Source organism: Psychrobacillus sp. OK032 (assembly GCF_900111345.1).
In the GTDB taxonomy this organism is placed as follows: Bacteria; Bacillota; Bacilli; order Bacillales_A; family Planococcaceae; genus Psychrobacillus.
This window is the reverse complement of sequence record NZ_FOGY01000002.1, coordinates 403,463-518,805: the sequence shown is the minus strand read 5'-3', so window position 1 is coordinate 518,805 and position 115,343 is coordinate 403,463. Positions and strand designations below refer to the sequence as shown.

The 115,343-nt window shown below is 42.8% G+C and carries 139 protein-coding genes, 1 tRNA gene and 1 riboswitch (1 of these 141 cut by a window edge); of the genes, 126 read left to right on the top strand and 14 right to left on the bottom strand.

Going from position 1 to position 115,343, the window contains the following annotated elements; genetic code table 11:
* The 4 genes from BMZ04_RS06235 to argF form a co-directional block, all read left to right on the top strand.
* Positions 1-351: the 3' portion of a dUTP diphosphatase gene (locus BMZ04_RS06235; protein ID WP_093266844.1), read on the top strand. It extends 135 nt beyond the left edge of the window; the window shows 351 of its 486 coding nt (coding positions 136-486); its start codon lies beyond the left edge, outside the window; it ends in the stop codon at positions 349-351.
* Between the two features lie 191 nt (positions 352-542).
* Entirely contained in the window at positions 543-2,456 is a 1,914-nt protein-coding gene (locus BMZ04_RS06230; RefSeq protein WP_093266841.1) for a DUF2207 domain-containing protein, read from the top strand.
* An 80-nt stretch (positions 2,457-2,536) separates the two neighbouring features.
* A complete protein-coding gene (locus BMZ04_RS06225; protein ID WP_093266838.1) occupies positions 2,537-3,625 on the top strand; it encodes a M42 family metallopeptidase in 1,089 nt (362 codons plus the stop codon).
* 262 nt (positions 3,626-3,887) lie between these two features.
* Positions 3,888-4,853, top strand: coding sequence for an ornithine carbamoyltransferase (gene argF / locus BMZ04_RS06220; RefSeq protein WP_093266835.1), 966 nt, complete (start codon positions 3,888-3,890; stop codon positions 4,851-4,853).
* A gap of 193 nt (positions 4,854-5,046) precedes the next feature.
* On the opposite strand, the gene BMZ04_RS06215 is transcribed toward argF, so the two are convergent.
* The 3 genes from BMZ04_RS06215 to sspI form a co-directional block, all read right to left on the bottom strand.
* Positions 5,047-6,027, bottom strand: coding sequence for a bile acid:sodium symporter family protein (locus tag BMZ04_RS06215; protein ID WP_093266832.1), 981 nt, complete (start codon positions 6,025-6,027; stop codon positions 5,047-5,049).
* Between the two features lies 1 nt (position 6,028).
* A complete protein-coding gene (locus BMZ04_RS06210) occupies positions 6,029-7,423 on the bottom strand; it encodes an FAD-binding oxidoreductase (protein ID WP_093266829.1) in 1,395 nt (464 codons plus the stop codon).
* Positions 7,424-7,850: 427 nt separating this feature from the next.
* On the bottom strand, positions 7,851-8,057 hold the full coding sequence (gene sspI / locus BMZ04_RS06205; RefSeq protein WP_093266826.1) for a small acid-soluble spore protein SspI: 207 nt from the start codon (positions 8,055-8,057) through the stop codon (positions 7,851-7,853).
* Positions 8,058-8,146: 89 nt separating this feature from the next.
* Between sspI and BMZ04_RS06200 the strand changes: the two genes are divergently transcribed.
* The 3 genes from BMZ04_RS06200 (at position 8,147) to pheT (ending at position 13,628) form a co-directional block, all read left to right on the top strand.
* Complete coding sequence (locus tag BMZ04_RS06200) at positions 8,147-8,908, top strand: TrmH family RNA methyltransferase (RefSeq protein WP_093266823.1); 762 nt, start codon at positions 8,147-8,149, stop codon at positions 8,906-8,908.
* Between the two features lie 1,258 nt (positions 8,909-10,166).
* Positions 10,167-11,204 (top strand): phenylalanine--tRNA ligase subunit alpha, encoded by a 1,038-nt coding sequence (gene pheS / locus BMZ04_RS06195; RefSeq protein ID WP_093266820.1) that lies wholly within the window; start codon positions 10,167-10,169, stop codon positions 11,202-11,204.
* A gap of 12 nt (positions 11,205-11,216) precedes the next feature.
* On the top strand, positions 11,217-13,628 hold the full coding sequence (pheT, locus tag BMZ04_RS06190; RefSeq protein ID WP_093266817.1) for a phenylalanine--tRNA ligase subunit beta: 2,412 nt from the start codon (positions 11,217-11,219) through the stop codon (positions 13,626-13,628).
* Between the two features lie 142 nt (positions 13,629-13,770).
* On the opposite strand, the gene BMZ04_RS06185 is transcribed toward pheT, so the two are convergent.
* The 3 genes from BMZ04_RS06185 to BMZ04_RS06175 form a co-directional block, all read right to left on the bottom strand.
* Complete coding sequence (locus BMZ04_RS06185) at positions 13,771-15,114, bottom strand: TldD/PmbA family protein (protein WP_093266814.1); 1,344 nt, start codon at positions 15,112-15,114, stop codon at positions 13,771-13,773.
* Positions 15,115-15,117: 3 nt separating this feature from the next.
* Positions 15,118-16,506, bottom strand: coding sequence for a TldD/PmbA family protein (locus BMZ04_RS06180; RefSeq protein ID WP_093266811.1), 1,389 nt, complete (start codon positions 16,504-16,506; stop codon positions 15,118-15,120).
* A gap of 462 nt (positions 16,507-16,968) precedes the next feature.
* Positions 16,969-17,268, bottom strand: coding sequence for a hypothetical protein (locus BMZ04_RS06175; protein ID WP_093266808.1), 300 nt, complete (start codon positions 17,266-17,268; stop codon positions 16,969-16,971).
* A gap of 147 nt (positions 17,269-17,415) precedes the next feature.
* Here BMZ04_RS06175 and BMZ04_RS06170 point away from each other — a divergent pair, with 147 nt between their 5' ends.
* Both BMZ04_RS06170 and BMZ04_RS06165 read left to right on the top strand, forming a co-directional pair.
* A complete protein-coding gene (locus BMZ04_RS06170) occupies positions 17,416-17,919 on the top strand; it encodes a GNAT family N-acetyltransferase (protein ID WP_093266805.1) in 504 nt (167 codons plus the stop codon).
* A gap of 439 nt (positions 17,920-18,358) precedes the next feature.
* Positions 18,359-18,991, top strand: coding sequence for an FMN-dependent NADH-azoreductase (locus BMZ04_RS06165; protein ID WP_093266802.1), 633 nt, complete (start codon positions 18,359-18,361; stop codon positions 18,989-18,991).
* 123 nt (positions 18,992-19,114) lie between these two features.
* Here the strand turns inward: BMZ04_RS06165 and rpoN are convergent, their stop codons facing one another.
* Together rpoN and BMZ04_RS06155 are read right to left on the bottom strand one after the other, a co-directional pair.
* Complete coding sequence (gene rpoN, locus BMZ04_RS06160) at positions 19,115-20,413, bottom strand: RNA polymerase factor sigma-54 (protein ID WP_093266799.1); 1,299 nt, start codon at positions 20,411-20,413, stop codon at positions 19,115-19,117.
* A gap of 203 nt (positions 20,414-20,616) precedes the next feature.
* Positions 20,617-21,759, bottom strand: a complete 1,143-nt coding sequence (locus BMZ04_RS06155) for an MFS transporter (RefSeq protein ID WP_093266796.1) — start codon at positions 21,757-21,759, stop codon at positions 20,617-20,619.
* A 358-nt stretch (positions 21,760-22,117) separates the two neighbouring features.
* Here BMZ04_RS06155 and BMZ04_RS06150 point away from each other — a divergent pair, with 358 nt between their 5' ends.
* From BMZ04_RS06150 to BMZ04_RS06140, 3 genes are all read left to right on the top strand, one after another.
* Positions 22,118-22,678: a ribonuclease FAU-1 family protein gene (locus tag BMZ04_RS06150; protein ID WP_093266793.1), complete on the top strand. Its 561-nt coding sequence runs from the start codon at positions 22,118-22,120 to the stop codon at positions 22,676-22,678.
* 79 nt (positions 22,679-22,757) lie between these two features.
* Positions 22,758-23,828: an NAD(P)H-dependent flavin oxidoreductase gene (locus tag BMZ04_RS06145; protein WP_093266788.1), complete on the top strand. Its 1,071-nt coding sequence runs from the start codon at positions 22,758-22,760 to the stop codon at positions 23,826-23,828.
* Between the two features lie 3 nt (positions 23,829-23,831).
* Positions 23,832-24,266, top strand: a complete 435-nt coding sequence (locus BMZ04_RS06140; protein WP_177184345.1) for an SRPBCC family protein — start codon at positions 23,832-23,834, stop codon at positions 24,264-24,266.
* Between the two features lie 329 nt (positions 24,267-24,595).
* Here the strand turns inward: BMZ04_RS06140 and BMZ04_RS06135 are convergent, their stop codons facing one another.
* Both BMZ04_RS06135 and rnhC read right to left on the bottom strand, forming a co-directional pair.
* Positions 24,596-24,787, bottom strand: coding sequence for a hypothetical protein (locus tag BMZ04_RS06135; protein WP_093266781.1), 192 nt, complete (start codon positions 24,785-24,787; stop codon positions 24,596-24,598).
* Positions 24,788-24,806: 19 nt separating this feature from the next.
* The gene (rnhC, locus tag BMZ04_RS06130; RefSeq protein ID WP_093266778.1) at positions 24,807-25,748 is read right to left on the bottom strand and encodes a ribonuclease HIII; all 942 of its coding nucleotides are present in this window, start codon (positions 25,746-25,748) and stop codon (positions 24,807-24,809) included.
* 76 nt (positions 25,749-25,824) lie between these two features.
* Here rnhC and zapA point away from each other — a divergent pair, with 76 nt between their 5' ends.
* The 13 genes from zapA (at position 25,825) to BMZ04_RS06065 (ending at position 40,452) form a co-directional block, all read left to right on the top strand.
* Entirely contained in the window at positions 25,825-26,085 is a 261-nt protein-coding gene (zapA, locus tag BMZ04_RS06125; protein WP_093266774.1) for a cell division protein ZapA, read from the top strand.
* Positions 26,086-26,089: 4 nt separating this feature from the next.
* Complete coding sequence (locus tag BMZ04_RS06120; RefSeq protein ID WP_093266770.1) at positions 26,090-26,632, top strand: CvpA family protein; 543 nt, start codon at positions 26,090-26,092, stop codon at positions 26,630-26,632.
* Between the two features lie 73 nt (positions 26,633-26,705).
* Entirely contained in the window at positions 26,706-28,409 is a 1,704-nt protein-coding gene (gene polX / locus BMZ04_RS06115) for a DNA polymerase/3'-5' exonuclease PolX (protein WP_093266767.1), read from the top strand.
* Between the two features lie 15 nt (positions 28,410-28,424).
* Positions 28,425-30,788: an endonuclease MutS2 gene (locus tag BMZ04_RS06110; protein ID WP_093266764.1), complete on the top strand. Its 2,364-nt coding sequence runs from the start codon at positions 28,425-28,427 to the stop codon at positions 30,786-30,788.
* A 68-nt stretch (positions 30,789-30,856) separates the two neighbouring features.
* On the top strand, positions 30,857-31,270 hold the full coding sequence (locus BMZ04_RS06105) for a DUF350 domain-containing protein (RefSeq protein WP_093266761.1): 414 nt from the start codon (positions 30,857-30,859) through the stop codon (positions 31,268-31,270).
* 245 nt (positions 31,271-31,515) lie between these two features.
* Positions 31,516-33,219, top strand: a complete 1,704-nt coding sequence (locus tag BMZ04_RS06100; protein WP_093266758.1) for an AMP-binding protein — start codon at positions 31,516-31,518, stop codon at positions 33,217-33,219.
* Positions 33,220-33,373: 154 nt separating this feature from the next.
* Positions 33,374-33,955: a TetR/AcrR family transcriptional regulator gene (locus tag BMZ04_RS06095; RefSeq protein WP_093266755.1), complete on the top strand. Its 582-nt coding sequence runs from the start codon at positions 33,374-33,376 to the stop codon at positions 33,953-33,955.
* Between the two features lie 17 nt (positions 33,956-33,972).
* On the top strand, positions 33,973-34,746 hold the full coding sequence (locus BMZ04_RS06090) for an enoyl-CoA hydratase (protein ID WP_093266751.1): 774 nt from the start codon (positions 33,973-33,975) through the stop codon (positions 34,744-34,746).
* Between the two features lie 25 nt (positions 34,747-34,771).
* Positions 34,772-35,545 carry an electron transfer flavoprotein subunit beta/FixA family protein gene (locus BMZ04_RS06085; protein ID WP_093266748.1) on the top strand — a complete coding sequence of 258 codons (774 nt, stop codon included), beginning with the start codon at positions 34,772-34,774 and terminating at the stop codon, positions 35,543-35,545.
* A gap of 41 nt (positions 35,546-35,586) precedes the next feature.
* Complete coding sequence (locus tag BMZ04_RS06080) at positions 35,587-36,564, top strand: electron transfer flavoprotein subunit alpha/FixB family protein (RefSeq protein ID WP_093266745.1); 978 nt, start codon at positions 35,587-35,589, stop codon at positions 36,562-36,564.
* Between the two features lie 113 nt (positions 36,565-36,677).
* Positions 36,678-36,992, top strand: coding sequence for a thioredoxin (trxA, locus tag BMZ04_RS06075; RefSeq protein WP_093266742.1), 315 nt, complete (start codon positions 36,678-36,680; stop codon positions 36,990-36,992).
* Positions 36,993-37,041: 49 nt separating this feature from the next.
* Entirely contained in the window at positions 37,042-38,817 is a 1,776-nt protein-coding gene (gene uvrC, locus BMZ04_RS06070; protein WP_093266739.1) for an excinuclease ABC subunit UvrC, read from the top strand.
* A 142-nt stretch (positions 38,818-38,959) separates the two neighbouring features.
* Positions 38,960-39,139, top strand: a riboswitch (Lysine riboswitch).
* Between the two features lie 92 nt (positions 39,140-39,231).
* Positions 39,232-40,452, top strand: coding sequence for an aspartate kinase (locus BMZ04_RS06065; RefSeq protein ID WP_093266736.1), 1,221 nt, complete (start codon positions 39,232-39,234; stop codon positions 40,450-40,452).
* Positions 40,453-40,707: 255 nt separating this feature from the next.
* Here BMZ04_RS06065 and BMZ04_RS06060 read toward each other — a convergent pair whose 3' ends face one another.
* Positions 40,708-41,121, bottom strand: a complete 414-nt coding sequence (locus BMZ04_RS06060; RefSeq protein ID WP_093266733.1) for a YslB family protein — start codon at positions 41,119-41,121, stop codon at positions 40,708-40,710.
* 289 nt (positions 41,122-41,410) lie between these two features.
* Here BMZ04_RS06060 and BMZ04_RS06055 point away from each other — a divergent pair, with 289 nt between their 5' ends.
* The 28 genes from BMZ04_RS06055 (at position 41,411) to BMZ04_RS05920 (ending at position 60,430) form a co-directional block, all read left to right on the top strand.
* Positions 41,411-42,022 carry a succinate dehydrogenase cytochrome b558 subunit gene (locus tag BMZ04_RS06055; protein WP_093266730.1) on the top strand — a complete coding sequence of 204 codons (612 nt, stop codon included), beginning with the start codon at positions 41,411-41,413 and terminating at the stop codon, positions 42,020-42,022.
* Positions 42,023-42,070: 48 nt separating this feature from the next.
* The gene (gene sdhA / locus BMZ04_RS06050) at positions 42,071-43,828 is read left to right on the top strand and encodes a succinate dehydrogenase flavoprotein subunit (protein ID WP_093266727.1); all 1,758 of its coding nucleotides are present in this window, start codon (positions 42,071-42,073) and stop codon (positions 43,826-43,828) included.
* A 2-nt stretch (positions 43,829-43,830) separates the two neighbouring features.
* On the top strand, positions 43,831-44,607 hold the full coding sequence (sdhB, locus tag BMZ04_RS06045) for a succinate dehydrogenase iron-sulfur subunit (RefSeq protein WP_093266724.1): 777 nt from the start codon (positions 43,831-43,833) through the stop codon (positions 44,605-44,607).
* 490 nt (positions 44,608-45,097) lie between these two features.
* Entirely contained in the window at positions 45,098-45,547 is a 450-nt protein-coding gene (locus BMZ04_RS06035) for an acyl-CoA thioesterase (RefSeq protein WP_093266718.1), read from the top strand.
* Between the two features lie 65 nt (positions 45,548-45,612).
* A complete protein-coding gene (locus BMZ04_RS06030; RefSeq protein ID WP_093266715.1) occupies positions 45,613-45,837 on the top strand; it encodes a helix-turn-helix domain-containing protein in 225 nt (74 codons plus the stop codon).
* A gap of 77 nt (positions 45,838-45,914) precedes the next feature.
* Positions 45,915-46,373, top strand: a complete 459-nt coding sequence (locus BMZ04_RS06025) for a MarR family winged helix-turn-helix transcriptional regulator (RefSeq protein ID WP_093266712.1) — start codon at positions 45,915-45,917, stop codon at positions 46,371-46,373.
* A 9-nt stretch (positions 46,374-46,382) separates the two neighbouring features.
* Positions 46,383-47,180 (top strand): glutamate racemase, encoded by a 798-nt coding sequence (gene racE / locus BMZ04_RS06020; protein WP_093266709.1) that lies wholly within the window; start codon positions 46,383-46,385, stop codon positions 47,178-47,180.
* Between the two features lie 72 nt (positions 47,181-47,252).
* Entirely contained in the window at positions 47,253-48,014 is a 762-nt protein-coding gene (gene rph / locus BMZ04_RS06015; protein ID WP_093266706.1) for a ribonuclease PH, read from the top strand.
* Positions 48,011-48,613 (top strand): XTP/dITP diphosphatase, encoded by a 603-nt coding sequence (locus BMZ04_RS06010; protein ID WP_093266703.1) that lies wholly within the window; start codon positions 48,011-48,013, stop codon positions 48,611-48,613. The genes rph and BMZ04_RS06010 overlap by 4 nt, the downstream gene beginning before the upstream one ends.
* An 8-nt stretch (positions 48,614-48,621) precedes the next feature.
* Positions 48,622-49,116 carry a metallophosphoesterase family protein gene (locus tag BMZ04_RS06005; protein WP_093266700.1) on the top strand — a complete coding sequence of 165 codons (495 nt, stop codon included), beginning with the start codon at positions 48,622-48,624 and terminating at the stop codon, positions 49,114-49,116.
* A 174-nt stretch (positions 49,117-49,290) separates the two neighbouring features.
* Positions 49,291-49,364 (top strand) — tRNA-Arg (locus BMZ04_RS06000).
* 137 nt (positions 49,365-49,501) lie between these two features.
* Positions 49,502-50,503 carry a tyrosine-type recombinase/integrase gene (locus BMZ04_RS05995; RefSeq protein ID WP_093266697.1) on the top strand — a complete coding sequence of 334 codons (1,002 nt, stop codon included), beginning with the start codon at positions 49,502-49,504 and terminating at the stop codon, positions 50,501-50,503.
* A 315-nt stretch (positions 50,504-50,818) separates the two neighbouring features.
* Complete coding sequence (locus tag BMZ04_RS05990) at positions 50,819-51,643, top strand: hypothetical protein (RefSeq protein WP_093266694.1); 825 nt, start codon at positions 50,819-50,821, stop codon at positions 51,641-51,643.
* Complete coding sequence (locus BMZ04_RS05985; protein WP_093266691.1) at positions 51,640-51,954, top strand: hypothetical protein; 315 nt, start codon at positions 51,640-51,642, stop codon at positions 51,952-51,954. The genes BMZ04_RS05990 and BMZ04_RS05985 overlap by 4 nt, the downstream gene beginning before the upstream one ends.
* A gap of 148 nt (positions 51,955-52,102) precedes the next feature.
* Entirely contained in the window at positions 52,103-52,675 is a 573-nt protein-coding gene (locus tag BMZ04_RS05980) for a hypothetical protein (protein ID WP_093266688.1), read from the top strand.
* Positions 52,676-52,906: 231 nt separating this feature from the next.
* Positions 52,907-53,257: a helix-turn-helix domain-containing protein gene (locus BMZ04_RS05975; RefSeq protein ID WP_177184344.1), complete on the top strand. Its 351-nt coding sequence runs from the start codon at positions 52,907-52,909 to the stop codon at positions 53,255-53,257.
* Between the two features lie 404 nt (positions 53,258-53,661).
* Complete coding sequence (locus BMZ04_RS05970) at positions 53,662-54,039, top strand: DUF1642 domain-containing protein (RefSeq protein WP_093266681.1); 378 nt, start codon at positions 53,662-53,664, stop codon at positions 54,037-54,039.
* A complete protein-coding gene (locus BMZ04_RS05965; RefSeq protein WP_093266678.1) occupies positions 54,039-54,653 on the top strand; it encodes a DUF4230 domain-containing protein in 615 nt (204 codons plus the stop codon). Before BMZ04_RS05970 ends, BMZ04_RS05965 begins: the two co-directional genes overlap by 1 nt.
* Positions 54,654-54,670: 17 nt before the next feature.
* Entirely contained in the window at positions 54,671-55,069 is a 399-nt protein-coding gene (locus tag BMZ04_RS05960; RefSeq protein WP_093266675.1) for a hypothetical protein, read from the top strand.
* On the top strand, positions 55,066-55,458 hold the full coding sequence (locus tag BMZ04_RS05955) for a hypothetical protein (protein WP_093266672.1): 393 nt from the start codon (positions 55,066-55,068) through the stop codon (positions 55,456-55,458). The genes BMZ04_RS05960 and BMZ04_RS05955 overlap by 4 nt, the downstream gene beginning before the upstream one ends.
* Before the next feature lie 11 nt (positions 55,459-55,469).
* A complete protein-coding gene (locus BMZ04_RS05950) occupies positions 55,470-55,718 on the top strand; it encodes a hypothetical protein (protein WP_093266668.1) in 249 nt (82 codons plus the stop codon).
* On the top strand, positions 55,718-56,452 hold the full coding sequence (locus BMZ04_RS05945) for an ATP-binding protein (protein WP_093266663.1): 735 nt from the start codon (positions 55,718-55,720) through the stop codon (positions 56,450-56,452). Before BMZ04_RS05950 ends, BMZ04_RS05945 begins: the two co-directional genes overlap by 1 nt.
* Positions 56,452-56,898 carry a YopX family protein gene (locus tag BMZ04_RS05940; RefSeq protein WP_177184343.1) on the top strand — a complete coding sequence of 149 codons (447 nt, stop codon included), beginning with the start codon at positions 56,452-56,454 and terminating at the stop codon, positions 56,896-56,898. Before BMZ04_RS05945 ends, BMZ04_RS05940 begins: the two co-directional genes overlap by 1 nt.
* Before the next feature lie 2 nt (positions 56,899-56,900).
* Complete coding sequence (locus BMZ04_RS05935; protein WP_093266660.1) at positions 56,901-57,095, top strand: hypothetical protein; 195 nt, start codon at positions 56,901-56,903, stop codon at positions 57,093-57,095.
* 20 nt (positions 57,096-57,115) lie between these two features.
* The gene (locus BMZ04_RS05930; protein WP_093266658.1) at positions 57,116-57,613 is read left to right on the top strand and encodes a hypothetical protein; all 498 of its coding nucleotides are present in this window, start codon (positions 57,116-57,118) and stop codon (positions 57,611-57,613) included.
* A gap of 160 nt (positions 57,614-57,773) precedes the next feature.
* Positions 57,774-57,929, top strand: coding sequence for a hypothetical protein (locus BMZ04_RS22275; protein ID WP_177184342.1), 156 nt, complete (start codon positions 57,774-57,776; stop codon positions 57,927-57,929).
* Positions 57,930-58,394: 465 nt separating this feature from the next.
* Entirely contained in the window at positions 58,395-59,381 is a 987-nt protein-coding gene (locus BMZ04_RS05925) for a P-loop NTPase family protein (protein ID WP_369802628.1), read from the top strand.
* 65 nt (positions 59,382-59,446) lie between these two features.
* Positions 59,447-60,430, top strand: a complete 984-nt coding sequence (locus BMZ04_RS05920; RefSeq protein ID WP_093266652.1) for a toprim domain-containing protein — start codon at positions 59,447-59,449, stop codon at positions 60,428-60,430.
* Positions 60,431-60,561: 131 nt separating this feature from the next.
* Here BMZ04_RS05920 and BMZ04_RS23120 read toward each other — a convergent pair whose 3' ends face one another.
* A complete protein-coding gene (locus BMZ04_RS23120; RefSeq protein ID WP_093266650.1) occupies positions 60,562-60,762 on the bottom strand; it encodes a helix-turn-helix transcriptional regulator in 201 nt (66 codons plus the stop codon).
* Between the two features lie 77 nt (positions 60,763-60,839).
* Positions 60,840-61,049 carry a helix-turn-helix domain-containing protein gene (locus tag BMZ04_RS05910; protein WP_093266647.1) on the bottom strand — a complete coding sequence of 70 codons (210 nt, stop codon included), beginning with the start codon at positions 61,047-61,049 and terminating at the stop codon, positions 60,840-60,842.
* Between the two features lie 175 nt (positions 61,050-61,224).
* On the opposite strand from BMZ04_RS05910, the gene BMZ04_RS05905 reads away from it, so the two are divergent.
* The 33 genes from BMZ04_RS05905 to dcm all read left to right on the top strand — a co-directional run bounded on the left by BMZ04_RS05905 (position 61,225) and on the right by dcm (position 82,874).
* Complete coding sequence (locus tag BMZ04_RS05905) at positions 61,225-61,845, top strand: sigma-70 RNA polymerase sigma factor region 4 domain-containing protein (protein WP_093266644.1); 621 nt, start codon at positions 61,225-61,227, stop codon at positions 61,843-61,845.
* Between the two features lie 182 nt (positions 61,846-62,027).
* Complete coding sequence (locus BMZ04_RS22270; protein ID WP_177184340.1) at positions 62,028-62,201, top strand: hypothetical protein; 174 nt, start codon at positions 62,028-62,030, stop codon at positions 62,199-62,201.
* Positions 62,198-62,755, top strand: coding sequence for a hypothetical protein (locus BMZ04_RS05900; RefSeq protein WP_093266641.1), 558 nt, complete (start codon positions 62,198-62,200; stop codon positions 62,753-62,755). Before BMZ04_RS22270 ends, BMZ04_RS05900 begins: the two co-directional genes overlap by 4 nt.
* A gap of 89 nt (positions 62,756-62,844) precedes the next feature.
* Positions 62,845-63,669, top strand: a complete 825-nt coding sequence (locus BMZ04_RS05895; RefSeq protein WP_093266638.1) for a hypothetical protein — start codon at positions 62,845-62,847, stop codon at positions 63,667-63,669.
* The gene (locus BMZ04_RS05890) at positions 63,669-64,055 is read left to right on the top strand and encodes a PDDEXK-like family protein (protein ID WP_093266635.1); all 387 of its coding nucleotides are present in this window, start codon (positions 63,669-63,671) and stop codon (positions 64,053-64,055) included. Before BMZ04_RS05895 ends, BMZ04_RS05890 begins: the two co-directional genes overlap by 1 nt.
* A 21-nt stretch (positions 64,056-64,076) precedes the next feature.
* Positions 64,077-64,892 carry a hypothetical protein gene (locus tag BMZ04_RS05885; protein WP_093266632.1) on the top strand — a complete coding sequence of 272 codons (816 nt, stop codon included), beginning with the start codon at positions 64,077-64,079 and terminating at the stop codon, positions 64,890-64,892.
* A gap of 280 nt (positions 64,893-65,172) precedes the next feature.
* On the top strand, positions 65,173-67,698 hold the full coding sequence (locus tag BMZ04_RS05880; protein WP_255367814.1) for a DNA polymerase: 2,526 nt from the start codon (positions 65,173-65,175) through the stop codon (positions 67,696-67,698).
* 63 nt (positions 67,699-67,761) lie between these two features.
* Positions 67,762-68,061, top strand: coding sequence for a hypothetical protein (locus BMZ04_RS05875; RefSeq protein ID WP_093266629.1), 300 nt, complete (start codon positions 67,762-67,764; stop codon positions 68,059-68,061).
* Entirely contained in the window at positions 68,061-68,351 is a 291-nt protein-coding gene (locus BMZ04_RS05870) for a thioredoxin family protein (protein WP_093266626.1), read from the top strand. Before BMZ04_RS05875 ends, BMZ04_RS05870 begins: the two co-directional genes overlap by 1 nt.
* A 1-nt stretch (position 68,352) precedes the next feature.
* On the top strand, positions 68,353-68,691 hold the full coding sequence (locus tag BMZ04_RS05865) for a hypothetical protein (RefSeq protein WP_093266623.1): 339 nt from the start codon (positions 68,353-68,355) through the stop codon (positions 68,689-68,691).
* A 1-nt stretch (position 68,692) separates the two neighbouring features.
* On the top strand, positions 68,693-69,685 hold the full coding sequence (locus BMZ04_RS05860; protein WP_093266620.1) for a hypothetical protein: 993 nt from the start codon (positions 68,693-68,695) through the stop codon (positions 69,683-69,685).
* The gene (locus tag BMZ04_RS05855) at positions 69,685-70,554 is read left to right on the top strand and encodes a hypothetical protein (protein ID WP_143128277.1); all 870 of its coding nucleotides are present in this window, start codon (positions 69,685-69,687) and stop codon (positions 70,552-70,554) included. The genes BMZ04_RS05860 and BMZ04_RS05855 overlap by 1 nt, the downstream gene beginning before the upstream one ends.
* Entirely contained in the window at positions 70,554-71,063 is a 510-nt protein-coding gene (locus BMZ04_RS05850) for a crossover junction endodeoxyribonuclease RuvC (RefSeq protein ID WP_093266614.1), read from the top strand. The genes BMZ04_RS05855 and BMZ04_RS05850 overlap by 1 nt, the downstream gene beginning before the upstream one ends.
* Positions 71,063-71,230, top strand: coding sequence for a hypothetical protein (locus BMZ04_RS22265; RefSeq protein ID WP_177184339.1), 168 nt, complete (start codon positions 71,063-71,065; stop codon positions 71,228-71,230). The genes BMZ04_RS05850 and BMZ04_RS22265 overlap by 1 nt, the downstream gene beginning before the upstream one ends.
* Complete coding sequence (locus BMZ04_RS05845; RefSeq protein WP_093266611.1) at positions 71,227-71,499, top strand: hypothetical protein; 273 nt, start codon at positions 71,227-71,229, stop codon at positions 71,497-71,499. Before BMZ04_RS22265 ends, BMZ04_RS05845 begins: the two co-directional genes overlap by 4 nt.
* Positions 71,499-71,822 carry a hypothetical protein gene (locus BMZ04_RS05840; RefSeq protein WP_093266607.1) on the top strand — a complete coding sequence of 108 codons (324 nt, stop codon included), beginning with the start codon at positions 71,499-71,501 and terminating at the stop codon, positions 71,820-71,822. Before BMZ04_RS05845 ends, BMZ04_RS05840 begins: the two co-directional genes overlap by 1 nt.
* 137 nt (positions 71,823-71,959) lie before the next feature.
* Entirely contained in the window at positions 71,960-72,145 is a 186-nt protein-coding gene (locus BMZ04_RS05835) for a hypothetical protein (protein ID WP_093266603.1), read from the top strand.
* Positions 72,146-74,464 carry a ribonucleoside-triphosphate reductase, adenosylcobalamin-dependent gene (nrdJ, locus tag BMZ04_RS05830; RefSeq protein WP_093266600.1) on the top strand — a complete coding sequence of 773 codons (2,319 nt, stop codon included), beginning with the start codon at positions 72,146-72,148 and terminating at the stop codon, positions 74,462-74,464.
* A gap of 21 nt (positions 74,465-74,485) precedes the next feature.
* On the top strand, positions 74,486-74,956 hold the full coding sequence (locus BMZ04_RS05825) for an HNH endonuclease (RefSeq protein WP_255367831.1): 471 nt from the start codon (positions 74,486-74,488) through the stop codon (positions 74,954-74,956).
* 12 nt (positions 74,957-74,968) lie between these two features.
* Positions 74,969-75,232, top strand: coding sequence for a DUF1653 domain-containing protein (locus tag BMZ04_RS05820; RefSeq protein ID WP_093266591.1), 264 nt, complete (start codon positions 74,969-74,971; stop codon positions 75,230-75,232).
* Between the two features lie 154 nt (positions 75,233-75,386).
* The gene (locus BMZ04_RS05815; RefSeq protein WP_093266588.1) at positions 75,387-76,040 is read left to right on the top strand and encodes a PhoH family protein; all 654 of its coding nucleotides are present in this window, start codon (positions 75,387-75,389) and stop codon (positions 76,038-76,040) included.
* Between the two features lie 35 nt (positions 76,041-76,075).
* A complete protein-coding gene (locus tag BMZ04_RS05810) occupies positions 76,076-76,537 on the top strand; it encodes an HNH endonuclease (protein ID WP_143128276.1) in 462 nt (153 codons plus the stop codon).
* Between the two features lie 124 nt (positions 76,538-76,661).
* On the top strand, positions 76,662-76,838 hold the full coding sequence (locus BMZ04_RS05805; protein WP_177184338.1) for a hypothetical protein: 177 nt from the start codon (positions 76,662-76,664) through the stop codon (positions 76,836-76,838).
* A gap of 92 nt (positions 76,839-76,930) precedes the next feature.
* A complete protein-coding gene (locus BMZ04_RS05800) occupies positions 76,931-77,413 on the top strand; it encodes a dUTP diphosphatase (RefSeq protein ID WP_255367830.1) in 483 nt (160 codons plus the stop codon).
* Positions 77,410-77,607: a hypothetical protein gene (locus tag BMZ04_RS21955; RefSeq protein ID WP_143128275.1), complete on the top strand. Its 198-nt coding sequence runs from the start codon at positions 77,410-77,412 to the stop codon at positions 77,605-77,607. The genes BMZ04_RS05800 and BMZ04_RS21955 overlap by 4 nt, the downstream gene beginning before the upstream one ends.
* 13 nt (positions 77,608-77,620) lie before the next feature.
* Positions 77,621-77,785, top strand: a complete 165-nt coding sequence (locus BMZ04_RS22260) for a hypothetical protein (protein WP_177184337.1) — start codon at positions 77,621-77,623, stop codon at positions 77,783-77,785.
* Between the two features lie 14 nt (positions 77,786-77,799).
* On the top strand, positions 77,800-77,979 hold the full coding sequence (locus BMZ04_RS05795) for a hypothetical protein (protein ID WP_093266576.1): 180 nt from the start codon (positions 77,800-77,802) through the stop codon (positions 77,977-77,979).
* Positions 77,976-78,788 (top strand): FAD-dependent thymidylate synthase, encoded by an 813-nt coding sequence (thyX, locus tag BMZ04_RS05790; protein WP_093266574.1) that lies wholly within the window; start codon positions 77,976-77,978, stop codon positions 78,786-78,788. Before BMZ04_RS05795 ends, thyX begins: the two co-directional genes overlap by 4 nt.
* 5 nt (positions 78,789-78,793) lie before the next feature.
* On the top strand, positions 78,794-79,405 hold the full coding sequence (locus BMZ04_RS05785; RefSeq protein ID WP_093266571.1) for an HNH endonuclease signature motif containing protein: 612 nt from the start codon (positions 78,794-78,796) through the stop codon (positions 79,403-79,405).
* Positions 79,406-79,461: 56 nt separating this feature from the next.
* The gene (locus BMZ04_RS05780) at positions 79,462-79,986 is read left to right on the top strand and encodes a 3D domain-containing protein (protein ID WP_093266568.1); all 525 of its coding nucleotides are present in this window, start codon (positions 79,462-79,464) and stop codon (positions 79,984-79,986) included.
* 25 nt (positions 79,987-80,011) lie between these two features.
* Entirely contained in the window at positions 80,012-80,431 is a 420-nt protein-coding gene (locus BMZ04_RS05775) for a hypothetical protein (protein ID WP_093266566.1), read from the top strand.
* Entirely contained in the window at positions 80,428-80,997 is a 570-nt protein-coding gene (locus BMZ04_RS05770; RefSeq protein ID WP_093266564.1) for an AAA family ATPase, read from the top strand. Before BMZ04_RS05775 ends, BMZ04_RS05770 begins: the two co-directional genes overlap by 4 nt.
* Entirely contained in the window at positions 80,985-82,874 is a 1,890-nt protein-coding gene (dcm, locus tag BMZ04_RS05765; RefSeq protein ID WP_093266561.1) for a DNA (cytosine-5-)-methyltransferase, read from the top strand. The genes BMZ04_RS05770 and dcm overlap by 13 nt, the downstream gene beginning before the upstream one ends.
* On the opposite strand, the gene BMZ04_RS05760 is transcribed toward dcm, so the two are convergent.
* Positions 82,852-83,220: a hypothetical protein gene (locus BMZ04_RS05760; protein WP_093266559.1), complete on the bottom strand. Its 369-nt coding sequence runs from the start codon at positions 83,218-83,220 to the stop codon at positions 82,852-82,854. The genes dcm and BMZ04_RS05760 overlap by 23 nt on opposite strands.
* 251 nt (positions 83,221-83,471) lie before the next feature.
* Between BMZ04_RS05760 and BMZ04_RS23115 the strand changes: the two genes are divergently transcribed.
* The 40 genes from BMZ04_RS23115 to BMZ04_RS05565 all read left to right on the top strand — a co-directional run bounded on the left by BMZ04_RS23115 (position 83,472) and on the right by BMZ04_RS05565 (position 115,249).
* Entirely contained in the window at positions 83,472-83,645 is a 174-nt protein-coding gene (locus tag BMZ04_RS23115) for a hypothetical protein (protein WP_177184336.1), read from the top strand.
* Positions 83,642-84,205, top strand: a complete 564-nt coding sequence (locus tag BMZ04_RS05750) for a hypothetical protein (protein ID WP_093266553.1) — start codon at positions 83,642-83,644, stop codon at positions 84,203-84,205. The genes BMZ04_RS23115 and BMZ04_RS05750 overlap by 4 nt, the downstream gene beginning before the upstream one ends.
* 527 nt (positions 84,206-84,732) lie before the next feature.
* Positions 84,733-85,395 (top strand): DNA-methyltransferase, encoded by a 663-nt coding sequence (locus BMZ04_RS05745; protein WP_369802627.1) that lies wholly within the window; start codon positions 84,733-84,735, stop codon positions 85,393-85,395.
* 74 nt (positions 85,396-85,469) lie between these two features.
* On the top strand, positions 85,470-85,631 hold the full coding sequence (locus BMZ04_RS22250; RefSeq protein ID WP_177184335.1) for a hypothetical protein: 162 nt from the start codon (positions 85,470-85,472) through the stop codon (positions 85,629-85,631).
* Positions 85,632-85,699: 68 nt separating this feature from the next.
* Entirely contained in the window at positions 85,700-85,918 is a 219-nt protein-coding gene (locus BMZ04_RS05740) for a hypothetical protein (protein WP_177184334.1), read from the top strand.
* Positions 85,911-86,789 (top strand): helix-turn-helix domain-containing protein, encoded by an 879-nt coding sequence (locus tag BMZ04_RS05735; RefSeq protein ID WP_093266544.1) that lies wholly within the window; start codon positions 85,911-85,913, stop codon positions 86,787-86,789. Before BMZ04_RS05740 ends, BMZ04_RS05735 begins: the two co-directional genes overlap by 8 nt.
* 376 nt (positions 86,790-87,165) lie before the next feature.
* Complete coding sequence (locus BMZ04_RS05730; RefSeq protein WP_093266541.1) at positions 87,166-87,354, top strand: hypothetical protein; 189 nt, start codon at positions 87,166-87,168, stop codon at positions 87,352-87,354.
* A gap of 32 nt (positions 87,355-87,386) precedes the next feature.
* The gene (locus tag BMZ04_RS05725; protein WP_093266538.1) at positions 87,387-87,755 is read left to right on the top strand and encodes a phBC6A51 family helix-turn-helix protein; all 369 of its coding nucleotides are present in this window, start codon (positions 87,387-87,389) and stop codon (positions 87,753-87,755) included.
* 544 nt (positions 87,756-88,299) lie between these two features.
* Complete coding sequence (gene terL / locus BMZ04_RS05720; RefSeq protein ID WP_093266535.1) at positions 88,300-90,015, top strand: phage terminase large subunit; 1,716 nt, start codon at positions 88,300-88,302, stop codon at positions 90,013-90,015.
* Between the two features lie 239 nt (positions 90,016-90,254).
* Positions 90,255-91,694: a portal protein gene (locus tag BMZ04_RS05715; RefSeq protein WP_255367812.1), complete on the top strand. Its 1,440-nt coding sequence runs from the start codon at positions 90,255-90,257 to the stop codon at positions 91,692-91,694.
* A gap of 4 nt (positions 91,695-91,698) precedes the next feature.
* Positions 91,699-92,616, top strand: a complete 918-nt coding sequence (locus BMZ04_RS05710) for an HNH endonuclease (RefSeq protein WP_093266533.1) — start codon at positions 91,699-91,701, stop codon at positions 92,614-92,616.
* Positions 92,616-93,476 (top strand): phage minor capsid protein, encoded by an 861-nt coding sequence (locus BMZ04_RS05705; RefSeq protein ID WP_093266530.1) that lies wholly within the window; start codon positions 92,616-92,618, stop codon positions 93,474-93,476. Before BMZ04_RS05710 ends, BMZ04_RS05705 begins: the two co-directional genes overlap by 1 nt.
* 85 nt (positions 93,477-93,561) lie before the next feature.
* Positions 93,562-94,266: a phage scaffolding protein gene (locus BMZ04_RS05700; protein ID WP_093266528.1), complete on the top strand. Its 705-nt coding sequence runs from the start codon at positions 93,562-93,564 to the stop codon at positions 94,264-94,266.
* Between the two features lie 78 nt (positions 94,267-94,344).
* Positions 94,345-95,433 carry an SU10 major capsid protein gene (locus BMZ04_RS05695; RefSeq protein ID WP_093266526.1) on the top strand — a complete coding sequence of 363 codons (1,089 nt, stop codon included), beginning with the start codon at positions 94,345-94,347 and terminating at the stop codon, positions 95,431-95,433.
* A gap of 58 nt (positions 95,434-95,491) precedes the next feature.
* Entirely contained in the window at positions 95,492-95,701 is a 210-nt protein-coding gene (locus tag BMZ04_RS05690) for a hypothetical protein (RefSeq protein WP_093266524.1), read from the top strand.
* A 14-nt stretch (positions 95,702-95,715) separates the two neighbouring features.
* Positions 95,716-96,102, top strand: a complete 387-nt coding sequence (locus BMZ04_RS05685; RefSeq protein ID WP_093266522.1) for a hypothetical protein — start codon at positions 95,716-95,718, stop codon at positions 96,100-96,102.
* Positions 96,102-96,419 carry a hypothetical protein gene (locus tag BMZ04_RS05680; RefSeq protein WP_093266520.1) on the top strand — a complete coding sequence of 106 codons (318 nt, stop codon included), beginning with the start codon at positions 96,102-96,104 and terminating at the stop codon, positions 96,417-96,419. Before BMZ04_RS05685 ends, BMZ04_RS05680 begins: the two co-directional genes overlap by 1 nt.
* Positions 96,419-96,829: a hypothetical protein gene (locus BMZ04_RS05675; RefSeq protein ID WP_093266518.1), complete on the top strand. Its 411-nt coding sequence runs from the start codon at positions 96,419-96,421 to the stop codon at positions 96,827-96,829. Before BMZ04_RS05680 ends, BMZ04_RS05675 begins: the two co-directional genes overlap by 1 nt.
* 1 nt (position 96,830) lies before the next feature.
* Positions 96,831-97,412 carry a hypothetical protein gene (locus BMZ04_RS05670; RefSeq protein WP_093266516.1) on the top strand — a complete coding sequence of 194 codons (582 nt, stop codon included), beginning with the start codon at positions 96,831-96,833 and terminating at the stop codon, positions 97,410-97,412.
* A complete protein-coding gene (locus BMZ04_RS05665) occupies positions 97,349-98,482 on the top strand; it encodes a phage tail sheath subtilisin-like domain-containing protein (RefSeq protein WP_369802626.1) in 1,134 nt (377 codons plus the stop codon). Before BMZ04_RS05670 ends, BMZ04_RS05665 begins: the two co-directional genes overlap by 64 nt.
* A 34-nt stretch (positions 98,483-98,516) precedes the next feature.
* Positions 98,517-98,942, top strand: a complete 426-nt coding sequence (locus BMZ04_RS05660) for a phage tail tube protein (protein ID WP_093266512.1) — start codon at positions 98,517-98,519, stop codon at positions 98,940-98,942.
* Between the two features lie 81 nt (positions 98,943-99,023).
* A complete protein-coding gene (locus BMZ04_RS05655) occupies positions 99,024-99,419 on the top strand; it encodes a phage tail assembly chaperone (protein WP_093266510.1) in 396 nt (131 codons plus the stop codon).
* A 179-nt stretch (positions 99,420-99,598) separates the two neighbouring features.
* Positions 99,599-101,938: a phage tail tape measure protein gene (locus BMZ04_RS05650; RefSeq protein ID WP_093266508.1), complete on the top strand. Its 2,340-nt coding sequence runs from the start codon at positions 99,599-99,601 to the stop codon at positions 101,936-101,938.
* A complete protein-coding gene (locus BMZ04_RS05645) occupies positions 101,935-102,591 on the top strand; it encodes a LysM peptidoglycan-binding domain-containing protein (RefSeq protein ID WP_093266506.1) in 657 nt (218 codons plus the stop codon). Before BMZ04_RS05650 ends, BMZ04_RS05645 begins: the two co-directional genes overlap by 4 nt.
* Complete coding sequence (locus tag BMZ04_RS05640; protein ID WP_093266504.1) at positions 102,588-103,673, top strand: XkdQ/YqbQ family protein; 1,086 nt, start codon at positions 102,588-102,590, stop codon at positions 103,671-103,673. Before BMZ04_RS05645 ends, BMZ04_RS05640 begins: the two co-directional genes overlap by 4 nt.
* An 87-nt stretch (positions 103,674-103,760) precedes the next feature.
* Entirely contained in the window at positions 103,761-104,054 is a 294-nt protein-coding gene (locus BMZ04_RS05635) for a DUF2577 family protein (RefSeq protein WP_093266502.1), read from the top strand.
* Positions 104,055-104,468 carry a DUF2634 domain-containing protein gene (locus BMZ04_RS05630; RefSeq protein WP_093266500.1) on the top strand — a complete coding sequence of 138 codons (414 nt, stop codon included), beginning with the start codon at positions 104,055-104,057 and terminating at the stop codon, positions 104,466-104,468.
* A complete protein-coding gene (locus BMZ04_RS05625) occupies positions 104,468-105,523 on the top strand; it encodes a baseplate J/gp47 family protein (RefSeq protein WP_093266498.1) in 1,056 nt (351 codons plus the stop codon). Before BMZ04_RS05630 ends, BMZ04_RS05625 begins: the two co-directional genes overlap by 1 nt.
* 13 nt (positions 105,524-105,536) lie before the next feature.
* A complete protein-coding gene (locus tag BMZ04_RS05620) occupies positions 105,537-105,923 on the top strand; it encodes a phage tail fiber protein (protein WP_093266496.1) in 387 nt (128 codons plus the stop codon).
* Positions 105,924-105,941: 18 nt separating this feature from the next.
* On the top strand, positions 105,942-106,904 hold the full coding sequence (locus BMZ04_RS05615; protein ID WP_093266494.1) for a putative phage tail protein: 963 nt from the start codon (positions 105,942-105,944) through the stop codon (positions 106,902-106,904).
* A complete protein-coding gene (locus tag BMZ04_RS05610) occupies positions 106,901-108,739 on the top strand; it encodes a right-handed parallel beta-helix repeat-containing protein (protein ID WP_093266492.1) in 1,839 nt (612 codons plus the stop codon). Before BMZ04_RS05615 ends, BMZ04_RS05610 begins: the two co-directional genes overlap by 4 nt.
* Before the next feature lie 126 nt (positions 108,740-108,865).
* Positions 108,866-109,141, top strand: a complete 276-nt coding sequence (locus tag BMZ04_RS05605; protein WP_093266489.1) for a hemolysin XhlA family protein — start codon at positions 108,866-108,868, stop codon at positions 109,139-109,141.
* Between the two features lie 34 nt (positions 109,142-109,175).
* Positions 109,176-109,415 carry a phage holin gene (locus tag BMZ04_RS05600; RefSeq protein ID WP_093266487.1) on the top strand — a complete coding sequence of 80 codons (240 nt, stop codon included), beginning with the start codon at positions 109,176-109,178 and terminating at the stop codon, positions 109,413-109,415.
* Entirely contained in the window at positions 109,415-110,104 is a 690-nt protein-coding gene (locus tag BMZ04_RS05595) for a peptidoglycan recognition protein family protein (protein ID WP_093266481.1), read from the top strand. The genes BMZ04_RS05600 and BMZ04_RS05595 overlap by 1 nt, the downstream gene beginning before the upstream one ends.
* Before the next feature lie 95 nt (positions 110,105-110,199).
* Complete coding sequence (locus tag BMZ04_RS05590) at positions 110,200-110,550, top strand: YhjD family protein (RefSeq protein WP_093266479.1); 351 nt, start codon at positions 110,200-110,202, stop codon at positions 110,548-110,550.
* 293 nt (positions 110,551-110,843) lie between these two features.
* Entirely contained in the window at positions 110,844-110,966 is a 123-nt protein-coding gene (locus tag BMZ04_RS22720) for a hypothetical protein (RefSeq protein ID WP_255367811.1), read from the top strand.
* A gap of 121 nt (positions 110,967-111,087) precedes the next feature.
* Positions 111,088-111,456, top strand: coding sequence for a hypothetical protein (locus tag BMZ04_RS05580; RefSeq protein ID WP_093266473.1), 369 nt, complete (start codon positions 111,088-111,090; stop codon positions 111,454-111,456).
* Positions 111,457-111,468: 12 nt separating this feature from the next.
* Complete coding sequence (locus tag BMZ04_RS05575) at positions 111,469-111,777, top strand: hypothetical protein (protein WP_093266471.1); 309 nt, start codon at positions 111,469-111,471, stop codon at positions 111,775-111,777.
* 1 nt (position 111,778) lies between these two features.
* Positions 111,779-114,307 carry an ATP-binding protein gene (locus BMZ04_RS05570; protein WP_255367810.1) on the top strand — a complete coding sequence of 843 codons (2,529 nt, stop codon included), beginning with the start codon at positions 111,779-111,781 and terminating at the stop codon, positions 114,305-114,307.
* Positions 114,308-114,385: 78 nt separating this feature from the next.
* Positions 114,386-115,249, top strand: a complete 864-nt coding sequence (locus tag BMZ04_RS05565; protein WP_093266465.1) for a ParM/StbA family protein — start codon at positions 114,386-114,388, stop codon at positions 115,247-115,249.
* Positions 115,250-115,343: the final 94 nt, after the last annotated feature.

Sequence of the window (115,343 nt, the reverse complement as noted above, 5' to 3'; positions counted from 1 at the left end):
ACTCGCTGTTTTAAGTTTTGGAGTGGGAAGGGACCATCTGAACGGGCTGTTATTTTAGAAGAGTATGTAGACTCTATTCATTTTCTATTGTCATTGGGTATTACAAGGGGCTTGGATGATCTTAAAGAGTGGCCAATAGAAAAGAATGAAGAAGATTTGACTACGTTATTCCTTCTAACAAACGAGGCTATTATAGCATTTTTACATCATTCAACAAAAATTACATATGAAAAGATTTGGGTTTTATATGGAGCAATTGCAGAAAAGCTAGGTTTTAGTAGCGAGGATGTATTGAAAGCGTATATTTCCAAAAATGAAACAAACTACGAAAGACAGAAGAGCGGGTATTAAGTTGATTTATTTTTAGCCTAAAATCGTCGTACCTGTACGACAACGGCTTGCATCATACAGGTATTAGCTCAATTAATACTTGAATGCAATTACGTCGAGGCGTAATTGCTCAGTAAAACAATTGGAACTTTTTCAAATGTAAGCCGTAAACATACTAATAGAAACTTCTTAGTAATGTTGAGGTGAAATCAATGAAAAAGTTCTTTTTTTTGATTGTATTATTTTTATTAGCTTTTTCATCTAGTGTAGTTGCGGAAGAGAGATCCTACACAATAGACTCAGTACATATTAAATCTTGGATACAACCAAATGGAGATCTTGTAGTCAATGAAGTATTTACGTATAATTTTGATGGCAATTATACTAGTTTAAAGCGATCATTCCCAAAGCGGCATGATGAAAATGTAGAATATTTTTACGCTCATGAAATAACTACATTAAGCCCAGAACCGGGTTTCATCGAAGACAATACATTAAATACATTAAATGTTACAAAAGAGAATGGCGTATATCGAACAAGTATTAACAAAACAAATGAACAAGTTTCCTTTTTATATGTGTATAGGCTTAAAAATGCCGTTAAAGCGTATGATACATACAGTGTTGCAAATGTTACGTATTTTGAAGATGGGGATGCACATGATCAAGATTTTCATGAAGTAACAATAGATTTTATTCTACCTCAAACCATCGATCCTTCTAAATTCGATGGAGTGCTTTTCGATCGAAATGCAAATAATAACGTGAAGTCTGAATTTGGAATTCGATTTTCAACACCGATTTCGGAGGCATTTTCCTTAACGAAAGCAACCTTCTTTTTTCCTTCTTCTGTCATGACAAGCATGAAGAAAACGAAAAGTGCTAACTCGATGAATGAAGCATTTGAAAACGAAAAGAAACAAGCGGATGCTATGAAAAAGAGGATATCCGAAATTCCTGAACTTATTAGAATCTTACCTAAAGTTTCTCTGGTATTAGTGATTATTGCCGTTCTTTTCATTATTTTGTTACCTCAAAGGCATTTTTGGCGAAAAGGAAATGGTGAGAATATACTGGATATCGATATTTTATATTTGTTTTATGTATATAAGACAGGAAAACGGAATAATAAAGCTTTTTTAGCTGGTTTGTTTTCGCTAGTAGAAAAACAAGCGGCCATAGTAAAACCATTGGAATCGGCATTACGTTTTAAAAATGACTCCAAAGCACCTAAAGAAACCTTATACTTCCGATTGAAGAATGGAGGGATTGCCAAGGGAGTATCCGAAAATTACTTAATTCAATGGCTTTTTAATACAAGAAGTGGTTCAAGTAAATGGGCATTTCATTTACATGATGCAGCGGGAGCACCAAGAAAAGATAGAGATAATGGTATGACCAATTACTATCATGCTCGAAAAAAAGAGTTTAAAAAGAATCAAAAAACTTGGCATAAAAAAGTACAGGATGAATTAGTAGAAGCGGGAACTTTTCATAATAAATTACCAAAGCTCATCATTAGCTTAGCAATTGTTTTGCTATCGACTTTCGTTGCTTTAAGCTACTATGCAGACTTCAAAAGCAGTGGAAGTATTGTATTCATTGCTATCATTACGTTACTATTTCTTATTATTCATTGGATTAAATTAACTGCTCACGGCTATTTTGTTCTTTATATGATTGTGATTAGTTTAATGGTAGGGAATATAGTAAATGATGAATTGATGAGTGAGATTATTGGTGTTATGTTAGCAATTATATTTTTATATATTGCAGTTCCGAATAATATTCTTTCGATGAATGCCGTCCGTGCAAAAGATAATATTCGCTCCTTCCAAAAAAGTTTGAAGAACGGAATGCCTGTCGGACTTACGAAAGCGGAGCAAGAGAAGTGGACGATACGAGCATATTTATTTGGTAGAAAAAATGTGCATATACCAATTACAGATGATGCGGTCCCATTAGCGGCACTATTAATTGCTGGAACAGATCCAATGGACTATGTGACGAAAACATGGTATTGGACTACGGGCATTACATCCAGTGGAGGATCATCCGATTCAGGAGGTTCTTATGGTGGTGGTGGTGGTAGTGATAGCGGTGGCGGGGGAGCAGGAGCTGATTGAAAAATTTAACGCTCAATTTTGAAAACAGAATGAGATTAGAATATAATAGATATGGCAGTTATATTTAGGAGGGCGAAATAATGACAAAGTTAGATGAGACATTAACAATGCTTAAAGAGTTAACCGATGCAAAAGGGATTCCAGGGAATGAACGTGAACCTCGTCAAGTAATGGAAAAATACATAAAGCCCTTTGCAGATAAAATAGAATACGATAATTTAGGAAGTTTAATCGCTGAAAAAGTAGGCGATGCAAATGGTCCTAAAATTATGGTAGCAGGACATTTAGACGAAGTAGGGTTTATGATTTCGAAAATTGATGACAAAGGATTTTTAAGCTTCCAAACAGTTGGTGGTTGGTGGTCACAAGTAATGCTTGCACAACGTGTGACAATTGTTACTCGCAAGGGTGATACAATCACAGGTATTATTGGATCAAAACCTCCTCATATTTTAACAGCTGATGCACGAAAAAAAGCAGTGGATGTAAAAGATATGTTCATCGACATCGGTGCATCTTCTAAAGAAGAGGCGATGGAGTGGGGAGTACTACCGGGAGATATGGTAGTGCCATATTTTGAATTCTCCGTGATGAACAATGAAAAACTATTACTTGCAAAAGCATGGGATAATCGTATTGGCTGTGCTATTGCAATCGACGTATTAAAAGGCTTGCAAGATGAAAAACATCCAAACATTGTCTATGGTGTAGGAACTGTTCAAGAAGAGGTTGGACTACGTGGTGCTAAAACCGCTACTGTGAAAGTGAATCCAGATATCGGTTTTGCAGTGGATGTTGGTATTGCTGGAGATACACCAGGAATTACTGCGAAAGAATCCACAAGTAAAATGGGTGCTGGTCCACAAATTGTGTTATTCGACGCTTCGATGGTATCGCATAAAGGATTACGTGATTTCGTTGTGGATACGGCAGAAGAAAATGATATTCCATACCAATTTGAAACGATTCCTGGTGGAGGCACAGATGCAGGTTCTATGCATATTTCTCTAAACGGAGTTCCTGCATTGTCCATAGGTATTGCAACTCGTTATATTCATTCACATGCAGGAATTCTTCATCGTGATGATTATGAAAATACAGTAAAATTGGTTGTAGAAGTAATAAAGAAATTAGACAGAGATGCAGTGAATAAAATTACATTTGATTAATAGAGATGTCTAGAAGAGCTAAATGAATGCTTTTCTAGACATTTTTTTATTTAAAAGTATATATATTTAAAAACTAGGAAATGTGTATTTTTAGGAGCAGAAGGTAGAGACTCGTCAATCGCCTGTCTGGAGTAGAAAACAATTAAGTGGACAACTTGATGAATTTTTATTTTTAAAAATGTATAAAAATCCGGTTGACTTTATGTTTATTCATATTTATAATTGGTATTACATAAATATACGTAAAGAGGAGTTTTTATAAATGAAACTTTTAGAATGGGCGAACTTAAAAGTTGTAGATAGTTTAAAAGGAAAGGACTTATTGACGCTTTTTGATTACTCAAAAGAGGAGATAATAGATTTAATTCAGCTAGCAGTCGACTTGAAAAAGCTAACAAAGGCGGGGAAATGTCCTCCACTCTTAGAAGGTAAAACATTAGGAATGATTTTTGAAAAACATTCTACACGAACTAGAATTTCGTTTGAAGTCGGTATGAAACAATTAGGTGGAAATGGTATGTTTATGCATTCACGTGATTTACAAATCGGTCGAGGGGAATCAGTTTATGATACAGGGCATGTATTGTCAGGTTATCTAGATGGGATTATGATTCGTGCAAATTCTCATGAAATGGTGAAAGAATTGGCAGAGCATGCAAGCATTCCTGTCATTAATGGATTAACAGATATGTATCATCCATGCCAAGCTCTTGCGGACATTTTAACGATTCATGAAGTGAAGGGATATACGGAAGGTTTAAAAATTGCATATATCGGAGATGGGAATAATGTAGCACATTCTTTAGTTATAGCGTCTGCATACATGGGAATGCATATTGCCGTTGCAACGCCGGTTGGATATGAAGCAAATGAAGGCATTATTGAAAAAGCAAAAGCGATTGCTTTACAAAATGGTGGTTCGTTATTCGTATCAAATGATCCAGTTGAAGCAGCTGTGAATGCGGATGTAATTTATACAGATGTTTGGACATCTATGGGTCAAGAAGAGGAAACGCAGAAACGTTTAGCAGACTTCAAAGAGTTCCAAATCAATGAAGCACTAGTGGCAAATGCGAAGAAAGATTATATATTCTTACACTGCCTACCTGCTCATCGTGAAGAAGAAGTAGCTACTTCTGTAATTGATGGGCCGAACTCATATATTTTTCAACAAGCAGAAAATCGTTTGCACGCACAAAAAGCAGTGCTTGCATCGCTGATGGCTTAAAATACTACAGAATGTGAAGGCAGGGTTGTCTAGCAGTCTGATACACAGATGCGATGTCGATCGTCAAGATGGACGGCTTCATCGCTACATAGGAAGAGTGATTCGGGAGATGCTGAATCACTCTTTATTGCTGTAAAAAAAAGACCCTGTCTCTTTCGACAATTAATTGACGAAGATACAGGGGGCAATTTGATTATGCTTCTGAAATATTACTTTGTGCTTTTTTTACTGGAGTTGTTGGTGTATCTTTTACCGGACGTTTTGACCAATAAGTCGCTAAAATTGGACCCGAAATATTATGCCAAACTGCACCTAATGCACTTGGTAATGCTGCTAAAGGACCTAAGTGAGCTGTTGCTAGAGCAACACCTAACCCAGAGTTTTGCATACCTACTTCGATAGATATTGCTCGTTGATCTAATTCGGAAAGACCAACTAGTTTTGCTGCAAAGTAACCTAATAGTAAGCCAGCACCATTATGAAGGAATACACCTACAAAAACTAGTAAACCGGCTGAAGCAATATTATCTACATTTCCAGCAACGACAGCTGAAACGATTGTAATAATTGCTAAAACAGAAACAAGTGGTAAAATATTTAAGCTTTTCTCCACAATAGTAGGCAATAATTTTTTCACGAGTAATCCAAGAACGATTGGAATAATGATTACTTGAACGATAGACATAAACATATCAACAGCATTTACCGGCATCCATTGCCCTGCAAGTAAAAGCAGTAATAATGGCGTTAATAAAGGTGCTAAAATGGTTGAAAAAGATGTCATCGTAATAGATAATGGAACATTTCCTTTTGCTAAATAAACCATAACGTTTGAAGCAGTTCCTCCAGGTACAGAACCGAGAAGAACAAGACCAGCCGCTAATTCACCTGGCAATTGTAATATATAAGCAATTGCAAATGCAGTAGATGGCATGATGATAAATTGTGCTAAAACACCAATAATAACAGGTTTCGGATGAGTTAAAATCAATTTAAAGTCAACTGCTTTTAGCGTAAGACCCATCCCGAACATAACAATCCCTAGTAAAATCGTAATATACTTACCAAACGGTAGAAATGTGTCTGGTATAAAAAAAGCGATGACCGCTACTGCAATTACTAAAAATGCGAAATATTTTCCTGCGAAATTACTAATAGACTCTAATACTTTCATTTTATTCACCTAAGCTTTCTATTTTAACTATTTTGTTTGGATTTAAAATATTATTCGGATCAAGTGCGACTTTAATTTTTTCCATTACTTGTAATGCTGCTCCATGCTCTGCAGCTTGATATTTTTGTTTTCCAACACCTACGCCATGCTCGCCAGTACAAGTACCGTCTCGCTCTAGTGCGTATTGAACAATTTTTTCATTGAGCGCATCCGCCTTAGCTACTTCTTCTAGATTATTCATATCAATCATCAATAGCGCATGGAAATTCCCATCCCCGACATGCCCTAGAACTCCTCCGATAAGACCAATTGCATCTAATTCTCTTCTTGCATAAATGACTGCATCGGCTAGTTCTGAAATAGGAACACAAACATCCGTCACCATCATTTTTTTACCTACATTACCGTGAATATAAGCGTAAGCAAGGTTATGTCTTGCATCCCAAAGTTTTGTGCGTGCAGTATTATCTGTTTCAAATTGAATTTCTGTACAACCGTGATCTTCCATTATTTCTTTTGTGAACTCCACATCTTGTTGTAAGCCCGCTTCGTTTCCGTCAAATTCTAAGAAAAGGGTAGGTTTCTCCGCATAATTCGTTTCACTAAATCGATTTACTTGACGTATTGACTCTTCGTCTACTAACTCCACTCGAGCTATCGGTATACCAGCTTGCAAAATAGATGTAACGGCCTCTACTGCATTTTTTACTGTGGGGAACACTGCTCTTGCTGCTGTCGTAAACTCTGGTATCCCGTATACTTTTAAAGTCAATTCTGTAAAGCAACCGAGTGTTCCTTCCGAACCGACGAAAAGTCCGTTCAAATGAAATCCTGATGCTGATTTTGCAGCCAAATTCCCTGTATGTATAATTGTACCGTCTGCAAGTACTACTTCTAAATCACGCACTTGATCTCGCATCACACCGTATTTGACAGTGGTCGTTCCACTAGCATTTGTAGCCGCCATTCCACCTAAAGTTGCGTCCGCTCCAGGATCGACTGAAAAGAAAAGTCCGTATTTCTTTAGTTCTTTATTTAGTTTTGTTCTTGTTACGCCTGGTTGTACTTTTACTAGTAAGTCATTTTGACGAACTTCTAAAATTTTATCCATCAATGAAAAATCAATCGTAATCCCGTTGTCGTAAGGGATTACATGTCCTTCTAAGCTGGAACCTCGACCAAAAGGCACTACAGCTACTTTGAGGTTGTTTGCTACTTTCATAACTTGACTTACTTCATCTGCTGTTTTAGGAAAAACAACGATATCAGGAAGACTGACTTCATGATAAGATTCATCTTTACTATGAAGCTCTCGTACTGTTTGATTGACCGATACTTGGCTTTCTTCTAAAAACTCTTTTAATGTTTCTACCACTTGTTCTGTTGATACAGTCATTTTATTTCGCCTCTTTATAAAAATATAAGTATATGTTTTATTAGAATGTTCTAGTTAATTCTAATAGGGTAATTATACAGATTATTCGACAAATTGCAATTGATACTTTATGAATTTTTTCACAAACTTAACAATCTGCTAAATTTCCTATTATCCATGTGGAGGTATAAGCCGCTTGAATATATGGAAGATGACGAAGCGTGGCAAATGATTACTAGGGTAGCAACACAGAAAGTATATACTTTTTTTCGTGTTCGTTGCCGCTATAAGAAGGCTCTCATTTATTTGTCCCTACTTCAAAATTATTAATCATTATAAATATCGTCGTTCTTTCTGTAGTGTTTTATGTTCATGTACGAAAACATGTGATAGACGAAGGAATAATAAAAACAATCCGTGAAGAGTAATATTTCTTCACGGATTGTTTTTATTTGAATGCAGTTGAGATTTCATTTAATACAGAGTTTCGTTTTGTATCATCAGCCATTTTCCACCATTTTTCAAAAATGACTCCCAATCCCGGTAGTAGATGTTCTTCTCCTCTTTGAATAGCATCTTCAACTACATTACGAATATCTGTTGCTGAATTTCCTTTTAAATTGTTTGAAATCGCTTCTCGAATTTGAAAATCCATTTCATCACTCCTCGTAATTATCTTTGCCAAACTCTCGCAAGCTATACATGAATTTGGTACTATTAAATAAAAAAGGCGGTTACATATAAATGAAACGAATTGAATCTCCCCAAAATTCACTTGTGAAGCATTGGAAAAAACTATTAAGTGTTCGAAAAGAACGAGATAAAACAGGTGAATTCATTATAGAAGGATATCATTTAGTTGAAGAAGCGATTAAACAAAAAGAAAATATGCTAACAATTATGATAAGTGATACGAGCGAGATTCCTTCGAATTGGGACGTAGATAATTTAGAAATTGTTGAGATAAATGATGTAATAAAAAAAGAACTTGCTGAAACCGAACATACGCAAGGAATATTTGCACATTGTAAACAGCAAACTGTAGATGAGCAAATACAATCCAAATGGAAACGTTTGTTATTAATAGATGCCGTCCAAGATCCAGGCAACATCGGTACGATGATTCGCACAGCAGATGCTGCTGGTATTGATGCTGTTGTTTTAGGGAAAGGTTCTGCAGACGCATATAATCCTAAAACATTACGTTCTGCACAAGGCTCCCACTTTCATATCCCTGTTGTAAAAGGTGATCTACATGAATGGATCGATAAATTGAAAAATCGACAAGTGACCGTTTTTGGCACTGCATTTGAAAACTCTACTCCGTTTAACGAGGTTTCAAAAAGTGAAGAATTTGCATTAATCGTTGGAAACGAAGGAAGTGGCATCAACAAAGAGCTACTGGAAAAGACGGACCAAAATATTATCGTTCCACTTTTGGGACAAGCTGAGTCATTAAATGTAGCAGTAGCAACAGGGATCTTGTTATACGGATTAGCATTATAGAATTGCAAGTAAGAGATGTCATCTTAAGCAGTTTAGAAATAATGCGTCGCAGGGGAATACCGCAAGCGCAGTTGATTTTCGCTCCAGGCGGACGCTTTCCGCGGGCACGGCTTCAATCTCCTCGTCACTGCGTTCCTGCGGGGCTTTCAGCTCGTGCTGTTCCCGCTGGAGTCGCCGCCTTCCGCTTCAATCGACGAAATATGCTAACTAATTAACGTTTAGCTATAACACAAACCAATAAGAAATATTAACCGCTGCACGAAGCCAAAAGTAGCAGCAATCACTATATGAAAAAATTGCTTATTAAACAGTAAACATGTGCTTTTATATGTTATTAATCACCAAATAATAATGTCTAATTTCACAATGTTAATGGATTGCTTCCGGTATAAATTGGTCGCTCTTAGCCATTTACTGGATCATTTTACGAGATATTTACTAATATTGGATTTTCTTCTTCGGTTCTAATCAAACTTTTGTTTTATCAGGCGAGAAACTAATCAGTCAGCAAGCTCCTCTGATTTTCGCGGAAGGGCGGCGACTCCAGCGGGATGAGTGAGACAGTTAAGACATCACAACGTACGCGTAAGCGGCGGTGATGGCTTATCGCTCACCCCGCGGAAAGCGTCCGCCCTGCATCGGAAATCCTAGCGGATACTTCTTACTATGCATTATTCCTATTATGCGCGACATTATGGTCCAGTTTCGCATTATAAAATAAGTCCCACTTGATGAAACGTTTAAAATTTCGTATAATAGAATATAATTTGATATATAAAAAGCTGTCATCGGGAAAAGTATATATGACGATTCGAAAAAAGGAATTTTACACCTTGACTGAAAGTGTAAAAGGAGAATACATATAGAAGTTCACCCCGCTAGCTGCCACCGGGACCAGTTTTTGACTGTAAAGGTGTGCCGGTGTAGAGCCGTTAGTCGAATTGAGTGATTGCACGTTTTTGTTGTGCAATAATCAGGGTGGTACCGCGAAATTAGTCCTCGTCCCTTTTATAGGGGCGGGGATTTTTTGTCTAATTTCAATCAGCTAAAAACATGCTGATTGAAATTAGACAGCCTCCGGCGGATGTCACAGATTTTGTAAAGGAGTTCATCGAGGCGAGCTCGATGCAAAATCTGGACGCACTGTTTTCTGCGACGAGCTTTGCGCAGGAGCAATGTTTTTCCTGCGTAGCTGAACAAAGTGAAGCGGAAGCAAATAGGCCAAGGCGAATTTGGATGAAAAGGAGAGTATTTAAACATGGAAGCACAACTTCAACAGTTAAAAGAAGAAGCATTGCAAAAAATTGAAGCTTCTCAGAATGTCAAAGAATTAAATGATGTGCGTGTTGCATATTTAGGAAAAAAAGGACCGATTACGGATCTTTTAAAAGGAATGGGAAAACTTCCTGCAGAAGAACGTCCGAAAATGGGAGCTCTTGTAAACGTAGTTCGTGAAGAAGTAACAGAAGTGTTAGAAGCTCGTATGACGCTACTTCAAGAACAAGCGATTCAAGAACAATTAGAAAAAGAATCAATTGATGTAACTCTACCAGGTCGTCCTGTTAAAACAGGAAACCATCATCCGCTAACTCGTGTTGTCGAAGAAATTGAAGATTTATTCATTAGCATGGGTTACGAAATTGCGGAAGGTCCAGAAGTAGAAAAAGATTACTACAATTTCGAAGCGCTGAACTTACCAAAAGGTCATCCAGCTCGTGATATGCAAGATTCTTTCTATATTTCGGAAGATATTTTACTTCGTACACATACATCGCCTGTTCAGGCTCGTACGATGGAGGCAAAAGAAGGCAAGCCGATTAAAATTATTTGCCCAGGTAAAGTATATCGTCGTGATAATGATGATGCGACACATTCACACCAATTTACACAAATCGAAGGACTTGTTATTGGCGAAGATATTCGCATGAGTGATTTGAAAGGAACACTTTCTGTATTTGCGAAGAAAATGTTCGGAGAAGATCGTGAAATTCGTCTTCGTCCAAGTTTCTTCCCTTTCACAGAGCCTTCAGTGGAAATGGATATTTCTTGTTTTAAATGTGGCGGCAGCGGCTGTAACGTTTGTAAGAAAACAGGTTGGATTGAAATATTAGGAGCCGGCATGGTACATCCAAACGTTTTAGAGATGGCTGGCTATGATTCAAAAAAACTATCTGGATTTGCATTTGGTATGGGTCCAGAACGTATTGCAATGTTGAAATATGGAGTGGAAGATATTCGTCATTTCTATACAAATGATGTGCGTTTCTTATCGCAATTCCACCGAACAGAAGTGTAAGGAGGAAATGACATGTTAGTTTCTACGAAATGGTTAGCGGAATATGTGAATACACAAGGGCTTGATCCGAAAGAATTAGGGGAAAAAATTACGCGTTCAGGTATTGAAGTCGATGCAGTAATTGATCGCACTCAAGGTATGACAAATGTAGTAGTCGGTTATGTGAAGGAATGTGTAAAACATCCAGAAGCAGATAAACTTAATATTTGCCAAGTAGACGTAGGAGAAGAAACGACACAAATTATTTGTGGTGCTCCAAACGTAGCAGAAGGGCAAAAAGTAATCGTTGCTCGACCAGGAGCAGTACTTCCTGGTGGCATGAAAATCAAAAAAGCAAAACTTCGCGGAGAAGAATCGAACGGGATGATTTGTTCACTTCAAGAGTTAGGTATTGAGGGAAGACTAGTACCAAAAGCATATGCAGAAGGTATTTATGTGCTTCCAGAAACAGCAACTCCTGGAGAAAGTGCACTTCCACTACTTGGGTTAGATGACACAATCCTTGAACTTGGTTTAACACCAAACCGTTCGGATGCTCTAAGCATGCTAGGAGTAGCTTACGAAGTAGGGGCAATTTTATCAGAGGATATGAAATATCCAGAAGCAACTTACAATGAAGGTAATGAAAAAGCTTCTGATTATTTAAGCTTACGTGTAGATGCTACCTCCGAAAATCCGATGTACGTAGCAAAAGTAGTAAGAAACGTGCAAGTGAAAGAATCACCACTTTGGTTACAGCACCGCCTAATGGCAGCAGGAGTTCGTCCACACAATAACGTAGTTGATATTACAAACTATGTATTAATGGAATATGGTCAACCACTTCATGCATTTGACTATGACCGTCTAGAAACAAAGGAAATTGTTGTTCGCCTTGCAAACGAAGGAGAAAAAATTGTCACACTAGATGATCAAGAACGTACATTGAAATCGAATCATTTAGTTATCACAAATGGCAAGGAGCCAGTTGCTATTGCGGGTGTAATGGGTGGAGCAAATTCAGAAGTGCATGACGGTACAACAACTGTAGTGATCGAATCTGCTTACTTTGCAGGAGGTTCTGTTCGTCAAACGTCAAAAGATCATAACTTACGCAGTGATGCAAGTGCTCGTTTTGAAAAAGGTGTCGATCCAAATCGCGTTATTTTAGCAGCAGAACGTGCAGCAAGTCTACTAGCTGAACTTGCAGGCGGAGAAGTGCTAGCAGGTTCTGTAGTTGTAGATGAATTAGACAAAACACCTGTTGAAGTAGTTGTGTCTCCTGACTTTATCAACAATCGTTTAGGAATGAAAATTTCATTAGAAGATATGACTTCTATTTTAACAAGATTAAAATTTGACCACCAAGCGGCAAATGGTTATTTATACATTAAAGCACCGACTCGTCGTCAAGATATTAAAATTCCAGAAGACATTGTAGAAGAAATTGCACGTATGTATGGGTATGATGAAATCCCAATGACGCTTCCAGTAGAGGAATCCAAACCAGGTGGACTAACATCTTACCAAGCAAGACGTCGTCAAGTTCGTGCTTATCTAGAAAGTGCTGGACTTTATCAAGCAATTACTTATTCTTTAACGTCCAAAGAAATGTCTCGAAAATTTGCATTAGAAACAGCACCGGTAACAGAGCTATTAATGCCAATGAGTGAAGAACGTAGCACACTTCGCCAAAGCTTAATCCCTCATTTACTAGATGCAGTCACATATAACACTGCTCGCCAAGCAGATACAGTTGCTCTTTATGAAGTAGGATCTGTCTTCTTAGGCGAAACAGAATCAGGTCTACCTCATGAACAAGAACACTTGGCTGCAGTTATTGCTGGTAAATGGGTGGATCATAGCTGGCAAGGGGAGAAAAAAGCAGTTGATTTCTTCGTATTAAAAGGAATCGTAGAAGGATTAATGGAGTTACTTGGTCATTCAAAAGAACTTACTTTTGAACGTGCAGTAGTAGACGGATTACATCCGGGACGTACTGCTTCTATTCAACTTGCTGGAGAAGAAATTGGCCTAATCGGTCAATTACATCCATCCGAGCAAAAAGCTCGTGACTTGAAAGAGACATACGTAGTGGAATTGAACTTAGCAAAAGTATTAAACAAAGAAGTTGAAGCATTATACTATGCACCAGTTTCTAAATTCCCATCGATCACACGTGATATTGCTTTAGTAGTAGATAGCGAAAAAGTAGCTGGTGAACTACAAGCGATTATCCAATTATCTGGTGGAAGATTATTAAAAGGTGTACATCTATTCGATTTGTACGAAGGAGAAAAAATGGAGCCAGGCAAAAAATCGGTTGCATTCTCTCTAACTTATTTCGATCCAGAACGTACACTTACAGATGAAGAAGTAGTAAATGCACATAACAAAGTATTAAAAGCTCTTGCAGAACAAGCAGGAGCAGAGTTAAGAGGATAAGATAAATTGGAGCAGCACTATTTATAGTGCTGCTCCTTTTTTAGGTATCTGTGATAGACGTAATTTATAAATTATTCAATTGAATTGTTTTTTGTCTGACACAGTGGTCGGTTGGAGGATGACTCGTTTTCCACTTTTCTACTCAATCAACCGTAACGGAAAGTTCTTTTACCCGTAATGACGGGGAACCGTAGCCACCTGGAAGGAAATTTAAATCGGATCCAATCTCTTCGATATCATTGATAAAGTCGAAGAAATTACCAGCGATTGTCATCTGTTTAACAGGCGTCGAAATTTTGCCATCTTTAATATGGAATCCGGTTGCCGCAACCGAAAAATCTCCTGAAATCGTATTTGTACCGGAATGAAGCCCCGACAAATTCGTAATGAGGACTCCGTCTGCTATAGAAGCCATTAGGTCAGCCTTGCTTTTTTCACCGGGTGCAATGAACATATTCAGCGGCGTTATAGTGAGGGTACTTTTATATGACGCTTTATGTGCATGGCCTGTTGTTTCAACGCCATCTAATCTGGCTGTTTTTCGGTTATGAAGAAGTGTTTCTAGAATTCCGTTTGAAACGATCGCATGTGTTTTTGTTGCAACACCTTCTCCATCGAAATTCGATCCCGCAACGGCGTCAGGGTGGAAAGGATCATCCAGCAAGGTAAGGACATCTGATGCAACTTTCACTCCAACTTTCCCTTTCAAAAGAGACTGATCCTTTTGTGTATTTTCAGCTGAGAAAATTGGTGTAAACGTTGCAAGTAACGATGCTGCTGCGTCATGTCGCATAATAATTGTGTATTTTCCAGCTGGAATGGATTGCTCGCCGAGATTAGACAATGCTTCTTCTGCCGCTTCTTTTGCAATTTTATCTGCATCAAGAGAACCAAAATCACGCGTTAGTTTAATGAAACTACCTGTTTTCATTTCTTCACCATTTTTGACGACTGTGGAAATGAAAATAACTAATCCATTCTTTTTTTCTTTCAATGAAAGACCTTTATTGTTTGCCAACATGCGGTCTCCTGAAAAATCTTGTAGAACGCAGTAGTTGAGTGTAACAATCCGTGGATCGTAGGCAAGTACTTTCTTTTCAATAGACTTAATAAGTTCAATCTTCTCCTGAATTTGAATCTTTGCAAGCTCTTCACTGTAAAACGCATGATTAGCGTATTCTTTACTTCCCTCGAAAATATTCGATCCATCGTCCTCATCAAGCACCTCTGCATTTGCTTTCGCACTCTCAATTAAAAAAGGAATTGAATCTTCATCGATTTTTTCCGTATAGGCGTAGCCCATTTTTCCGTTATAAAGACCTCGCAATCCAAGACCGCTATCTTCGGATGTTTCATAGCTATCAATTTCTCCTTCAAAAATCATACATTGGAATGATTCCGAACGTTCATAATACGCTTCAGCTTCCTTGAAACCTGCATCCACAGCCTTTTTTAGTAGTTCTTCTTGGAATTCAGTGATATGCATGATTTATTCCCCCTTTGTCCCACCGACTGTAATTTCACTGATGCGAATCATCGGTTGCCCAACATTGACAGGAAGGCTTCCACTTATAGATCCGCACATTCCTGCACCATGGGCAAGATTATTGCCGACTTTATCGACAAGTTGTAATGTTTTCGCTCCATTCCCAATAAGTGTTGCACCTCGAACTGGGCGATCAATTTTACCATTTTTCACAAGATAAGCCTCCGAAACGGCGAAATTATAATCACCTGTAGCTGGATTAACGGAGCCTCCACCCATATATTTTGCATAAAGTCCATTTTCAGTAGATGCAATAATTTCTTCTGGTGTCGATGTACCCGGTGCGATATACGTATTTGTCATACGAGAAGTAGGGTTGAATCGGTACGACTCCCTGCGGGAAGAACCTGTTGCCTCTGCATTCATGCGTCGGGCATTAAATTTATCGATAAGGTAACCTTTTAATATTCCGTTTTCGATTAGAACATTTTTGCGTGTCTTTTCGCCTTCATCATCCACATTTAGGGAACCCCATTCATTCGGTAGGGTACCGTCATCGATGTATGTCACGATATCGGGGGCAACTTTTTCACCAATTCGATTTGCGAAAACAGAATTATTTTTGGCAACAGAAGTAGCTTCCAGTCCGTGCCCACACGCTTCATGAAAAATAACGCCGCCAAATTCATTATCAATAATGACAGGGAACTTTCCACTCGGACATTCATCCGCTCCAAGCATCGTTATAGCAATTCGTGCTGCTTCACCTGCATAATGCTCCAGATCTAAGTTTTCAATAAATTCAAATCCCGCATGTGCCCCTGGTCCGTAAAATCCCGTCTGCATTTCAACGCCGTCAGAAGCCGTCGCTTGTATGGATAGCCTACTATGGACACGAGTATCTTCCACGAATTTACCTTCTGAATTGGCGATTAGTACATGCTGTTCTTCGTCTATATAACGTAGTCCGACTTGTCGGATTCGTTCATCGTAATTTCTAGCAATCTCATTTGCTTTCCTCATAAACTCTACTTTCCTAGCATGTTTTACAGTTCGTGGCATTTGAGCAATTTGGTGTATAGGATTAAATGCTTCTTTTCGGAGTGGATGAATAGTTCCATTTGCTCCACCTTTAATCGCATGTGCTGCTCGTTTTGCTGCTAGTAGCAAGCCTTCTTCTGAGAAATCAGTTGTGTACGTATATATGCTTTGAAGGCCAGAAAAAATACGGATTCCAATTCCAAAATCACGACCAGATATACTTTTCTCTAACTTTCCGCTTTGCAATTCCAATCTGTTCACATATTTATCTTCTATGAATACCTCCGAAAAATCACCGCCTGTCGAGAGTGCGGCTTCGATCACGTTCTCAATTATTGATTGTTTGATCATATTAGTTTCCCCCTCCTATTAAGAATTATAGCCCAATATTTTTGTGAATACACCCATTAGAAAGATAATTTAGTATTTTCAGTATTTTTGCAGTAAGGATGCGCATTAGTAGCTTATTAACCACTTAAAATATAGGAACCCAGTAATATATGTTTTTTAGCCTAGAATTAGGAGGGAGGATACACTTTTAAAGAACTTATTTCTGTTTTTTTCATTGTGGGTATTCAGTATATTTAAAAACTGAATCCTTAAATCCTTTGTTCATCGGTCAAAAGGTTTTTTTGTAATTGAATGAAGCACTCCGTTTTTCACCAAAGCAAGTAGTACATATTTGATTTTCCAATGACTTCACTCATTGGAAGTTCCAAGCGATAGGCGATTTCTTGATAAGACATCGGACAGGAGCATGAGGCTAGTTCATGAATGTGATTCATTTCTATTTTTCATTTACTGGTATCTATACTATCGTAAATATACTTTCTGTAATGAAGAATGATATTCCGTTGCTTCGCTCCTGGTAACTTCATCTTGGTTTAGCTCTATAAGTGCTTGTAATAGTCTATCAAGTAATGGATTATTAGTAGCAAGTGTCTGCTTTACCACTTGGTCTCCAATTAAGAAATCTAACCATTTCCTTTTCTCGGGTTCATTTTCTCCTCTTGCATAGTTTTCCATATGAATAGCATGGACTTCATAGTGATCAGAATAGGAACTGCCATCATGTGTTACGGCTTTTTGCTGCTTTCCTTGAGTAAGACACAATTCGAAATTATTCAGAGATATTTTTGAGTTGTGTCTAACATAGGGACAGTACACCAAAATAATTCAAAAAGTATTTGCAACGGTGTATAATCCTTGTTGGAAGTGCTTTTATTTACATTATTTTTATTATGAAATTGAGGAATATGGATGAATAACGAATTAATAATAGACGAAATGCTGTCATCTGACTGGGATCAGGTAAATGCGATATATTTGGAAGGTATTCAAACAGGCAATGCAACTTTTCAAACAGAAACATCGACTTGGGATGAATGGAATGCAGGACATGCAAGTAAATGTAGGCTAGTAGCTAGATTAGATGGGGAAGTAGTAGGATGGATTGCGCTAAGTCCGATTTCCAATAGAGAATCTTTTGCTGGAGTTGCGGAAGTAAGTGTGTATTTAACAGATGAGATAAAAGGTATGGGAATAGGAAGCAAATTAGTACAAGCGTTAATAGAAACGAGTGAACAAAATGGATTTTGGACGTTACAAGCAATGATTTTTCCTGAAAATCAAGGGAGTATAAATCTTCATATGAAATATGGGTTCAAAGTAGTTGGGGTACGGCAGCATATGGGGCAATTGAATGGTGTTTGGCGTGATGTTGCATTGCTTGAACGTAGAAGTGATATTGTTGGAGTCGATTAAGATTTGCAATGGTACAAGATAAAAATTATGTTTATATAAACGTAAGCACAATAATAAATTCTTTGTGTTTAACATATATCTAACAGGGGCAGAAACTATAGTCCGGCTATCGGTTGAGATTGTCCATTTCTCGTGTGTCCTAGGCCAACTATTAGATAAGATTGTCCAACTTCTATTCATAATTGTCCAACTCGACAACCGGGAAATTTTCCAATAAAAATGCGTATTCTTTTACAGTCAAATTTAGAAAAGGTGCTGCTCTATTTTTAGGTTTCTGTGTGATACGCCACGTAGAAGGCTAAATTACTAAACTATTGAAATTGTGAATAATGGGTGAACAAATATAATTATTTCATTCATTTCGAATTCAAAATAATTGAAAGTAGCATAATATATTGTTATGATAACCAATGTAATAAAAACATTGGAGGAATTAATCATGAATATTTTAGTAGTTAAAGCAAACAACCGCCCTTCTGCAGAAGGTATCTCTAGCAGAATGTACGATACATTTATGGAAAACTTAGAAGGTGCAAACGTAACAACTTATGATGTGTTTGCAGAAGACATGCCTTTTATCGGACAAGACCTTTTTAATGCATTTGGTAAATTATCAGATGGATTAGAGTTAACAGAATTAGAAGCTCGTTTAATCGCTGCTAAACAAAAAGCAATGGACGCTATAACTGCTGCTGATGTAGTAGTATTTGCATTCCCGTTATGGAACCTAACGATTCCAGCACCATTACAAGTGTTTATCGACTATATTTACCAAGCTGGTTTCTCTTTCAAATATGACGAAAATGGTCAAGCAGTACAATTATTAACTGACAAAAAAGCAGTTATCTTAAATGCTCGTGGTGGAATTTATTCTTCACCAGAAGCAGCACCAATGGAAATGGCAGTTAACTACATGAAAAATGTATTAGGTGGCGTTTTCGGTATGCAAATCGTGGATGAAGTAGTAATTGAAGGACATGCTGCGGCTCCAGATCAAGTCGATGCAATTGTTGCAGAAGGCTTAGAAAAAGTAAAAGCAGCTGCTACAAAACTTTCAAAACAATTAGTATAAAAGTTATAAAAAGCGTTCATGGAGTCTTTTGCGAGACTTTATGAACGCCTTTTCTATTTAGATACCTACCTAATCGTTCAACAGAATATGACACAGCCACAATGAATCTTTACTTATACCAACCTAAATACCGATTTCTTTCCGTAAACTAGAAGATGGAATATTGAGTTCCTTTCGATATTTACTAATCGTTCGTCTAGATATGTTAATCCCATTTTCGGTCTTTAAATAATCGGCTATTTTTTGATCGGAAAATGGTTTTGTTTTGTTTTCGTTCTTTATGAAATTAGCTAAAAGTTCTTTTACTTCTGTTTGGGAAATAGAACTTCCGTCTGCCGTTTCCAACTTGGATGTGAATAATAACTTGAGATCAAATGAGCCTAGAGGTGTTTGTATGACCTTGTGCATCGTTGCCCTACTTACGGTAGATTCATGCATATCGATTTCAGTAGCTACTTCTTTTAAGGTAAGTGGCTTTAAAGCACTAAATCCTTCAGAAAAAAACTGTTTTTGTTTTTCTAAAAGTACTTTCACTATTTTCAATATCGTTGAACGCCGTTGCTCAATACTACTTAACAACCATTTATATTGCGTATACTGATTGTTTATGTATTTGGACGTTTCATCTTTTTCTTGAAGTAATCCCGCATACTCATTATTAAAATGAATCTCAGGTAAGAATCCGTCATTTAAATAATAAGTGAGGTTTCCTTCTTTATATTCTACTATGATATCTGGATTTACATATTCTATGGAATCATCAGAAGTACTAAAACTTGGTTTTGGGTTAAGTGTCTGTATAAAATCATACATTTCCTTTACATTCGCCAATGCAATTTTCATAATCCTTGCAATCTCGTTCCACTTTCTATTTGCTAATAAATCGAAGTGATTTTCGAGTAAATTTTTGACTAGTTTTTCTTCCGGAAATTCATATATTACTTGTAAAAGTAGGCACTCCTGCAAGCTTCTAGCACCAACTCCAACTGGTCCAATCTGTTGTAGAAGATGAATACCTCTTTCTATAGTTTTTTCGTCAAAAGGGTCATGATCTTGTATACGAAAATAGCCATTATCGTCTAAATTGTAAATGATAAAATAAAGAAGATGCTGATCTTCTTTATGTTTAAATAATAACTTAACTTCTTGGAATAGCTGTTCTCTCTTACAAATACCCCTACTTTTAACAAAGTCTATAAGTTGTTGAGATGAACTAGAGGATGATATTTTTCTAGTGAATCTTTCTTCCAATGAAGGATCTTTTACATGTTCTTCTAGTTCGATTAATGGATTTTCTAATTCCTTTTCTTTAATAAATTGATAAAGATCATAAGTGGAGTATTGTAATAATTCAATGGCTTGCCTTAGTTGAAAAGTCATCGTTAAACTTTGTTCTTGTCTTTGATTGAGAACGAGTTCCATAATTATCCCCCTCATAAAATCTTATTAATTTGAAAGCGTTTTCTCGTAATTATCTCCTATTATACTACGCATTTATTTGATTTGCGATAAGAATAAGAATATTTTTACTAGTGTGATATAATTGTTTTTATTTGGTAGAGATAATTGAGGTAAAGAAAACGGAGCTCGGCAATTTTGAATGCCGAACTCCGTTTATATTCACATTAACTTCTTTTACGCTTACGAATCATTAAGAAAACACCGAACAGGACTCCAATAAACGACATAATCGAAATGATGAAATAAAACGAATGACCACCTAGTTCGTGATACAAATATCCCCCAGCATAAGATGCGATAATACCAGACAGTCCAAAGAACAAAAGAGCAAGAACAGTTTGTCCAGTAGCCCTCCATTCTTTCGGCATGATTTGGTATAAATATTGGATCGCTGCAGTATAAAAAATAGGGAATGTAACCATTTGCAATAGTTGAACTACCATCAGCGCAACAGGGCTTGTGACAAATGCAGATGCTAGGAAACGGACAAAATAGAAAAATGTTGCAATCGTGATCATCTCAAGCTCTTTGCCTTTACGAAGCCACCAAAAACTTAACGCAAAAATAACAATTTCACTAGTAGCAGCTATAAAGAAGGCGATTCCTATTAGTGAAGTATCCCCTCCAAGTGCTAGCATATGAATCCCCAAAAATGTATCATTCATACGTGCTGGAACTGAACTTATAAATACCAAAACTAAAAATAAAAGCATTTCCTTATTTTTTAATACTTGTTTAAGTCCGGCCATTGTGATGGGTTTTGATGAAGCTTGTACATTCGGCATCAACCAAATAATACCGAACGAAATAAGGCCCAATAACACAAATAATATAGCTATACTACTCATACCGAAATAATCCATCGTAAAACCAGCAATTAGGGACAAAACTGCATAGCCGAGCGCCCCATATGTGCGAATGGAACCATAGCTGATGCGAGCCATTTCAGAGACCGTGAAATTTAAGCTCTCTGTCAGTGGATCAAGTGGCATAAGGAAAAAATAAACTAACAATGCAAAAACAATAAGTAAAACATAGCTATTGACGTTAAACAAAAAGTAACCTGAAACTGCTGTAAAACAAACGAGAATTAGCATCACTTTACGAATCGTTTTCGTCTTATCGGCTATAAAACCCCAAAGAGGTTGTGCAATTAGTGTCACAAAACCCCCGGTTCCAATAATTAGACCTATTTCACTGGCTGATAAGCCCTGTTCTCCTAAATATACTGGTAAAAAGGGAATAAAGAGTGCGAGTAAACCGAAAAACAAAAAATTATACCCTTTTAATAATACTTGTACTTTCAAATAAATTCTCCTCACGTAGAACGGAAATAATTCCTTTAATTGTATCTGACTGTGATGTAATGAATAAAATATTCAGAAGGAATATAATAGCATACTTAATTAACTTATAGAATAGAAAAGAGGAAAAATCAATGGCTATAGAGAGAACATAAATAAAATATGGTGGTCCCTCTATGGTTAATTAATCGTTTTTGGATGAAACTACTTTTACTTATCAAATTACTACTCGGTTTTCTTAGAATTTCATGAAGAATAGAAGATGCAGAAGACGAAAAAGAAGAGCAAATAATATTAGAGAAAATTACAGGGAACTTTAAAAGAGGTAATGAGCGAATAAAATAGAGGATGTGGGAAAAGAGTGTTCAGGAGATATGCGGATCGTTCAGATTGGAAACGAATTATTCAAAGAGAGTATACACAATCTTATATAGAAGAAAAAGACTTTACGGGTTACATTACACTATTAAACTTGGTTCAAATCACGGAGCCGCTTTGGGTACAGTACGGAGAAAAGGGAATTTGTATTGTAGATAATAACTATATGTGGCTACAGCATTTTCCAATGGGGAAAAACTATACAGTCACTACGATGTTTGATGCTAATGGGGAAATCGTGCAGTGGTATATTGATATATGTTATAAAGTTGGAATGGAGAATAATATTCCTTGGATGGATGATTTAATTTTAGATATTGTTGTCTTGCCTACTGGAGAACTTTTTCTATTAGATGAAGAGGAACTAGAAGAGGCATTTATGAATGGAAGCATTGATCAAACAATATATGACTTAGCGTACAATGAAGCAAATAGTATCATTTCACTTATAAGAGCAGAAAAGTTTAATCTGCTCCAATTCTCTAAGGTTCATAAAGAACTTTTAGAAGGACAATTTCAAGAGGAGGGGAAAGAACTTGCGTAAAGTAAAAGTAGTGCCTTACTCCAATGAATGGGAGAAAAAGTTTGAAGAAAGAACCAGTAAGTTTTAAGGGGGTGGAGATGTGTTAAAAAATGAACTAACAAATCTATTAAAAATCGATAACCCAATTATCCAAGCTCCTATGGCAGGAGGGATTACTACTTCGGCATTAGTAGCGGCGGTTTCCAATAATGGGGCACTTGGGATGATTGGAGCAGGGTATTTAAGTCCGGTGCAATTACGTGATCAAATTAGAGAAGTAAAGCAATTGACGACCAAAAACTTTGGAGTTAACTTATTTGTTCCAAGCAATTTCGAAGTAATAGAAAATCATATTGAAGAAGCGAATAGCCTACTAGATAAATATCGCACTCAATTAAAAGTAGAGCAGGAACTTGAAGCGTTTCCTTGTATGAAAGAAATGCTTCAAGTGTACAATGAGCAAGTACAAATTATTGTTGAAGAAAAAGTGAGAGTTTGTTCCTTTACATTTGGAGTTCCTTCTATGGAACAAATTACGCTGTTGAAACAACAAGGGGTTATTTTAATCGGGACAGCTACAACAGTCACAGAGGCAATAGCTATTGAGAAACTCGGAATGGATGCTGTTGTTGTGCAAGGAAGTGAAGCAGGGGGACATAGAGGGAACTTCATAAGTAGACATGAAGAAGGAATGATTGGAGTAATGTCATTAATTCCCCAAGTTGCAGATCAAGTTACTATACCGGTAATTGCAGCAGGAGGTATTATGGACGGTAGAGGATTAATAGCTGCTCTAAGCTTAGGAGCAAAAGCTGTTCAAATGGGAACTGCTTTCCTAACCTGTGTAGAAAGTGGCGCCCATCCTTTGCATAAAGAAGCGATATTACAAGCAAAAGACGAAGATACAACGTTAACGAATGCTTTCTCAGGTAAATGGGCTAGAGGCATATCAAATACATTTACAAAAGAAATGCATGAGTATGAAGCTAATATCCCAAATTTTCCGATTCAAAATACGCTAACGCAATCTATTCGTAAAGCTTCTGCCTCTCAAAATAACAAAGAATATATGTCGCTATGGTCAGGTCAAAGTCCAACACTAGCTAAAAATGAAACTGTAGAAGCACTTATTCAAAGAACTATAAAACAAGCCGAAAGAGGGATGATTTAGATTATGAACAACCTTACAAAAATGAATATATTAAAGCCGGCAAATGACGTATTTGAAGCATTTGTTGATCCTGAGAAAATCGGAAATTTCTGGTTTTCATCGAGTTCAGAAAGATGGCAAAAAGACAAGACAATTACATTGGAGTACAAAGAATATAACGCTATTGTTGAGATAGAAGTATTAGAAATCATAGACTTTAAAAAAATTGTGTATCGATGGGGAGAATCTGGAGAAGAACATATTGTAACGATTTCGCTAACAGAGCTAGATGACCTAAGTACTTTAGTTGAAGTGAAAGAGGAAGGTTTTAAACAAGACGATCCAGATTTTCTTAACCAGCTGATTGGCAATAAAGAAGGTTGGGTATACATGCTAACTTGTTTAAAGGGCTATTTAGAGTTTGGTGTGAACAAATTGAGAACGGGGTTAGCGGAGTAATAATGAACAAGTAAATATAAAAATAAAAAGCCTGAAGGAAATATGTGTAATTTTCTTCGGGCGTTTTTCATTTCTTAGGAATTATAAAATTCTAAAATGTGGATAACAACTTTCTACAAGAATTTCAACGTCCAGACTCCAGCGCAAGCTCGTCGCAGTAAAACCGTGTGCTCCTGCGCAAGCTCGTCGCAGAAGAACGTTGCCCCTCGGGGTCAAATGTGAAAAAGCTGCTCCTGCGCAAAGCTCGTCGCAAACAAAATCGCTTGTGGTGGCTGGGGAGCTGCCTCCCTGCTCCTATTTGCCTGTCGGGGCAGAGACAGGCGCTTGCGCTATTGTTTTTCCTTCAGTGACCAACGAACAAAAACAAAAATTCCAGTCGCAAAGAAAGCAATAAATATTTTATGAGATACATGATAGTCTTTACTAGTGATAGAAGTCCAAATTAATATAAGTAGGAAAAAAACAAATACAGATATTAATTCCCTAGATTTATGGAAAAAAAGTTTTTTTATTTGATTCATAAAAAAATCCCCTATTCAGTTAAAACCTTCTCTTCTTAGCAAGTTTCATCGCTTTCCCAGTATTCGCAAAATGCCATTTAGTAATCGATTTCAAAAAATCTTCTCCGTGCTTTACATAAATTTTTGCAGCGATTTCATCGACTTTTGCACTGGCACCTTTAGGAATAGTCGTACCAGCTATTTCAGTCAGACGATCCATTTCCTTTAAGAATGCATATCTTGCAATAATGGAAGCTGCCGCGACGGAAACATGTAGTTGCTCTGCTTTTGTAGAAAATAGCACATTTTCACGAATAATTTCTTTTTCGGTTTTAATATGATTATAGTAAATGCCACGTTCTGCAAACTGGTCGATCAATATATAGGTTGGTTTTTCTGGAGCCATTTTTTTCAATACATGTTTAAGTGCTTGGTTATGCATAAGCGCTTTTATTTTCCCTTGGGACCATCCGCGACTTTGTATGTCATTATATTTTTCGTTTTTCAACACAAGCACGCTATGTGTTAATGTGGCCATTAAATCCGGAGCCATTTTACGCATAATATCATCTGTTAGCATTTTTGAATCTTTTACACCAAGTTCTCTTACAAGCTCGACTTGATCTTCTCGAACAAAGCAAGCGGCAACTGTAATGGGACCGAAATAGTCGCCAGTACCAGTTTCATCCGAACCAATGACCGAAAGAGAAGCGAAGTTCTCTGGTAACGTATCTCCTTTTGTATTTCCACTAAACACTTTTTCCACTTGTTTATTCGAAGCTCCACTCCAACGAGAAGCCTCTCTAGTTGCCCCATTTCCTTGAAACATGACTTTGCCAGATTTATAGATGGTGACTGTCGTATCTGCTAACTTTGCAGCGAAAACAACTCCTGGAGCAGATCGTTCTACTTTATTATTCGCATAATGCGCTTTTACTTTTTCAATTTCATCAGGTTTCATTAATAATACTTCGTTTGACATTCGTTTGTTCCTTTCTTCACATCGTAATCTATTTCGTGTTATTATTGTAATTAGGATTTTCTGGGGAGGTATGGCTTTGTCAGAACAGCAAAAAACGAGAATTTCTGTTGAAATATATGGGCAGACTTATAAAATGGTAGGCTCCGAAACTACTGGTCATATGCGTCTTGTAGCCTCCATGGTGGATGATAAAATGCGAGAGATACAAGCACATAATAGTCAGCTAGATATTCCAAAACTTGCGGTGCTTACTGCTGTGAATGCCGTAAACGATTACATAAAAGTAAAAGAGCAATTAGAAATACTAGAAGCAGAATTGAAAAAATTAAAGGACTGAAAAAATGTTTGATATTCTTATATTAATTTTATTAGTAGCCGGTTTGATCACCGGCGCAAAACGTGGGCTAATTGTCCAACTCATTCATATGACTGGTTTTATCATCGCGCTTATTGTTGCGTACACTTATTATAAACCACTTGCAGACAAATTTGTTCTATGGATTCCATTTCCAGCGGTTACGGCTGGATCAAAGCTGACAATTGCAGTGGAGAATTTGGAGTTGGACCAAACTTTTTATCGTGTTATTGCTTTTGTTCTTATTTTTATAGCGGTGAAATTTGCTCTTCAGTTGATCGCATCGATGTTTGATTTCTTGAAATATTTGCCTATACTTGGCTTTGTAAGTAATCTTGTTGGGGCAGTATTAGGCTTTATCGAATTTTACTTTATCCTATTTGTACTATTATACGTATTTGCCCTTTTACCAATCGATTTTATTCAAAATTTAATATCGAATTCCATTTTAACCGGGTGGATGTTGGAACACACGCCGATTTTATCGGAATTAGTGAAGAATTGGTGGTATATCTATATAGAAAAGTGACTTCTCTCAGTAGAGGGAAGTTTTTTTAACTTCATTCAGTAGATATAATAGTTTTTCAGAAGGAGTTATTGTAATGGATAAAAAAACAATCATAAATACACTAGAAAAAATAGCATTATATATGGAATTACAAGGGGAAAATCCTTTCAAAGTGTCCGCTTTCCGAAAAGCTGCACAAGTGTTAGAGCTAGATCCGCGTAGCTTAGCCGAGATGGATAATATATTATCATTAAAAGGCATAGGTGCATCAACCGGTGCAGTTATTGAAGATTTAATTAATACGGGAGCGTGTTCTCTACTAGTTGAGCTTCAAAATACAGTGCCTAGTGGCTTGCTTCCGATGCTGAAAATTCCAGGACTTGGTGGCAAAAAAATTGCAAAGTTATATAAAGAATTACAAATCGATTCGATGGATGCGTTAAAATTGGCATGTGAAGCATGTAAAGTGCAAACGTTAGCTGGATTTGCAGCGAAAACGGAAAAGAAAATTCTTGCAGAAATTGAAAACTTACAATCAAAACCCGAACGTACAGCGGTTTGGCAATTAGAACCAATTGTAGAAATGATCGAAAGCAAACTGGCTACTATTTCAACGATTGAAAAATACTCAGTTGCTGGTTCTTACCGAAGAGTTAAAGAAGCGAGTAAAGATATTGACTTCATCATTGCGACTAGTGCAGCACAACAGGTTCGTGAAGAACTATTAAAAGAGCTACCAGTGTTAAAAGTAATTGCTGCCGGAGATACGAAAGTTTCCGTTACACTAGATGGAGACAACGAAATCGACGTCGATTTCCGTTTAGTCGAATTACATCAATATGCATCTGCATTAAATCATTTTACAGGATCGAAAGACCATAATATTAAAATGAGACAAATTGCAAAAGAACAAGGAAAGAAAATAAGTGAATATGGTGTGGAACTAGAAGATGGGTCCATGCAACATTTCAACTCCGAAGTGGAATTCTATGCTTATTTCGACCTACCATTTATCCCACCATCCGTTCGAGAAGATGGCTCGGAATTTTCGAAATTGGACCAATTGCCATTACTCGTAACGCTTGAAGATATAAAAGGTGATTTCCATATGCATTCCACTTGGTCGGATGGTGCCCATTCTATCGAAGAAATGGTAGAAGCTAGTCGTGCTAAAGGATATTCGCATATCGTTATCACGGACCACACTGATTATTTAAAAGTAGCTAATGGGTTGTCAAAAGAACGATTATTAAGACAAATCGATACAATTCACGACTTAAATAACAAATACGCTGATATCGAAATTTTCGCGGGAACAGAAATGGATATTCTTCCTGATGGATCGCTTGATTTTGATGACGATCTATTAAAGCAATTAGATTTCGTCATTGCTTCCATCCATTCAAGTTTTAGTCAACCGCAAGAAAAAATCATGGAGCGATTAAATAATGCGATAAAAAATCCTTATGTCCATATGATTGCACACCCAACCGGAAGAATTATTGAACAACGAAATGGATATAATCCAGATGTACCGACCTTAATCGAATGGGCGAGGGAAAATGGGAAAATATTAGAATTAAATGCAAATCCATATCGACTTGACTTACAAACAGAATATTTAAAGCTAGCGCAAGAAAAAGGCGTGCCTATTGCGATTAATACAGACGCCCATCATATCGATCAACTAAAATATATGGATGTCGGTGTACGCTATGCGCAAAAAGCATGGCTGCATAAAGGAACAATTGTAAATGCTTGGACGCTAGAAAAATTCAAACAGTTCATAAAGAAATAATGAGGAGGTGCCACAGTGATAGCTGAAAGAGCACTGAAAACTTTAGAATATTATAAAATACGGGAAGAAGTGGCAAAATATTGTACTTCTTCTGTCGGAAAAAGCCATATAGATAAGCTTGTGCCTTCTGTTGATTATAAAGAAGTCACGAAGCTCTTAGAAGAAATGGATGAGGGATTATCCATTCTTCGTTTAAGAGGCAATGTTCCAATGGGGGGCATTACTGATATTCGTCCCCATGCAAAACGAGCACAAATAGGTGGAATGCTAAGTCCAATCGAATTAATGGAAACAGCTAGTACGATTCGTGCCAGTAAAATTTTGCGCCAATTTTTAGAAAATGTAGCAGAGTCAGAAGATGTAGCGATTCCTCATTTTCTAGAAAAGAAAGAATCTATGCCAATTCTAACGGCGCTTGAACATGAAATAAATGATTGTATCGATGAAAATGGAGCTGTACTAGATAGTGCGAGTAGTACATTACGTTCGATCCGTCAACAACTACGTATCCAAGTGAGTCGAGTTCGAGAAAAACTAGAAAGCTATACAAGAGGTGCTAATGCATCTAAAATGCTTTCGGATTCCATTATAACGATTCGAAATGATCGATATGTAATACCAGTCAAGTCAGAATACCGCAGTCATTATGGTGGAATTATCCATGATCAATCGTCTTCGGGTCAAACATTATTTATCGAACCATCTGCAGTCGTTCAAATAAATAATGAAATCCGTAGTTTAAAAGTAAAAGAGCAAGAAGAAATAGAACGCATCTTGATCAAACTGACAGCAGAAGTAGAACTTGTGGGACATGAAATCTTCCTATTAGTAAGTATTTTAGGCGAAATCGATGTTATTTTGGCCAAAGCTAAATACGGACAAGCAGAGAAGTGTACGATGCCAATTATTAACAATGACGGGTATATTCGTTTAGTAAAAGCAAGACACCCACTTATTCCTATAGAAACTGCAGTTCCTAATACAATCGAATTTGGGAAAGATATTACGGCGATTGTCATTACAGGACCAAATACAGGTGGTAAAACCGTAACACTAAAAACGGTGGGACTTTGTACATTAATGGCACAAAGTGGTATTCCGATTCCAGCATTAGATGGTTCGGAAGTAGCCCTATTTGAATCGGTATTTGCAGATATTGGAGATGAACAGTCCATTGAGCAAAGCTTGAGTACATTTTCATCTCATATGGTGAATATTGTAGACATTTTGAAAAAATATAATGAAAAATCATTAATAATTTTTGATGAGCTTGGTGCTGGAACCGACCCACAAGAAGGAGCAGCACTTGCTATTTCTATCTTGGATGCAGTGCATGGAACAGGCGCGCGTGTGATGGCGACAACGCATTACCCTGAACTAAAAGCGTATGGCTATAATCGACCAGGTGTGGCGAATGCAAGTGTTGAGTTCGATGTCGAAACATTAAGCCCCACTTATAAATTGCTAATTGGGGTTCCTGGACGTAGTAATGCTTTTGAAATTTCGGAGCGACTTGGTTTACCAGCGTATATTATTTCCCAAGCGCAGACTTATACGGGAGCAGACCGTGGGGAAGTTAATTCGATGATTGCCTCGTTAGAAGCAAGTAGAAGACAAGCTGAAAGAGATGCTGAAGAAACAGAAGAAAAGTTAGAAGAAGCAAAACAAGTAAAAGAGGATCTAGAACAAAGGCTAGCTGAACTCGAACAAAAGAAAGAACAGTTAGAACTAAAAGCTAAAGATAAAGCAAAAAAAATTATTGAGGATGCTAGACGCGAAGCAGATGAAATCATTAGTGATCTCCGCAAAATGCAAGCTAATACGCATAAATTAGTAAAAGACCATGAACTGATCGATGCAAAAAAACGATTGGACGCAGCACTTCCTACAAATCCAGTATTAAAAAAACAAAAGAAATTAAACGAGCGTGCAAAAGAGTTAAAAGCTGGAGACGAAGTAAAAGTATTAAGTTTCGGTCAAAAAGGTACATTAATAGACAAGCTTTCGAAGAATGAATGGTCGGTTCAAATTGGTATGTTAAAGATGAAATTAGATGAATCTGATTTAGAATATATTAAACCGGAAAAACAAAAGCAAACAGTTTCTGTCAATGCGGTTCGGGGCAGAGATTCGCATGTGAAATTAGAGCTTGACCTCCGCGGGGAACGATACGAAGATGCACTTATTCGAACAGAAAAATATTTAGACGATGCTATCTTAGCGAACTACCCACGTGTTTCTATTATCCACGGGAAGGGAACTGGCGTATTAAGACAGGCTATTCAGCAATATTTGAAAAACCATTCGCGTGTGAAAAACTATCGTTTTGGTGAAGCTGGAGAAGGCGGTCACGGAGTTACGGTAGTCGAATTAAAATAGGTAAAAGGAATTTGAAACTTTTTATCTAATTACACGTATAGTAAGAAAAATTTAAAGGGGTTTTTAGCATGTTGCTTTCTGGTTTTTGGGCAAACCCACTTGTGGAGTCAGCTGGTTATTTTAGTGTTGTTATTTTATGTTTAGTTGTTTCCATGGTTATATTTGAACTTGTAACGAAGTATAAAAACTGGGAAGAAATTAAAAAAGGAAATGTCGCCGTTGCCATGGCGACAGGCGGAAAAATTTTTGGTGTATGTAATATTTTTAAATATTCAATAGAACAACATAATTCATTTTTTCAAATGATTGGTTGGGGATTATTCGGTTTTACCTTGCTAATTATTGCATATTGGTTATTTGAATTTTTAACACCAAGTTTTAATGTGGATAAAGAAATAGAAAATGATAATCGCTCGGTCGGATTTATTTCCCTGATTATTTCCGTTGGCTTATCATTTGTCATAGGAGCAAGTATTTCATAGGAGCGAATGTAATGGAAAAATTGTCGAAAGTTTTAATTGCTGTAGGCATACTTTTTGTCCTTGTCGGAATAATATATGTAGTAATGGAGTAATAGAATGAGTGAACAGCTCATTTTAGAGACTGTTGAGATAAACTAATCACAACAGTCTCTTTTTTCTATTATAAATAAATTGAATTGTCATTCATTTATATCTATAATGAAAATATGAATGTTCGAACGATTATGAAATGAGGGGGCAAAAGAATGACTGAGAAAATTTGGCTTTCCCAATATCCAGCTGAGATCCCACATACGCTTTCCTACGAATCTATTCCAGTACAAGAATACTTAACAAGAACGTATAACAAATTTCCAGAAAAAATAGCTATCCATTTCATGGGGAAAGATGTAACGTACAAGGAACTCTATGAATCTTCCTTGAAATTTGCGAACTATTTACGAATGATTGGCATTCAAAAAGGAGACAGAGTAGCTATTATGCTACCCAACTGTCCACAAGGGGTTATTGGTTATTACGGTGCCTTATATGCAGGGGCAATAGTAGTGCAAACAAATCCGTTATATACAGAAAGAGAAATTTCTTATCAAATGAAAGATTCTGGTGCAAAAGTAATTTTAGCATTAGATATTTTATATCCAAGGATTTCTAAAGTAATAAAAGACACGGAGCTCGAAAACATTATTTTAACTGGCATTAAAGATTATTTACCTTTTCCTAAAAACTTGGTGTATCCTTTCATTCAAAAAAAACAATATGGATTCAGTGTGAAAGTGGAACATCGGGGCATCAACCACTTATTCCCTGAAATAATGAAAGTAGCAAAAGCAGATCCGATAAATATGCCTTTTGATTTCGAAGATGATATTGCACTTTTACAATATACAGGTGGAACTACAGGATTTCCAAAAGGAGTTATGCTAACGCATAAAAATTTGATATCGAATGCATCGATGTGTGATGCATGGCTTTATAAATGTAAAAAAGGCGAAGAAAGCATACTAGGTATTTTGCCATTTTTCCATGTGTACGGGATGACGACTGTCTTAATATTGGCTGTCATGTTAGGAAATAGAATGATATTATTACCAAAATTTGATGTGGAAACAGCTCTCAAAACAATCGATAAGCAAAAGCCAACTCTATTTCCTGGTGCACCGACGATTTACATTGGTATATTAAATCATCCGGATGTACAAAAATATGATTTATCTTCTATTGTAGCTTGTTTGAGTGGCTCTGCTGCGCTACCTATAGAAGTGCAAGAAAAGTTTGAGCAAGTTACAGGTGGTAGATTAGTAGAGGGCTATGGATTAACAGAAACTTCCCCTGTATCACATGCGAATTTAATCTATAGCGAGGATCGAGTGAAGGGATCTGTTGGTATACCGTGGCCAGATACAGATGCGGCCATTTTCGGTATAGAATCTACAACACCACTTCCTCCTGGGGAGATTGGGGAAATTGCAGTTAAAGGACCGCAAGTCATGAAAGGCTATTGGAACCGTCCGGAAGATACGGAGATGACGATGCGTAGCGGTTGGCTTTTAACAGGAGATTTAGGCTACATGGATGAAAGCGGTTACTTTTATGTAGTGGACCGGAAAAAGGATATGATCATCGCTGGCGGATATAATATTTATCCACGTGATGTGGAAGAAGTGCTGTATGAACATTCTGCGATCCAAGAATGTGTAGTTGCGGGAGTACCGGATGCATATCGTGGTGAAACAGTAAAGGCGTACGTCGTGTTAAAAGAGGGAGCGTCTGTAACAGAAGAAGAGATAAATACATTCTGTCGTGAAAATTTAGCCTCTTTTAAAGTACCAAGAATTTATGAATTTAGAAAAGAGCTACCAAAAACAGCAGTTGGGAAAATATTAAGAAGGACATTAATAGAGGAAGAAAAAGAAAAGTTAAAACAACTAACGCAAGAACAAACTTCCTAGTTTTATTCTAATCGAATCGATTCGTATGTTGACATTACTGAAAATTAAATATAATATAAAAATATGAATGAATAATCATTCATATTTTTATATTGTTTAGCCAAGGTTACAATCCATGGTTTTTACGGCAATTGATTATTTGGTGGTGGGTTTATTGAAAAAGGAAAAGCCGAAATATAAGCAAATTATAGATGCTGCCATTATTGTTATTGCAGAAAATGGGTATCATCAGTCACAAGTTTCTAAAATAGCTAAACAAGCTGGCGTGGCAGATGGGACAATCTATTTATATTTTAAAAACAAAGAAGACATATTAATCTCCGTATTTGAAGAAAAAATGGAGGTATTCGCAGAAAATTTAAAGCAAATAATTGAAATTGATGCAAGTGCTTCAGAGAAGTTATTTAAAATGATTGAAAATCACTTTAGTGTACTTGCGAGTGATCATCACTTAGCAACAGTTACCCAGTTAGAGTTAAGGCAGTCGAATTTGGCTCTCCGTTTACGTATTAATGCCATTTTAAAAAATTACTTAGTACTACTAGATACCATTTTAAAAGAAGGAATTGAAAATGAAGAATTTGAGCAAAAGATAGATATTCGACTAGCAAGACAAATGATTTTTGGTACAATAGATGAGACGACAACTACTTGGGTTATGAATGAATATAAATATAATCTTATAGACTTGACCCCAAAAGTACATCGTCTGTTATTAAATGCTATAAAAGTATAACAAGGGGGAGAGAGTGAATGGAATTTTTGACATGGGAGATTGAAGATAGTGTGGCTACTGTTACACTAAATCGTCCACCGGCAAATGCACTGGCAAGAGGGGTAATTTTAGAGATTAATGACTTGCTAGATGCAGTTGAAAATGACGATGCAGTTCGTGTCCTGTTGTTGAAAGGTGAAGGTAGATTCTTTTCTGCTGGTGCGGATATTAAAGAATTTACTTCGGTTTCTTCAGGAGGAGAATTTTCAGAATTGGCTGAAAGTGGACAAGTGATCTTTGAAAGATTAGAAAGATTTTCGAAACCGGTAATCGCAGCAATTCATGGTGCTGCACTTGGTGGTGGTTTAGAGTTAGCGATGAGCTGTCATATACGGCTTGTTTCGGAAAATGCTAAACTTGGACTTCCAGAATTACAATTAGGGTTAATACCTGGTTTTGCTGGAACGCAGCGACTTCCGCGCTACGTTGGGTTTGCAAAAGCAGCAGAATTGCTGTTAACGAGTGAACCAATCAGTGGGACAGAAGCAGTTAGAATTGGTTTAGCCAATCATGCTTATCCGGAAGAAGAGTTATTTAGTCGCGCCCAAGAACTTGCAACTAAAATTGCAAAGAAAAGCCCTATCGCTGTAAAAGCGGCGTTAGAAATGCTCCAATATATAAAACCAGCCTCTTATTATGAAGGTGTACGAGCAGAAGCAAATGTTTTTGGAAGTGTTTTTGTTTCAGAAGATGCAAATGAAGGTATTTCTGCATTTTTAGAAAAAAGAGAACCTGTTTTTAAAGGGAAGTAAATATACGCTAGGGGAGGATAACTAAATGAATATTTATGTTTTAGTGAAACGCACATTTGATACAGAAGAAAAAATCGTCGTGAGTGGTGGTAAAATCCAAGAAGACGGAGCAGAATTCATTATCAATCCTTACGATGAATATGCAATTGAAGAAGCAATTCAGGTTCGCGACGCACAAGGTGGAGAGGTAACTGTTCTTACATTGGGCGGGGAAGACGCAGAAAAACAACTTCGTACTGCGCTAGCTATGGGGGCTGACAAAGCCGTTCTTATTAATGTAGAAGATGATGTAGAAGAACTGGATCAGTTCACAGCTGCTCATATCATTTCGGAATACTTAAAAGATAAAAACCCTGATTTAATATTGGCTGGTAATGTTGCGATTGATGGTGGATCTGGACAAATTGGACCACGCGTTGCAGAGTTGCTAGGTATTAACTATGTAACAACTATTACAAATCTTGAAATTGATGGGACAACTGTAACAATTAAACGTGATGTGGAAGGGGATACAGAAATCCTTGAAACTTCTTTACCACTATTAGTTACAGCGCAACAAGGGTTAAATGAACCACGCTACCCTTCATTACCTGGAATTATGAAAGCAAAGAAAAAACCATTAGATGAAGTAGAACTAGATGATTTAGATATTGATGAAGATGATGTAGAAGCAAAAACAGAAACACTGGAAATATATTTACCTCCTAAAAAGGAAGCAGGAAAAGTATTAGAAGGCGAGCTAGCTGACCAAGTGAGAGAGTTAGTTCACTTACTCCATTCGGAAGCAAAAGTCGTTTAATCGAATATTAACTTTTAAACTTAAACTAGGAGGAAAAGAATATGTCTAAAAAAGTATTAGTACTTGCAGAGGCGCGTGAAGGTACTCTACGTAATGTTTCTTATGAAGCAATCGCTGCTGGAAAACAAATTTCAAATGGCGGGGAAGTAGTAAGCGTTCTATTAGGAGATTCCGTGAAAGATCTATCAACAGAACTTGGTAAATATGGTGCAGATCGCGTCATTACGGTGGAACATCCACATTTAAAACAATATACATCAGACGGGTATGGACAAGCCATTCTTGCAGTAATTGAGCAAGAGAAACCAGAAGCTATTGTTTTTGGACATACAGCTCTTGGGAAAGATTTATCACCTAAAATTGCAAGTAAATTACAAGTAGGACTAGTATCGGATGTAACAGCTATTGAAGGAGAAGGCGATGCTGCTGTTTATATCCGCCCAATCTATTCAGGTAAAGCATTCGAAAAAGTGAAAGTGAAAAATGGTATCGAATTCATCACAATTCGTCCGAATAATATTGCGCCCCTAACAAAAGAGGAAAATAAAATTGCGGATGTATCGGCTTTATCAGTAGATATTACAAACCTTCGCACTATCATTAAAGAAGTAGTTCGTAAATCATCCGAGGGTGTAGATTTATCAGAAGCAAAAGTAGTCATCGCAGGAGGACGTGGAGTGAAGAGCGAAGAAGGTTTTGCTCCATTAAAAGAGCTTGCTGCCGTACTAGGTGGAGCAGTTGGAGCATCCCGCGGGGCTTGTGATGCTGATTACTGTGATTATTCCCTACAAATTGGACAAACTGGTAAAGTGGTAACACCGGACCTTTATATCGCGGCAGGTATCTCAGGTGCGATTCAGCATTTAGCTGGTATGTCGAACTCGAAAATTATTGTAGCGATCAATAAAGATCCAGAAGCAAATATTTTTAAAGTAGCAGATTACGGAATCGTTGGTGATTTATTCGAAGTAATCCCAATGCTTACGGAAGAATTCAAACAACTTAAAGTAAATGCTTAACAAGGACTCGGCTCATTCATTGAGCCGAGTTTTTGCTTGTAAGCTAATATGTAGATGTAGTAATATGAGTCTGCTATAATCAATTTATAGTTAACCAAAGGAGGAATTTTTAAATGGCAATAGTTCATGGAACAGATCAGACTTTCTCACAAGAAATTGAGGAAGGGTTAGTATTAGTAGATTTTTGGGCAACATGGTGTGGACCTTGTAAAATGATTGCTCCTGTACTGGAAGAAATGGACGCTGAAATGAGCGATAAAGTAAAAATCGTAAAAGTGGATGTGGATGAAAACCAAGCAACTGCTAGTCAATTTGGTATTATGTCTATCCCAACTCTAGTATTGTTTAAGGATGGTCAACCGGTAGACAAAGCTGTTGGTTTCCAACCAAAAGAAGCATTAGTTCAATTTGTAGAAAAAAACGCATAATATAAAACCGGGTCCGCAAAGGTCCCGGTTTTTTTAAACGGGTGATATAATGAATGATTTAATACAACAAAAATGCGCCATATTACCAGATGATCCTGGATGTTATTTAATGAAAGATCGACAAGGAACCATTATTTATGTCGGCAAAGCGAAAATATTAAAAAATCGTGTACGTTCCTATTTTACGGGATCGCACGATGGGAAAACACAAAGATTAGTACAAGAAATAGTTGATTTTGAATATATCGTTACATCGTCCGAGTTAGAAGCACTTATCCTCGAGCTTCATCTTATTAAAAAGCATGATCCAAAATATAATATTATGCTAAAAGACGATAAAACGTATCCATACATTAAGATTACTGCAGAAAAAAATCCAAAACTGATCATTACAAGACAAGTAAAAAAAGATAAAGGAAAATATTTTGGCCCATATCCAAATGCACATGCAGCGTCTGAGACCAAAAAACTATTAGATCGAATTTATCCTTTAAGAAAGTGTGCGAAATTACCGGATCGTGTTTGCTTATATTATCATTTAGGGCAATGCCTTGCTCCATGTGTAAAGGAAATAGAAGAGTCCACTTATAAAAAGATGACTGACGAAATTACAAGCTTTTTAAATGGTGGATATACACATGTGAAAAAAGAGCTGAACGAGAAGATGAAAGTAGCGGCAGAAAATCTAGAGTTTGAACGCGCAAAAGAATATAGGGATCAAATTTCCAATATTGAAATGGTCATGGAAAAACAAAAAATTACGATAAACGATTTTACGAGTCGAGATATATTTGGTTATACCGTCGATAAAGGCTGGATGTGTGTCCAGGTGTTTTTTATCCGACAAGGAAAACTCATCGAACGGGATGTTTCTCTGTTTCCATTATATCGTGATCCGGAAGAAGAGTTTTTAACATTTTTAGGTCAGTTCTATGCGAAACCAGAGCATATAAAACCTAAAGAGGTATACGTTCCTATTAATACAGACGTACATTTGGCTTCAGAATTATTAGAGATGAAAGTAATCACACCGCAAAAAGGATTGAAAAAAAACTTAGTAGACCTTGCAAAGAAAAATGCAGTACTTGCCTTAAGTGAGAAGTTTCATCTCATCGAAAGACAAGAAGAGCGGACAATAGGGGCAGTGGAGGAGTTAGGTAATTTAATGGGGATTGCTACTCCGAATCGAATGGAGGCTTTTGACAATTCTCATATACATGGTACAGACGCCGTTTCCGCGATGGTTGTATTTGTGGATGGAAAAGCGTACAAAAAGGATTACCGAAAGTATAAGACGAAAACTGCCGCTAAACACGATGATTACGGCGCAATGCGAGAAGTAATTCGTAGAAGATATACACGTGTATTAAAAGAAAATTTACCTTTACCCGATTTAATTATTATCGATGGAGGAAAGGGTCAAATAGAATCAGCTCGAGAAATTTTGGAAGACGAGTTGGGTTTAGAAATACCTATCGCTGGACTTGCAAAAGACGGGAAGCACCAAACGTCTCAGCTTCTTTACGGAAATCCAATTGACATCATTCCGATGAAACGGACGAGTGAAGCATTTTACTTATTACAGCGTATACAAGATGAAGTGCACCGATTTGCTATTACATTCCATCGCCAACAAAGAGGGAAACATACGATTGCTTCCTCTTTAGACGGAATAGAAGGAATAGGTCCAAAACGAAAAAAAATATTATTAAAGCACTTCGGATCGATCAAGAAAATGCAGGCCGCGACAAAGGAAGAATTTATCGAAGCAGGGCTTTCTAGTAAACTAGCAGACACGATGATTGAACATTTTCAGAAAAAGTAATTGTCTTCTGAATTTTCCTGTGGTATGGTTGATACAATTTAATATTCACTATTAACCTGACTAAGCAGTTTTTTTGCTGATTCAAGTTAAGCCTCCGGCGGATGTCACAGATTTATTGCGTTACGCCGAGGCGAAATTAATAAGTGAAGATAGAGGTGCAAACTGACAAGAGTACTTAGCGGGAGGATGAAAGGATCCGTCAATCGCTAAACGAAAGGGTCATTTGCCGAAACGTAGAATAGCTTTTCCTATTCTAGGTTGGTTCTGCATTGAAAAAATGTAGGATTGTCAGAATTCAGTATTCTGGAGGGCTATCTCACATGGACATTATTTGACCGTGTATGAGACAATGCTTTTCACAATATGTGAAAAGCATTTTTTAATCCTTACAGATAAACAAGGGAGAGAAAATGCATGAGTAAAATTGTGATGAAGTTCGGTGGGACTTCTGTAGCAACTACAGAAAAAATTGCAAGCGTAGCAAAAAGAATCGGTAGAGAGAAAGAAAAAGGGCATGATATCGTTGTTGTAGTATCGGCAATGGGAAAAGCGACAGATGAGTTACAAAATTTAGCGAGTGAAATAACGGAAAATCCATCCAAGCGCGAAATGGACATGCTACTATCAACCGGAGAACAAGTGACAATGGCATTACTTGCGATTCAGTTAAATGCATTAGGACTAGACGCCGTTTCTCTTACTGGTTGGCAAGCAGGTCTTATAACAAATAATGTACATAAAAACGCAAGAGTCGAGAAAATGGATGGCTCTAAAATAAATGACTTATTAACTGAAGGAAAAATCGTTATTGTTGCAGGATTTCAAGGGGTTTCTAGTCATGGCGAAATCACGACACTTGGAAGAGGTGGATCAGATACGACTGCAGTAGCAATTGCAGTAACAATAGAAGCGGATGTATGTGATATTTATACGGATGTGGAAGGGGTATTTACATCGGATCCAAGGTACGTTACAAATGCTAGAAAGCTAGAACAATTAGAATACGATGAAATGCTGGAGCTTGCTAATTTGGGTGCTGGAATACTCCATCCAAGAGCAGTAGAATTTGCAAAAAACTATAAAATACCACTAAGAGTACGTTCAAGCTCTGAAGAAAATGAAGGAACAATTTTAAAGGAGGAAGTAGATGTGGAAAATAATTTAGTAGTGCGTGGGGTAGCATTTGAATCTGATATTGTACGACTAACTATTGAGTATGATGTGCCGTTTAATGGATCACTTGCATCGATTTTCACGACGCTAGCAGAAAATCATATAAATGTAGATATTATTGTGCAATCCATTGTAGACGGTGTAAAACCTGCAGTTTCGTTCTCAATCAAAAAAGAATCGTTAGCAGAAGCAATTACGGTTTTAGAAACCCATAAAAAAGCACTCGGTTTTACATTTGCGGACTTTGAGGTGGGGTTAGCAAAAGTTTCCATAGTTGGTTCCGGAATGGTTTCCAATCCTGGTGTCGCAGCGCAAATGTTCGATCGACTTCGCCAAGAGAATATTCCTGTAAAAATGGTTAGTACATCTGAGATAAAAGTCTCGGTTGTTATCCCTCAAGCGGATATGATTCCAGCTGCCAATGCATTACATGATGAATTTGACTTGGCAATTAAACAATAACAGATTAAGCAATCAAGCTTTAAGGGTCGTGACACTGTTACGTCCCTTGTTTGTGTTGTGCGAAATAAAGAATAGTTCGTAACAAAAACGGCCTAATTAGGTGACCGCTGTGATTTCCGCTTCAGGCGGACGCTTTCCGCGGGGTGAGCGATGAGCCATCACCACAGCTCGAGTTTTACAATGTATAAATACAGAAATAGGTTGGATGGAGATTGTAAGAAAAAGCATTGAATGGCTTAAATAGCCATTCAATGCTCATATGGAAACTTTTGCATCCCATTTTACATGAAAGGATACAATTCCGTTTTTATTTGGTTCTTCGTCATAACATTCTGTTAAACAACCGCCAATTTTCTGCTGCTGCTCAGCTAAAAAGCCTGCTTCTAATCGGTGGCTTCTCGTTTTTCCGCTTTGCGGTAAATTGTACGTATGTAAAGTAAAAAATGCAGAGTCTTTTGTTGTTTTTTCTAACTCAAGTGTTCCCCAACCCGCTTGTTCGAAGAAAGTAATGGCTTCATCCATCGAGTAAAGTGGAAACTTGCGAGCAAGGTCTTTTCCAGCCCAATATAAAATATCTTTTTCATGTTTTCCGAGAATAGAAGCAAGCACGTGGTCTCTTAGTAATTCATATCCAAAGGAAGTTACATGTGAATGTTCCTTGTCATTCAAGTAGCAACCCTTCTTTCAAAAAGTAAATATCATTTATTCTCGTCTATTTTATCATAAATAGTTTCTTGTTGGTATTGTAATAGTTTGTGAAAAAATAAACAAATCATTATTCAAATATGAATCTAGAAGTTTATTGAAAAGTCTAAAGATACCTTGACGCTCCAAAATGATGGGAGTACAATAGATATGTCATAAATTCGTAACATGATGATGTAAATAGTGTATGAAAACTATTCTATTAAAATAGTTTTCATACCGAGCAAATGTAAATTTGAGGGGGGTAACTGTTTTGTCGAAAGATCGCGAATTTTATTGGCGCCGCCTACATTCACTTTTGGGAATTATTCCTGTCGGGTTGTTTTTGGCGCAACACTTAGTAGTAAACCACTTTGCTACTAGAGGAGCAGATGCATTTAATAGTGCATCCCATTTTATGGAGAGTCTACCATTTAGATTGATGTTGGAAATCTTTGTGATTTACTTACCATTAGCTTTCCATGCATTTTACGGAATCTATATTGCATTTACTGCAAAGAATAATCCGAAAAACTTTGGTACGCTACGCAACTATCTATTCATTTTACAAAGATTCACTGGAATTTTTCTTGTTGTTTTCATCGCATGGCATGTATTTGAGACAAGATTTCAAGCTGCAATCGGTGCAAAAGAAGTTAATTTTAACATGATGGCGGAGATTTTATCAAATCCTTGGATGTTAGGTTTTTACATCGTTGGAGTTATTGCAGCAACATTCCACTTAGCTAACGGTATTTGGTCATTCTTAGTTAGTTGGGGAATCACACAATCACCACAATCACAACGAATTGCTACATATGTAACATTAGTAATCTTCTTAGCGTTATCTGTAGTTGGTGTACAAGCTCTTTTAGCATTCGTATAAGAACTTTTCATACATTCAACTACCATAAAATCGAGGAGTGAGAATAGCATGGCAAAAAGTAAACTTATTGTTGTCGGCGGTGGTCTAGCTGGATTAATGGCAACAATGAAAGCAGCCGAAGATGGCACGCACGTAGATCTATTTTCATTAGTTCCTGTAAAACGCTCACACTCTGTTTGTGCACAAGGCGGTATTAACGGGGCTGTAAATACAAAAGGGGAAGGCGATTCACCTACAGTACACTTAGATGATACTGTATATGGTGGAGACTTCTTAGCAAACCAAAAACCAGTAAAAGCAATGACAGACGCTGCTCCTGGAATTATTAGCTTATTTGACCGAATGGGTGTTATGTTCAACCGTACACCTGAAGGATTATTAGATTTCCGTCGTTTTGGTGGTACTTTAATGCACCGTACAGCATTTGCTGGTGCGACTACTGGCCAACAATTGTTATACGCTTTAGACGAACAAGTTCGTCGTTTTGAAGTTGACGGTCTAGTTACGAAGTTCGAAGGATGGGAATTCCTTGGAATTATAAAAGATAGTGAAGGAGTTTGTCGCGGTATTAAAGCACAAAACCTTCAAACAATGGAGATTCGTGCTTTTCGCGGGGATGCTGTTATTATGGCAACTGGTGGTCCTGGAATTATTTTTGGAAAAACGACTAACTCTATTATCAATACTGGTTCTGCGGCTTCAATAGTTTATCAACAAGGTGCATACTATGCAAATGGTGAATTTATCCAAATTCATCCAACTGCAATCCCTGGTGACGATAAACTCCGCTTAATGTCAGAATCTGCGCGTGGTGAGGGTGGACGTATTTGGACATACAAAGACGGAAAACCTTGGTACTTCCTAGAAGAAAAATATCCTGCATACGGTAACCTTGTACCACGTGATATCGCAACACGTGAAATTTTCGACGTATGTGTGAACCAAAAGCTTGGTATTAACGGAGAAAACATGGTGTATCTAGATCTTTCTCACAAAGATCCACACGAACTGGATATTAAACTAGGTGGAATTATCGAAATCTATGAGAAATTCACTGGTGATGATCCTCGTAAAGTGCCAATGAAAATCTTCCCGGCAGTGCATTATTCAATGGGTGGACTTTGGGTAGATGATGATCAAATGACAAACATTCCAGGATTATTTGCTGCGGGTGAATGTGATTACTCTCAACACGGTGCGAACCGTCTAGGAGCAAACTCCCTACTATCAGCTGTATTCGGTGGAAGCGTTGCAGGTCCAAATGCGGTTAACTATATGAGTAAACTTAAAACGCATGCAGTTGATATGGATGACGCTATTTTCGAAGCTGAAGTGAAACTTGAGCAAGAAAAATGGGACAAAACGTTAGCAATGAAAGGTACTGAAAATGCTTATCTAATTCATAAAGAATTGGGAGAGCTTATGACGGATAACGTAACTGTAGTTCGTTATAATGACAGACTTGAGGCTACTGATAAGAAAATTCAAGAATTACTGGAAAGATATGAAAATATTAATATGGATGATACGCAAAAATGGTCTAACCAAGGCGCATCCTTTACACGTCAATTGAAAAATATGCTATATTTAGCGCGTGTTATTACAATTGGTGCACTTCAACGTAACGAAAGCCGCGGGGCGCATTACAAACCTGATTTCCCAGAACGTAATGATGAAGAGTTCATGAAAACAACAATGGCGAAATTCGATCCGGCAACTGGGGCTCCAATTATTCATTATGAAGAAGTCGATGTATCGATTGTTGCACCACGTAAACGTGATTATTCTACGAAAGGAGAAAATTAATCATGGTAACAGCAACTGAAACAAAAAAAGTTCAAATTGAAATTTTTCGTCAAGATACACCAGAATCTACTCCATATTGGGAGAAGTTCGAAGTGAATTATCGTCCTAATATGAACGTTATTTCTGCCCTAATGGAAATTCGCCAAAATCCTGTCAATGCTGACGGAAAAGCGACTACTCCGGTTGCATGGGATATGAGCTGTTTAGAAGAAGTGTGTGGAGCTTGTTCAATGGTTATCAATGGTAAACCACGCCAATCTTGTTCAGCGTTAATTGATCAATTGACTCAACCGATTCAATTGGCACCAATGAAAACATTCCCTGTAGTTCGTGATCTTCAAGTAGACAGAACTCGTATGTTTGATTCATTGAAAAAAGTAAAAGCATGGGTTCCAATCGATGGATCATATGATCTTGGTGAAGGACCACGTATGCCAGAACGTAAGCGTCAATGGGCATATGAACTATCTAAATGTATGACCTGTGGTGTTTGTTTGGAAGCATGTCCAAACGTAAATAGCGGTGCATCCTTTATGGGACCTGCTCCACTTTCACAAGTACGTTTGTTTAATGCACATCCAACAGGTTCTATGAATAAAGATGAACGTCTAAATGCAATTATGGGAGATGGAGGGCTTGCAAACTGTGGTAACGCACAAAACTGTGTTGTTGCATGTCCAAAAGGTATTCCTTTAACAACTTCTATCGCTGCATTGAACCGTGATACAACTGTTCAAATGTTCAAAAACTTCTTCGGAAGCGACCATATGGTTGATTAAATATAGAAAAGCGTAAGCGCCTCTTTTAGAGGGGACAGTCTAAGTTCGCGACATCGTGTCGCAACGACTGCATGACCCGCATCCTGCAGGCCTCCGACAGGCAAATGGGGATAGGGTAGGTCTGCAAAGTGCGCCACATCCTGTGGCAAAGCAGACATGACCCGCATCGTGCGGGCCCAGGAGGCAGTTCTCCAGCCGCCACAGCTTTTCACATTTGACCCCGAGGGACAACGTTCTTCTGCGACGAGCTGTGCGAAGGAGCACATGGTTTTAACTGCGACGAGCTATGCGCAGGAGCACATGGTTTTAACTGCGACGAGCTATACGCAGGAGCAAGGCGCTGTAGCTTGACAATCTCTAAGTAAAAAAAGTTAACACTTTCTCAGGGAACGTCACATAAAATCTGCGTAGAATGTAATGTTCTATGCAGATTTTTTGTTTCTCTGTTACAATAAATGAATAAATATTCATTTATAGGGGGATGTTTTTTATGCGAGCTAGTTACATAGAAGATGTTGCGAGTTGGGAAAAAGAATTTTCTTTTTATGTGGAAGTAAGTGTACGTTTTTCAGAAACGGATATGTACGGACATTTAAATAATACGGTTACATTTGCTTATTTTGAATATGCACGTATAGAGTATTTTAAACATATAAATCTCATGAGTGACTGGTTGAATCCAAAAGGAGAAAAAATTCCAGTTGTTGCGGATTTGCAATGTGATTATGTCAAACAAGTATTCTTCGACGAAAAAATTCGAATATATGTAAAAGTCGATAAAATTGGTTCTTCGTCCGTAGATATACATTATATGGCTAAAAATGAAAAAGGCGAAATTGTCTTTACTGGCAGGGGTTCTATCGTCCAAATTGACAAAAAAACAGGGAAAGGCTCAAGTTGGAATGAAGAAGAACGAGAAGTTTTTCAAAAACAGCCCTAACTAGCCGTCACCTACTATCCCGATGCTACATACGTTAGAAGGAGAGTGGATAGGGGGCTAAGGCATTGTATGATAACAATCAGCATCGATCAATATTGACGAACAGAGAACGTCAAATTTTTCAGTTACTAGTAGAAGATAATTCTACTAAGGAAATTTCAATTCAGTTATCAATTAGTGAAAAAACGGTCAGAAATCATATTTCTAATACGATACAAAAACTAGGAGTATCCGGAAGGTCACAAGCAATTGTGGAACTATTAAGACTAGGTGAACTATCGTTGAACTAACTTGAATCCTTGCCATTTTCCTCAGAACACGTCACAATATTAAATATGTAGAATTGTTTTGGGGAGTGAAGGATCATATGGCAGATGATATAAGAAATATGGAGCACAATCAAGAAGATGTTGCTTTTTTAGAAAAAGAGCTTCGACATATATCGGGTATTATTAAACAAAGAGGTCGTCAAATTTTAAATGCATATACAATAACACCGCCGCAGTTTGTAGCCCTCCAATGGCTTCTAGAGCTTGGAGACATGACAATCGGTGATCTTTCCAATAAAATGTATCTAGCTTTTAGTACAACGACGGATTTAATCGATCGTATGGAAAGAAGTGTACTAGTTCAACGAGTTAGAGATGAACAAGACCGCCGTGTAGTGCGTATACATTTACTTGCAGAAGGTGAACGTATTATTGAAGAGGTTATTGATAAAAGACAGCAATACTTAAAAGATATCCTTGGTCAGTTTGACGAAAAAGAAGTAGCAAATTTATCGATTTTATTAGAAAAATTACATCAAGAGATGAAAAAGAACTGAGGAATTAAAGTGAAAGCCCCAATTGGTGTTATAGACTCTGGAGTAGGTGGATTGACAGTTGCAAAAGAAATTATGCGACATTTACCTAATGAAGAAATTATTTATATAGGAGATACGGCAAGATGTCCGTATGGACCAAGGTCGAGCGAAGAGGTGCGTAAATTTACATGGCAACTCGCCACGACGCTTGCTAAAATGAATATCAAGATGCTTGTTATTGCTTGTAATACAGCGACGGCAGTAGCGCTAAATTCATTAAGTAAAAAAATGCCTTTTCCTGTCATTGGTGTTATTTTTCCAGGGGCAAGGGCTGCGATTAAAGCAACAAAGAAAAATGAAATCGTAGTGCTAGGTACAAGCGGTACGATTAAAAGTGGAGCGTATGAAGAAGCGATAGCGGCTTTAAATACATCCAGTAAAGTTATTCCACTTGCTTGCCCTACATTCGTTCCACTCGTTGAAAGTAATGAATATGAAGGCGAGTTTGCTAAGAGTATGGTAATGGAAACATTATTGCCATTAAAAAACGAGCAATTTGATACGGTTATTCTCGGATGTACGCATTATCCATTACTACAAAAGCATATTGAAGAAGCAGTTGGTCAAAATGTAAAAGTACTTTCCTCTGCCGAAGAAACAGCTCAAGATGTAATGGAGTATTTAGATTATCATTATATGCATCATCCGACTGAAGAGAAAAAAACACCTGTTTTTTATACGACTGGATCTGTACCAATATTTAAAACGATTGTGGAAAAATGGTTAGAGTTACGGAATGCGGATGTACGAACAATTTCATTCAAATGACCCTGTTAGCTTGAGAAAACTTCAATAACGGGGTCTTCTTTTGCGTAAATGAATAGACTAAAGGAGAAATATATGATTAGAACTGATGGAAGAAAAGTAAATGAACTAAGAGATGTAAAAATAGAAACTGATTATTTAATTCATCCAGAAGGATCTGTATTAATAACGGTTGGACGAACAAAAGTCATATGTAATGCGACGATTGAAGACCGAGTGCCACCGTTTTTAAGAGGACAAGGGAAAGGATGGATTACTGCAGAGTATTCCATGCTGCCACGCGCAACCGAATCACGTAACCAAAGAGAATCTTCTAAAGGAAAAGTGACTGGTCGTACGATGGAAATTCAACGTCTAATTGGACGAGCACTTCGCTCTGTTGTTGATTTAGAAGTAATCGGGGAAAAAACAATTTGGATCGATTGTGACGTTATTCAAGCAGATGGTGGTACAAGAACTGCAAGTATTACAGGTGCATTTGTGGCATTAACGATTGCGCTTGGAAAATTATACGAACAAAAGAAATTGGCGTATTTTCCAGTTCGTGAATATTTAGCTGCAACAAGTGTCGGGGTATTGGAAAACGGTGGGGTCGTATTAGATTTAAATTATGAAGAAGACGCTGCTGCTTCCGTTGATATGAATATTGTCCAAACGAGCAGTGGTGAATATGTAGAACTTCAAGGTACAGGAGAAGAAGCGACATTTTCCAGAAAACAATTAATGGAGTTATTGGATTTTGGTGATATTGGTATTAAACACTTAATGGATGTTCAATTCACAGCACTAGGCGAATTAGCAACTAAAATTGGTGAGGGAGGTCCTGAAACCGTATGAACAAGATAATTATTGCAACGAAAAACAAAGGAAAAGCAAAAGATTATGAAGCTCTCTTTGGTCCACTTGGATACGAGGTACTAACGCTTCATGATGTAGCAGATGATATGGATGTAGAAGAAACAGGATCAACTTTTGAGGAAAATGCATTGTTAAAAGCAACAGCACTCGCTAACCATTTACAGACAATGGTCATTGCAGATGACAGTGGACTTGAAATCGACGCACTAGACGGACGCCCAGGCATCTATTCTGCAAGATATGCGGGGGAAGAGAAGAGCGATGAGGCAAATATTGATAAAGTGCTAGAAGAGCTTAAAGACGTCAAAGAATCAGAAAGAAGCGCAAGATTCGTTTGTGCGATTGCTGTAGCTTCTCCGACAAGCGAACCATTTACTGTAAGAGGAACTTGTGAAGGTATCATTGCGTCAGAAAGAAAAGGCACGAATGGATTCGGATATGATCCAATCTTTTTTGTTCCTGCCGAAAACAAGATGATGGCAGAACTAACAGCCGAAGAAAAAGGTGCTATTTCGCATCGCGGAAATGCGCTCCAATTACTTGCTACGAATCTAGATGATTTAGTTGGGAAAGCGTAAATATATCGATGAAAATATTAGTGATGAGTGATACGCATCGTGATACGGAGACAATGGGACGAGTGTTAGAGCATTGGACGGATGTAGATGCGGTAATTCATTGTGGTGATAGTGAATTAGCTGCAACCTATTTTGAAAGTAAACCAGTCCATATTGTTCGAGGAAATTGTGACTTTGATGATGGTTTTCCAGAAGAAGTAGTAATCGACCTAGGGAACGAAAAAATATTAGTTGTACATGGTCATAAGCATCAAGTAAAAACAACGCTAATGCCACTTAAATATCGTGCCGAAGAAGTACAAGCTTCTATTGTTTGTTTCGGTCATTCGCATTTAATCGGTGCAGAATATCAAAAAGGCGTTTTGTATATTAATCCGGGAAGCTTACATAAGCCGCGTGGACGTAAAGAGAAAAGTTATGCGATTGTTGAAAAGATGAAACATACATGGCAAGTAAAGTTTTACTCTTCGGAGCATGTGGTACTAGAAAGTACAAGTTTTTGATTTTATTTTGCAAGGGGTAAAACCAGTGCAACTTTAAGTGAAAGCCATTAAAGCTCTTGGCTTAAATGAAATTGAGAATTTTATTTAAATTTTTTCCTGAAAAGCGTTGACTTTGTTGGAGTATAATTATATAATAAATATTGTCTTTCCTATCTGTGTGGTGGGGGAGTACTTGTCTCAGTAGCTCAGCTGGATAGAGCAACGCCCTTCTAAGGCGTCGGTCGGGAGTTCGAATCTCTCCTGGGACGTACGCACTATAGCGGTTAAAGCCGCGTCATATAAGCCTTTCTATCACGTACAAAGTAACGGTCATTGAGTCGATCTGTATTTCGGACTTACGCTCGTCCGACCGTCGCCCTTATTACGTAATAGGAGGCTTTTTATTATGGCTACGAAGAAAAAGACGGAATTAGCCGTCGACAAAGATTTAACGGATTTATTCGGTTCAGTGGCGCCCACTAAAGCGAAGAAGGCGTCTAAAACGGAAGCGGTATCGGTCAGCTTATCGGTGACGCGAGCGCTTGAAATCGTTATTACGCAGATGCAGACGGGCGGTTTACGTCCGCGCACGATTAGCGACTACGAATTACACGTTAAGCATTTCATCGAAGTAACGCAGATAGAGCGATTAGACGAGGCGTCAGCGGAAGGCGTCTACGAATGGCTGGCGTCGATGCAAGTGAGCGCACAAACGAAGCTGACGCGTCTTAAATGCCTAAAGGCGTTCTTAGAGCGTTGCGCGGATAACGGATGGCTAGGCGCACGATTCTGGCGTCAGATAACGATTAAAGTCGATGCGCCCGTTAAAGAAGGGGCGGCAGAAGCTGACGTATTTGCGCTATTGCGATTGCTCGACTTATCGGATTTCGTGCAGTTACGCGATGCAACGGCGATTCTGCTGATGTATCAAACGGGATTACGCCTCGGATCAGTATCGGTATTGGAAGAACGCCACGTCGATATAAATACGCAGACGCTACGACTCGAAGGTGCTATCGTTAAGAACCGCGAATCCATCGTACTACCGTTCGACGAACGCCTTAAAACGCTATTAAGCACACTGATAGCGCAGAATGCGAAGGTCCGAAAAATACACGGCGAGCGTAACGACTTCGTATTTGTAACGAGAACAGGAACGCGGATAGCAACGTCGTTTACATCGAATAACATCGGCAAGCGGATTAATTTCTACAAACGTAAATACGGATTAGCGAATATGTCGCCGCACGCATTGCGTCGAGGATTCGCGAAGGACATCTATAATCGGAGTGGTGGCGACCTTGCGCTAGTATCGAAAGCACTCGGCCATAGCGATTTTGCCGTAACAACACGCTATTTACATTTAAGTCCGGAAGAAGTCGCAGACAAGCTACGCAAGTATCGTTAAGCGTCCGTTTTGCTCGTTTCTAGCCGTCTTAATGTATATCGGGAGTATTTAGTTTGGGTTTAGGGTGAAACGGCTTATACGCACGATTATATAGCCTTAATTAAATAAGCAATGTATAAAGTCCTGTACTTAATTGTATGGGGCTTTTTTGCGTCCTCTAAAATTAGTTCACGAAAACCATCCGCACAGAGCAGTCTCAAACGATATTACTAGTATAAGAGATTACAAATAGCGAGGCGCAATAAGGTGCCACGATTAATAGAGAAATCGGTATTAATTAAAAGAAACGCAAATAAAGCGAAGGGGTGACGTTTTATGGGTGAGGAATTAAACGGGATAAAAAACGAGGGGATCGTAACACGGGACGAGTTACTGGCAATGGGCTATGAGGAAAGAAAAGGCCAAAAGGGTTCGTGCTTATATTGGAATGGTGATAGCTTAATCGCAAGGGAGTGTAATCTGTGTGGGGTGTTGAAATTGCACAGGAAGTTTGGTAAGGACGGCAAGGGAGGTATCCGATCGAATTGCCTAGATTGTCACGCGACACAAGTCAGAAAAAAACGGATTGAAAACCCGGAGAAGCTTAGAGAAATGGACAAGCGAAGGTATAACGAAAACCCGGAGAAGATGAAGGAATATGTAAATCTTTGGAGAAGAAAAAATCCAGAGAAAGCAAGAATAAGTAATAACCGTTGGACGAAGAATAACCCCGAGAAAGTGTCGCTATACAGTAGTAGAAGGCGAGCGCTCAAAAGCACACTTCCCGCAGGTTTAACACTAAGGCATCAAATAGAGATAAAGGAGCGCTTCGCAAATGTCTGTGCATTAACCGGGGAAGCCGACACACATATGGACCACGCAATTCCACTTGCGGTTGGGCATGGAGGGTCTATTCCCGAAAACTGTTACCCTTTACGTGCTGACTTAAACGTTTCAAAAGGTGCGCAACACATATTCGAATGGTTCGAGGCCAACAAGGAACGCTTCGGACTTGAACAACGCAAGTTTGACGAACTAATAGAATATCTTGCGCAACTTAACGCAATGTCGACGCAAGAGTACCGCAAATACGTAGATTGGTGTTTTGACAATCCACGCAGTATTGACGTAATTAAAACTGAGAAGGAGGAATCAGCATGACAGAAAAGGACAAACTAGCAAAGTTTAGCGGTAGTTTTAAGAATAAGAGCAGGGTAGATACTGACGATATTTGCCGTGTCATTCGTGGAAAAGGCAATAAATTTGCTAACATGACCGATGAAATTTGGGCTGATACTAACCGGGTGAGTGCGGAAAGTCGTGGTGTCTCCGGTATTACTTACGATGACTTACAACTTAGTGGCATTCTCCCAATGGCGCTATCTAGCGGGGATCAGAAAGACTTTGACGATAAAGGCGATACATTTTCGGATTGGTATGACGAAGAGTTATGGCGCCTACACGAAGAATAAAATACGCACTTAATATACGACCTAACTACGTAGAACATACGGGTTAGGTCGTTTTTACTTTGTCCTCGTTGACATATTCGGAATAATCCGGCATATTATATGATAAGTAACGGAATTAGATAACGAAACAATAACGAGGAGTGTACGTATGAAAACGGATAAAAAACCGTGGTATAAACGTTGGACGATATGGACAGCCGCATTTTTAATATTCACCGCATTTAGCGCAACAATGGGCGCTTTATTACCGCCACCGGAAGAGGCAGCGCCAGTAGTATACGTAGAGAAGGCGGATAGTACGGAAGCTACGGCGAAGGCGGCCGAGAAAGAAGCGAAGAAAGCGAAGAAAGCCGAGGCGGAAGCGGCGAAGGAAAAGGCGGATGCAGAAGCGGAAAAGCTACGCAAAGAAACGGAGCAAGCTGCGGTAGATAAGACGTTAGCCGAATTCGAAACGTTCAAGCAGTTGCTTATCGAGAATTCGGACGGCATTATTACGGACGTTACTGTTGAGTACGGCAGTTACTATAAAGCGAATGTATTCGTCGATGAAACGACATGGGCGGTTAGTTCGGAAAGCGAAAAAGAATCGTTTGCTACTACGGTAAGTACGGCGATAAAGACGGTGCTTGACGATACTGCGCTTGTAGACATTCGATCAGCGACTAATAACGATATCGTAGCGGAAGAGAAAGTATTCGGAGGCTACGATATAAAACGATAGAAATAACGATGCCCTGCGCCTAATCAGCGTGGGGCGTTTTTTGCGTTATGCGGAAGTTTCCGAAATTAATTTGCGAAAATACTCCGCACTTGCGATTCCATTTCGATATTAGAAGTAAGGAGGCGATAACATGACGGAATACGGAACGGTATTATTTCTACTTTATATGGCGCTGATTGGTTCGGGATTATTCGTATGGACGATTCGGTCGCCAAAAGGAGAGTCGGAGAAATGACGCAGGATACGAAGTTGAACGTGCTAGATTTTCAGGATCAACGCTTCACCCGCGTAACTAAAAGCGTAATAAACGACGAAGTACACCTCGATAAAGCATCGCAGAAACTAGTTTACGCAATCTTATGTATGTACGCAGATAATACGTCTATGAAATCGCATCCTAGCGTTCAGACACTCGCAAAGAAAGCATGTTGTTCGGAGAATACAGTTAGAGCAGCGTTGAAGCGTTTGGAAGAATTGGAACTCGTTAAAATAACGCGAAGACGACGCGGTATTTCGCACCTATCGAATGAATACACGCTATTAGTTCCGCCGGATAGTTTTACCTTACCTACTTCAATATAGGCAGTAGAGTACTTCAATACTTGAGGGAGGGTACTTCACCAATTGAAGACTAACTAGACTTACTTAACTATACTCATTTAACTAGACTTAGTAATTGCGAGAGTAAAATAAAGTTCAAGTAATTGCTCCTTCACTATCGTTCAGTCGCAGATGTTTTTATAAAAGATTATAACGCTAATATTAAGTGCCTACGATAAATACCTACTATATATAATCGAAGGAACTTAAGTTCAAAAGAATAGGCGTACGGGTGGCGCCGGCATCAAACGACGTAGTACGCGTTTTAACCGTCATAATCGACGATTACAGGCGTTCTACCATCGCACCTAAAGAAATACTCACGGAATACAAACGGAGGCTCACAGGCACGATAAATACACGAATATGAAACGGAGGAATAACGAATGTCAAACGCAAAAGTAACGCTACCATCGGAAGTGATCGAAGCAATCGAGGAATTACGCACGCTCGAATTTACCAACGCCGAAATACTTATGTGTGCGGTCAATCATACGCAACCTCATACGGCTACGACGTACACACTCTACGAATGGGCGAGCGCTAATAAGTCGGAGGACAAACTCATGCAAGCGCTAGTCAGCGGATACGAAGTCGAAAAGTCGCCGAAGGACAAGGTGCGCGAGTACTACGAAGATATACGAATGCTACCAGCAAATCTCGGAATGACAACGCCTACGATTATCCGAGCGGAAGGCGCAATGGAAGGTATCCGTGAAACGCTCGACATACTCGGAATCAAAATCGAAGGGGTCAACGCCTAATGTCGCTAAACCTACGCAAGCTAGCAACGTTTGCCCTCGTCGTCATAACCGCAGTCGTCACGCTAACGGCCTGCATGAGCGGTAACAAGGCGTCGTCTATCGAAAAAGAGGCGGAGCAACTAAGCGTACCGACAACGCATATAATCGATAAGCAAACGGTCATCACGGCGCTTACTGAGAACTTACAAATCGTCGGACTCGAAGGCGTAGTCGAAAAGGAATTCCGCTATACCGACGCCAAGTGGTTCGGCGACAAGACGTTCGACATGACGCTACACGGTACGTTTAAAACCGGCTTTAACATCGCAGACATTACGGCGGCTAACGTAGTCATCACGGCTAATAACGAAATCATCATTAATACGCCGGACATCGAATTAATTGCGCTGGAGTTGCCTTACGACGCGATCGTCATCGATAAGCAAGTCGGGGCTTTACGCAAGGACTTCACGGAAGTCGACCGCCAGTTGTTATACGCAAAGGCGAGCGCATCCGTACGTAAGGAAATCGAAGCGGACGGCGAGGTACGGAAGCAGTCGGAACAAGCGAGCCAGCGCGCGATTGAAGCGATATTGGCGCTAGTGCCGGGAGTAACGAAAATAACGTTTAATTAACGAGGGGGAATCGGAAAATGACACGATTAACAACGGAAGAAATCGAAGCAATCCGCAAACGAGCGGAGGAAGGTAAGAGAATTAACGTCGAATCAACGCTAATCGACGAATACCACTTAGTATGGGAACGGCGTATAAACGACGTCGGTGTTCAATTCCTAAGTCATGCGGTCGAAGATATTCCGAAGCTGCTGGCGGAGGTTGAGAGATTACGAGAGAGAAATAAAGCGCTTAACACGAATAGAAATGAATGGATGACGTCTCATTTCGAATTTCAGCGTAAGAGCGATAAATTTCGTAAAGCGTTGGAAACTATCGCAAATTCTGACGGATGGTTAATCGACCCTGCGCCTTTACGTACTACCGAAGAGGCATATGATAAATGCGTCGATATTGCAACGGAGGCGATTAAATGACGAAGCACTACACGGAATTACCTACGGAAAAGTGGAACACCGCCCACTTCCGCAATTACTTAGTCGACGAACACAAGCGTCGTTACGGCGTAGATTACGTACCTTTCCGAGGCTTTAACGCAGAAGCCGGCATGTTAGGACGTTACATCGGCACAGCGAAGCGTGAAGGGCAATACGATAAGGCGCTTGTCAAGGCGTTCATCGACGCTTGCTTCGACGAGTACAAGCCGTCCGCGCAATATCCGGGGCTATCGTATGGGTTTATGGTTACGTATATGACGCGGCACTTACAGCGGTTACAAGCGGAGTCACAACGCAAGGCAGACGTAGACAGAGCGGTCGCTACGTCGGATAACGACAATATCGATAAATTAGCCGATTGGCTTTAGGAGGTGGCGGAATGGTTTTCGAGTTAATCGTAGTAGATACGAAGGAAGAAGCGGACTTCATTAATTTAACGGTCGCCAAGCCGAATGACCATCGTAAGACTTACGCAGTATTCGTAGGGCAAACGATTTGCGGATTACATCACAGAGGCGTCCGACCTAACCGACTTACACGTTGGCACCGTGAACTAACGACGGAAATGGAATTGCGATGGAATGCCGAAGTTTTAATACCGTCTGTACGGATAAAGGAGGCACTTTAATGACGCGAAATTGCTTACTAGACGCACATAAGCGCGGAGGCTGCAAAACGTGCCTAATGACCTGCGCGCACAGAATCGCTTTAACCGGTTTAAATTCAAAGGGCGGCCGCATAGGCGCTGCGAAAGTGCCGTCGGAATATCGGAACATCACGCTAGCAACGTCGCCAGCGCGCAAGGAACAGGCGGACATCTACGGGCTATTAGCGGATTATGTAGCGACGTTTGAACGCCAGTTTGACGCAGATGGACAGCGGATTAAATCGCTATATCTTTGGAGCGAATCGCCAGGCACGGGGAAAACCACGACTGCGGCGAGTTTAATATCAGAATATATCGTCGCTCATTACCTCGGCTCGCTCAAACGCGGACAACAGGCGGAGCAACGGCCGGCGCTATTTCTCGACGTCAATAAGCTGCAAACGGATTACAACCTCGCTACCATGACGCATGACGAAGCAGGCTTGGCGAAGGTAACGGCCGAAATGCGCAAGGCAATGGACGTCAGCTTCCTCGTAATGGATGACGTAGGTATTAGGTCCGCAAGTGAATCGTTTAAATCGATTGTACACGCGATCATTAACGCTAGAACTACAAACGGCAAGCCTACGCTCTATACGTCGAATCTGCCGATTGCCGAAATGGCGACCGTGTTCGATGCGAGGCTTGCCGATAGGATGCGCGACCAATGCGCGGTATTACACTTCGTAGGTGAATCGAAAAGGGGGAAACGATGATGAGAGAGATTAAGTTTAGAGCGTGGGATGGCGAACGATTAAGGCAAGTATGGGGACTTTCTTGGATTGACGGCGAGCTCGATGCGGTTAATACGCCGAAATATCACGGTCCAGTTGACGAAGATGTTGAAGTAATGCAGTACGCAGGACTCACCGACAAGAACGGTGTAGAGATTTATGAGGGAGATATTTTAAAAGTATGGCATGAGGACGAATACGTGCCATACCGAGACAGCGGCGGAGGAATAATTGATTATGACCGCGAAGAGGGTTTTTCGCAAATAGGTGTAGTAGGGGTTACTGGTTGTTCATTTGATTATAAAACCACGAAAACTATAAGTGGTAAACATGAAGAAATACACATGCCTATCGACTGGTTAAACAACTATGAAGTCGTCGGGAACATATACGAAAACGCGAATCTCTTAAATGAAACGGAGGCGTAACGATGCTCACCGCGCTAACACAAATCGCAATAATAATCGTAGGCATACCGGCACTTACGCTAATTACGTTCTATTATATCGACCGAGCGCTAACTATTAAAAGCGACGCAGTACGAGCGCACATTACGGTATTCGGCGGGGGCTTCACGTATCTCCTAGCCGAAGCAATAGCGTTTAAATTATTCGGATTTTACTAAAAGAAACGGAGGGCTAACGCATGAATCCAAAATTAAAACCCATTGCAAATATCGGTGACATCGTAACGATTAACGGTTATGGACGCAGACTATTCCGAGTGGACGCTTATACACACGAATTCATGGTCGACGAGGACGGTACGGAAGAGGACATTTGGTACGACGTATCTTGCGTAAATACTGGCGAATATACAATCGGTGCGCATGACGAAGTGAAGTTCGTTTGTGGCGCAACACACGCCGAAGTATTCATCGCCAACTACGATCACCCCGTAACACCATCGCTACTTAGCGGACTATCATTCACGGTTAATGTCGATAGTGCTGAAAACGTAGCGCCAGTGACGCCGAAGCCAAAGCCGAAAAGTCGTCAGCAGAAACAGGCGCAAGTGGACGAACTACTCGACGAGTTGAACGACTTGACGCTATTAAACGAATTCTTCGGTGGTAAGGACGAGGAATATACGGAGCGCATTGCGGAAGTTAGCGAGAAGTTGAAGGCGGTGAGCGGACGATGAAATTCTTACTAAAACAAATCCGCTGTAACCACGGATGGAAAACGGTAGACACTTTACCTTATACATTCGGATGTGTTAAATGCGGAAAAGTTAAGAAGGTATGGTCGGGGGATATATCGGCTTGGAAATTCAAACGGAAGTATAAGGGGGATACGTTTAGATGACGAAGTTTACCGAAGAAGAACGCGCGTACTGGATTAACTTCTGCGTAATGATCGCGGGTGATCTCGGGATCGACCACGGCGACTTTAACGAATTAACCGACGAGCAACTCGATAAGGAAGCCGATTGGTATTACGACTTGTCGGGTAAGTAGTGGCGTAAAAGTACCCGTATACGGTAGACAACGGAATCGCCGAATACGCGTCCGATACAGCAACGACGCGGTTTTCCGAAATTACATCGAAAAAGGAGGAAACGTTAATTGAGTAACTACGGTATATTACTATTATCGAAGATTATTGATAACAACGATATTTCCGCACTCGATCGCCATAACGTCACCGAAGCGCATTTCAATACGGATGCAGAACGCAAAGCCTACCGGTTCATACGTGACTACGCCACGACTAACCGAGGCCAAGCGCCAAGCTATGCGTCCGTTACCGAAGAATGTCCCGGCTTTTTCTATACGCCACAAGTCGGAGAATCGTACGGCTTTCTAACGCGAAAATTAATGAACGATTCGGCGGACGCGCAGTTCTCGGAATTCGTTAACAACGGTGAACTGGCGAGGCTTTTCGAAAGTAACCGCGATGACATGCCGACGTTCCTCGACACGTTGACAGAACGGTTAGAAGCGATTAAACTGAGAACAGACGTTCGAGAAAAAGTGGGGACGGATTTAAAAAACGACACAGCGAAGTTTCTATCGGAGTACGAACGTAGGAAAGCCGGCGAGTCATTCCGCATATGGCGTAGCAAGTTTAGCGCAATCGGGGAATACGTCAGCGGTAACTTATATACGATATTCGGTAAGTCGGGACGAGGTAAATCGGTCATTGCGCTAGAGGACGCCATATACGCCGCATCACAAGGCGCGAACGTTCTGATATGGGCGATGGAAATGGGATGGTACGAAGTCCTCGTACGTATCTACGTTAGCTTGTCGGGAGAATCCGGTATTACAACGGCCCACCTAAACGGCGTAGATATGTCGGCGGGCTTCGATAGCCGCGACGTAAGGCTCGGACAATTGAACGATGAATTCGAAGGCGCTTTCCGAACATTCGTCGGACAACTAAACGAAATTATACCGGGTAATATTACGGTTCGTGCCGTTGATGACGAGGACTTTGGGAATAGAACGCTACGAGCGCTAGAAGCGGATATTACGATGACGAAAGCGGATTATGTCGTAATCGATCCGTTTTACTTCCTGGACTACGAAGCGAATACGTCCAAAACGGCGGGCGGTGACGCAGCTAATACTTCGATGTTATTACGTAGGCTTGCCGGGCGAAAGTCCGTAGTTGCTATCGCTATTACCCAAGCGGAGGAAACGACACCTACCGAGGATGACGAAGGCGAGCGCGAACTAGAGTTACCGAATAGGAAGGACGTCAAGAAAACGAAAAGCCTACTCGAAGATGCCTCGCTATTAATCGGCGTAGACTCAGCGTATAAGCAAGGGCGAGCGCTAGTCGGCGTATTTAAAGGGCGCGACGGTGGCGAAGGGAATACGTCGGAGATACTTTATATGCCGCAGTATGGCGTAGTGAAGGAAGCGGAGACAGGCGCAAATGCGATTACAGAATTTAATTTTTAATCGACGAGTGCTATTCCTTGCGCCACTATATTTCCAAGATTATAGTTAATAAGGAGGACACACTCATGCCGATAATTACCGTTCGCGGACAACCGCTAAACGTAGACATCCGCAACGAACTCGACGCTTTCGAATGGTTGTCCGTTAAGCCCAACGCCGATAAGCTAATCGCAGCATCGCCCTTCCGTTATGATAAAACGCCATCGTTCTTCGTTAATTACGACGGTGAATACGCCGGCTGTTTCGGAGATTCAGGCGCTTACGATTCCGACTGGGCTTCCGGCAATTTTACGAAGCTACTCGCTTTCCTACGCAACGAAACGTACGAAGAAACGGAAGATTACCTCGTTGAGTCTTACGGCATAGGCGAAGCAACGGAGCGTCAAAAGCTAATCGTCCCACCGCTAAAGCAGCGTAAGCCTTTCCGACCACTCGACTGCGCATTAATCGAGCAGCTAACGTCGCCGTATTTAACGAAGCGCGGCATTAGTCCGGAAGTCCAAGCGCGAGCAGGCGTAGGCAAGACCCGGCACAAAGGCTTCGTTGCGATTCCGTGGTATTTACCGGATGGCCGCCTTGCCAACGTAAAGTACCGTGCGACGCGAGGTAAGACGTTCTTCTACGAAAAAGGAGCGCATCCGATACGTCAGCTAGTGTACGGCGCAAACGTTGTTACTGGCGGGGACCTTTACGTATGTGAAGCGGAAATCGATGCGCTATCGTGGCAAACGGCGGGCTTTAACGCAGTGGCGGTCGGTGGTGTAGCGTTCAATCGGAAGCAAGCGGATATAATTCGATGCTTGCCGTATGACGCGATTATTGCAGCGGGCGATAACGACAAAGCAGGACGACGCTTCAACGAACAAGTGGCGATTCTCTTACGCGGCGAACGCTTGTACACGGTAAATTACGGGGCAATACCGATGAAGGATGCGAACGCTATTTTGACGGCAAATGGGCCGGAGGCATTGCGAAGTCTTGCGGCGTCTGTAACGAAGGAAAACACTATCTCCGTAGGGTTAACTAGTCCGACATACATGCGAAAATAAAAGAGTCGGAATATGGCGAAACTTATCGACAACATCTGGTAATCATGGTAATATTAGCGGTAACATATGTTCTGTTAAGGAATTCCTTAACATTCCCACGGACGGCGATAAAAGCCCGTCCGCGACCGTAGTCATATACGCTTATATTCGAATAATTCGTCAAGCGTACAGTTGAGGGCAATCGCAAACTTTACCGCAGTCTTAACCTGTAATTTCGAGCTGCCGTTCTCGTAAGCAGAAATCGTATGACGAGAAACGCCCGATAGTACTTCTAGCTCATACTGCGTAAGTCCGCGATCTAAGCGACGGTCGCGCAAGTTACAACGCAACATAACGTCTATAGTCGCACACCTCCGCAGAATATTTTACCATTTATCGAAGAAATAAAAAAGACGCCAATTACGGCGCCTCAATCGCTTTCCTTCGGTAGTACTTCGACGACAGCTTCGATAGGGACGTCTAAATACAGGCAAATTTCCGCTAAACGTTCGATAGATACGGGACGATCGTTGTTTAAATTGGCCGCAACGTTCGATGTAATGCCGACTTCTTTTCGTAAAGTACGGAAGGAAATTCCGCGAGATTCTAGTAAACTCCGTAGTTTTTCATACGATACCATAGACCTAATTCTCTCCCTGTGACAAAAGTTATAAAAAAGGGTTGACTTTCTCAACCACTTTAATTATATTATTATCTAAGGAGTAAGTAAATAAACAATTTTTAAAAACTTTTCAATATCTACTCCGCACTTTGAAATTAGAAACGATAATACTATTATAGGAGGAATACAAAACATGCCAATCAACGAAATAGTACTACGGTATCAAACAACGAAATGCGAAAAAGCATTTTGCGAAATCTACGAATATATCTACGAAGGGGGATTCGGAATAGTAAGCACTTTCTCTCGGAGGTACAAGTTAGACGAACTGGACGTCGAATCGATGATAAACGAAAAGTTACTCGACATCGCTACTAAGTTCGATGGTCAAGGAAAATTCAAAAACGCAGTATACAGCGCCATAAAATTCGGCTGCATCGATTTAGCCAGAAAAAGAACACTACGCGATAACCGAACCACCGAAGTAATGTACGAGGATGACGACGGAATTCTAAACGAAGTGTACGAAATCATCGAAGTCGCGCCAACGACAGAAGATGACGAGATTAAGGGAATAAAAAAACGCGACCAGCGCCAACTAGTCACGTTCTTACTATCGAATGCTAACGAACTAACTCTCACATCAGCGTCAGCATTCATCGAAACTGATTCGTACCGAAAAGCCGCCAAGCAAATCGGCACTACCGACAAAACTGTAAAATCGCGAATTCGTAATTTATCTAAACATTATGATGAATCAATCTATGGAAGTTATTACGACTATTTCACGGCACCAACAGTGCATGTCGGTTAATAAATTCGTATTACGTAGGCTTATTTAATTATGCCTTCAAAAGTTATTATAACGCATGATGAATCTTTATTCAATATATTATTGTGAGGATACTTCACTTGTCTACTATAGTATACGCAAGTTTACCGGAAACGTTCCACTTTCCTTAAAAATAAAACGAAACTTAAACGGAGGTTAACGCAATGCCTAACTACTACACTAACTATTATAACCCGGATTCGCCGGATTTAAACACGCAATATTTACCAACTTTACACGGACGCTACCAAGCGGACTACGACTACAACGGTACTTTAGACGCAGACGGCGACGAGGCGGACTACTATCGCATGGTAAAGGTGGTGCGACTTGGATGAAAACGTACAATCCTACGGTTCACGCCGTTGAGCAAGCGCGTATCAGATTCGGAGTTGCGGAAGAGGACGCGAAGGCATGGTTTAACCAGCTAATGGAAACGGCGCTTTACGTAACGACCCAAACGCCTAGTAAGCGCAAAGTGTATAAAAACAGCGGTATCGACGCGATGATCGTACTCGACCCTAAAGACGACGTTATCGTAACGATTTTACCGAAGCATGGCGACGGTGTTAAAGCGAAGGTTAAATTCTCCGCAACTAACGCCATAATCTCGAAAGCTCGCGCTACAATCAAACGCGAACTAACGAAAGCGCAACGTCAATTTGTGCGAGAATTCCGTACGCTATCCGAACGACAAGCGCTCGTACAAATCGAAATAGCGCAGTTAACGCTAAACAAAGTGCGCGCTAAGAACCCGAAAACACAAGCGTCGATTCAAACGAATATTGACGTAGCGCTAGGCATGTTCGACGAGATTGGTAAGGCGCTTGACGAATTGCGAGCGGAATATGAGCGTACGAAACGAGAGGCTGACGCTTTTCTTACTATATAAATAAAGCCGGCATCAACGTCGGCTACTGCGTCACAACCGAAACCCGACTGCAATCCTGCGACGTAATATCGTGGGGAAGGAGGTTAGCGTTGTACGTAGTAGCGGGCGTTGGAAAGTCCAGCGTTCGAAAAACATTCGAAAAGGGAGCGATTTTATTGAGTAAATACGCAGCAGGTTTGGACGCACTAGACGCTTTGAACGCAACAAACGACGGTGGAAATAACGCGGAGTTCCAAAGCTTTAAATCCGGCAGCACGTTCTACGTTAAAGTACTCGGTACGGCGAATTTAATATCGTTCTATTCATACGGAATCTTCAAGCAGGTTAATAGCTTCGTAGCAAAAGAGCCATCGCAGAAATCGAAAGCCGGCTATCCAGTAGCGGACTATACAGTTTGGGATCGCGCTTGGAAATATCACAAGGATTTATCGGCGGATTTCAGCGACCACCACGGACAAGAAGCGTCCAAGTATCGCGCTAAACAGCGCTTTGCAATGGGCTTCTACGACTTAACAACGGGCGAGCCGATCATTGTCGACGTATCTAAAGCGCAGGCACAGGCGATTCATGCCGTTATCGTGAAGAACGAAAAGCGCCTCGGAAAGTTTGCGTTCGAACTATCGAAGCAAGGTAGCGGAACAACAACAACGGTAAGCCTATCGCCTGTTATGGATATGGACGAAGATTTAACGGACGCACAACGCGCTAATTTCGAGAAGGCGCCCGCTGAATTCGATATGTCGCTGTTCGACGGATTGCTATTCGAAGCGGACGAAGCGGAGCAAATTAAGCTACTGACGCAAGCAGGCTTCGACGTTAGCTTAATCGGGCTAACAAACGCAGCTCCTAACGCAGACCCGTTCGCAGCATCTAGCGGACCAATCGACGTAGACTCCGAAAGCTTGCCGTTTTAATGGTAGTCGCACAGGCGCTTACAACAGCGAGCATCGGTCGCCATAGCGAACTGTTGGCGCAGACAGCGTTACTTGCGAATGGGTGGACGGTGCTGGAATCTATCGTTCCGGCGGCGTTCGATATCGCGGTAACCAAACGAGGCGACAACCGTATCTGCAGATGTCAGGTAAAGACGTTGATTCAGCGCACGAAAGATGGCGTCGATTACTACGTCCTTAAAGGCAAGAAGAACAGCGGAGAAGTCTACGACAAGTACGACTGCGACGTATTTATCGGCGTAACCAATAACGTCGTATACCTCGTAGAAAACCGGTGCATATCCGAGTACTGGGCGCGGGTCGACGAAGTAGCGGAGAAATGGACGGAATTACCTACGACACTATAAACGAAAATGGAGGCGTTATTATTGGCGAAACTTACATTAGTAGACGGCACGATCTTCGAGGGAACTACGGAGGAATTATTCGCAATTACGCAGAAGTTCGGCGGAGAAGTACCGGAAGAAGTCCCGGACGAGCCTGCGAAAGAAATTACGCACAACGGCGCTACTTACACGCTAGTTGAACGCAAGGCGCAAGCGGGTGACGTCGTTATTCTCTGCGATACTGATGGCGAACTATTCAGCGTCGGACGAACGTACGAAGTCGAGGAAGGCGTTCAAATTGCGGACCGTGACGGAGAATTATTCGATTTATACCGACCGCAATTGCGCCGCACAACCGATACGGTACTCGTATACGCACCGAAAGTTGAGCCGTTGAAAGTCGGAGAATCCGTTATCATCAGAGGTAACTCGAAATTTGGCGTAGATTTAGACGGTAAGTTAGGGGTATACGAAGGTACTTCCGTAACTTATGCGCCATCACATGCGAGAGTTAACACGCTTGGCGAAAGGACATACGTAGTCAAATACGAGCAACTTCGTAAAGCTACCGACGAAGAAGTCGCAGAAGCGAAGGCTAAAGCGGAGTCACTCGCTAAACAAGCCGCTAAAGACGCAGTATTCACGAAAGCAGGACGCAAGCCGAATGAGTACCGCAAGGGCGATATTGTGCGCGTGCTAAATCCTCGTATTGCGAACTTAATCGTAGGTGAAGTCGGAGAAATTACATCGTATGATTCTAGCGGATCATTTAACGTTACTCATAAAAGAAGTTGTTGGGTCGGTTACGACCAGGTTGAACCGGTAACTTTCGCCGAATCACGACTCGACCGAAAATAACGCAGGCAAAGCGAAGGAGGGCTCGGAATTGAAATTAACGCTGAATATAGCGGCAAAGCAGACGGGGGCAACGGACGCCCTCCAAGCCGCAGCCGTAAGGAAGTCCGCCGCGACGGAAACGTTGGAGGACGCTTGGATTCGCGTTTCACAATCGAAGTTCACCGATAAAGAACGTATGGAATTCGACGCAGCGTATCGAGCGTTTAAAGCCGGTAAGGCAGGACGCATCAAAGACGGCAAGTTTACGAAAGCCGAAGCGTTGCAGATGGGACGTCGCATATTGGCGGAGGAACACGAACAATTACGTGAGCAGCGCATGAAAGAAACGCTAGAAACGAAGCCGACGAATTATAACGTTATTACGAAGGATTCCGATTTACAAGCGATGATCGAGCGCCTTAACGAAGAAGTCCGCTTACAGCAAGACGACGAATGGTTCCGTAAAGTATTCGGACTATTCAACGATACGATTATCCGACGTAGGTTGCTCGAAAGTGGCGTAGAAATACCGCTAGTAACGTCCTTCACGGAATGGGATACGGAAACAAGCGGTACAGATACGCGAATCGATTTAAGCGGAGGTTATTCGTTTTGGCTACCACTACTGAACGAAGGCTATTACGTAGCTTACGGACATTTAACGGAAGATGAACAATGCACACGCTCGAAGGCGCTAGACATCGTAAAGGCATTTATCGAGGACGCAAGCCATGCGAAAGCCTTTCATAATACAACGTTTGACTATGCGATGTTCTTAAACGACGGTCTTGCACCGAAAGGCTTCCGATACGATTCGATGGACGCAGCGCAGTTAATGAACGAGCACGAGGAATCAAACGGATTGAAGCCGTTAGTATCGAAATACAAGAAGTACATCGGCGCGGACCATATGGACGATTTCACTTTCGAGGATTTATTCGGAAAAGGATCGCCGATGATTTACTCGCCGGAAGTCGTAGGGATATACGCTATAAAAGACGTTGAAAAAGGTTGGCTATTTACGAAGTGGCAAATCGATATGATGTTGCGTACGGACGACTTATATTATCCGTATTTCGAAATCCGCCAATACCTCTACGAAGTTAATACGACTATAGAACGCACAGGATTCGTAATCGACTTAGATGAAATGAAGCGCCTGGAAAACGAATTCGAGCCGAAGCTACAACAGGCAATTGACGACTTGCACGCATCATACGGAATTGACGACGACTTCCTTTACGAAATGTCGATGCACATTAAGGGCGACAAAATCGACGAGTGGTGCGCTAACCGTCAGAAACAAATCGATAAACAAAACGAAATGTTGAGACATTGTGAGGAAGAACTAAAGACCGCTAATCCTGCGACGAAGAAGTATCAGCAGCTAAAGGAGCGCATCCGTAAGTATAAGACGGAACCATTGGCACCAGCAATTCCGCAAAATGCACCGGATTTCATAACGGAGTTCAACTTAGATTCTGACGCGCATATTTCGTATCTCATTTACGACGTACTAAAGATCGAGGACAAGACGAAGCAATTCGATAAGAAACGAGAGCGTTTAACGAATAAAGACGTGTTAGGTCTTTATTTTAAAACGGAACCGTCGCTTAAACCGCTCGCAGAATTCTCGAAATTATCAACGCTATTAGGTACGTTCATTAAAAAGATTCCGCAAGCTATCGATGTAGATGGACGCCTGCACACGCAATTACAAACGGTATCTACAGGACGCTACAGTTCGAAAGGATATACCGGAAAAAGTAACTCGCTATATCACAACGACATTAACGACGATAATTTCCTATCGCAAATGCGCCTATTAGTCGACGCTGAAAAGAATGTCAGAAAAGGCACGAACGTTCAGAATATACCCGCAAGAACGGAAGAAGGTAAGCGCGTCCGAATGGCGTTCAAGCCTCCAAAAGACCACACGTTCTTAGGTTCGGATTTATCATCGATAGAGCCACGTATACAGGCACATCGAATGGCGACAGAGTTTGGCGATGAAATATTCGCTGATATGTACCGCAAAGGACTCGATCCTTACGTTGAGTTTGCTGCGATATTATTCGAAGTTCCTGCGGAGCATTGCACGGAGTCCTATTATAAATCCGTTAAAGGAACGCCACAACAAGTACCGGATTTCCGTAAAGCGATGAAGCAAGCGTTCTTGGCGCGTGGTTATGGGCAGGCGAAAGATATGTTCTACAAAGGCGTAATTCCGCACGGAGTAACCGAGGAACAGGCGTATTATGCTTACGATAAGTTTGACGAGGTGTTGCCTGGCTTCGGTGGAATGGTCGAAGAAACATTCGCTCACCTCCGTAGGTACGGATGGACTGCGACGATATTTAAGCAAAAGCGCAGATTCCCCGGTTATGTCGAGAAGTATAAACGACTATGCGTTCTAATGCGTAAATGCGGAATCACCGACAAGAACGATCCCGAACTCGGTAAGAAGTCGAATAAGATTCCGTGGAAAGAGCGCTCGGAATTCTGGGACTTAATGCGATTCACTGGCGGTTGCGAGCGTGCTGCGTTCAACCATACGATACAAGGTTCCGGCGCTAACATATTGCAACTGTGTATGATACGGAGCTACTACGAATGTACTGTAACTCGCGGTTGGGAGTTCGCCCTAACACTGCATGACGAATTGAAGTGCGCTATACCTGACAATCAGCTTACGAAAGAAGCAACCGATTTATATACGAACATCATGACGGATACGTTCCACTTAGTTTTACCGCTTGAATGCGACACCGTAATTGAGCCGTGTTGGATGGAGGAATACTCGCCGGAAGAATATTTCGCACAATAAGCTCACGCAGTACTCCGCACCACACCGTTCACAAACGATAATACTATTATAGGAGGCGTTCATATGACGAAAATTATTTTAACGCACGAAATCGTAAAAGAGAACATCCCGTGGGAAAACGAGTTTGAATTCGAAGGTGAGACGTACGTAAACGTTGAGCAAGAGGAAGATATGGACGATGACGGACGAGATTTCACCGTTATCTACAAACGAAAATCTGACGGAAAACATTTCCGAATTACACGCTCGGATGCTCGATGGGGCTACGAAGATTATGGTTATGAAGCGTATATGAACGATTGCGAGTTAACGGAAGTCGAACAGGTCGAGGTAATTACAACGGTATGGAAGGCGGTTAAGTAATGACGAAGCCAATCGAAATCACCATTCGCAAGCTATCGAAGCCTGGGTGCCGACCATGTGCCGTACTAAGCTACGCAATGGCGGACATCGGCGACCAACTAACGCAAGCCAACGCAGTAGTATCGGAGCATGACATTACGCAGGAGCCGGAGCTTATCGCCCAGTACGGAATTACCGGAGTGCCCGTAATGATATACGAACGCAACGGCGTAGAAGTCGCAAGGCTTAGCGGCATGGTAAGCGCAGAAGAAATACTAGAAGCGGTTGAATATGCGAAGGAGGTACGCTGATATGACGAAAATTATTGAGGAACTACGCAAACTACACGGTGCAGAAGGCGAGGACACTAACGATGAATACTTCGAAATTGACGATATCCTAGACGCATATAAGCCGGAGGGCTACACGTCAAAAGTCGTCGATACGATTTTCGAAGAAGGCGGCCGTTGGTCGAACTACGAAACGAAGATATTCGAAGTAGTAGAAGGCGATGAAACGGCTTACTTCGAATTATTCCGCGAAGTGCCTGCGTCTGAAACGCAAGAAGGACAGGACAGCCAGTGGTCATTCGGCGAAGTTGAACCGAAGGAAGTAACGGTAATTCAATATGTAGCGAAAGAGGGGCGATAATTTGACGAATTTATCAACGCAAATAGAAGGCGATTTAATCGCGCTACTGGACGATCATTACTCGCTACCAGAAACGTACGACAACGCACTAGACGCACAGATTCACGGATGGTACGCTAATCCGCCGAATGTATATCCGAAGAAGCCGTACTTTTCACCGTCATCACTCGGCGACTGTCCGCGTTCGTTATACGTAAAGGCGAAAGGCGCTAAAAAAGACGGCTTCCGCAAGCAACCGCATCAAGGGCGCTGGCAGGCGATAGGCACAAAGATTGGCGATATTATCCAACGCGATTTACTGTTCATCGAACGCAATTACGAGCGTCTTACCGGTAACAAGCCACGCTTCAAATTCGAACGCGATACGCAAGGTCGTCCGATGTTCGAGGACTTCGCCAAGACGAATAAACTCGTCGAGCACAACGGTGAAACGTTCTATCTGTTCGGAGCGCCGGACGGTATTATGACGTATACAACGGACGATGGCGCTGAAATACGCGTAGGACTCGAAGTCAAGTCGAAGCAAGGTACGCCGGCCAAGACGTCACATTATTCGATGCGTGAAGCGGAGCCTAAACACGCTATGCAAACGGTGGCTTATGCGCACATGTTCGATTGCGATTATTACGTAGTACTTTACGTTAATGCTGCGAAACAGGCGTGGCACATGACGGACGAGCAATACGCTAAGACGCCGGACATTCGAGCGTTCTGTCAGCAGATTACGCCGGAAATGAAAGCGGAGCTATTCGATAAGCCTGCATATATAACGAAAGCAGTTCGTGAGTCAACGCCACCGCCGATGGATCTCGATAACTTCACGTTTAACAACTTCAAGACAGCGTGTGCATTATCGCTAACGGACGATGAGTTTAACGCAATCAAGACGCAAGTTAGCGCAGTCTGGAAGTCGAGCTTACCGGACAGAGTAAAGCGTGATTATAGCGGTGCTTACGAGTTTATTACGAAAACTAGAAACGGAGGCGGTCAATGATGGCGAAGCAATATAAGGTAGGCGATAAGGTGCGAATCGTTCGTGATTTATACTCGCATTTAGTAGGAAGAGTAGGCGTAATTGTGGAGGATGACGGTACTTCAAACGCACCATACCGAGTAAAAGTTGATAACGGTAGCTTGTACTGGAAATTCGGTAACACGTTAGAATTAGTCGCTGAAAAGCCGTCCAAGTCAGCACGCATCACGGAGCTAGAATCGAAAGTGGCTGCGTTAGAGGCGGAAGTCCAAGTGTTAACCGGTGCAAAAGTTCCGCATAAAATGAGCGCAATGTCGAGGGGATTCGAAACGCTTGCGAAGTTTAAGCCTACGCCGAACCAACAACGTAAAGCCGTAATTGAGCGAGCGAAGAAGTTTGTAGCGGAGTGCGTAGTTAACGCGAAAAGTGTGATAGTTATACACGGCGAAGGTAACGCTCAGTACCGTCAGCATTCCAACGTAATGACATTCCACGTTAACGCAAAGAAGCGTACTGTAGTAGCGCTAGGTCACGCTTTATACGGAGGCAAACTACGTCTTAAAGCCATCGCCAAATGTGCGCCCGACGACGTATTCAACGCAGATATCGGCAAGGCTATTGCGCTAGGACGTGCGCTAGGCTTAGACGTTAGCGAGTTCGAAAATGCCTTGAAGCCTACGGAGTTCATAGTCGGACAAACGGTTGAATCGGTTACAAACGCAGGGAATCGAATTGTATATCGCAATGTTACTAAAGTGACCGCCGATAAGGTTCACGGGTTCGATGAGCGCAAAGGGTACGTTTGCTTCATACACAAAGATGCAGGCGAACGTTACGGCTATCCGTGTGTAAATCCGTACATTACCGACGATACCGAGGCGAAATACTAATGCGCATACTAGCGCTCGACATATCGGCTTCACCAGGCTTCGCAGTGCTCGACGTAAAGGCGCTAAAGGGCGGTCAGAAGAAGATCGTCCTGGTACACGTCGATAGCGTTAAAACGGATAGTGCCACACCGGACAGTCAGCGCTACGCCTATATCGAAGCAAAGACCGTTCAGACGATTCACGAATACGGACCATTCGATGTAGTATGTCGCGAACATTTTACGAAAGGGCGGAGTAAACGTGCGACGCAACTCGTATTCGGCGCCTGGGCTGCGGTTGACTCCGCGTTAGGTCGCTACGGCTACGCAATCGACGCAAGCAACGAATTTACGCCAAGTGCCGTTAAGAAGGCGGCGACAGGCAAGGGAACCGCAGATAAGGACGAGGTAGAAGCGGGCGTTAGAGAGCGGCTCAAACTGCCGGACGACTTTACGTTTAAAACGGACGACGAAAGTGACGCGGTGGCCATCGCAATAGCGTACCTACAATCGAAAGGGATGATCGGATAATGACGAAATTAACACGTAAGCAACGTAGACAGATAGCACGCGATAATAACGAAGTATTCTCGCCACAGTATAACGGAAATGCTCCGGTAACTTACGCTGAATTCCACGGCGTCGGTAATGAGCGCTTCAATAATAAATACGTAACTATAGCGGAGGTGGCGCAATGAAAACAGCGGCAGCAGTCGTAGGCGGTATCGTATTATTCGCAATGATACTTTTCATATCGCCGTTAATCGCCTTATTCGTCGGATTCCTAGTCGGCTTCATTATCGAACTAACGACGGGCAATTACGCAACGGACAGCCTTAACGTAATATTCGGTACGGAACGCTTCGTACACGGAGACTTCGCAAGGCTGACGGCAATTGCAGCGGTAATCGGAACGTTCTTTACGACGGCTAAGTCGTCCAGCAAAACGAAGGAGGCGGCGAAGTAATGGAGATATTATCGCAGAGTACCGATTGGTTTGGGCACATATTCCTCTTAACCATCGTAATAGCGATGTCAATAGCGTTTTTAGTAGCGTTCATCGGTGGAGTTATGACGATATTCGAAAAAGGTTTCAGGTTGTCCGACGTGATTATGACGTTACTTGCCGGAGCGATATCGTTACTGATGGCATTAGCGGCTACTGGCGGAATAATGGTTGGCCCAACTACGACATACAAAGCGGTTGTCACCGACTATAATGCCGTCATAGACGCAGGCTACGAAATAGTTTCAACGGACGGTAAAATCGTAACATTAACGAAGGAGTGACGCAATATGCACGAAATTAAGTATTACGCAAAGGCCACCGTCGCCGCGCTCGCCATTGGCGTTTCCGCTATCACGTTTATCGGATTCGCCGCCGTTCATACGCACACAGTCGTTAGGCTAGTCGGGAACCTATTCGCATGAGTTACGACTTGCATCAGTTCTTAACGGCGGTGAAAGAACGGCGCGGCGAACTAGCCTACGACTTGAAACGTGCGCAACGGCATGTGGCGGAGATTGAGCGCGAGATAGCTGCAAATGAAACGGCGATTGCGAATATTGAAGCGGAGATACAAGACGCTAATAAACTTAAAGGGGACGATTGAGTGACGCAAACTACGAAGATCAAATTAAACGAGGAATTCTTAACGCAGTATCGCAATAAGCAACCGAAATGGGGATTCGGAGGTCTTGGCTATATCGTCTACCTACGTACTTATGCCCGGAAGAAAGCCGACGGCACGCTCGAGCGATGGGACGAAACGGTGCAACGAATTACCGAAGGAAACTTCGAAATTGAAGCGAAGCGCCTTCGTGAAATCGGCAAGTATTCAGCGGAAGCTATGGTGGCACTCAACGAGGAGATGGAACGTTTCTACCACCTCGTATTCAATCTCGTAATGACTCCTCCGGGACGTGGCTTATGGATGTCCGGAACGGAATACGCCGAGCGCGTTGGAGATGCGGAGAATAACTGTTGGGGCGTATCTATGCGACCACAATCGTACACAAGCGACGAAGAACCTCGCGTAAGTTTTGCGCCAGTATTTACGTTCGACCAGGCAATGAAAGGCGGCGGCGTAGGAATTAACGTACAACGCAAGTATGTCGAACAAATTCCGAAGGTTGCGAACGAATTAAATATAACGATCATATGCGATAACAACCATGCGGATTATGAAAGCGAACTAAAATCCGTCGGAGTAAAAGACGACATTCCTACGAAAGTATTTCCGTTCATTGTACCGGATTCACGCGAAGGATGGGCGGAAGCACTAGGACGAGTTATCGATGCACATTACGAAGGCGTTACCGAATTAGTCGTAGATATTAGCAATATACGACCACGCGGTACGGCTATCGTAGGATTCGGAGGAACGGCAAGCGGCCCAGCACCTTTAGTCGAAATGTTAAATCGAGTTAATACGATACTAAATAGACGCGTTGACGATTACGTAACGCCTACGGAATGGGGCGACGTTGTTCAGCTAATCGGAACGTGTGTAGTTGCCGGAAATGTACGAAGAACTGCGTTAATACTAATAGGCGATCAAGACGATAACGAATTCGTAGAATCGAAGAATTACTCGTTACCGCAGAATTTAGAAGCGTCACAATGGCGTTGGGCTTCGAATAACAGCGTAGACATCGGCGTTGATACCGACCGAGATACATTACGTAATCTAGCCGTGAACATCTATTACAACGGTGAACCTGGATACGTTTCGACCGAGTTAAGCCGCAACTATGGACGTATTATCGACGGATTCCAAAAGGATATTGACGGCGAAGTTGAAGTTTTTAACCCCTGCGGAGAAATAACGTTACCAAACGCATCGCCATGTAACCTATTCGAAATTAATTTACCGCGAATTCAGCAGTTAATCGATAAAGGAATCGAAAGCGCAACGTTATATAGCGAAGCTGCTTACTTAGCTACCCGATACGCATACCGCATTACTTTCAGACATTACGAGTGGGAAGCGACACGCGACGTAGTAAGTAGACACCGCAGATTAGGCGTCGGAATCACAGGGATTACCGATTGGGTTCTGCTTAAGTTCGGTAAGAAAGCAATCGTAGGATTTGACGCGGAAGGCAACGCGATCTTTAACGACGAAGTTTGCCAAGCGTTGGATGAATTGTACGGCGAAGTTAAATCGACGAATATCGAACAAGCCGAGCAACTCGAAGCTAATCCGTCCATTAAAGTAACGACTGTGAAACCAAGCGGAACGGTATCGCTATTAATGGGATCATCGCCAGGTATGCACTATCATTGGTCCGCATATATGATTCGCCGAGTACGTATGGCAGCGAACGCGCCGTTAATTCCGATATTAATGGATTGCGGTTACTATATCGAACCGGCAGTCGTAGGTTTCAACGAAGACGGCTCGCGTAAATACGACTACAATACGGTCGTTGTCGAGTTCCCAACGAAAGCTCCTACGGCAGAACATTCGGATTTCCAATCGGCAGGCGACGTACCTTTACGTGAACAGGCTGCGTTCCAAGCGTTATTAGCTATGTACTGGAGCGATAATGCGGTGAGTGCTACGTTATCATTCCGCAAAGCACAGCCAAAGCAAACGTTTTTCGAGGACGGAACGGTGCTACTCGATAAATTCGGCAATCCGCAAATGTCCGTAGATAAGCGAGAAGAAGATGCGGTTATCGATGAAATCGCCGACTTGCTTAATCGATACAAAGGCGTAATTAAATCGACATCGTTATTACCGTACGCTACGGACACTTACCCGCAAATGCCTTACGAATCGATTGACGAAGCGAAGTATAACGCAATGGTAGCGAAACTTACAGCGAAGCCGTGGGAATTAATTAGCGGTGATATTAAAGCGGAGGATGAAGATACGACGGATTACTCAACGGAATGTATCGGAAACTCTTGTCCGCTTAAATAGGGAGGCGGAATCTTGGTAGGGATGACTATCGAATTAGCTAACGGAAATGTAGCGAAGATTGACGCAGAAGATTACGAGAGAGTATCCGCGATTCATTGGCATATCGATGACGCGGGTTACGCCCGTACTAACATTTGGTCAGACGGTAAGAAAACATCGGCACCGAGGATGCATCGATTTATACTTCAAGAAACGGACAGAAAGACACACATCGATCATATTAACGGCGATAAGCTAGACAATCGTAAAAACAATCTCCGAGTATGCTCTAATAGCGCTAACTTAATGAATCGAGGGAAGCAAAGCAATAACAGCAGCGGTTACAAAGGAGTAGTTTTCGATAAATCGCGGAGTAAATGGAAGGCTGAAATAGGATTCAATAAAAAACGTAAGTTCCTCGGACGTTTCCATACTATCGAGGAAGCTGCGTTAGCCTACAACGATGCGGCGGTATTGTACCACGGAGAATTCGCGCATATTAACGAAATCTAAGGAGGGCGTACGATGACGCAACTTTACCGGCACTATAAAGGCGGAATATACGAGGTGCTAGGCTATCCGAAACATACGGAAACTGGCGAAGCATTAGTATATTATCGCGAATACGGGGCGATTGAAAACGAGTGGATACGTCCATTTGAAATGTTCTTTAGCGAAGTAGAAATCGAAGGGGAGCGCCTAGAGCGTTTCGCCCAGATTTCGTCGCTAGAGGTAACGCTACCGCATAATCCACGGATACAAGTACGGGTAAGTAAAACGGAGGTGTAGCGCTATGGATATCGAACATCCCGATATAACACACGCAAGGTTAACGGGCTATCCACGCGACACGGCGCCACAAACGGCGCTTGCGTGGAGCCGTAATTTAGTCGTAGATGACAACGCTTTTCCGTACGAACCAGACGAAAGGGAGGACGATTAAATGCCGATACCATCCGATAATATGCTATTTGGATTTGAGCCGAAGTTAACGAAGGAACAACGTGAGTACGTCGATTCTATATTCGAGAACCAAGTAACGATCGTCAATGCGCGAGCAGGCAGCGGAAAAACTACGTTAGCCGTAGCTTGCGCCGCAGTTATCGGAAAGCCCCTCGTTTATATATTCTCGCCAGTATCGGAAGGTAAGATGGGATTCCGTCCAGGAACGCAGCAAGAGAAAGAGGCGGAGTACCAACAACCGCTAATCGATGCGCTACTTGAAATCGGCGAGAATCCGCAAAAGGCGATATTCGACGCCGGTAATATGGAAGCGATGAAACGCGGTACGGCGTGGGTATATCCGAAGAGCCATATCTTCGCTCGCGGTACTAACATCAAGGATTCTACGGTAATCATAGCGGAATCGCAAAACTTCACGAAAGGCGAGTTAAAGAAGATTCTGACGAGAATTCACGATAGTTGTACGGTGATTATCGAAGGACATACTGGTCAGAACGATTTACCGAATCCTACGAAGTCAGGCTTCCAACCGTATATCGATCATTTAAAGGACGAATCGTGGGTTCACGTATGCGAATTAAACGTCAACTTCCGCGGTAGGCTCAGCACGAAGGCAGATGATCTGAATTGGTAAAACATATAACTTTGTCTAGCGGCAAACAATGCCTAGTGGATGACGAAGATTATAACGCTTTATCAGTAACGAAGTGGTCCGACGATTCTAACGGGTACGCAATTAGATACGCGAGAACACCTGACGGAGTAAAGACTACTGAAAAGATGCACCGGATTATACTGCAGGCTAATCCGGGCGAAATTGTCGATCACATTAACGGCTGTCCATGGGATAACAGAAAAGAAAACCTTCGTATAGTAACCGATTCTGAAAACGCTAGAAATACCAAGCTATACAATACCAACAAATCCGGATACAAAGGCGTTGCAGTCTACAAAAACGGTCGCTGGACCGCACAAATAACGGTTGACTACCGCAAGCTACATCTAGGAGTTTTCGACGACGTGGAAGAAGCTGCAATGGCGTATAATGATGCCGCCGTTAAGCACTTTGGAGAATATGCGCGACTTAATCTACTAAGCGATATTGCTCGCCATGCCGCGAAATTACCTTGAAAACTCCGCACTAGCCCGTCCCAAACGATATTACTAATAGGAGGCGTTATAAATGGCGGCACTCATAAACGCACGCAGTTACACCGTAGGCATTAACGTCAACAACGCGGACGAACTCGAAGGCATGGGCGCTAAGCTACGCGCCTTCTTCGACGAAATAGGCGACGGTGACATCGATATTCAGCTATCAGTTAATCCGCTACTGGACGGGCAACAAACGACACATGCGATTGGATTCGTTCATGCGACGGAAGAAGAGTACTACGAAGGCGATGAAATTGAAACGGAGGAATCGGAATGACTACACGTAACTTAAACGAAATCGAGCGCTTCTTTAATCCGGAGCCAACTACGACGCTACCCACCGCAAAGCCAGTCGTAGGATTCAAGCGCTTGTCCGACGATGCAGTATTACCGACGAAAGCACACGCTAACGATAGCGGCTACGATCTGGTGGCATCGGAGGATATTATCGTAGAGCCTGGCGCTACTGTCGTAGTTAAAACGGGCATCGCCGTACAGTTGCCGCCGGGCTACGAAGCGGTTGTGCGCCCACGTAGCGGAATTACATCGCGAACAAAACTTCGTGTCGCTATTGGGACGATAGATAACGGATACACTTCGGAGATTGGCGTCATAGTCGATAATATAGCGCCTGTAACCGAAGAAACGGACTACATCGCTACAGAGTTAAGCGGAGAAACAGCGGTAGTTGCCGGCTTCGTAAGTGAAGGCTCGTACCAAATCCGCAAGAATGACCGCATCGCGCAGTTAGTAATCACGAAGCTGCCTACGATAGAAGCCGTTGAAATTACGGAATTGGGCGAGTCAGAGCGAGGAAATAACGGCTTTGGCAGTAGCGGGGTAAGCGTATGAAATCGAGGTTAATTTACGGAGGCACACTGTCAGTGATATTCGGGACTCTTGCGGTACTAGGAATGTCCGGAGGTTTTGGCGGAGTTGTTAATTTCGTTTTAGAAAGACCGTTCGCTACAATTTCGCTTTATGCTTTAATCGCAATAATCTGCATAGCTTTAGCGGATGACGGGCCGAATTCGCAAGGATACTAAAGGAGGACGCAAATTGACGATACTCTACCTAATCGCAGTACTAGCGATAAACGTCACGGATTCAGCACCGCGCATGATCGAAGGAATCAACGTTTGCATTAACGGGCAACTAAGCGGCACGGCGATATTTTGGTACGGACTGCTTATCGCATTTATCATCGATTTAATTACGAATTAGGAGGGCGGGCATCGATGAACTTCGAGCAAATTAGCGAGGATATGTCGTCGAGAGCGCGGCAGTATTCGATTAACAGCGATTCACACCGGTGCTTTATCGAGGAAGCGGTCGGGTTTCAAGAAGGCGTAACGTGGACACTTTTAAAACTGCTTCAACTCGGACTGCTTAAAATAGAAACGGAGGAATCTAAATGACGCAAATACAACGCAAGGTAACGCTCATTTCACATACGCAACTGGCGGAGGACTTCCGCGAAACAATCGAGGGCATTATCGATTCCCATACGCATGAAGAACCGACTATTACGGACGGGCAGGCGTTAGCACTAACCGCAATCCGAACGTGCTATTCGCCAGGCAAGCCGTCGGAAATCGTAGCAAACGAGGGCAAACGTTATTTCAAAACGAAGGCTAGCGATGGCAAAGGCGGAACGGACGCCGACCGTCTAATCCGAATGATCGTATCAAGCGGACATACCTCGACGCTAGAGCATTTATCGTACAACTTCGCAGTAGAAGGCATTTCCCGCGCACTATTAGCACAAATAACGAGGCATCGCGTAGGTTGGTCGTTCAGCATACAGTCACAGCGCTATGTGAGGTTCGGTAGCGGCGATAAGTCGGGCGGATTTGACTACGTTGTGCCTGATAGCGTAAAGAAAAGTAGCGCGGACGCCTTTATTAAGGAAGATGTTTACGGCGAAGTAGTGGAGTCACGTAGTTCTGTCGATGATTATTTCGCAGACTGTATGCGTCAGATTCAAGAAATGTACGATAATCTCCGTTCATACGGAATACCCGCCGAAGATGCTCGCGCAGTCCTACCGCAAGCTACATCGTGTAACGGTGTCATTTCCGCTAACCTTCGTGCCATCCTCGACTTCTACGGTAAGCGTAAAGCGGGTAACGGGGCGCAGGCGGAAATAGCTGGATTAAGCGAGGATATTAGGAAAGCGGTTGTAGCCGTCGAACCTTGGACGGACTCTCTATTCGATAAGGAGTGATTCTATTGGCGTGGAATAAAGGACTGACTAAAGAAAATGAATCAGTAGAAAAGTACGTCAAGTATGGCCATGAGCACTCTCAATGGAAAGGCGGACGTACGATGCAGTCCGACGGGTACTCGTATATCCATAAAGAATTAATAGATCCAAAGTATTTTGAAATGGTAGAGAAAAGTAATTATATACTTTTGCACAGATATATTATGGCCAAGCACATAGGTAGATGTTTATCTAAGAAAGAAATCGTGCACCACATCGATGGGGATAACACAAATAACTCTATTGATAATTTGGAAATAACAACAAGAGCTGAACATATGCGAGTTCATCATCCGGAATTAATAGTACAGGCCAATAAAATATACCGAGAAAATAAAGAAGTGGAGTTGCGAGTTATTTCCGAATTAGGATTAGTGACGGCACAACAAGCCGCGGAGATACTAGGCGTCCCGCATTCAACGATACGTAGAAGGCAAAATAAGGGGCTACTTAGCGACATCCCATTTAAATACAATGGCAGGTGTGTTGTTGAGAGTGAATTAACCGAACACGCGCACTTGTGGAGGAAAAGCCCCTCCAAGAAGAAAGGTGCGATTCCATCCGAAAAAGGTATTTAACGGCACTATACGCGCTATTCGTAGCAATCGCGTTATTCATTAACGGCCACACAACGATGGCACCTACGCCAGAATTCACGTACTATCCAGCGCTAGATGACGCAGAGCTAACGCATAACGTGCACGCCAGGCAAGCGTCACTAGCGGCGGCATTAGACAAACGGAAGGCTAACGAAATTAAGGCGGAACAAGTTGCGGTGAAAGAAACGCCGAAGCAAGCTCCGCAACAGCCGTCACGATCGGCTAGCCCACGCAGAGAAACGATAGCATACGAAGCAACGGCGTACGTCGCGCTTTGCGATTCGGGCTGCACCGGCATAACGAAAACAGGCGTAGATGTTCGCCATACGATTTACTACGAGAGCTATCGCGTAATTGCGGTCGACCCTCGGCAATTTCCGCTCGGCAGCATCGTTAGGGTGACGTTAGGCGACGGCACGACGTTTAAGGCGATTGCGAGCGATACTGGCGGAGATATTAAGGGCTTCCGCATCGACGTATTAGTAGCAACCGAATCAGAGGCGTGGGAATTCGGAAGGCAAACGGTAGGAATCGAAATAGTTCGCCGTGGGGTGGACTGATATTACGGAGAGGGAGCGATTGAGGATGACGTTAAAAGAGATGCCGAAAGTTGGCGATAAGGTTAGATATATTGGCGGAGATTTCAATTATAGCGTAACTGTCGGAAAAGTATACGAAGTATACAGCGTAGAAAGGGACGAGGTGTCTTTCGTAGATGACGATAATGACGTGCATAACAAGTCGTTTATATCCGGATTGTATTTCGATAGATTCGAACTTGTAACGGAAACACACGACGCACTACAGACGACATACGGCGAACAAGCACCGGCAACTTACGAAGTAGCGGACGAAGGCACGCCCGTAGAAGCATCGCCGACAGTCATCGAATTACTAGCGAATATCTCACGCAGACTTTACGAAGTTGAACAGACGCTAAAAGAGCAAGCGTATGAGATTAACGAGCTTTACCGTTCGCTCGCAGAGCAGGCGGTGAGTCGATGACGATTCCGAAGATAATGATCGTCGGTAAAATGCGCAGCGGTAAGTCGACTATGGCGCAGCACCTCCGCCTAAACTACGGCTTTGAAGAAGTCAGCTTCGGTACATCGCTGAAATATTACGCGCAGAAGATATTCGCGGAGGACTTCTTTACTAGCGGAAAGCCTCGCGCAGTCTATCAGCAATTCGGTCAGCTATGCCGCGAAATCGATAGCAACGTTTGGATACGACACGCCGAGCAATTCGTTCAGCTATACGCAGAAAGGCGTTCTACGGAAGGCATCGTCATATCCGACGGAAGGCAGCCCGACGAAATAGCGTGGGGACGTGCGAATGGTTTTACGATTGTCCGTGTAACTGCGAGCGATGACGTCCGTATAGCGCGTGCACAGGCGCGTGGTGACGTGTTTACCTACGAGGACTTAACGCATCCGACCGAGCAATATATCGATGGGTTCGAGGTAGATTATACGTTGACTAATGACGGAAGTTACGACGATTTAATTGCGGAAGCTGAGCGTTTTATGGCGGAGATTACGGCGAAAGGGGCGATTGAGTGTCCGAAATAATAAAACTAGGATTCATAACGAACGATAAATATCAAAACCGAGTTCACGATACCTTCGGAATAATGCCGGCAATAGCTTGCGGAAATCAAGGCGGTAAACGACCTGGAGGACTTATCGCGGTAAATGTAAACGAATCAAAAACGAAAGGGGAACGCAAAATGTCGCAAACAAACGAAGTATCTTACGAGGGTAAACCGTTCAACTACGTATCATTATTCAGCGGTATCGGAGGATTCGAAACGGCTCTCAACCGTTTAGGCGGTAATTGCGTACTAGCTTCCGAGATTGATAAATTCGCCAATCAGTCGTACGCAGCGTTATACGGCGAGCCTACTGCGGGCGATATTACGGCAATCGCTGCGGAAGATGTACCGGATCATGACGTATTAGTCGGCGGTTTTCCGTGTCAAGCGTTCAGTGTCGCTGGCAAACGATTAGGCTTCGATGATACTCGCGGAACTTTGTTTTTCGAAGTAGCACGCCTTGCTAAGACGAAGCAACCTCGTGCTATTCTGCTAGAAAACGTAAAAGGACTCGTAGGTCACGACGGAGGTAAAACGCTAGACGTAATCGTAAGCACGTTAAATGACATCGGATACCACGTAGATTTCAACGTATTGAATTCGAAATACTTCGGCGTACCGCAGAATAGAGAGCGAATATTTATCGTAGCATTGCGTGACGATATCGTAGAGCCTAGCGAATGGATTATCGAAGGGACAAACGTAGTTGCGAAGGGGAAACGTCGAATCAGCGGATACGCCGATACAAAAACGTTCAACTTCGACTGGCCGGAGCAAACGGAAGTGACTACGAGATTACGTGACGTATTAGAAGCGTCGGTGGACGAGAAGTATTATTTATCGGAAGAAAAAACGGCTGCACTTGTAGCACAGTTAGAAGATCGCGGACAAGACGAGCCTACGGTATTCGACGTTTCCCAAATCGGACACGAAGGAAAAGCGCGTATGTATCAAGGTGTAGCTCCAACCATTACCGCTCGCGAATATAAAGAACCTCGCATGGTCGGACACATCGACTTAAAAGGGCACGACGCAATCAAGCGTGTATATGACGCTGACCACATTTCGCCTACTCTTACGACAATGGGCGGAGGACATCGAGAACCGAAGATAGCGGAAGAACAAGGCTTACCAATCCGTGAAGCAACGAAGCAAGGCTACGCAATGGCAGCCGTAGGCGATGCCGTAAACTTCCAATTTCCCGATAGCAATACGCGCAGAGGTCGTGTAGGTAAGCAAATCGCTAATACACTCGAAGCGTCGAATATAAATCAGGGCGTCGTCGAGCAAACGCCAGTCAAGTACAACAGGAAAGATGGAATAGGTGATGAACAGGACGTAGCAGTGTGTCTATCTGCGAGTGACTGGCGCGGACTTAACCGTAACCAAACGCAAAATGCGGTACTAGAGGCGGAAGAAGTCCGTCCGGTGTTAACTCCTGATCGTTTAGAAAAGCGCCAAAACGGTCGCAGATTCAAGGATAACGACGAAGAATCATCCACATTAACGGCGCAAGATAAACACGGCGTAGCGATTAGTGTCCTAGGCAATACGAATCCTAGCGGTAGAGGAATGAACGGTCAAGTATTCGATATTGACGCAGGATTAGCGCCTACATTAACGACGAATAAAGGCGAAGGCATAAAAGTAGCCGATGCACCTCGTTACCGCATACGCAAGCTAACGCCTCTCGAGTGTTGGCGTCTACAAGGCTTTACGGATGAACAGCATCAAACGGTAGTCGACGCAGGCTTGTCCGATTCACAACGCTATAAACAAGCGGGCAACGCCGTTACAGTAAACGTAATCCAAGCGATAGGTGAACGTCTACTCACGCTTTTAAACGGAAAATAAACGTAGTCCCATCTTCGCTAGCCGTCGCATACTCGAAGAATATCGGAGCATCGGCGAGGTCAATCGGATATCGCTGTAAAAAACGGCGCGCACTTATGTAATGACGCTTGTCTACGGTGTAATAAGAGCCGTCCGCTGCAGCGATGCCCGCCTCTGGCTTTACGATGGCTAGCGCATTATTAACGGGATCATATGCGATGGCAATGCGGTTATACGCCTCCACTCCGATAAAGCTACGTAGCCCAGCGTTAAGGTAAAAGCGTTTCTGTTTATCGAGTGTGACGACGGGCAGGCCGTCCGATGGTACGAATGAGAATCCGTCTAAGAGTGCGGTTGATTTAGGCATAGCGGTGAGCCTCCGATGTTAGTTAATTAACGTAATTATAACGCAAGTATGCGCAAGATGCAACGAAATTAAACGTAAGGGAGCGATAAATAATGAGCGCAAGCCAAGCGAAGGCAATACTACGCAATCTACACGCATTATCCGAGCGCCGCTACGTCGGAGACACGAACGCCAGCGACACGCTAGTCGACTTTGCAGACGCCGTTAAGCGCGCTAATCTAACGGACAGGCAAGCGGAGGCTTTGCGGCTAGTGTACGTAGAGGATTTAACGCAGAAGGTCGCGGGCGCACATATGGGCGTCGGACAGGACGTCGTAAGCACGCATATTGACGCAGCAGTCGTTAACATTGACGCAGTTTACGAAAGCTGGGCGTGGCTTAGCGGAGAATTAACATACGAAAATGAAACGGAGGCTACAACATGACGGAAGCATATACGGACACATTAAGACGCGAAATTAACGCAATAAGAACGGCTACAAAGCGAGGGCTTGACCGTACGGAGCGACTAACGTGGATAAAGTGCGTAGGTGACGCCTATGCCCTAGCACATTCGGAATATCACGAGCCTGCACGCCTTAGAGCGCTAGAGGGCGGTTACGAGCCGAAAACACCGCCGTTAGATGCGCATCTACTCGATCAGCTTACGAACCTAGCGCTATACGAAGAATTAACGGACACGGCATCGAATAAAGCGACGTCCACTGAATATCCGTTCCTGTCCGATATACAGCTCGCTAGACGACGCGAGGGCGCGCATGAGGCGAAGGGTTTAACGCAGAAAGGCGAGGCACCATACACTGCCGCAATGAATATCGGAATGGACGGGCGTGATTACTCCGTGCCGAAGCGCCGTAAAAGGAGTGCCTACGAAGATGCCTTGCGCGACGCTAACGTTCACTCACGCAATAAAGAACGCAAGCAGAAATACGACGAATTTACGCGCAGGCAGCCGGTAATTACGTATAAAATGAGCGATTTATGACGCAGGTAACCATATTATAGCGGAGTTTCTATCCTAGTATATGAAGGGCAATAAACGCAATGACAAGCGAGCAAACTCCGTGTGAATAGCGGTAAGGCTCGCTAGTAATACATAAACAAACGCAAGGGTGACGCATGAGGCGGGTGTGCTCCGTCCGACCCTTTCGTATTTTAGGATGCGGAGGGATAGCGAAATGACGAATAAAGAAGCGATTGAAGTAATTAAATCAAATTACCCACCTGAGAATTATACGCTGCTTAGAGAGGCTCTGGATTTGGCAATTAAATCATTAGAAGAAGATAGTAAATAAGGCGACCGTAACTGGACGTCTTTTATATTGCGTAGATAGTTGACGGTTAGCTACCGGAAATGAAAAGCGAATCCCTAACGCCTTCTACGCGATTGTTTATTATAGGGAAAACGAAAATGGGAGCGATGGAGAAATGACGAATACACTAGCGATTAATGAAGTACATGAGGGCGATTGTCTAACGCTAATGAAACGCATAGATGATGGAAGTGTTGATATGGTTTTGTGCGATTTACCGTATGGAACGACCCGAAATAAGTGGGACAGTATTATACCATTGGACGAGTTATGGGCGGAATATGAACGCATTATAAAAGATAACGGCGCGATCGTATTAACGGCACAGACACCATTCGATAAGGTTTTGGGAGTCAGTAATCTGAAACTTTTAAAATACGAGTGGGTTTGGGTAAAGCAAAAGGGGACTGGACATCTTAACGCTAAAAAGATGCCTATGAAGAATCACGAAAACATACTTGTATTCTATAAAAAGCCACCGTTATACAATCCGCAATTTACAGAGGGTGAGCCGTACGACAAGGGAACTCAAAAGGTAACATCGAGTAACTACGGGAATCAAAAGGGTGCTCGCTACGTGAATACCGACGGAAAACGATACCCTAAAAGTGCTATCTTCTTCAATACAGTAGAGCGTGGCTTACATCCGACACAAAAGCCTACGGAATTATTTGAGTATTTAATCCGCACTTATACAAACGAAGGCGATACCGTACTGGATAACTGTTTAGGTTCCGGCACTACCGCAATCGCAGCGATTAATACTAACCGAAACTTTATCGGCATTGAACGCGAACCGGAATACGTAGCGATTGCAAAACGCAGAATTGACGAAGCATTGGCGTTAAGGGATATCGGTTAGGGCGTCCTTAAAGGGCGTCTTTTTATATTGTCGGCGGACATTAAACGACGAAACTACGACAAGGGGACGATAATATGGCGAGAAATAATCGCGAAATTACGGTAGATGTAGAGGTAAACGTAGAATCGGCAATCAAGGGGTTAAAGGCGCTACAACGTGAAGCGAAGGAGACATCGCGCGTATTGCGAGAGTTAGAAGCGCAGATTGATCGTGTGAATGACGGTGATTCGCAATGATTAGCAAAGCCGAATTAACTAAAACAGTTGCGGAGATAACGCGAGGATTATGCGGAAAGATTGACGCTATGAACAACTTAATGGGGACGGAACTTTACGAGTATTTTACGGAAATGGACAGCTTAACGTACTTATTGTCGGATTTATTGGGCGCGCCGACTAGCGATATGTCCTTAGATATTATCGATGATTACGTAACTGGTAGAATCGAGTATGACGAATTAATAGCGCAAATGACGGAAGCTATCGCCTCGTTTGACTGGAAGGGGTATGCGGAGAATGAGTAACGCTATCGAACGGTACACAGACGAGAATGGTCGCGACATTGTATACGGATATGCCGATGAAGTATCGATACAAACGAATGAAACGTTAGAGGACTGGCGCGAAGCTAAACGACGTAAGGAATTGCGCGAAAGTGGTCCGACTCGCTACTACGTCAATTGCTATCACGATACGGCGAAGCTACTAAGCGAAACGCTAAAGGTCATCGAACTAGGTGCGCTAATGAAGCTGATTCCGTATTTGAAGATGAATAGCGGGGGTCAGTTGTACAGTAACGGCAGTCGTATGACATCGACAGCTATTGCGAAGGCAATCGGTAAAGGTAAGCGAGCTACAGACGAAATACTAGCGGATTTAGTTTCGCATGGCGTGTTATTTACGGAGCGCGAAGGTCGTTACGTTGTATACGGAATTAACGAGTATTACCATTCCATCGGAAAGCACGTACGCAAGACGTATTATACGAAAGTGTATCAGATTAAGACGCGGACAGACATCGCTAATTTAACGATACAAGCCGCGGGACTTCTATATAAGATGATTCCGTATTTTAACTTCGAATATTGTTGCCTATGCGATAATCCGGAGGAAACGGACCAGACGAAACTACGCTATATGTCGCACATACAATTAGCTAACCTAATCGGAGTCGACCGTAAGTTCGTCGATCGCTATACGAGGGAATTACGTAAATACGGATTTATGACGACGATGCTGTTCTTCGAAACGGAGCTATACGTTATTAATCCCGACATTATGTATCGCAAACGTGACGAATATACACCGTATGCAGAAGCGTTACGTACGTTATTTGTAATGGGCGAAAGCTATTCCGAACAGGCAAACGTGAAATTAGCGGACTTGCCTTATTAAGCGTGGGTCAAAAACTGCAATCTAACGTCGAATTTGGGTCAAAAACTGCAATCGTAGAAATGGCGGTTAAGCTTACGGAGAGTAGGCGTCAAGACACTTTTAGGCGCCGATAACCTCTTCTCTTATAGATAACGTATAAGTACGGAGGATATTAAGTAATGGCGCCTTCGCCTGAAAAGACGGCTCGTCGCACCACTATTGTATCGAAGTTCTTTATCGATAAAGGGATATACGATTATAGTAACATCTGTCGAGGGCGTTAGCCGAGACTATGTTTTTAGTCGGAACGACAGGCGAGGACATTAAACGGGGAATGTAACGTGGTCTTATATAATACCGGCGGACATTCCTACGATATATAAACGGAGGTTTTTATATGTACATCGTATTACCACGGACAGCACTCGTTACTAACGAAAGTTACGGAGTATGGGACGTAGTAAAGGACGATACAGGCGGATACTATACGTTCAAGACGCTAGATGAAGCGAAACAATACGCAAGGGATAACGATTTAGAAACGACTAACCCGCTATATTTCATCGTCGAAATGGTCGGATGGTAAGCGGAATAATTAAACGGAGGTGAATCGGACACATGGCGAAACTTAACGAACAACAAATCGCTGCAGTAACGATATTAGCGCAACCTAAAAGAGCCGGACTTACCTACGCACAAATAGCGGCACAAATCGGAGTTAACCGCGATACATTATACGAATGGCGTAAGCGTGACGACTTTAACGACGCATTGAAACGTCAGATAGTCGCAAACACACTCGATAGCTTACCGGAAGTAATGGCGTCTGTAAGCGGACATATTATCGAAAGTGGTAACGCGGCAATGCTACGCACGCTACTGCAAGCACACGGCATGTTATCAGAGAAGATAGACGTTACTACTACGGACAAGGGTACGGATATTGACGCTATTAAAGCGGAGATCGAGAGCCTACGAAAAGGGTAGCGTGTCGGACGTACTTTATAACGGCGCATATAATAGAAGGAACTCCGATAGGGTGGGCGACATATGCCGTCATGGGTAGGCGCTATATAGGCGGGGTGAGTACGTAGGTAGGGCGGGTAGCACCGGGCAGAGGCGCCTTGCGGACGTAGGGGTCAAACGCTTTGGAAATAGCGTATGCAAATCGTATGCAGGAGGTGGGGCGTAGGGTATGCCGGTTACTTATCGTAAGTATGCGGAATTACTACGCCCAACGACCGCTGCATAATTAATGTATAACGTTAAGTTGCGTATAGCGGATGAATGGCGTAGTGACAACGGTTGAAGAACAATCGAGTTTACATAATAAAGATTATCCAAAGCTAGAAGCGCATAAATATACGGTGTGAATTGCGTATGAAACGGAAACAATTCGAATCCCCCAAAGGCGTACCGGCAAAACCCGTTACCAGGTGGCCGAACATAAGCCGGCACAAAAAATCACTTTGACTTTAGCGTAATAAAGCGTCCATGTGGCGCAATACATATCGAAAAGGAGGCGTTGTGGATGGCGTGGGTAAGCGGCAAGTGGCTAGAGCGTAATAAGCGCGCTGAGCTGATCGAAACATATGCGGAATACATTAACGCAATTGAAACGAAATTTGACGGTTCAATCGACGATATATTCAACGCAGGATTAGGCGTAGATTACCGAGATAGGCTGGCGGAATTACGTCGGCTAGAACGAATACATCGGTGTGAGGACGATTTACTATTTTTCACATACGAATATTTTTCCGACGGTAAAAATCCGCTTAACGAGGTCAATTTAATACCGGAAGGTCAATCGTACGAGGATGCTGCGGAGTTCCACCGTGTACTATGTGGGCTATTGGACGACGTAGCGAAGGGCAATACTCAAACTAACGTAGCATGGTCGGTAGGACGACGCCATGCGAAAACCGCGTATCTTAGTAACGCTTTTTTATGTCACCAGGTAGTATTCCGTAAGCAGAAATACATCGTAGAGGTGTCCGAAACGACGGACGTAGCGGGCGACTTCGTTAAGTTTACATCGCAGAATCTCAAGTTTAACGAAAAGCTTCGTAGCGACTTCGGTGAACTTTTACACCCGAAGGCTTCCGCAAATGAGGTCGACAATAAACTCGAATTTATAACGACAACCGGTACGAAGGTAGAAGCGAAGGGTATGGGGACGCAGATGCGTGGACTCCGCCATTTAACCGAACGTGTTGGACTTTTTTTGCTCGATGATTTAGAGAGTAACGCTAATACGAATACGCCGGAGTTACGGTCAAAAAACCTGCAGTGGTTTCGTTCCGAAATGATGGAGGCACTAGGATTCGGCGGTATGTGTATCTATATGGGGACAATTTTAGGACCGGATTCGCTTCTTAATCACGTTATAACGCAACGTAAGGATTTTATAAGTCGCAAGTTCCCCGCAATTCTCGAATGGACGGAACGCGAGGACTTATGGGACGTTTGGCGCGAGATATACAATAGCGATAGCCCCGACGCATTAACGAAGTCAGAGGAATTCTACGAAGCTAATAAAGACGAAATGTTAAAAGGTACGAAAACGTTATGGCCACAGATGTATTCGTATAAATATTTTATGGAGAAGCGCGAAACAATGGGCGGACGAGCATTTAACCAAGAGTATCTCGGAAATCCTACCGATCCGGATTCGCAAATATTCAAGCCAGAGGAATTCGCATATTTCTACGAATCGGACCTCGAAGGCATGAAAATCGACTACTATGCCGCGGTGGATTTCGCGATGGGTAAGGAAAAAGGCGATTACTCGGCGATTGTAACGCTTGCCAGGAATAGAGAAACCGGTGTTTGCTACATCGTCGATACGTTTATAGAGCGTGTGCATCCCGATATTTTGCTGAATACCGTTGTTCAGAAGGCGCTACAGTATCAATACGCAGGAATCGCGGTTGAGGCGCAGATGGCACAAGAGTGGTTCGCGCACAAAGTAAAAGAAGAGTTACATCGTCACGGGTATCCGGGAACAACGCGAGTCAAAGAAGTTAAACAGCGCGTTAGAAAAACGTTACGTATCGAAGCCCTTTTACCGGATATCCAAAACGGTAAGATACGCTTCAGCAAAAAACATCGATTGCTTATCGAACAGCTAGAGTTATATCCAAACGCTCGACACGACGACGGACCGGATTCTTTGAGCATGTGTTTCCAATTAGCGCAATCACTCCGTAAGATCGAAGTACAAAATAAACCTTCGTGGCTATAAATTTTCGGAAATGGTTCTCCGCGACACAGAGACTTAAAACGATATTACTAAGAGAGGCGTCTTTTTGACGCAAAGTAAACGCAAAGGAGGCGGACATAATCGCCATATTCAAAATCGGTCGTAAATCGGACGACGAACTAAGCGAGAGTGGGTCGGTCGTGTACACCGACAAAATAATAAAGGTCGGCGCGGTATTTCCACCAGAAAACTCACGGGAACGACTTTCTAAATATAAACGCATGAAAACGTTATATGACGGAAAAGCATTAGAAATTTACGAACGTGCTACCGCTATACTTCGGGATACTCCGCACGCAGCGCAATTAGAAAAGCTATATATCGCAGCTAATTTCGCAGATATCCTCGTAACTAAAGCAGCGGATTTACTCGTAGGCGAACCACCGATATTCGACAGTGGATTAGCAGATGATACACCACAACAAGTAGCAATTAATAGCTACGTCGAAGAAAACGATTTAGTTAAGTTGATACATGAGTCGACGTTATCAAACGGCTACCGAGGCGATGCGTGGATTAAGGTGCGCTATGATTACCGTCAAGATTATTCTGCATTAGCGGAACTAGGAATGGGCGTACCGGACGACGCAGTAATGGAGCCTATTATCGAGCATATTTCGGCATCTTGCGTATTCCCGGAAACAGCGCGAGGTAACGTCAAGGCGTTCAAGGCGGTAAATATCGCATCAGTCGAATGGGTAGTCGGCGTAAAAGCGGACATTCCGTTCTTAAACGTAGAGCGTCATTTACCCGGTTACATCATGTACGAGCGCTATCGTCTATCCGCGACGGAAGGTAGTGTCGATAGCTCATACGGTTATCCGTTACAGACGTTTACTATCGAAGAAAAAGTCGCTACTGGACGTGAAGTCGACGTTATAGAAACGGGTGTGCCGACGTTACTTGTTCACCATATACCGTATAAATCGGTAGACGACGCATGGGAAGGTAAGGGGACGTTAGAGGCGATAGAATCGATATTAATCGCAATTAACGATAGACTCGCCCAAATTGATCTGGTGCTTTACAAACACTCGGACCCTCCGACATACGGACCGGAATTAGGAGAAAGAGGCAACGTCAGAATATCGGGCGCATACATTCCGATAACTAAAGACGACGCCATCCCAGGTTATATGACTTGGGACGGTAAACTAGAAGGAGCATTTAAAGAGTTAGAGACATTAATCGGTATGGCTTTTCAAATTGCGGAGACGCCACAGTGGTTATTCGGTACAGTACTCGGGGATGCGAACGCAGGGGGTACTGGTACTTCCCATACAGATGGAGCTGCGATTAAGGCGCGCTTCATGCCGATCCTTTCGAAAACTAATCGAATTAAGACGCACTATAACCTAGCAATTCGCGACGCATTATACAACTGTCAATTACTCGATATAGCACACGGAGATAAAAAATTCGAAGCGGCGTACCCGATTATTACATGGAGATCAGGACTTCCCGAAAATCTAAAAGAACAAGCCGAAATAATGCAGATTAGAACCGGCGGAAAAGCCACGATAGACGTCGCTACAGCGGTAAAACGAATGGACAGCGTAGATGATATTCAAGCGAGGGAAATTATAAGTCGCATTGGAAGCGACGCTGAAAGAGAAGTCGGAACAGTCGACGCTAGTATTTTTAACGAAGTAGGAGAGTGATAATATGCCCGCAAAACTAACGATGGAACAGGTCCTAGCGGTTTTCGAGGCACGCGGTTTCGTACTACTAGAAAAAGAGTACACAAGCAAGGACGTACCGATGCGTTACATTTGCACTTGCGGAAATGAAAGTACTATGTCAGTGAATAACGCTAAACGCGGAAAGAGTTGTGCGTCTTGTGGGCGTAAGAAGGCTTCTAAAACCAAGACAACTCCTATCGAAGAAATAGAACAGATATTTACTGAATCCGGTTGCAAATTACTTTCAACTTCTTACGCATTCGGAGATAAATTAAAATATATATGTAGGTGCGGAAGCCAGTCGGAGATAGTATTAGGCGCCGCTAAATACTCTGGAATATCATGTAAGCAATGCGGGTACAAAAAAATAGGCGATGCTAAACGTAAGTACACATTAGAGGACGTTAGGGAACTTTTCGAGGAACAAGGAAAAGTGTTACTAGCGGACTCTTTTTTAAATTCAATTCTGCCTATGCCTTACATTTGTAAATGTGGTACACAGGGACATACGAATCTAAATAATTTTTTTAAAGGTAAGGACTGTCGGCAATGTCGTAGTGATAAGATCAGCGAAGCACTTAGGGACCCGAACATCACCGACGAAGAACGAGAACAAAAAAGACAACAACGGGCATATAAGCCGTTCAGGGAAGGCGTTTTCGAACGCGACGACTACACTTGCCAATGTTGTAACGTAAGAGGTGCGGAGATAAACGCGCATCACATACTTAACTTCGCGGATAATCCCGAATGTAGGACGGACGTAGATAACGGTATCACGCTTTGTAAGATGTGTCACGTAGATTTTCACAAGCAGTACGGTAAGCGTAATACGAACGCCGAACAACTAGCGGAATTCATTTCAGATAACACGATCGCGACGCAAGGCGGTGATAACTAATGCCGGACATTCCGCAACCAACGTATGACTACGATATTAATAAGCTAACCAAAGCGTATGAGCGCGCACTTAGAGACGTAAGAAGCGAACTCGATACGCTTTTTCTATCGGATTTCGAACGCGCGCAAATCATCGCTACCGAGCGTAATATCAGCCGAATACTTTCCGATATGGCGCAGTACGGCGACGAATGGGCAGCGTTAACGACGGACAAAGCGTTTAACGACGGCATCGCCCGTACTATTATGTCGCTACATCTAGCGGAGACCTTCGAAGATGCGTTAAAGATAGCGCAGTTTAACGGAGTGAATCGTCGACTAGCCGCAGCCATGATCGCGGACACGCAAGCGGATTTACTCGCAGTTACGCAGAATATTGAGCGACGCACACGCGTTATTATTCGCAAAGCATCGGCAGAAGTTATTCGAGCGCAGACAGCCTCGGGCATTAACGGCGTACGGTCGATTAAGTCGGCGCTAAGTAAGGAATTACGGAAGCAACTCGGGGCAGAAGCGAACGAAGCCATTATCGACGCGTCGGGTAGGCGCTGGAAAGTATCGCATTATACGGAAATGCTCGCTCGTACGAAGTTAATGCAGGCGCAGCGTGAAGCGTCTATTAACGAAGCTATCGACGAAGGCGCTTATTACGGCGTTATTAGTACACATGGCGCTACGGATGCGTGTCGAGGTTACGAGGGTAAGATCGTCAAGCTAATCGCGGAAGCACCTGGCGATTATCCGTATATTGACGAGTTACCTCGCCGAGAAATATTCCATCCGAATTGTAAGCACGTAGTATCGCCACTTCGCGACCCTTCTAGGACATCGGCGGATATACGAAGAATTAACGGTAATTAACTCAACACGACCGAACGTATAAGTCGCTAAACTGCAACGGCGTAACAAAATATGCGCGACGGCGCCAACACGGAGGTAATACATTATGACGAATCTTAACGATTTACTAACGCTTAACCTACAGTATTTTTCGGAGGAACCACCGGCAGAGCCGACGGAACCAGTTGCGCCAGTAGAACCGCAAGAGCCTACGGAACCACCAACGGAAAAATTACTGACGCAAGCCGAATTCGAAGAAGCGTTAAAGAAGCGCTTAGAGCGAGAACGTAAAAAATACGAAGGCTTCGACGAATTGAAAACGAAGGCTAGCGAATACGAAGCACTACTCGAAGAAAAAAGACTTGCGGAATTATCGGAGAAAGAACGCGCGGAAGCATTAGCGAAGAAATTCGAGGAAGAAAAGAACGAACTAACGGCCCAACTCGAAGCCATTCGTAAGCAAGCGGAATCCGAAAAGATACGCAACGAATTTAACAAGGTCGCTACTGGCGCCAATGTCGCTTATTTAGACGACGCTATCGCACTCGCGGATTTATCGGCCGTGACAATCGACGAGGACGGTAAAGTAGTCGGAATGGATGACGTTGTAAAAGCGCTAGTTGACAATAAACCGTTTCTAGTCGGCAAGAAGGCGCAGCAGCCTATCGGACAGGCGACAAACGGAAACACCGACGTAGCGGACAAAACGGCTGACCAATTATTATCGGACGCAGCCGAATTAGCACGCAAGACGGGACGCCAAGAACATCGCGTTGCTTACGCAAAATTGAAGAAGCAACTCGGAAAATAAACGAAGTAATACGGTCGCGGACGAAATGTCGGCGGCTTTTTGAATACCCAAAAAACACATACAACGGAGGAATATTAAATGACAATTTTACAAAACCAAATCGTAGGCAAGAAAGAATCGGTAACAGACGAACTATTACTACTTAATCCGCATCAAACACCAATGATATCGCTTGTAGGTTTCGGCGAATCAGTATCACAAGTTGAGCACCAATGGTTCGAGGACGAAATGTACGCAGACGAAACAACTACGACTGCAACGGCGCTAATTGATGCAACTACTATTAAAGTAGCAGACGGTTCAATTTTCCAAGCTAAACACGTTATTAAAGTCGGCGAAGAATTAATGCTTGTTACAGTAGTAAACGCTAACGACTTAACGGTTACTCGCGGATATGCAGGAACTACGGCAGCAGCAGTAGGTAACGCAGCTAAAGTCGAATTCCAATTCGTAGAAGGCGTAGAAGGTGCAGACGCTCGTAAAGCTCGTTTCAAATCACGTAAACGCGTATCTAACTTAACGCAAATCTTCGACGAGTCTATTTCGATTTCTGGTACGGCAGCAGCAACGTCTGAACACGGTATCGACGATCTATACGAATACGAAAAACAAAAGAAATTATTAGAGCTAGCGTTACAACTTGAAAAAGCGGTAATCAACGGAGTTAAATACGAATCAGGTGACGGTAAAGTGCGTCAGACTGGCGGTATCCGTAACTTCATTCAAACAAACGTTAAAAACGCAGCAGGCGGAGACTTAACGGAAGATATGTTGACAGACGCGTTCCAAGCTATCTACGAAGCTGGCGGATTCGCTACTGGCGGTAACTACAAAATCGTAGTAGGCGCGAAACAAAAACGTGCAATCTCGAAATTAGGCGCTGACAAAATCACACTTGAACGCCAAGATAACGGACGCGGCCAAGTAGTTGACCACTTCTTATCTGACTTCGGCGCAGCGGAAATCGTTCTTAATAACAACGTAGCGGCTGACGAAGTATTTGTTGTCGACGCTAACCGTACGGAAATCAAACCACTTAAAGGCCGTGACTTCACGCACCAATACTTAGGCGCTAAAGGTGACTACGTAGAAGGTCAAATCGTGGGCGAATTCTTACTTGAGTTCAAACAAGAGAAAGCACACGCTCGCATCAAAGGCTTGAAATAATTAACGCTATTATGACGCAGACTTAACGGTTTGCGTCGTTTTAGTTAGGAGGTAGACGATGGCAAAGTATATATCGAAATATAAATCGCTAGGCTTCTACGTTAATGGCGAACACAAGGCGTTCTCGAACGGCGTTTACGAAACAACCGACGCAGAAGAAATCGCGGTACTAGAGCGCGTTTCCGACGCAATCAAACAAGACGAACCGAAACAAACGGAGGCAAAGCCGGCATCGAAAGCGCCCGCACGTAAGCCCTCCGCAAAATAAAGGAGGCGTAACTTATGACGCGGGACATCGAAGCAGCAACGGCTTATATCCGTTTAAATACGCTTGACAACGAGGACTTTATCGACGGTGACGTAGAACGTAAAACAGCGCTACTAAACGTTTCTGACCGCACACTCAAACGGAAATTTCCGGGGCTTACAATACCGGACGAAGCGAACTACCTTTTCGCGGCGACGCTAGCAGGCGCATTTAACGATACGAATAAATTGGCGCAACAAGGCGTAGCGTCGTTCAGCGTAAAAGGTATCGCGTTTACGTTTAAGGATTGGGCGAAGAAGGAACTCGACGCATTTATACCGGCGGACGCAATCGAATTAATCGGCGCGGAAAACGGCGTCAATCTATCGGCAGGACGCTCGATAAAGTGGGTGACGTTGTAATGGCGTTAATACCGCTAAAACAGACGGCTACGATTACGAAGCCCGGCACTATGGACGATTGGGGTAACGGAACACCCGGCGAAACGATTATACTCAAATGTCGCGCAGATGAAACCGTTAAAGTTATCGTCAATAGTCTCGGAAAAGAGGTCGTAAGCAACGTGTCACTAATTTTCGATAAGTTGCCGAATATTGCGTACGACGACGTAATTAATTACACAAACGAATTAGGCGTGGCAGTCGAACGTACACCGGAACTTATCGCACCTATCCGAATGATTGACGGCAAGCCCGGATTAACGGAGGTGCATCTGTAATGGCGCAAGAATTCCATATTGACCGTACGCGACTTGACCGAGCATTACGGCAGTCACCGAAGGCGGTCAATAAAGGTGCGGCGGTGGCGCTAGGCGATATTAAACGCGATTGGGTACGAGAGTCACGCGATATTGCTCCGCTAGATTCGAGTAACCTACGTCGTCAGCTACAGTCGGAGGTATTCGAGCCTGGCGCAAACGGATATATCGAGATACGCGCTAACGCTACGCAAGGTGGGCGTTTTAACTACGGTTACTATATTCACGAAATGGACGCAGGCGGTAAGAGTCTTTTGACGCCAGGTACCGAAAAGAAGTTCCTCGATAAATCCGCGGAGTCACGTATCGGAGATTGGGCGCAATGGCTCGAAGAAGAAGTAGAAAAAGCGTTACGCAGCGAGGGGTGGTAGTATGGCGGATATAACGCAGGAAATCGAAACGCTCGCGACATATCTCGGTACTACCGCTACATTTGCGCGTGTATGGCGGCAACATTTACCGCCTAAATATACGGCGAATGAGTTATCTATCCGCTATCTCGGCGACAGTAGCGAAAGTGAAACGGCGTACCATTTCCGTATCGATCGCGAGTACCAAGTCGTTTATTTCGCGGCAACAGAAATCGCATGTATTCAGAGAGCAACGTTATTACAGCGCGCAATAAATCAGCAAATAAAGATACCGATTAAAGACGCTACCGGCTATATGTCGCTAGGGTCTTTTTCGATTTCGCAACCGTTCAAGACGGATACGGACGGCGTATTTGCGGTAGTCGGCGTACTACAAGCGCAAGTAAGGGAAGCGCGCTACTTTGCGCCAGTACCGAAAATGCAAATCATCGAACATCGGATTTATACCGAACCTGGTCAAGCGATGTGGGAGGACGTGGAAGTTAATCCTGTTTCGAACGCAGAGGTAAACGGTACGTCATGGAACGAGTTTCGAACGGCACTAGAGAAAGTAGCAAAAGAAAAAAATGGAGGCGGTATTTAATGGCAAACGGAGGACAATGGGACCCGATATCATTACCGGTCAGACCCGGTTTATATCTGAATTTCGTAGAGGCGGCATTAGCGGCAATTACGGGCGGTCCACGCGGAGTTGTAGCGTTACCGTTATTTAATTATACGGGCGGTGCGGCGAAGTCAGGCGAATTTTACACAATCGAAGGTGAAGCGGATGCAGTCGAACTATTCGGCTCAGTTAACGCAAAGCCAGTATTAAACGTATTACAAGGCGGCGCGGCGGAGGTTTTAGTTTACGCAGTACCGGAGCTAGAAGCGACATTACAGTACGTAGATATTCGCGATCAATACGAAGCGCGTCCGTTTAACGTATTTGTATATCCGCAAAATGTATCACCGGACGAGCAAGACGCTACTAAGGCGTGGGTTGAACGCAACCGCGAAGAAGGTAAGCACTTCGCATGGGTACTCGGCGGAACTTCGGAAGAGGATGCAGACCCGACAGTAGGTAATGCGCGTTCAGTACGCTTAAAAGACAAGTACATCGTTAACTTAATCGTCGGCGGAATTACAGGCGCAGGCGACGAAATCGAGTCAGCAGTTTACGCAACGTACATCGCAGGACTTATCGCAGGCACACCGATTAACAAGTCGATTACGTACGCAGATTTACCACTTGCAGACGTTAACAAGCGTTTGAAAAATAGCGAAATTGTAACGGCGTTAACTAGCGGCTCTTTGGTACTAGTGAACGATGGCAAAACGATTAAAGTCGAGCAGGGCGTAACAACGGATAGTGATACGTCTAAACGCGGTAAAATCCGCATCATGCGCGCGCGTCAAGCAGTTGCGACGGATATTCCGGAAACAGCGAAGAATCGCTACATCGGTAAAGTCGACAACAACCCGGCTGGACAAGTCGCATTAATCAGCGCAATCAAAGCGTATTTACAAACGTTAGAAACTAACAACGTACTGATGGCGCCAAAAGTCGAATTGGACGCGCTACGACCAAGTGTTGGCGATAGCGTATTCCTAGCGATTAGCTACGTAGAAGTCGACAGCATGGAACGTATTTTCTTAACAATCAACGTCTAAAAAGACGCAAATATAACGAAGGAGTGACGCATAAATGGCAATGGATTCTACGAAAGCTATTTCCGGTTCATACGGAAAGATTTATCACGACGGCGTTTGGCTAACGAACGCTTTCGGAATTGAAGCGTCGGTGGAAGTAAGCTACGAAGATATTAAACGTTCGGGTACGCGCATGGTCGGACATAAAGCGATGTCAGTAAGCGCAAGCGGAACGATTAACAGCTACAAAATGAACAACGAATTTGCGAAACTTATCGGTCAGATTATGGACGACCGCAAAGGCGCATTTGTAACGGAAATCCACATTCACTTAGACGATCCGGAAAATACGGACGTAGCGGCGGAGTGGGTTGTATTGAAAGGCGTACAGTTTACGCAAATTCCCGTAATCAACTTCGAACACGGCTCGCTAGTCGAGGAAGAATTACCGTTCGTTTACGAAGGTTACGAGTACATCTAATAACGCAATAAGAACGGAGGGCGGCGTCGTAATGGCGTCGTCTTTTTAATTCGAAAACTAACTCAACGGAGGTTTTTATAAATGGCGAAAATGAACGCATTAGAAGCGCTACTAGGCGCAACAACGGAAATTGAAGAAACAATCGAAATGCCACGACTGAATACGGAATTCAAAGTACGCGCACTAACAGGCGACCACGTAAAAAAACTTAGCGCAGAAGCTACCGTTTACGACGGAAAGAACGGCAATAAAACGGAGCGCGTCGACCAATCGCAATTAAGCGGACTTATGTTAGCGGCAGCAATTATCGAGCCGAACTTTAGCGACGCGGCATTACTAAAACATTACGGAGCGCGTGACGGAGCCGATTGTATTCAAAAAGCGCTACTAGCGGGAGAAATCGCAGCAGTTACGAAAGTCGTACTTAACGTCAGTGGATTAGGCGATGCGACGGAGATTGAAGCGGCAAAAAACTAATCAAGGCGGGCGGAGAGGCAGCGCTAATCCACCGCATATTCCAACGGCATCACATAGCACCCGACGAATTCTACGCGAAAGAAGAACGTCATAAGGCGTTCATGTATGCGTCGGAATTACTCGTTATCGACGAAGAAGTCGAAGCGGAGAAAAAACGGAAGAGGGGAGGAAAATAGGAAATGGCAATCGATTTAGTCGCACGACTCATGCTCGACGATCAAATGACCGCATCACTTAACAAGCTAACCGTAGGCTCAGCGGCAAGTTTCGCAGCAATCACAGCGGGCGCAGCGTACGCAATAAAGGAATTCACGTCGTTTGACGATGCTTTACGAAAAGCTGGCGCAATTGCCGGCGCAAGTGCTTCGGAATTAGACGCTATGCGAGAGTCGGCAATTCAGCTAGGCGCTGATACGTCAAAAGGAGCGACGGAAGTTGCGGACGCAATGGCGGATTTAGCCGCAAATGGATTCGACGCTAATCAAGTTATCGCAGCCATGCCCGGTATTATCGCAGCGTCCGAAGCATCCGCAGAAGATTTAGCATTAGCAGCGGACACAGTATCGTCGGCTCTTAATATATGGTCGCTCGAAGCGGCGGAATCTACGCATGTTGCGGACGTACTGGCAATGGCAGCGAACGTATCCGCAGCGGGCATAATGGACCTTAGTTACGCGTTCAAATACGCAGGGGCACCGGCAGCCGCATTAGGCATTTCGCTTGAAGAAACGGCAGCAGCGGTAGGACTTATCACCAACGCAGGTATTGACGGTTCGACGGCCGGTACAGCGCTACGAAGCGGATTAATGGCATTAGCATCACCACTTAAAAAACAGTCGAAGTTAATGGATAAAATCGGATTCAGCGCAAATAACGCGAATGGTAGTACGAAGTCATTATCGGAAATGATGCGAGACCTCGGCGCTAGTCTCGAAGGCATGACAGCTAGCGGAAAAGTAGGCGTACTGAAAGACCTAGTAGGGACCGAAGGAGTTTCGGCGTTCCTATCGTTACTAGACGCGGGACCCGATAAGCTAGACGAATTTACTAAGGCGCTCGTTGAATCGGACGGAGCCGCAGCAGAAACCGCCGCTAAGATGATGTCTGGAATCGGCGGAGCCTTCGAAGAAATGGGCGGTACATTTGAATCGCTCGCAATCCGAATAGGAGACGCACTCGAAGAACCTGTCGTAGCAATAGCGAGGTTTGTATCGGAAATTGACTTCAATCCGATTCTCGAACAAATCGAGAAATTCGGGGCAGCTTCGGAGAAGGCCGTTAATTATATCATCGATAATTGGTCGAAAATATCGCCAATATTGACGCCCGTCGCGGCAGGGTTAGGCGTACTCGCTACGGCACTATTCGGCATCGGCGCACTAGCGGGAATTTTCACGGGCATTAGCGCAGTAATCGCATTTATCACAGGACCAATCGGATTAATTGCGCTAGGAATCACGGCAATCGGAATAGGCTTCATGGCAGCGTATAAAGGTAGCGAACAATTCCGCAATGCGATTTCACGCGTAGTCGATACGGTGAAGGCGTTATTTACGATAGCTACAGGAAGCCAGACGGACGGATCGGTTATGCTCGCGAAACTCGGATTTTCCAACGAAACAATAGCGGGTATTTTCAACTTTATAAACGCAGTAAAGGCGGCGGCTTCCGATTTCATGGCGTATCTATCGGCTAAATGGACGGAGTTACAGCCGACCGTGATTATGCTCGGCGGAGTTTTTGAGAACGTGAAATCAATCGTCATGAGCGCATTAACAGCGCTTTGGTCGCTAGTTGGTCCGATGCTTTCGCTACTTGGCAACGCATTAAAAATCGTAGGTGACATCGCTGTAATGGCGTTTAACAATATTATTGCGCCTGCACTTTTAATCGTAACGACATTAGCGGCGAATCTTTGGAAAGTAATGGGACCGGTAATTTCGCTACTTGGCGCGGCTTTCGAAGTTTTAGGAGTAATCATTAAGTGGTTATGGGATACGATTTTAAAACCGTTCGTCGATTATTGGACGTCGGGGCTTCTCGTTGTACTAGACAAAGTAATGCCAGTGCTAAGTAAAGTCGGCGGAGTTTTCGAAACTATCGGAGGCTACATCAGCACAGCGGCGGGCTACGTCCGTACATTTGCGGACTTGCTAAAAGGCGTAAAAGTGCCGGATTGGTTCTCGAAAGTTGGCGGTAAGGCGGTGGAATTCGCTGGTAACTTATTACCTGGACATTATAACGGACTAGAGCGCGTGCCTTACGATAATTACGTAGCTAGACTGCATCAAGGCGAGCGTGTGTTAAATCGTTTTGAAGCGGACGACTATGACCGCGTAATGAGCGGCGTTTCTTATGGCGGAGCAATGGCGCCTACCGGCGGTGGTAATTCCGAAGGCGGTCGCGGAGATATTTCGATATCGGGTAACACGTTCCATGTGCGCCAAGAGTCGGACATTGAAGCAGTTGCGATGGAAATAGCGAGATTAATCGAACGAGAGGGGTATCAGATGGTATGACAAATCCGATTCAGTTTTGGCTCAAAGATCGCGAAGGATTATACCTCCGATTACCCGTTAATCCTTCGGAGTTCACCGTAACTTCACCGTATGGAGTATCGAAGGTAAACGTAGCAAGTCTCGGCGAAGTTACGATACCCGGCGAACGTGGATTAAAAACGGTATCGTTCGAATCGTTCTTTCCTCGCGACTATAATCCCGCTTATTGCGAATACAGCGACTTTATGAACGCACGCAGTTGGGTGTTACAACTCGAAACGTGGCGCGATACTCGTAAAAGCATCCGCTTATTAATCACGGGAACAAACGTAAGTATTCCAGTTCTTATCGAATCATTCGAAATACAACCGGAGCGTGCCGGTCACGTTGGCGATATTTTTTACAGTTTAACGGCAGTAGAATATCGCGAGCCATCCGTAAGGAAAGTCGAAAAGAAAGCAAACGTAGTAAAGGCGGCAGGGGCATCTAGACCAACGCAAGATAAAAAAGCACCGAAATCACACACGGTTAAGAAGGGCGACACATTATGGGCGATTGCTAAACGGACTTACGGAAATGGCGCTGATTTTAAGAAAATCTACGAAGCTAATAAAGCGACAATCGGCAAGAATCCGAACGTAATTAAGCCCGGTCAAAAGTTGGTGCTGCCGTGAGTACGCGACTCTTAATCCGCGACATCGACATCGCGGACTTTCTTACTTCGGCTACCTGGTCGGGACATAGCGAAAAGCCTAACCGAACGCTAACGTTGCAATTTAAAAATACGATAGACGGGCGCTATAAAGCTTTCGCAGTGAGTAACGGCGAAGCGATTCAGTATTTCATCAATAATAAGCGGATATTCGTAGGAAGCGTATTTGATACGGATATTAATGAAAGCGGCAATATGACCGTAACGTGCTACGACCGAAACTACTATACATTAAAATCGAAAGCTACTCGGCAGTTTAAGAATAAGAAGGCGTCTGAAATCGTTAAACAGCTAGCGAAGGACTTCGGCATACCTGTCGGCAATATCGAGGATACAGGTTACGTTATTCCAAAGTTGATTCTTCGTAATCATTCGTTGTACGACATGATGCAGAAAGCGATGTACCTTACGTATAAGCAGACGAAAAAGAGATTCTTCTTCGGTAATGTAGACGGCAAATTAACGCTAATGCAACACAAGAATAACGTAACTCCGTGGATACTCGCAGCAGGCTCGAACTTAACGAGCGCAAGCTATTCGATTTCGATGGAGGACACGAAAACGCAAGTTCAAGTAGTCGGCGGTAAAGATAACAAACTTACTCATACGGCGAAATCCGTTGCATCGCAGAAACTTTACGGAATCATGCAACATTACGAAGAAATGGACGAAAAGGCGACGACTTCACAGGTTAAACAACGCGCCGAATCGTTATTAAAAGAGCTTAACGTTCTAAACGATCAAGCGTCCGTTTCTGCAATCGGTATCATCGACGTAGTTACGGGTTGTGGCGTTTATGTACGCGAGCCTATGACGGGGCTTGCCGGCGGTTACTACGTCACAAGCGATTCCCACACGTTCAGCGACGGCAAGCACGAAATGAAACTCGAAATTAGCGCGTCACTCGATTTACCTAAAATCGAAATAAGCGACGAAGAACTCGGAATTGAAAAGCCGCAGAAGCCGAAGAAAAAGAAAGCGAAAAAAGACGCGAAGAAAACGGACAAAGACGATAAAGATGCGAAAGCTACTACGAAAAAATAGACGGAGGGGATTACGATAGGACGCGAAGAAGGAAACGCAGGCGCACGGCTTGTTAATTTAATCGGTAAGTACGGCCACAACGTAGAAATGCGTACGCACATCGCAAAGGTTACGTCCGTTAGCCCCTTCGCTATTAGAATCGAAGGCGACGCAGACGACATCGAAATGGATTCGCTAGTCATAATGCAATCGATATTACCGCATGAGCGCAAAGCTGACGTTAAAGGGACGGCTACATTTAACGGTGTGACAGGCGCATTCAGTGGCGTTGATATGCAAATTACGTTTAAGGACGGCTATGTTGCGGTAGACGACGAAGTATTTGTACTCGAAACAAACGACGGACAACTATACCACGTAATCGATAAGGTGGTGCGATAAATGGCGATTATACCGGAAACACTCGAAGAAATCGAAAACGACGTATTAGAAACGGAAATGGAAATACAGCCGTCTCTCACGTACCAATTAACGGCGAGCGGGCTAGGCGGAATAGTAGACGGAAAAGAAGCGATTCGGCAGTTCATCGTTAAGGCGATAAGGACTGCGCGGAGTCGCTTTTTAATTTACGACGATCAATACGGAAGTGAAATCGAGGATTTAATCGGCGCAGACGTAACACGCGAGCTCTTAGACGAAGAAATACCGCGTGTAATACGAGAGGCGCTTATTTACGACGACCGCATCGCAGACGTTACGAATTTCAACGTCAGTCACAGCGGCGATACGGTGCTAATTAAATTCGACGTTTCGCTTACGAATGGAGAGCGTATGGAGAGCGAGGTGACTATTTAATGTACGAAAACGAAACGTACGAAACGATACTCGACCGTCTACTTAGTCGGTTTCCAGATACGTTCGACAAGCGACAAGGCTCCGTACTATGGGACTTATTTAGTCCGATGGCTATCGAATTGTCGCAAGCCTATACGCAGATGGACAACGTATTGAACCTCGGATTCGCCGAAACGTCTACGGGCGAACTACTCGAACGACGCGTAGCCGAGCAGGGCATGACACGGAAAACAGCGGTCAAGGCTAGCGGGCTAGTTACGATAACTGGCGCAGTAGGGGAAATCATTCCGCTAGGGACGCTACTGTCAACGGATAGCGATAGCGCGCCTATATACTTCGTCACGACGGAGGAAAAGACGCTTATTAGCGAATCAATCGATGTACCGGTAGAAGCGGAAGTAGGCGGGGTTTCCGGCAATGTCGCAATCGGAGCAATAACAGACGTTTTAGGCGACCTTAGCGGGGCAGTTACGGTTACAAACGAGAAGGTATTTAGCGGCGGAATTAACGGGGAATCGGACGAAGAATTATACGCGCGTTACCACGAAAAGGTTAGCCGTCCGGCAACAAGCGGTAATAAATACCACTACGAACAATGGGCGAAGGAAATCGCGGGTATTTCAGATGCGCGCTGTTATCCGATATGGCAAGGCGTAGGAACGGTGAAAGTCGTTGTAATTAATTCGGAGAAACGGAGTCCTTCCGCTATGACGCTAGACCAAGTAAAGGCGCACATCGATACGCAACGCCCCGTACTTGCGGACGTAACCGTGGTCGGCGTAACAGAAGTATCGATTGATATAACGGCAACGCTTACGATACGAGAAGGCGCAGATATGAACGCTGTACGAACGTCAATTAACGCTATTGTGACGGATTACTTTAAGTCGATTGCGTTCGTAGGCGACACGGTGCGTTATACAGCGATTGGTAACGCGATATTAGATTCGGACGGCGTAATCGACTATTCGGACTTACGGATTAACGGACTTACGGCGAACATCATACTCGGCAACGACGAAGTACCGGTAGTTGGCGCGATAACTATAAATTAGGAGGAATTACGATATGGCAGCAATGAGCGATTACTTAGAAAACGCGTTATTAAACGCAACTTTACGAGGGCAAGCGTGGGTAGCGCCGGCAACGGTTTATCTAGCGTTATACACGGCAGACCCAACGGATGCTAAAACAGGTACGGAAGTAAGCGGAGGTGCTTACGTAAGGCAAACGATTACCTTTAACGCACCGGCAAACGGTGTAGCGGTTAGTTCAGCGGACGTACTATTTCCGATTGCATCGGCGTCATGGGGAACCGTAACGCACATCGGCATCTTAGACGCAGCAACGGAGGGCAACCTACTTTACCACGGTGCATTAACGAATACGAAAACGATCGCATCAGCGGACCAATTAAAAATAGCGGCGGGCGATGTAAGTATTACGCTTGCTTAACGAAAGAAGGCGTAAACGATGGCTGAAATAACGATTGAACCGCTAGGCCTCGTAGGTAGCGGTTCTTTTGACGGAAAAATTGTACGGTTATCAGAGTCTGCGGGGGCGTTTAGCGCTAAGGCAGACGTGGCGGGGCGAATCGTGTTAATCGTGAAGTCGGCGGCAGCTTCGATGGGTAGTGCGACTTTTCCGAAGGTTAACACACGGATTATAAAATACGTTAAAACATCGGTTAATTCGAAGTCGGCTGTCGCGGTACCATCTGTGCATAAATACAAAACGGTTAGCGGTGCGTTGTTGTCGGAGGGCTTACTCGAAACTTATACGTATGACCGCGATGTAAGGCAAACGATGAAAGACTACATGCCGAAATACTACGAAGATTTAGCGGACGTAATGCGAATGGTTGAAACGGAAGCTAACGAAGTCACACGCGTACAAGCGAAATTGAACGAACTACTCGACCAATTCTACGTAAATACCGCGACAAAAGGATTAAACCGATGGGAATCGCTTACGGACATCGAGCAAAAGGCGGCGCGCTCGACGGATTCTCGGCGACATTTTATTAACGCTAAATTACGCGGAGTAGGAACGGTTACGCGTGAACTGATAAACGAAATAGTCGATTCATTTTACGGAGCAACCATCGAGGAAGTTCCGGACGAAATGGCGATGAAAATAAAAATTACGAGTAGACGCGGAGTTCCGAAAAACTTCGAGGACATCGAGCGCTCCGTAGAGGACGTTATGCCGGCGCATATAGGGACGGACTTTTCGTTCTCTTTTTTACCGTGGCATGAACTCGATATGATCCGGCAGCAATGGGCGGATATTTCCGTATTCAAAATGGCGGATGTCGCGGAGAAGCCGTGGCGTGAATTCGAAGGTAGTGGCGCAAGGTGGCGTAAAGTAGCGGGTTTGACCGCTGAACAACTAGAAGAATCGTACGATTTAAATAAGGGAGGAATTACCGGATGAGTAGCAAAAAGACCGATAATTTAGGATTGCATAAGTGGGTACCGGAAGATTACGTACAAATGACGGAGTTTAACGAGAACTTCGATAAAATAGACGCATTAGGCGGGGCTGCGGATAGTTTAGCGGCGAATGTGGAAGCGATAACGACGGAATTAGCGGAGACTGTAAAAAAGGCAGAATATACGCAGGAAATCGGTTCCGTTAAGACGCAGTTGGCGGATACTGGGATCAACGTTAAGACCTTCGGAGCTGTTGGAGATGGTATTACGGATGATTCTGTAGCAGTTCAAAAAGCGATAGATGCTTGTGCTATTAGTGGTACAACTTTATACTTTCCGAAAGGCGTTTTTCTAACTAAACAATTAATCAACATGAAAAACGGGACAAGAATTAGAGGGGAATCACCTCAGAAATCTATCATTAAAAATACAGCTGATAACTTGGATGGTCGAGCTTTAAGTTTTAGAGCATTAGGGACAGTGGGGAACAAGTTTCAAAACATTTCTATTGAGAACATAGCATTTGATACTACAGGAGGTTCGCGCGTTGGAATCGAACATGTCAAATCGTTTTCTATGCGAAATGTCCGATTCTTCGGACACGCTGGTCTAAGACTAGATTTAGTAGACGAATTCGTGATAACGGACACTGAAATGCACGATTGTATGTACGGGATTAGCTTAATGACTTGTACAAACGGCAGTATAAAAAACACATTCGCCATGAGAGTCCCGGAAGTTATTGATTTCTTTAATTCTGACACAGTTTTGGTAGATGGTATCGTGGCATCGGATTCTACGGGAATCAATATTGACGAATGTGTTGACCTCGGTTCCAGTAGAAATATTACCATTCAAAACGTTATAGCGAACGGCTTTTATAACGGAATTAAAATAAAAACAGAAACAAATATAGCAGCCGCACCAAAAAATATCATTATTTCGAATTGCACTTTCCTGAACTGTGCAAAACATGGCATTGACTTTGATTTAAAAGGTGGAGTTCAAAGACCTCCAGATGTCATCGGTGATTTTATAGTAAGTAATGTTCATATAGAATCAACTATCGCAGGTTCAAGAGGGATTGCGATAAACAGGAAAGATGCAGACGCACAAAACTTCGGTAGAATTTCCATTGAAAACGTTACAATTCTAGTACCTAATTATGGCATTTCGACACAGACAAATGAGCCAACAAGACCTTTACCTGGTAAGGTGTATATCAAAAATTCGAAAATCATATCTACTGAAAGTGTAGGATTTTATTTAAATAACAGTTCAGACCTTTTCTTTGAAGGTGTAGACGTTCAATCTAAAATGAACACAGCTATCCTTGCCAATACATCCAAACGAGTATCGTTAACTAATTGCGAGATTCATGATTCTGTGCAAGGAATCAGTGCTATTAATTGCCAAGATTGGACTTTCGACAATTGCAATATATACTCAATCAACGGACATGGAATCCAATTCGATGTGAAGGTTGCACTAGAGAACTTCAATCCTATGTTAACAGTCAGTAACACGAAAATACACAATTATGGAACTGTTGAAAACTTCAAATCTGCGATTGCTTTTACCTCTAGCATTCCTATTGGTACTCCTGCACCGTTTAGCGGATTCCGTTTACAAGGAAACCGAATTAAGGGAGCGACAGGATCAAATACGCATTATGGTGTAGGCTTTGCAACAAATGGCGAAAAATTTACCAATGTTATTATTAAAGATAACATTTCAGAAAATATTAACGCATTTATGATTAACGCAGTAACCGAAAAAATAGAGACTACTAAGAGTGTTATTACAGATAATATGACTGCTGTTAAAGCGGTGTAGGATCAAACTGCGACTTACCGTCTAACCGAATAATCACGATATCAGAACGCCCTAAGCTATCGTAGCTAACCGGCGTTCTTTTTATTTACGCAAAATAACGCAAACTACACGAAGGAGGCTCGGACCATGCCCGAAGATTCGAAGGAAATACACGCGCTCGAACTCACGATGGCGCGCATCGAAGGTAAACTTGACGCAGCGCTCGAATTAAAAACGGACGTCACGAAGCTACGCGATGACCTCGCACGCACCGACGACACCGCACGCTCAGCCGAAGCGAAGGCGGACACAAATAGACGCGATATAGACGCATTGAAGGCGAATCAGCGATGGGCTATCGGCATCATGGCGCCTATACTCGTAACAATCGTAATCTTTATACTCGGAATTCTACTACGTTAAGCTACGCAAATAAAAACGGAAAGGGGACGTTATAATGACGAAAGACATCGTAATTTTAGTGACCGGATTTCTATCGGCGGCACTACTATTTCTCGGAACGATTAACGTATATTTCGAATGGTTTACGCAAGATTCGATTAACGCATTCGGCGTATTACTAGGCGCTGGCTTGGCGTTGGGTGGTGCGCTTTACGGCGTGTATAAGAATACCTACGCAATGACGCGCAAGGCACGCAAGCAAGCGGAGGAACTAGAACGCAAGGGGTTGAAGTGATGGCGTACGTAACCGTAAAAGATTACGTGGCATCGACGTTACATTCGCTAAAATCGCCGTATGCTATGACTCCGCAATATATCACGATTCACAACACGGCAAATGACGCAACCGCACGCAATGAAATCGCCTATATGAAACGCAATACGGCATCGACGAGCTATCACGTAGCTATCGACGACAAGGAAGCAATCGAAGCTATTCCGTTTAATCGTAACGCTTGGCATTGCGGTGATGGAAACGGCGATGGCAACCGTAAAAGCATCGGAATTGAAATCTGCTATTCGCGAAGTGGTGGCGCCAAATACGCGCAAGCCGAAGCGAACGCCATCGAATATACAGCGCAGTTACTTAAAAAATACGGATGGGGAATCGATCGTGTCCGCTGGCATCGCGATTGGTCCGGCAAGAACTGTCCGCATAGAATACTCGACGAAGGGCGTTCGGCGGCTGTTCGCAAGGCAATCGCTGATAGGCTCGCAGAATTAACGAAACCGAAAACGGAGGTGGCAGGCGTGACGAATGAACCGCAACTAAACGCAGACCAAGAAGCCGTACGCAAGAAAGCGATGGAACTCGGCATTACCGACGGTAAGAATCCGTTCCGCAACGTGAATCAATACTACGTATGGAACGCAATGATCCCGTTTGTACAACGACTGAAAGCGCTCGAAAATAAATCGAAATAACACGCAAGCCTAACGCCCTACTCGCTAATAACGGAGTGGGGCGTTTTTTTTGTGTTTGCGATATGTTATAATTAACGTAAAGGAGCGTGTTCTAAATGCCGTCAATATCAGCGGAGGATATCCGTTATTTCGAAAATAAAATATATCTACCGTTGCTTATTACGCTTTTTGAGCGCGACCGAGAATCCATCGTCAAGTTACCGTTTAAGCTGTCCCGACCGTATTTAGCGAAGGTTGAAGGCGCATTACAACGAGTTCGCGCCGACTTGAAAGTAACGGAAATTTATTTAACGCGTCATAATATGCAGTTAATTATCGAGAAATCAACGAAAGAGTCGTCAGAATACGCTTTTATTCACGCCGGTTACGAAGAACGTAAGCGGTATACAAGCGCTGAATTACGCAAACGCTCCGAGGAATTGATGCTCGAATATTTATCGAAGTAGGACGTGCACTTTTCGTCGATGTTCCGCATAAGCTAGATAGCAGCTAGCGCTATTAGCTTTACATAATCCGTCGGGGCGAATCCCTGGCGGAATTTTTTATTTATTTTAGGCGGACGTGCATTAAACGATATTAGCGCTCATATCATGTTGTTAAAGGAGGCGTTAACATCGAAAAGAATCGATTCTCCAAACCCGTCGCATTTAACCGTACGAATAGCTCCGACCAACAAATCCTCAAACACGTAAGCAAACGCAACTTTAGCGGTTACGTTAAAAAGCTAATACTCGCCGATATGAAGCAGAAAGGCGTAGTCGTTGCGACTGAAGCGCCCGTAGCGAAGGAAGTAACGGCATCTGATAGAATGGCCCGCATGAAAGACGAATTAAAACGTAAATCATCCGATAGCGTTAACTAATAACCCGATTGTAGCACCAATACCTAATCCGATAATAAACAACATACGAACACGTCCTTTCGTCTATAAGTTAAGGATAGTCTTAACAAGCGGCATAAAAAATATACGTGGAGGTACGAAATTGGCGATTTTAAATCCGAAATATGCGTTTTTGGAAGCGGATTACAGAAATCCGAATTTAGCGGGAAGTAGCGATCAGCCATCGGAAAATAAACAAACGTGGACGATTCCTCGTCTAGTAGGCGTTGCAACTCCGACGTTACTCTTAACGCTACCTAACGTTGCAATGGCGGCTAGTTCCTTCGATAATATTTATCCGACGCTTATGCGAATGTTCGATAGTGCCGTCGTTTTAGTTATCGTATTTGCAGGCGCTTCGTGGGCGCTCGGTCATCGCTCGAAAGCAATCGAATTACTAATCGGAGTATGTTGCGGTTACTTACTTGCGAGAAATGCGGTTAATATTCGCGACTTTTTAAAAACGGTATGAAGGGGCGGTTAAATGGCAGCGGAAAATAACGAGCACTGGATTTGGAAGTTTGACCGTTGGGTTATCGAAACGGAAAAGGAGCACATCTATAAACCGTTAGGCGAAAAGATTGCGGATAACATCGGCGGTGGCTTAAAAGAAATCGGTATCGCCATTTGGGATTGGTTCGTTCCGTTATTGCCGGACCTTATCGGCTACGGTGCAGTAGCAGCGGGCGCTTTCGTAATTATTAGCTCGATGGCGGGACGTGGCGTAGTTAAGCCGTTAGGTATTTTCAGCGGAGCAACGATCTTAGCCGTTTGCATATTGGGGGCGAATTAACGTGGAGGTCACAACGTCTTATTATCCGGTCCTATATAACGAAAACCTACCGGCATTAATCGATAACACTACGAAACTAAACGTCAATATAGCGAAATTAAAGAAGGCATTCACACCGTCGACCTACTACGAATATGAACGCAATAACATCGTAGTATTCCGAATCACACCACACGCCGACGTTACGAATAATACGAAACGGCTTTGGCGCGCTATCCATAAGATGTACGAAATGTACGAAAGCAACGCTAGTCGGCGCGAACGAAACGGCTTTAAATTCACGTATCGCGAAAAGGACTATTTCTGGTTCGACGTACTGTTCCGCCAGGTTAACGGGAAGCGCTCGATTGAGTTCTACGTAGCGACTTCGGAGTATCAAGCGCAGAAACTAAAGCGTAAAATCGAAAATAAAATGAGCGTTACGTTCAGCGAAGCGTCTATCGCAGACTTGCAAGTGCCGACGGAAAATACGGTCGTACAGGAGCTACGCTATTTAAAGCACGATATATTCAGCTTACAGTCGAATTCTAACGACGTTAAGACGCCTATTTCCAACGTTCTAAGCGTCATAGACGAATTGCAGTTCGACGGTGATGTCGCTCGTTTAAGCGTCCGTAACGAAGTAGAAAACCGCAATAAGTGGGTACGTAACGCGCAATGGGCGTATGAAAAGGCGGCAAACGGAAAGGTCCCGCAACGTGCGGCGATTAGCGGTAAGCGTATCGGCAACGGTTTAAAAGTCGGAGTGGCTGCGTTCGTTAATGAAGTCAACTACCTCGTAACGGATATTTTCGATGCATTCAGTAACGCGTTCTTTAAATCGGATAAGTCCGTCGAAAAGAAGCCGATAATCAAAAAGGCGTATTCACTCGAAGATGAAATCGGCACAACTCGGCTGAATCGCGAAAAGGGTAACTTGCCCGTATTTAAGTCGCACATACGCGTTGTGGCGCACTCACACGATCAATTAACGCGCGACAGCATGGCGGAATCCCTAACGTTATCCATGCAGGACTTATCGGATACGAACGAACTTAGCGGCTTTAAGGTAACGCATAATGGACGTCGAGTAAAGGTAATTAACGAATTGAATTCGCTACAGCTATCCGCAAGCACGCGCCTTGATGCGAACGTCAATCTTGTAAGCACCGATGAAATGTCGAAGTTGGCGCTCATGATGCCGAATAAGGAGTTACAACGCAAGTATGCCGACGCTTTAAACGTTAAGAAGCGTGTCGAAGTAGATATACCGCTAGCTATGCGTGACTCGAACGGCATTCCGCTAGGCATCGCCGAAGTGAAGGACGACAAAATACCGATACTTATGCCCGTCGATAATCCCGATAATTTCTACCGAGGCTATACGTTTATCGGCGGTCAAGGCGCCGGCAAGGATACGGCGATTAAGAATTGGGTCGTCGAAGGCAACGTCAAGCACGGCATTAGTTTCATCGTTATTGACGCGATAGTCGAAGAAGGCGAACGCGGTATGGCTGACGGAATACGCGACGCATTGCCTCCGGAATCAATTATCGACTTAAATATGAACGACGACGACTTCATACCGCCGATGGACCTTACGGAAGTTATAACGGCACTAGGGCGCAACGGTACTAGCCGCTTTGCCGACGAAATGATCGACTTTATGCAGATTAGCGGGCTGAACCGTTCTGAAAAGTATTTAACGGATGCTGCGAAGGCAAGCGGCGGCTCTCTATTCGATATCAAGCGCATAATGGAGGACGAAGATTTCCGCATTAATCGGATTGAGGCGCTAGTCGCGGAAGGTAATACGCGCCTAGCTAACGAGCTTCTACAGTGGGGCGATAATGCTGCGCTCGGCAATAAATGCGACGCTATATTAAATCGCCTTAATAGATTCTTCGGTAACGAACGCCTATACGATATATTCGCACAGGAACCGCTAGCTGACGTAGATTTCCGTAAATGGATGGCGGACGGCAAGGTAATCATTATACGTGTGCCGAACGGCAGAGGCCTCGGAGAACACGCGGTAAAGACCTTAGTCCACTGGATTACGTTAAAGGCGTTTATGACTCGTCTCTTGATGTCGAAGGACGAACAGGAAAACGGATGCTTTATCGTATTTAATGAGCCGGAGCAATACGAATCGGAAGGCTTAACGAAGCTGATGGGACGTATCGGTACGGAAGGACGTAAGGAGCGTTTGGGTTCGATATACGCGTTCCACCACTGGAATAAATTATCGCCTAGCCTACAGGAGAACTTACAAGGCGGCGGTGTTCAGCAGTTCCTATTCATGAACGACCATACGAAAACTTTCGACTTATCGAAGCACCGTTTTGATGATACTATTCCGCTGGAAGAAGCGTATAAACTACCGGCACACCACGCTATCATTTCCGTTAGAGCTGCAGGCGAAATGCAACCGGCGTTTATCTGTCACATGGCACCGCCAGTTAAATCGAAGTATAACAACGCTTTCCTAACGAAGCGTCATGCGCGTATGTATGGGCGATCATGGTCGGAATTACAGAAAGCGTTGTAGTACCGATGTATTACAAAGACACACGAAATCAGCACGTTTGTATTACGGATGCATTACGAAAATCGAAAGGGGTTTTACATGCGGAATTTAATACTCGGAATTGACGCCGGCAATTACAACGCTAAGACGGCGGGCGCTTACGGAGTTGATATTTACAGGACGGCGATATGCGATTGGTTTTCGCGTGACATCGTAGATAAGCACGGCGACGACGATATGGAGTTCGAATTAAACGGTAGGCGCGGTTTCGCCGGCACTATCGCAGCAAACGAGGATCAGTTCGGTGTCACTTCGCTATACGGCGATACGAAGGCGCATGAGGATACGCTAATACGCGTGCTGCTCGCAATCTATCGATATACTTCGAAGTTCTTCCTCGATATTGACCGTTTCAGCATCGTATGCAGTCAGCCAATAGCGACGCACAATGCGGATGAAAAGGCGAAGCTACGCGACTTGTTACGCGGTACGCACGACATTACGGTTAACGGCGTCCATAAACGCTATACAATAGAAGAAGTCGGAATCGCAGCGGAAGGCTCCGTCGCTTATCTCGCTAATCCGCAGCTAGGCGAAGTCCGCATTATTGATATCGGAAGCGGTACGACGAACTGCGCGACGATACGTGATAAGCGCCATATTAATACCGCGTCGGATACGTTCAATTTCGGCATGGAAACGTTGGCAAATAACGCTTCTTTAGCGGAGGTAGCCCGAGGTATCATCCGAGCAACAACGTCGCTAAAATGGCGTAAAAATGACGTAGTTTATGCCTGCGGTGGCGTGGCTAGCGATATACTTCCGTTGCTACAGGCGCATTATACGCGCGCTAAATTACTGACGCCTTATCTACGGCAATTAGACGGCTCAATCGTGACGCTACCGCCAGTCTACGCAAATGCGGTCGGCAATTACGAGGTTGCTAGGCGGACATTTCGGTGACTAAAACGCGGCATAACGGGCAAGTCAGCTTTAATTTGCGTAGCCTTTACGAGAGGCGTCTGTATGAGCACGCGTATAAGCCGGAGCATGGCGA

Bases quoted from the DNA above. Each gene is read 5' to 3' on its own strand.
- BMZ04_RS05835 (WP_093266603.1), top strand. From the start codon at position 71,960: ATGAGTTACGACTTGCATCAGTTCTTAACGGCGGTGAAAGAACGGCGC.
- BMZ04_RS05690 (WP_093266524.1), top strand. From the start codon at position 95,492: ATGGCAAAGTATATATCGAAATATAAATCGCTAGGCTTCTACGTTAAT.
- BMZ04_RS05670 (WP_093266516.1), top strand. From the start codon at position 96,831: ATGGCGGATATAACGCAGGAAATCGAAACGCTCGCGACATATCTCGGT.
- BMZ04_RS05675 (WP_093266518.1), top strand. From the start codon at position 96,419: ATGGCGCAAGAATTCCATATTGACCGTACGCGACTTGACCGAGCATTA.
- BMZ04_RS05655 (WP_093266510.1), top strand. From the start codon at position 99,024: ATGGCGAAAATGAACGCATTAGAAGCGCTACTAGGCGCAACAACGGAA.
- BMZ04_RS06005 (WP_093266700.1), top strand. From the start codon at position 48,622: ATGAAAATATTAGTGATGAGTGATACGCATCGTGATACGGAGACAATG.
- BMZ04_RS05750 (WP_093266553.1), top strand. From the start codon at position 83,642: ATGACGGAAGCATATACGGACACATTAAGACGCGAAATTAACGCAATA.
- BMZ04_RS06090 (WP_093266751.1), top strand. From the start codon at position 33,973: ATGGAATTTTTGACATGGGAGATTGAAGATAGTGTGGCTACTGTTACA.
- rnhC (WP_093266778.1), bottom strand. From the start codon at position 25,748: ATGTCAAACGAAGTATTATTAATGAAACCTGATGAAATTGAAAAAGTA.
- BMZ04_RS05950 (WP_093266668.1), top strand. From the start codon at position 55,470: ATGGTTTTCGAGTTAATCGTAGTAGATACGAAGGAAGAAGCGGACTTC.
- terL (WP_093266535.1), top strand. From the start codon at position 88,300: ATGGCGTGGGTAAGCGGCAAGTGGCTAGAGCGTAATAAGCGCGCTGAG.
- BMZ04_RS05635 (WP_093266502.1), top strand. From the start codon at position 103,761: ATGCGTACGCACATCGCAAAGGTTACGTCCGTTAGCCCCTTCGCTATT.
- BMZ04_RS06105 (WP_093266761.1), top strand. From the start codon at position 30,857: ATGTTGCTTTCTGGTTTTTGGGCAAACCCACTTGTGGAGTCAGCTGGT.
- BMZ04_RS05850 (WP_093266614.1), top strand. From the start codon at position 70,554: ATGCGCATACTAGCGCTCGACATATCGGCTTCACCAGGCTTCGCAGTG.
- BMZ04_RS06135 (WP_093266781.1), bottom strand. From the start codon at position 24,787: ATGAATCAAATAAAAAAACTTTTTTTCCATAAATCTAGGGAATTAATA.
- pheT (WP_093266817.1), top strand. From the start codon at position 11,217: ATGTTAGTTTCTACGAAATGGTTAGCGGAATATGTGAATACACAAGGG.
- BMZ04_RS05615 (WP_093266494.1), top strand. From the start codon at position 105,942: ATGGCTGAAATAACGATTGAACCGCTAGGCCTCGTAGGTAGCGGTTCT.
- BMZ04_RS05705 (WP_093266530.1), top strand. From the start codon at position 92,616: ATGCCGGACATTCCGCAACCAACGTATGACTACGATATTAATAAGCTA.
- BMZ04_RS05795 (WP_093266576.1), top strand. From the start codon at position 77,800: ATGAACTTCGAGCAAATTAGCGAGGATATGTCGTCGAGAGCGCGGCAG.
- polX (WP_093266767.1), top strand. From the start codon at position 26,706: ATGGATAAAAAAACAATCATAAATACACTAGAAAAAATAGCATTATAT.
- BMZ04_RS22270 (WP_177184340.1), top strand. From the start codon at position 62,028: ATGCCTAACTACTACACTAACTATTATAACCCGGATTCGCCGGATTTA.
- BMZ04_RS05845 (WP_093266611.1), top strand. From the start codon at position 71,227: ATGAAAACAGCGGCAGCAGTCGTAGGCGGTATCGTATTATTCGCAATG.
- BMZ04_RS05955 (WP_093266672.1), top strand. From the start codon at position 55,066: ATGACGAAGCACTACACGGAATTACCTACGGAAAAGTGGAACACCGCC.
- BMZ04_RS06035 (WP_093266718.1), top strand. From the start codon at position 45,098: ATGCGAGCTAGTTACATAGAAGATGTTGCGAGTTGGGAAAAAGAATTT.
- sdhA (WP_093266727.1), top strand. From the start codon at position 42,071: ATGGCAAAAAGTAAACTTATTGTTGTCGGCGGTGGTCTAGCTGGATTA.
- BMZ04_RS06170 (WP_093266805.1), top strand. From the start codon at position 17,416: ATGAATAACGAATTAATAATAGACGAAATGCTGTCATCTGACTGGGAT.
- BMZ04_RS06140 (WP_177184345.1), top strand. From the start codon at position 23,832: ATGAACAACCTTACAAAAATGAATATATTAAAGCCGGCAAATGACGTA.
- BMZ04_RS05680 (WP_093266520.1), top strand. From the start codon at position 96,102: ATGGCGTTAATACCGCTAAAACAGACGGCTACGATTACGAAGCCCGGC.
- BMZ04_RS05625 (WP_093266498.1), top strand. From the start codon at position 104,468: ATGTACGAAAACGAAACGTACGAAACGATACTCGACCGTCTACTTAGT.
- BMZ04_RS06185 (WP_093266814.1), bottom strand. From the start codon at position 15,114: ATGCATATCACTGAATTCCAAGAAGAACTACTAAAAAAGGCTGTGGAT.
- BMZ04_RS05650 (WP_093266508.1), top strand. From the start codon at position 99,599: ATGGCAATCGATTTAGTCGCACGACTCATGCTCGACGATCAAATGACC.
- BMZ04_RS05695 (WP_093266526.1), top strand. From the start codon at position 94,345: ATGACAATTTTACAAAACCAAATCGTAGGCAAGAAAGAATCGGTAACA.
- BMZ04_RS05685 (WP_093266522.1), top strand. From the start codon at position 95,716: ATGACGCGGGACATCGAAGCAGCAACGGCTTATATCCGTTTAAATACG.
- pheS (WP_093266820.1), top strand. From the start codon at position 10,167: ATGGAAGCACAACTTCAACAGTTAAAAGAAGAAGCATTGCAAAAAATT.
- BMZ04_RS05980 (WP_093266688.1), top strand. From the start codon at position 52,103: ATGAAAACGGATAAAAAACCGTGGTATAAACGTTGGACGATATGGACA.
- sspI (WP_093266826.1), bottom strand. From the start codon at position 8,057: ATGGATTTTCAAATTCGAGAAGCGATTTCAAACAATTTAAAAGGAAAT.
- BMZ04_RS05990 (WP_093266694.1), top strand. From the start codon at position 50,819: ATGGGTGAGGAATTAAACGGGATAAAAAACGAGGGGATCGTAACACGG.
- BMZ04_RS05910 (WP_093266647.1), bottom strand. From the start codon at position 61,049: ATGGTATCGTATGAAAAACTACGGAGTTTACTAGAATCTCGCGGAATT.
- BMZ04_RS05930 (WP_093266658.1), top strand. From the start codon at position 57,116: ATGAATCCAAAATTAAAACCCATTGCAAATATCGGTGACATCGTAACG.
- BMZ04_RS05820 (WP_093266591.1), top strand. From the start codon at position 74,969: ATGACGCAACTTTACCGGCACTATAAAGGCGGAATATACGAGGTGCTA.
- BMZ04_RS05840 (WP_093266607.1), top strand. From the start codon at position 71,499: ATGGAGATATTATCGCAGAGTACCGATTGGTTTGGGCACATATTCCTC.
- BMZ04_RS06085 (WP_093266748.1), top strand. From the start codon at position 34,772: ATGAATATTTATGTTTTAGTGAAACGCACATTTGATACAGAAGAAAAA.
- BMZ04_RS06065 (WP_093266736.1), top strand. From the start codon at position 39,232: ATGAGTAAAATTGTGATGAAGTTCGGTGGGACTTCTGTAGCAACTACA.
- BMZ04_RS05865 (WP_093266623.1), top strand. From the start codon at position 68,353: ATGACGAAAATTATTGAGGAACTACGCAAACTACACGGTGCAGAAGGC.
- BMZ04_RS05565 (WP_093266465.1), top strand. From the start codon at position 114,386: ATGCGGAATTTAATACTCGGAATTGACGCCGGCAATTACAACGCTAAG.
- BMZ04_RS05935 (WP_093266660.1), top strand. From the start codon at position 56,901: ATGCTCACCGCGCTAACACAAATCGCAATAATAATCGTAGGCATACCG.
- BMZ04_RS05740 (WP_177184334.1), top strand. From the start codon at position 85,700: ATGAACAACTTAATGGGGACGGAACTTTACGAGTATTTTACGGAAATG.
- BMZ04_RS21955 (WP_143128275.1), top strand. From the start codon at position 77,410: ATGAAATCGAGGTTAATTTACGGAGGCACACTGTCAGTGATATTCGGG.
- BMZ04_RS05645 (WP_093266506.1), top strand. From the start codon at position 101,935: ATGACAAATCCGATTCAGTTTTGGCTCAAAGATCGCGAAGGATTATAC.
- BMZ04_RS06230 (WP_093266841.1), top strand. From the start codon at position 543: ATGAAAAAGTTCTTTTTTTTGATTGTATTATTTTTATTAGCTTTTTCA.
- BMZ04_RS05770 (WP_093266564.1), top strand. From the start codon at position 80,428: ATGACGATTCCGAAGATAATGATCGTCGGTAAAATGCGCAGCGGTAAG.
- BMZ04_RS23120 (WP_093266650.1), bottom strand. From the start codon at position 60,762: ATGTTGCGTTGTAACTTGCGCGACCGTCGCTTAGATCGCGGACTTACG.
- BMZ04_RS05660 (WP_093266512.1), top strand. From the start codon at position 98,517: ATGGCAATGGATTCTACGAAAGCTATTTCCGGTTCATACGGAAAGATT.
- BMZ04_RS05825 (WP_255367831.1), top strand. From the start codon at position 74,486: ATGACTATCGAATTAGCTAACGGAAATGTAGCGAAGATTGACGCAGAA.
- BMZ04_RS05730 (WP_093266541.1), top strand. From the start codon at position 87,166: ATGTACATCGTATTACCACGGACAGCACTCGTTACTAACGAAAGTTAC.
- BMZ04_RS05590 (WP_093266479.1), top strand. From the start codon at position 110,200: ATGCCGTCAATATCAGCGGAGGATATCCGTTATTTCGAAAATAAAATA.
- BMZ04_RS05700 (WP_093266528.1), top strand. From the start codon at position 93,562: ATGACGAATCTTAACGATTTACTAACGCTTAACCTACAGTATTTTTCG.
- BMZ04_RS06225 (WP_093266838.1), top strand. From the start codon at position 2,537: ATGACAAAGTTAGATGAGACATTAACAATGCTTAAAGAGTTAACCGAT.
- BMZ04_RS05975 (WP_177184344.1), top strand. From the start codon at position 52,907: ATGACGCAGGATACGAAGTTGAACGTGCTAGATTTTCAGGATCAACGC.
- BMZ04_RS05775 (WP_093266566.1), top strand. From the start codon at position 80,012: ATGACGTTAAAAGAGATGCCGAAAGTTGGCGATAAGGTTAGATATATT.
- BMZ04_RS05780 (WP_093266568.1), top strand. From the start codon at position 79,462: ATGGCACCTACGCCAGAATTCACGTACTATCCAGCGCTAGATGACGCA.
- BMZ04_RS05710 (WP_093266533.1), top strand. From the start codon at position 91,699: ATGCCCGCAAAACTAACGATGGAACAGGTCCTAGCGGTTTTCGAGGCA.
- rph (WP_093266706.1), top strand. From the start codon at position 47,253: ATGATTAGAACTGATGGAAGAAAAGTAAATGAACTAAGAGATGTAAAA.
- BMZ04_RS05945 (WP_093266663.1), top strand. From the start codon at position 55,718: ATGACGCGAAATTGCTTACTAGACGCACATAAGCGCGGAGGCTGCAAA.
- BMZ04_RS05900 (WP_093266641.1), top strand. From the start codon at position 62,198: ATGAAAACGTACAATCCTACGGTTCACGCCGTTGAGCAAGCGCGTATC.
- argF (WP_093266835.1), top strand. From the start codon at position 3,888: ATGAAACTTTTAGAATGGGCGAACTTAAAAGTTGTAGATAGTTTAAAA.
- thyX (WP_093266574.1), top strand. From the start codon at position 77,976: ATGACGCAAATACAACGCAAGGTAACGCTCATTTCACATACGCAACTG.
- BMZ04_RS05920 (WP_093266652.1), top strand. From the start codon at position 59,447: ATGCCGATAATTACCGTTCGCGGACAACCGCTAAACGTAGACATCCGC.
- BMZ04_RS05970 (WP_093266681.1), top strand. From the start codon at position 53,662: ATGTCAAACGCAAAAGTAACGCTACCATCGGAAGTGATCGAAGCAATC.
- BMZ04_RS06180 (WP_093266811.1), bottom strand. From the start codon at position 16,506: ATGATCAAACAATCAATAATTGAGAACGTGATCGAAGCCGCACTCTCG.
- BMZ04_RS06165 (WP_093266802.1), top strand. From the start codon at position 18,359: ATGAATATTTTAGTAGTTAAAGCAAACAACCGCCCTTCTGCAGAAGGT.
- BMZ04_RS06210 (WP_093266829.1), bottom strand. From the start codon at position 7,423: ATGACTGTATCAACAGAACAAGTGGTAGAAACATTAAAAGAGTTTTTA.
- BMZ04_RS05965 (WP_093266678.1), top strand. From the start codon at position 54,039: ATGTCGCTAAACCTACGCAAGCTAGCAACGTTTGCCCTCGTCGTCATA.
- rpoN (WP_093266799.1), bottom strand. From the start codon at position 20,413: ATGGAACTCGTTCTCAATCAAAGACAAGAACAAAGTTTAACGATGACT.
- BMZ04_RS05760 (WP_093266559.1), bottom strand. From the start codon at position 83,220: ATGCCTAAATCAACCGCACTCTTAGACGGATTCTCATTCGTACCATCG.
- BMZ04_RS06010 (WP_093266703.1), top strand. From the start codon at position 48,011: ATGAACAAGATAATTATTGCAACGAAAAACAAAGGAAAAGCAAAAGAT.
- BMZ04_RS06080 (WP_093266745.1), top strand. From the start codon at position 35,587: ATGTCTAAAAAAGTATTAGTACTTGCAGAGGCGCGTGAAGGTACTCTA.
- BMZ04_RS05610 (WP_093266492.1), top strand. From the start codon at position 106,901: ATGAGTAGCAAAAAGACCGATAATTTAGGATTGCATAAGTGGGTACCG.
- BMZ04_RS05815 (WP_093266588.1), top strand. From the start codon at position 75,387: ATGCCGATACCATCCGATAATATGCTATTTGGATTTGAGCCGAAGTTA.
- BMZ04_RS22275 (WP_177184342.1), top strand. From the start codon at position 57,774: ATGACGAAGTTTACCGAAGAAGAACGCGCGTACTGGATTAACTTCTGC.
- BMZ04_RS05905 (WP_093266644.1), top strand. From the start codon at position 61,225: ATGCCAATCAACGAAATAGTACTACGGTATCAAACAACGAAATGCGAA.
- BMZ04_RS05995 (WP_093266697.1), top strand. From the start codon at position 49,502: ATGGCTACGAAGAAAAAGACGGAATTAGCCGTCGACAAAGATTTAACG.
- BMZ04_RS05805 (WP_177184338.1), top strand. From the start codon at position 76,662: ATGGGCGCTAAGCTACGCGCCTTCTTCGACGAAATAGGCGACGGTGAC.
- sdhB (WP_093266724.1), top strand. From the start codon at position 43,831: ATGGTAACAGCAACTGAAACAAAAAAAGTTCAAATTGAAATTTTTCGT.
- BMZ04_RS05595 (WP_093266481.1), top strand. From the start codon at position 109,415: ATGGCGTACGTAACCGTAAAAGATTACGTGGCATCGACGTTACATTCG.
- BMZ04_RS05855 (WP_143128277.1), top strand. From the start codon at position 69,685: ATGGCGAAGCAATATAAGGTAGGCGATAAGGTGCGAATCGTTCGTGAT.
- BMZ04_RS05745 (WP_369802627.1), top strand. From the start codon at position 84,733: ATGGTTTTGTGCGATTTACCGTATGGAACGACCCGAAATAAGTGGGAC.
- BMZ04_RS05940 (WP_177184343.1), top strand. From the start codon at position 56,452: ATGAGAGAGATTAAGTTTAGAGCGTGGGATGGCGAACGATTAAGGCAA.
- BMZ04_RS06200 (WP_093266823.1), top strand. From the start codon at position 8,147: ATGAAACGAATTGAATCTCCCCAAAATTCACTTGTGAAGCATTGGAAA.
- BMZ04_RS22720 (WP_255367811.1), top strand. From the start codon at position 110,844: ATGAAGCAGAAAGGCGTAGTCGTTGCGACTGAAGCGCCCGTAGCGAAG.
- BMZ04_RS05960 (WP_093266675.1), top strand. From the start codon at position 54,671: ATGACACGATTAACAACGGAAGAAATCGAAGCAATCCGCAAACGAGCG.
- BMZ04_RS05600 (WP_093266487.1), top strand. From the start codon at position 109,176: ATGACGAAAGACATCGTAATTTTAGTGACCGGATTTCTATCGGCGGCA.
- BMZ04_RS05870 (WP_093266626.1), top strand. From the start codon at position 68,061: ATGACGAAGCCAATCGAAATCACCATTCGCAAGCTATCGAAGCCTGGG.
- BMZ04_RS05725 (WP_093266538.1), top strand. From the start codon at position 87,387: ATGGCGAAACTTAACGAACAACAAATCGCTGCAGTAACGATATTAGCG.
- BMZ04_RS05605 (WP_093266489.1), top strand. From the start codon at position 108,866: ATGCCCGAAGATTCGAAGGAAATACACGCGCTCGAACTCACGATGGCG.
- BMZ04_RS05735 (WP_093266544.1), top strand. From the start codon at position 85,911: ATGAGTAACGCTATCGAACGGTACACAGACGAGAATGGTCGCGACATT.
- BMZ04_RS06100 (WP_093266758.1), top strand. From the start codon at position 31,516: ATGACTGAGAAAATTTGGCTTTCCCAATATCCAGCTGAGATCCCACAT.
- BMZ04_RS05875 (WP_093266629.1), top strand. From the start codon at position 67,762: ATGACGAAAATTATTTTAACGCACGAAATCGTAAAAGAGAACATCCCG.
- uvrC (WP_093266739.1), top strand. From the start codon at position 37,042: ATGAATGATTTAATACAACAAAAATGCGCCATATTACCAGATGATCCT.
- BMZ04_RS22250 (WP_177184335.1), top strand. From the start codon at position 85,470: ATGGCGAGAAATAATCGCGAAATTACGGTAGATGTAGAGGTAAACGTA.
- BMZ04_RS05665 (WP_369802626.1), top strand. From the start codon at position 97,349: ATGGAACGAGTTTCGAACGGCACTAGAGAAAGTAGCAAAAGAAAAAAA.
- BMZ04_RS05890 (WP_093266635.1), top strand. From the start codon at position 63,669: ATGGTAGTCGCACAGGCGCTTACAACAGCGAGCATCGGTCGCCATAGC.
- BMZ04_RS05630 (WP_093266500.1), top strand. From the start codon at position 104,055: ATGGCGATTATACCGGAAACACTCGAAGAAATCGAAAACGACGTATTA.
- BMZ04_RS05620 (WP_093266496.1), top strand. From the start codon at position 105,537: ATGGCAGCAATGAGCGATTACTTAGAAAACGCGTTATTAAACGCAACT.
- BMZ04_RS22265 (WP_177184339.1), top strand. From the start codon at position 71,063: ATGACGAAATTAACACGTAAGCAACGTAGACAGATAGCACGCGATAAT.
- BMZ04_RS05575 (WP_093266471.1), top strand. From the start codon at position 111,469: ATGGCAGCGGAAAATAACGAGCACTGGATTTGGAAGTTTGACCGTTGG.
- BMZ04_RS06025 (WP_093266712.1), top strand. From the start codon at position 45,915: ATGGCAGATGATATAAGAAATATGGAGCACAATCAAGAAGATGTTGCT.
- BMZ04_RS06215 (WP_093266832.1), bottom strand. From the start codon at position 6,027: ATGAAAGTATTAGAGTCTATTAGTAATTTCGCAGGAAAATATTTCGCA.
- BMZ04_RS06120 (WP_093266770.1), top strand. From the start codon at position 26,090: ATGTTTGATATTCTTATATTAATTTTATTAGTAGCCGGTTTGATCACC.
- BMZ04_RS05985 (WP_093266691.1), top strand. From the start codon at position 51,640: ATGACAGAAAAGGACAAACTAGCAAAGTTTAGCGGTAGTTTTAAGAAT.
- trxA (WP_093266742.1), top strand. From the start codon at position 36,678: ATGGCAATAGTTCATGGAACAGATCAGACTTTCTCACAAGAAATTGAG.
- BMZ04_RS05715 (WP_255367812.1), top strand. From the start codon at position 90,255: ATGAAAACGTTATATGACGGAAAAGCATTAGAAATTTACGAACGTGCT.